This window comes from Roseateles sp. GW835-FHT13E02 (assembly GCF_058794035.1).
In genome coordinates, this window is record NZ_JBXAGJ010000005.1 from 113,165 (window position 1) to 222,500 (window position 109,336).

106 protein-coding genes and 1 riboswitch (2 of these 107 cut by a window edge) are annotated in these 109,336 nt (G+C 65.4%); of the genes, 66 read left to right on the top strand and 40 right to left on the bottom strand.

All coding sequences use genetic code 11. The features are described 5' to 3' along the window. The 11 genes from def to pyk form a co-directional block, all read left to right on the top strand. On the top strand, positions 1-201 hold the 3' portion of the coding sequence (gene def / locus AC1Q6P_RS06640) for a peptide deformylase (protein WP_102768293.1). 318 nt of this gene lie to the left of the window's left edge; only the last 201 of its 519 coding nucleotides appear in the window; the start codon falls outside the window, past its left edge; the stop codon is at positions 199-201. Further along, positions 201-1,229 carry a methionyl-tRNA formyltransferase gene (gene fmt / locus AC1Q6P_RS06645; protein ID WP_492664901.1) on the top strand — a complete coding sequence of 343 codons (1,029 nt, stop codon included), beginning with the start codon at positions 201-203 and terminating at the stop codon, positions 1,227-1,229. Before def ends, fmt begins: the two co-directional genes overlap by 1 nt. 86 nt (positions 1,230-1,315) lie before the next feature. Continuing rightward, on the top strand, positions 1,316-2,164 hold the full coding sequence (gene htpX, locus AC1Q6P_RS06650; protein ID WP_492664900.1) for a zinc metalloprotease HtpX: 849 nt from the start codon (positions 1,316-1,318) through the stop codon (positions 2,162-2,164). A gap of 75 nt (positions 2,165-2,239) precedes the next feature. Further along, on the top strand, positions 2,240-2,683 hold the full coding sequence (locus AC1Q6P_RS06655; protein WP_492664899.1) for a hypothetical protein: 444 nt from the start codon (positions 2,240-2,242) through the stop codon (positions 2,681-2,683). Positions 2,684-2,885: 202 nt separating this feature from the next. Continuing rightward, complete coding sequence (locus AC1Q6P_RS06660; protein WP_171828192.1) at positions 2,886-3,656, top strand: head GIN domain-containing protein; 771 nt, start codon at positions 2,886-2,888, stop codon at positions 3,654-3,656. Between the two features lie 205 nt (positions 3,657-3,861). Beyond that, on the top strand, positions 3,862-4,539 hold the full coding sequence (locus AC1Q6P_RS06665; RefSeq protein WP_492664898.1) for an AzlC family ABC transporter permease: 678 nt from the start codon (positions 3,862-3,864) through the stop codon (positions 4,537-4,539). 8 nt (positions 4,540-4,547) lie between these two features. Continuing rightward, positions 4,548-4,877, top strand: a complete 330-nt coding sequence (locus AC1Q6P_RS06670; RefSeq protein ID WP_492664897.1) for an AzlD domain-containing protein — start codon at positions 4,548-4,550, stop codon at positions 4,875-4,877. 116 nt (positions 4,878-4,993) lie between these two features. Then, entirely contained in the window at positions 4,994-6,187 is a 1,194-nt protein-coding gene (locus AC1Q6P_RS06675; RefSeq protein WP_492664896.1) for a phosphoglycerate kinase, read from the top strand. Between the two features lie 333 nt (positions 6,188-6,520). Further along, positions 6,521-9,286 carry an ATP-binding protein gene (locus AC1Q6P_RS06680; protein WP_492664895.1) on the top strand — a complete coding sequence of 922 codons (2,766 nt, stop codon included), beginning with the start codon at positions 6,521-6,523 and terminating at the stop codon, positions 9,284-9,286. Between the two features lie 151 nt (positions 9,287-9,437). Further along, positions 9,438-11,759, top strand: a complete 2,322-nt coding sequence (locus tag AC1Q6P_RS06685; protein WP_492664894.1) for an NADP-dependent malic enzyme — start codon at positions 9,438-9,440, stop codon at positions 11,757-11,759. Positions 11,760-11,898: 139 nt separating this feature from the next. Beyond that, positions 11,899-13,329 (top strand): pyruvate kinase, encoded by a 1,431-nt coding sequence (pyk, locus tag AC1Q6P_RS06690; RefSeq protein ID WP_102768284.1) that lies wholly within the window; start codon positions 11,899-11,901, stop codon positions 13,327-13,329. A gap of 316 nt (positions 13,330-13,645) precedes the next feature. Here the strand turns inward: pyk and AC1Q6P_RS06695 are convergent, their stop codons facing one another. Beyond that, the gene (locus AC1Q6P_RS06695) at positions 13,646-14,665 is read right to left on the bottom strand and encodes an ATP-binding protein (RefSeq protein WP_102768283.1); all 1,020 of its coding nucleotides are present in this window, start codon (positions 14,663-14,665) and stop codon (positions 13,646-13,648) included. 246 nt (positions 14,666-14,911) lie between these two features. Here AC1Q6P_RS06695 and fba point away from each other — a divergent pair, with 246 nt between their 5' ends. From fba to AC1Q6P_RS06710, 3 genes are all read left to right on the top strand, one after another. After that, complete coding sequence (fba, locus tag AC1Q6P_RS06700; RefSeq protein ID WP_102768282.1) at positions 14,912-15,976, top strand: class II fructose-bisphosphate aldolase; 1,065 nt, start codon at positions 14,912-14,914, stop codon at positions 15,974-15,976. A 111-nt stretch (positions 15,977-16,087) separates the two neighbouring features. Further along, on the top strand, positions 16,088-16,987 hold the full coding sequence (locus AC1Q6P_RS06705) for a phosphoribosylaminoimidazolesuccinocarboxamide synthase (protein ID WP_492664893.1): 900 nt from the start codon (positions 16,088-16,090) through the stop codon (positions 16,985-16,987). After that, entirely contained in the window at positions 16,984-18,153 is a 1,170-nt protein-coding gene (locus tag AC1Q6P_RS06710; RefSeq protein WP_492664892.1) for a hypothetical protein, read from the top strand. The genes AC1Q6P_RS06705 and AC1Q6P_RS06710 overlap by 4 nt, the downstream gene beginning before the upstream one ends. A 48-nt stretch (positions 18,154-18,201) precedes the next feature. On the opposite strand, the gene AC1Q6P_RS06715 is transcribed toward AC1Q6P_RS06710, so the two are convergent. Continuing rightward, positions 18,202-19,155: a tetratricopeptide repeat protein gene (locus tag AC1Q6P_RS06715; RefSeq protein ID WP_492664891.1), complete on the bottom strand. Its 954-nt coding sequence runs from the start codon at positions 19,153-19,155 to the stop codon at positions 18,202-18,204. A 203-nt stretch (positions 19,156-19,358) separates the two neighbouring features. On the opposite strand from AC1Q6P_RS06715, the gene purE reads away from it, so the two are divergent. The 9 genes from purE (at position 19,359) to AC1Q6P_RS06760 (ending at position 28,946) form a co-directional block, all read left to right on the top strand. Then, a complete protein-coding gene (gene purE / locus AC1Q6P_RS06720) occupies positions 19,359-19,823 on the top strand; it encodes a 5-(carboxyamino)imidazole ribonucleotide mutase (RefSeq protein ID WP_102769633.1) in 465 nt (154 codons plus the stop codon). Further along, on the top strand, positions 19,823-21,001 hold the full coding sequence (locus AC1Q6P_RS06725) for a 5-(carboxyamino)imidazole ribonucleotide synthase (RefSeq protein WP_492664890.1): 1,179 nt from the start codon (positions 19,823-19,825) through the stop codon (positions 20,999-21,001). Before purE ends, AC1Q6P_RS06725 begins: the two co-directional genes overlap by 1 nt. An 11-nt stretch (positions 21,002-21,012) precedes the next feature. Further along, positions 21,013-22,008: an L-threonylcarbamoyladenylate synthase gene (locus AC1Q6P_RS06730; RefSeq protein WP_492664889.1), complete on the top strand. Its 996-nt coding sequence runs from the start codon at positions 21,013-21,015 to the stop codon at positions 22,006-22,008. A gap of 85 nt (positions 22,009-22,093) precedes the next feature. Next, positions 22,094-23,083, top strand: coding sequence for an SGNH/GDSL hydrolase family protein (locus AC1Q6P_RS06735; RefSeq protein ID WP_171828205.1), 990 nt, complete (start codon positions 22,094-22,096; stop codon positions 23,081-23,083). Positions 23,084-23,203: 120 nt separating this feature from the next. Further along, a complete protein-coding gene (tsaB, locus tag AC1Q6P_RS06740; protein ID WP_171828206.1) occupies positions 23,204-23,974 on the top strand; it encodes a tRNA (adenosine(37)-N6)-threonylcarbamoyltransferase complex dimerization subunit type 1 TsaB in 771 nt (256 codons plus the stop codon). Then, positions 23,971-24,480: a ribosomal protein S18-alanine N-acetyltransferase gene (rimI, locus tag AC1Q6P_RS06745; RefSeq protein WP_492664888.1), complete on the top strand. Its 510-nt coding sequence runs from the start codon at positions 23,971-23,973 to the stop codon at positions 24,478-24,480. Before tsaB ends, rimI begins: the two co-directional genes overlap by 4 nt. Further along, positions 24,477-25,397, top strand: coding sequence for a uracil-DNA glycosylase (locus AC1Q6P_RS06750; RefSeq protein WP_492664887.1), 921 nt, complete (start codon positions 24,477-24,479; stop codon positions 25,395-25,397). Before rimI ends, AC1Q6P_RS06750 begins: the two co-directional genes overlap by 4 nt. Further along, the gene (locus AC1Q6P_RS06755; protein WP_492664886.1) at positions 25,394-27,841 is read left to right on the top strand and encodes a putative bifunctional diguanylate cyclase/phosphodiesterase; all 2,448 of its coding nucleotides are present in this window, start codon (positions 25,394-25,396) and stop codon (positions 27,839-27,841) included. Before AC1Q6P_RS06750 ends, AC1Q6P_RS06755 begins: the two co-directional genes overlap by 4 nt. Next, complete coding sequence (locus AC1Q6P_RS06760) at positions 27,834-28,946, top strand: class I SAM-dependent methyltransferase (protein WP_492664885.1); 1,113 nt, start codon at positions 27,834-27,836, stop codon at positions 28,944-28,946. Before AC1Q6P_RS06755 ends, AC1Q6P_RS06760 begins: the two co-directional genes overlap by 8 nt. Before the next feature lie 68 nt (positions 28,947-29,014). Here AC1Q6P_RS06760 and AC1Q6P_RS06765 read toward each other — a convergent pair whose 3' ends face one another. Then, on the bottom strand, positions 29,015-29,260 hold the full coding sequence (locus AC1Q6P_RS06765; RefSeq protein ID WP_492664884.1) for a hypothetical protein: 246 nt from the start codon (positions 29,258-29,260) through the stop codon (positions 29,015-29,017). Positions 29,261-29,430: 170 nt separating this feature from the next. Between AC1Q6P_RS06765 and AC1Q6P_RS06770 the strand changes: the two genes are divergently transcribed. The 3 genes from AC1Q6P_RS06770 to AC1Q6P_RS06780 all read left to right on the top strand — a co-directional run bounded on the left by AC1Q6P_RS06770 (position 29,431) and on the right by AC1Q6P_RS06780 (position 31,784). Then, entirely contained in the window at positions 29,431-29,925 is a 495-nt protein-coding gene (locus AC1Q6P_RS06770; protein WP_492664883.1) for a hypothetical protein, read from the top strand. Then, positions 29,918-30,649, top strand: coding sequence for a hypothetical protein (locus AC1Q6P_RS06775; RefSeq protein WP_492664882.1), 732 nt, complete (start codon positions 29,918-29,920; stop codon positions 30,647-30,649). Before AC1Q6P_RS06770 ends, AC1Q6P_RS06775 begins: the two co-directional genes overlap by 8 nt. Positions 30,650-30,794: 145 nt before the next feature. Further along, a complete protein-coding gene (locus AC1Q6P_RS06780) occupies positions 30,795-31,784 on the top strand; it encodes a reverse transcriptase family protein (protein WP_492664881.1) in 990 nt (329 codons plus the stop codon). Positions 31,785-32,160: 376 nt separating this feature from the next. Here the strand turns inward: AC1Q6P_RS06780 and AC1Q6P_RS06785 are convergent, their stop codons facing one another. Beyond that, complete coding sequence (locus AC1Q6P_RS06785) at positions 32,161-33,387, bottom strand: multifunctional CCA addition/repair protein (RefSeq protein WP_492664880.1); 1,227 nt, start codon at positions 33,385-33,387, stop codon at positions 32,161-32,163. A gap of 187 nt (positions 33,388-33,574) precedes the next feature. On the opposite strand from AC1Q6P_RS06785, the gene AC1Q6P_RS06790 reads away from it, so the two are divergent. Then, complete coding sequence (locus AC1Q6P_RS06790) at positions 33,575-34,096, top strand: FxDxF family PEP-CTERM protein (RefSeq protein WP_492664879.1); 522 nt, start codon at positions 33,575-33,577, stop codon at positions 34,094-34,096. Positions 34,097-34,170: 74 nt separating this feature from the next. On the opposite strand, the gene AC1Q6P_RS06795 is transcribed toward AC1Q6P_RS06790, so the two are convergent. The 3 genes from AC1Q6P_RS06795 to AC1Q6P_RS06805 all read right to left on the bottom strand — a co-directional run bounded on the left by AC1Q6P_RS06795 (position 34,171) and on the right by AC1Q6P_RS06805 (position 38,020). After that, positions 34,171-34,851 carry a glutathione S-transferase family protein gene (locus tag AC1Q6P_RS06795; RefSeq protein WP_492664878.1) on the bottom strand — a complete coding sequence of 227 codons (681 nt, stop codon included), beginning with the start codon at positions 34,849-34,851 and terminating at the stop codon, positions 34,171-34,173. A 143-nt stretch (positions 34,852-34,994) separates the two neighbouring features. Beyond that, on the bottom strand, positions 34,995-36,011 hold the full coding sequence (locus AC1Q6P_RS06800; protein ID WP_492664877.1) for a complex I NDUFA9 subunit family protein: 1,017 nt from the start codon (positions 36,009-36,011) through the stop codon (positions 34,995-34,997). After that, positions 36,008-38,020 carry a lytic transglycosylase domain-containing protein gene (locus AC1Q6P_RS06805; RefSeq protein ID WP_492664876.1) on the bottom strand — a complete coding sequence of 671 codons (2,013 nt, stop codon included), beginning with the start codon at positions 38,018-38,020 and terminating at the stop codon, positions 36,008-36,010. Before AC1Q6P_RS06805 ends, AC1Q6P_RS06800 begins: the two co-directional genes overlap by 4 nt. A 270-nt stretch (positions 38,021-38,290) precedes the next feature. On the opposite strand from AC1Q6P_RS06805, the gene AC1Q6P_RS06810 reads away from it, so the two are divergent. Both AC1Q6P_RS06810 and AC1Q6P_RS06815 read left to right on the top strand, forming a co-directional pair. Continuing rightward, complete coding sequence (locus AC1Q6P_RS06810; RefSeq protein ID WP_492664875.1) at positions 38,291-38,974, top strand: 5-formyltetrahydrofolate cyclo-ligase; 684 nt, start codon at positions 38,291-38,293, stop codon at positions 38,972-38,974. A 13-nt stretch (positions 38,975-38,987) separates the two neighbouring features. Further along, entirely contained in the window at positions 38,988-39,890 is a 903-nt protein-coding gene (locus AC1Q6P_RS06815; protein ID WP_492664874.1) for a hypothetical protein, read from the top strand. Between the two features lie 6 nt (positions 39,891-39,896). Here the strand turns inward: AC1Q6P_RS06815 and AC1Q6P_RS06820 are convergent, their stop codons facing one another. Next, positions 39,897-40,979: a LysR family transcriptional regulator gene (locus tag AC1Q6P_RS06820; protein WP_492664873.1), complete on the bottom strand. Its 1,083-nt coding sequence runs from the start codon at positions 40,977-40,979 to the stop codon at positions 39,897-39,899. 134 nt (positions 40,980-41,113) lie between these two features. Here AC1Q6P_RS06820 and AC1Q6P_RS06825 point away from each other — a divergent pair, with 134 nt between their 5' ends. After that, positions 41,114-41,446, top strand: coding sequence for a DUF2917 domain-containing protein (locus tag AC1Q6P_RS06825; RefSeq protein WP_492664872.1), 333 nt, complete (start codon positions 41,114-41,116; stop codon positions 41,444-41,446). Positions 41,447-41,476: 30 nt separating this feature from the next. Here AC1Q6P_RS06825 and AC1Q6P_RS06830 read toward each other — a convergent pair whose 3' ends face one another. Continuing rightward, entirely contained in the window at positions 41,477-41,875 is a 399-nt protein-coding gene (locus tag AC1Q6P_RS06830) for a TfoX/Sxy family protein (protein ID WP_102768258.1), read from the bottom strand. Positions 41,876-41,984: 109 nt separating this feature from the next. On the opposite strand from AC1Q6P_RS06830, the gene AC1Q6P_RS06835 reads away from it, so the two are divergent. Together AC1Q6P_RS06835 and pepQ are read left to right on the top strand one after the other, a co-directional pair. Further along, positions 41,985-42,548: a 5-formyltetrahydrofolate cyclo-ligase gene (locus AC1Q6P_RS06835; protein WP_102768257.1), complete on the top strand. Its 564-nt coding sequence runs from the start codon at positions 41,985-41,987 to the stop codon at positions 42,546-42,548. Positions 42,549-42,585: 37 nt separating this feature from the next. Continuing rightward, entirely contained in the window at positions 42,586-43,908 is a 1,323-nt protein-coding gene (gene pepQ / locus AC1Q6P_RS06840; protein ID WP_492664871.1) for a Xaa-Pro dipeptidase, read from the top strand. Between the two features lie 617 nt (positions 43,909-44,525). On the opposite strand, the gene AC1Q6P_RS06845 is transcribed toward pepQ, so the two are convergent. From AC1Q6P_RS06845 to AC1Q6P_RS06870, 6 genes are all read right to left on the bottom strand, one after another. Next, positions 44,526-45,152 carry an OmpW/AlkL family protein gene (locus AC1Q6P_RS06845; RefSeq protein WP_171828222.1) on the bottom strand — a complete coding sequence of 209 codons (627 nt, stop codon included), beginning with the start codon at positions 45,150-45,152 and terminating at the stop codon, positions 44,526-44,528. Between the two features lie 148 nt (positions 45,153-45,300). After that, the gene (gene metF, locus AC1Q6P_RS06850; RefSeq protein WP_171828223.1) at positions 45,301-46,146 is read right to left on the bottom strand and encodes a methylenetetrahydrofolate reductase [NAD(P)H]; all 846 of its coding nucleotides are present in this window, start codon (positions 46,144-46,146) and stop codon (positions 45,301-45,303) included. After that, positions 46,143-46,919: a TlyA family RNA methyltransferase gene (locus AC1Q6P_RS06855; RefSeq protein ID WP_171828224.1), complete on the bottom strand. Its 777-nt coding sequence runs from the start codon at positions 46,917-46,919 to the stop codon at positions 46,143-46,145. Before AC1Q6P_RS06855 ends, metF begins: the two co-directional genes overlap by 4 nt. Positions 46,920-47,070: 151 nt before the next feature. After that, positions 47,071-48,507 (bottom strand): adenosylhomocysteinase, encoded by a 1,437-nt coding sequence (ahcY, locus tag AC1Q6P_RS06860; protein WP_102768251.1) that lies wholly within the window; start codon positions 48,505-48,507, stop codon positions 47,071-47,073. A gap of 132 nt (positions 48,508-48,639) precedes the next feature. Then, positions 48,640-48,762: riboswitch (S-adenosyl-L-homocysteine riboswitch) on the bottom strand. Between the two features lie 80 nt (positions 48,763-48,842). Then, positions 48,843-49,946, bottom strand: a complete 1,104-nt coding sequence (locus AC1Q6P_RS06865; RefSeq protein ID WP_492665520.1) for a DNA glycosylase AlkZ-like family protein — start codon at positions 49,944-49,946, stop codon at positions 48,843-48,845. Positions 49,947-49,957: 11 nt separating this feature from the next. Next, positions 49,958-50,620, bottom strand: a complete 663-nt coding sequence (locus AC1Q6P_RS06870; protein WP_492665521.1) for a DUF2238 domain-containing protein — start codon at positions 50,618-50,620, stop codon at positions 49,958-49,960. A 179-nt stretch (positions 50,621-50,799) separates the two neighbouring features. On the opposite strand from AC1Q6P_RS06870, the gene AC1Q6P_RS06875 reads away from it, so the two are divergent. Together AC1Q6P_RS06875 and AC1Q6P_RS06880 are read left to right on the top strand one after the other, a co-directional pair. Next, on the top strand, positions 50,800-51,765 hold the full coding sequence (locus AC1Q6P_RS06875; protein ID WP_165794596.1) for a chemotaxis protein CheX: 966 nt from the start codon (positions 50,800-50,802) through the stop codon (positions 51,763-51,765). 107 nt (positions 51,766-51,872) lie between these two features. After that, positions 51,873-52,244: a response regulator gene (locus AC1Q6P_RS06880; RefSeq protein WP_102768247.1), complete on the top strand. Its 372-nt coding sequence runs from the start codon at positions 51,873-51,875 to the stop codon at positions 52,242-52,244. Between the two features lie 332 nt (positions 52,245-52,576). On the opposite strand, the gene metK is transcribed toward AC1Q6P_RS06880, so the two are convergent. Continuing rightward, positions 52,577-53,755 (bottom strand): methionine adenosyltransferase, encoded by a 1,179-nt coding sequence (gene metK, locus AC1Q6P_RS06885; RefSeq protein ID WP_271008163.1) that lies wholly within the window; start codon positions 53,753-53,755, stop codon positions 52,577-52,579. Positions 53,756-53,932: 177 nt separating this feature from the next. Here metK and AC1Q6P_RS06890 point away from each other — a divergent pair, with 177 nt between their 5' ends. The 9 genes from AC1Q6P_RS06890 (at position 53,933) to AC1Q6P_RS06930 (ending at position 63,920) form a co-directional block, all read left to right on the top strand. Next, the gene (locus AC1Q6P_RS06890) at positions 53,933-54,859 is read left to right on the top strand and encodes a lysophospholipid acyltransferase family protein (RefSeq protein ID WP_492665522.1); all 927 of its coding nucleotides are present in this window, start codon (positions 53,933-53,935) and stop codon (positions 54,857-54,859) included. Further along, positions 54,860-55,747 (top strand): LpxL/LpxP family acyltransferase, encoded by an 888-nt coding sequence (locus tag AC1Q6P_RS06895; protein WP_492665523.1) that lies wholly within the window; start codon positions 54,860-54,862, stop codon positions 55,745-55,747. It begins immediately after the preceding gene. 36 nt (positions 55,748-55,783) lie between these two features. Then, a complete protein-coding gene (dapF, locus tag AC1Q6P_RS06900) occupies positions 55,784-56,653 on the top strand; it encodes a diaminopimelate epimerase (RefSeq protein ID WP_492665524.1) in 870 nt (289 codons plus the stop codon). Next, positions 56,650-57,384, top strand: a complete 735-nt coding sequence (locus tag AC1Q6P_RS06905; RefSeq protein ID WP_102768242.1) for a DUF484 family protein — start codon at positions 56,650-56,652, stop codon at positions 57,382-57,384. Before dapF ends, AC1Q6P_RS06905 begins: the two co-directional genes overlap by 4 nt. Next, positions 57,359-58,378 carry a tyrosine recombinase XerC gene (locus AC1Q6P_RS06910; RefSeq protein WP_102768241.1) on the top strand — a complete coding sequence of 340 codons (1,020 nt, stop codon included), beginning with the start codon at positions 57,359-57,361 and terminating at the stop codon, positions 58,376-58,378. Before AC1Q6P_RS06905 ends, AC1Q6P_RS06910 begins: the two co-directional genes overlap by 26 nt. 30 nt (positions 58,379-58,408) lie before the next feature. Beyond that, positions 58,409-59,959 (top strand): hypothetical protein, encoded by a 1,551-nt coding sequence (locus AC1Q6P_RS06915; RefSeq protein WP_492665525.1) that lies wholly within the window; start codon positions 58,409-58,411, stop codon positions 59,957-59,959. 38 nt (positions 59,960-59,997) lie between these two features. Continuing rightward, the gene (locus AC1Q6P_RS06920; RefSeq protein WP_492665526.1) at positions 59,998-61,179 is read left to right on the top strand and encodes a class I SAM-dependent rRNA methyltransferase; all 1,182 of its coding nucleotides are present in this window, start codon (positions 59,998-60,000) and stop codon (positions 61,177-61,179) included. Between the two features lie 245 nt (positions 61,180-61,424). Then, positions 61,425-62,594 (top strand): trypsin-like serine protease, encoded by a 1,170-nt coding sequence (locus AC1Q6P_RS06925; protein WP_492665527.1) that lies wholly within the window; start codon positions 61,425-61,427, stop codon positions 62,592-62,594. A 297-nt stretch (positions 62,595-62,891) separates the two neighbouring features. After that, the gene (locus AC1Q6P_RS06930) at positions 62,892-63,920 is read left to right on the top strand and encodes a trypsin-like serine protease (protein ID WP_271008167.1); all 1,029 of its coding nucleotides are present in this window, start codon (positions 62,892-62,894) and stop codon (positions 63,918-63,920) included. Positions 63,921-64,003: 83 nt separating this feature from the next. On the opposite strand, the gene AC1Q6P_RS06935 is transcribed toward AC1Q6P_RS06930, so the two are convergent. Continuing rightward, a complete protein-coding gene (locus AC1Q6P_RS06935) occupies positions 64,004-64,492 on the bottom strand; it encodes an Lrp/AsnC family transcriptional regulator (RefSeq protein ID WP_492665528.1) in 489 nt (162 codons plus the stop codon). A gap of 184 nt (positions 64,493-64,676) precedes the next feature. Here AC1Q6P_RS06935 and glmS point away from each other — a divergent pair, with 184 nt between their 5' ends. After that, entirely contained in the window at positions 64,677-66,548 is a 1,872-nt protein-coding gene (glmS, locus tag AC1Q6P_RS06940) for a glutamine--fructose-6-phosphate transaminase (isomerizing) (protein ID WP_171828234.1), read from the top strand. A 274-nt stretch (positions 66,549-66,822) separates the two neighbouring features. Here the strand turns inward: glmS and AC1Q6P_RS06945 are convergent, their stop codons facing one another. Beyond that, positions 66,823-67,596: a metallophosphoesterase family protein gene (locus AC1Q6P_RS06945; RefSeq protein WP_492665529.1), complete on the bottom strand. Its 774-nt coding sequence runs from the start codon at positions 67,594-67,596 to the stop codon at positions 66,823-66,825. A 316-nt stretch (positions 67,597-67,912) separates the two neighbouring features. Then, positions 67,913-68,074 (bottom strand): hypothetical protein, encoded by a 162-nt coding sequence (locus AC1Q6P_RS06950; protein ID WP_492665530.1) that lies wholly within the window; start codon positions 68,072-68,074, stop codon positions 67,913-67,915. Positions 68,075-68,115: 41 nt separating this feature from the next. Here AC1Q6P_RS06950 and AC1Q6P_RS06955 point away from each other — a divergent pair, with 41 nt between their 5' ends. Then, positions 68,116-69,033: a hypothetical protein gene (locus tag AC1Q6P_RS06955; protein ID WP_492703111.1), complete on the top strand. Its 918-nt coding sequence runs from the start codon at positions 68,116-68,118 to the stop codon at positions 69,031-69,033. Positions 69,034-69,201: 168 nt separating this feature from the next. On the opposite strand, the gene AC1Q6P_RS06960 is transcribed toward AC1Q6P_RS06955, so the two are convergent. Then, positions 69,202-69,972 carry a hypothetical protein gene (locus tag AC1Q6P_RS06960; protein ID WP_492665532.1) on the bottom strand — a complete coding sequence of 257 codons (771 nt, stop codon included), beginning with the start codon at positions 69,970-69,972 and terminating at the stop codon, positions 69,202-69,204. Positions 69,973-70,062: 90 nt separating this feature from the next. Beyond that, positions 70,063-70,674 (bottom strand): hypothetical protein, encoded by a 612-nt coding sequence (locus AC1Q6P_RS06965; protein ID WP_492665533.1) that lies wholly within the window; start codon positions 70,672-70,674, stop codon positions 70,063-70,065. A gap of 128 nt (positions 70,675-70,802) precedes the next feature. On the opposite strand from AC1Q6P_RS06965, the gene AC1Q6P_RS06970 reads away from it, so the two are divergent. Both AC1Q6P_RS06970 and AC1Q6P_RS06975 read left to right on the top strand, forming a co-directional pair. After that, the gene (locus AC1Q6P_RS06970; RefSeq protein WP_492665534.1) at positions 70,803-71,057 is read left to right on the top strand and encodes a helix-turn-helix domain-containing protein; all 255 of its coding nucleotides are present in this window, start codon (positions 70,803-70,805) and stop codon (positions 71,055-71,057) included. Positions 71,058-71,240: 183 nt separating this feature from the next. After that, a complete protein-coding gene (locus tag AC1Q6P_RS06975; RefSeq protein ID WP_492665535.1) occupies positions 71,241-71,852 on the top strand; it encodes a DUF5131 family protein in 612 nt (203 codons plus the stop codon). Positions 71,853-72,075: 223 nt separating this feature from the next. Here the strand turns inward: AC1Q6P_RS06975 and AC1Q6P_RS06980 are convergent, their stop codons facing one another. Beyond that, positions 72,076-72,333, bottom strand: a complete 258-nt coding sequence (locus AC1Q6P_RS06980; RefSeq protein ID WP_492665536.1) for a hypothetical protein — start codon at positions 72,331-72,333, stop codon at positions 72,076-72,078. Between the two features lie 171 nt (positions 72,334-72,504). On the opposite strand from AC1Q6P_RS06980, the gene AC1Q6P_RS06985 reads away from it, so the two are divergent. Continuing rightward, positions 72,505-73,482, top strand: coding sequence for an Abi family protein (locus AC1Q6P_RS06985; RefSeq protein WP_492665537.1), 978 nt, complete (start codon positions 72,505-72,507; stop codon positions 73,480-73,482). Positions 73,483-73,994: 512 nt separating this feature from the next. On the opposite strand, the gene AC1Q6P_RS06990 is transcribed toward AC1Q6P_RS06985, so the two are convergent. After that, entirely contained in the window at positions 73,995-74,198 is a 204-nt protein-coding gene (locus AC1Q6P_RS06990) for a GIY-YIG nuclease family protein (RefSeq protein WP_492665603.1), read from the bottom strand. A 607-nt stretch (positions 74,199-74,805) separates the two neighbouring features. Here AC1Q6P_RS06990 and AC1Q6P_RS06995 point away from each other — a divergent pair. Continuing rightward, positions 74,806-75,132, top strand: coding sequence for a hypothetical protein (locus AC1Q6P_RS06995; RefSeq protein ID WP_492665538.1), 327 nt, complete (start codon positions 74,806-74,808; stop codon positions 75,130-75,132). A 642-nt stretch (positions 75,133-75,774) separates the two neighbouring features. Here AC1Q6P_RS06995 and cadR read toward each other — a convergent pair. After that, a complete protein-coding gene (gene cadR / locus AC1Q6P_RS07000; protein ID WP_492665539.1) occupies positions 75,775-76,260 on the bottom strand; it encodes a Cd(II)/Pb(II)-responsive transcriptional regulator in 486 nt (161 codons plus the stop codon). A gap of 66 nt (positions 76,261-76,326) precedes the next feature. Between cadR and AC1Q6P_RS07005 the strand changes: the two genes are divergently transcribed. The 9 genes from AC1Q6P_RS07005 to AC1Q6P_RS07045 all read left to right on the top strand — a co-directional run bounded on the left by AC1Q6P_RS07005 (position 76,327) and on the right by AC1Q6P_RS07045 (position 87,577). After that, positions 76,327-78,579 (top strand): heavy metal translocating P-type ATPase, encoded by a 2,253-nt coding sequence (locus AC1Q6P_RS07005; protein ID WP_492665540.1) that lies wholly within the window; start codon positions 76,327-76,329, stop codon positions 78,577-78,579. Between the two features lie 36 nt (positions 78,580-78,615). Beyond that, positions 78,616-78,972 (top strand): hypothetical protein, encoded by a 357-nt coding sequence (locus AC1Q6P_RS07010; protein ID WP_492665541.1) that lies wholly within the window; start codon positions 78,616-78,618, stop codon positions 78,970-78,972. A 182-nt stretch (positions 78,973-79,154) separates the two neighbouring features. Next, on the top strand, positions 79,155-80,369 hold the full coding sequence (locus tag AC1Q6P_RS07015) for a TolC family protein (RefSeq protein ID WP_492665542.1): 1,215 nt from the start codon (positions 79,155-79,157) through the stop codon (positions 80,367-80,369). Between the two features lie 6 nt (positions 80,370-80,375). Beyond that, positions 80,376-81,977 (top strand): efflux RND transporter periplasmic adaptor subunit, encoded by a 1,602-nt coding sequence (locus AC1Q6P_RS07020; protein WP_492665543.1) that lies wholly within the window; start codon positions 80,376-80,378, stop codon positions 81,975-81,977. A gap of 10 nt (positions 81,978-81,987) precedes the next feature. Continuing rightward, positions 81,988-82,329 carry a P-II family nitrogen regulator gene (locus tag AC1Q6P_RS07025; RefSeq protein WP_492665544.1) on the top strand — a complete coding sequence of 114 codons (342 nt, stop codon included), beginning with the start codon at positions 81,988-81,990 and terminating at the stop codon, positions 82,327-82,329. An 18-nt stretch (positions 82,330-82,347) separates the two neighbouring features. Further along, complete coding sequence (locus AC1Q6P_RS07030) at positions 82,348-85,524, top strand: efflux RND transporter permease subunit (RefSeq protein ID WP_492665545.1); 3,177 nt, start codon at positions 82,348-82,350, stop codon at positions 85,522-85,524. A gap of 73 nt (positions 85,525-85,597) precedes the next feature. Next, a complete protein-coding gene (locus tag AC1Q6P_RS07035; RefSeq protein ID WP_492665546.1) occupies positions 85,598-86,140 on the top strand; it encodes a hypothetical protein in 543 nt (180 codons plus the stop codon). Between the two features lie 32 nt (positions 86,141-86,172). Next, positions 86,173-87,246, top strand: coding sequence for a DMT family transporter (locus tag AC1Q6P_RS07040; RefSeq protein ID WP_492665547.1), 1,074 nt, complete (start codon positions 86,173-86,175; stop codon positions 87,244-87,246). 7 nt (positions 87,247-87,253) lie between these two features. After that, entirely contained in the window at positions 87,254-87,577 is a 324-nt protein-coding gene (locus AC1Q6P_RS07045; protein WP_492665548.1) for a YnfA family protein, read from the top strand. Between the two features lie 3 nt (positions 87,578-87,580). Here the strand turns inward: AC1Q6P_RS07045 and AC1Q6P_RS07050 are convergent, their stop codons facing one another. Further along, positions 87,581-88,039 (bottom strand): MerR family transcriptional regulator, encoded by a 459-nt coding sequence (locus AC1Q6P_RS07050; protein ID WP_492665549.1) that lies wholly within the window; start codon positions 88,037-88,039, stop codon positions 87,581-87,583. Between the two features lie 82 nt (positions 88,040-88,121). Here AC1Q6P_RS07050 and AC1Q6P_RS07055 point away from each other — a divergent pair, with 82 nt between their 5' ends. The 4 genes from AC1Q6P_RS07055 to AC1Q6P_RS07070 all read left to right on the top strand — a co-directional run bounded on the left by AC1Q6P_RS07055 (position 88,122) and on the right by AC1Q6P_RS07070 (position 90,043). After that, the gene (locus tag AC1Q6P_RS07055) at positions 88,122-88,406 is read left to right on the top strand and encodes a hypothetical protein (RefSeq protein ID WP_492665550.1); all 285 of its coding nucleotides are present in this window, start codon (positions 88,122-88,124) and stop codon (positions 88,404-88,406) included. Further along, a complete protein-coding gene (locus tag AC1Q6P_RS07060; RefSeq protein ID WP_492665551.1) occupies positions 88,403-88,828 on the top strand; it encodes a hypothetical protein in 426 nt (141 codons plus the stop codon). The genes AC1Q6P_RS07055 and AC1Q6P_RS07060 overlap by 4 nt, the downstream gene beginning before the upstream one ends. Further along, on the top strand, positions 88,825-89,037 hold the full coding sequence (locus AC1Q6P_RS07065) for a GDCCVxC domain-containing (seleno)protein (RefSeq protein WP_492665552.1): 213 nt from the start codon (positions 88,825-88,827) through the stop codon (positions 89,035-89,037). The genes AC1Q6P_RS07060 and AC1Q6P_RS07065 overlap by 4 nt, the downstream gene beginning before the upstream one ends. A gap of 223 nt (positions 89,038-89,260) precedes the next feature. Then, a complete protein-coding gene (locus tag AC1Q6P_RS07070; protein WP_492665553.1) occupies positions 89,261-90,043 on the top strand; it encodes a methyltransferase domain-containing protein in 783 nt (260 codons plus the stop codon). 214 nt (positions 90,044-90,257) lie between these two features. Here the strand turns inward: AC1Q6P_RS07070 and chrA are convergent, their stop codons facing one another. The 5 genes from chrA to AC1Q6P_RS07095 all read right to left on the bottom strand — a co-directional run bounded on the left by chrA (position 90,258) and on the right by AC1Q6P_RS07095 (position 94,936). Beyond that, positions 90,258-91,511, bottom strand: a complete 1,254-nt coding sequence (gene chrA / locus AC1Q6P_RS07075; RefSeq protein WP_492665554.1) for a chromate efflux transporter — start codon at positions 91,509-91,511, stop codon at positions 90,258-90,260. A gap of 217 nt (positions 91,512-91,728) precedes the next feature. Then, positions 91,729-92,190, bottom strand: coding sequence for a rhodanese-like domain-containing protein (locus tag AC1Q6P_RS07080; protein ID WP_492665555.1), 462 nt, complete (start codon positions 92,188-92,190; stop codon positions 91,729-91,731). 27 nt (positions 92,191-92,217) lie between these two features. Next, on the bottom strand, positions 92,218-93,507 hold the full coding sequence (locus AC1Q6P_RS07085) for an MFS transporter (RefSeq protein ID WP_492665556.1): 1,290 nt from the start codon (positions 93,505-93,507) through the stop codon (positions 92,218-92,220). Continuing rightward, positions 93,507-94,262 carry an MBL fold metallo-hydrolase gene (locus tag AC1Q6P_RS07090; RefSeq protein ID WP_492665557.1) on the bottom strand — a complete coding sequence of 252 codons (756 nt, stop codon included), beginning with the start codon at positions 94,260-94,262 and terminating at the stop codon, positions 93,507-93,509. The genes AC1Q6P_RS07085 and AC1Q6P_RS07090 overlap by 1 nt, the downstream gene beginning before the upstream one ends. A gap of 14 nt (positions 94,263-94,276) precedes the next feature. Then, positions 94,277-94,936 carry an ArsR/SmtB family transcription factor gene (locus AC1Q6P_RS07095; RefSeq protein WP_492665558.1) on the bottom strand — a complete coding sequence of 220 codons (660 nt, stop codon included), beginning with the start codon at positions 94,934-94,936 and terminating at the stop codon, positions 94,277-94,279. A 127-nt stretch (positions 94,937-95,063) separates the two neighbouring features. On the opposite strand from AC1Q6P_RS07095, the gene AC1Q6P_RS07100 reads away from it, so the two are divergent. Further along, positions 95,064-95,582, top strand: coding sequence for a hypothetical protein (locus AC1Q6P_RS07100; RefSeq protein ID WP_492665559.1), 519 nt, complete (start codon positions 95,064-95,066; stop codon positions 95,580-95,582). Between the two features lie 225 nt (positions 95,583-95,807). Next, complete coding sequence (locus tag AC1Q6P_RS07105; RefSeq protein WP_492665560.1) at positions 95,808-96,998, top strand: MFS transporter; 1,191 nt, start codon at positions 95,808-95,810, stop codon at positions 96,996-96,998. Between the two features lie 180 nt (positions 96,999-97,178). On the opposite strand, the gene AC1Q6P_RS07110 is transcribed toward AC1Q6P_RS07105, so the two are convergent. The 9 genes from AC1Q6P_RS07110 to AC1Q6P_RS07150 all read right to left on the bottom strand — a co-directional run bounded on the left by AC1Q6P_RS07110 (position 97,179) and on the right by AC1Q6P_RS07150 (position 106,774). Then, a complete protein-coding gene (locus tag AC1Q6P_RS07110; protein WP_492665561.1) occupies positions 97,179-97,595 on the bottom strand; it encodes a DUF4148 domain-containing protein in 417 nt (138 codons plus the stop codon). A gap of 361 nt (positions 97,596-97,956) precedes the next feature. After that, positions 97,957-98,304, bottom strand: a complete 348-nt coding sequence (locus AC1Q6P_RS07115) for a copper-binding protein (protein WP_492665562.1) — start codon at positions 98,302-98,304, stop codon at positions 97,957-97,959. Positions 98,305-98,347: 43 nt separating this feature from the next. Beyond that, entirely contained in the window at positions 98,348-98,806 is a 459-nt protein-coding gene (locus AC1Q6P_RS07120) for a DUF411 domain-containing protein (protein ID WP_492665563.1), read from the bottom strand. After that, positions 98,803-99,099, bottom strand: coding sequence for a hypothetical protein (locus AC1Q6P_RS07125; protein WP_492665564.1), 297 nt, complete (start codon positions 99,097-99,099; stop codon positions 98,803-98,805). The genes AC1Q6P_RS07120 and AC1Q6P_RS07125 overlap by 4 nt, the downstream gene beginning before the upstream one ends. A 422-nt stretch (positions 99,100-99,521) precedes the next feature. Further along, positions 99,522-102,692 carry an efflux RND transporter permease subunit gene (locus AC1Q6P_RS07130; RefSeq protein ID WP_492665565.1) on the bottom strand — a complete coding sequence of 1,057 codons (3,171 nt, stop codon included), beginning with the start codon at positions 102,690-102,692 and terminating at the stop codon, positions 99,522-99,524. Continuing rightward, positions 102,689-104,344 (bottom strand): efflux RND transporter periplasmic adaptor subunit, encoded by a 1,656-nt coding sequence (locus AC1Q6P_RS07135; RefSeq protein WP_492665566.1) that lies wholly within the window; start codon positions 104,342-104,344, stop codon positions 102,689-102,691. The genes AC1Q6P_RS07130 and AC1Q6P_RS07135 overlap by 4 nt, the downstream gene beginning before the upstream one ends. Then, entirely contained in the window at positions 104,341-105,660 is a 1,320-nt protein-coding gene (locus tag AC1Q6P_RS07140; protein WP_492665567.1) for a TolC family protein, read from the bottom strand. The genes AC1Q6P_RS07135 and AC1Q6P_RS07140 overlap by 4 nt, the downstream gene beginning before the upstream one ends. A 136-nt stretch (positions 105,661-105,796) precedes the next feature. Beyond that, the gene (locus AC1Q6P_RS07145) at positions 105,797-106,312 is read right to left on the bottom strand and encodes a hypothetical protein (RefSeq protein WP_492665568.1); all 516 of its coding nucleotides are present in this window, start codon (positions 106,310-106,312) and stop codon (positions 105,797-105,799) included. 120 nt (positions 106,313-106,432) lie between these two features. Next, the gene (locus AC1Q6P_RS07150) at positions 106,433-106,774 is read right to left on the bottom strand and encodes a flagellar basal body-associated FliL family protein (RefSeq protein WP_492665569.1); all 342 of its coding nucleotides are present in this window, start codon (positions 106,772-106,774) and stop codon (positions 106,433-106,435) included. Between the two features lie 163 nt (positions 106,775-106,937). On the opposite strand from AC1Q6P_RS07150, the gene AC1Q6P_RS07155 reads away from it, so the two are divergent. Next, positions 106,938-107,612, top strand: a complete 675-nt coding sequence (locus AC1Q6P_RS07155; protein ID WP_492665570.1) for a heavy metal response regulator transcription factor — start codon at positions 106,938-106,940, stop codon at positions 107,610-107,612. Further along, positions 107,609-109,036 (top strand): heavy metal sensor histidine kinase, encoded by a 1,428-nt coding sequence (locus AC1Q6P_RS07160; RefSeq protein ID WP_492665571.1) that lies wholly within the window; start codon positions 107,609-107,611, stop codon positions 109,034-109,036. The genes AC1Q6P_RS07155 and AC1Q6P_RS07160 overlap by 4 nt, the downstream gene beginning before the upstream one ends. Positions 109,037-109,046: 10 nt before the next feature. Here AC1Q6P_RS07160 and AC1Q6P_RS07165 read toward each other — a convergent pair whose 3' ends face one another. After that, on the bottom strand, positions 109,047-109,336 hold the 3' portion of the coding sequence (locus tag AC1Q6P_RS07165) for a copper-binding protein (RefSeq protein WP_492665572.1). It continues 34 nt past the right edge of the window; 290 of the gene's 324 nt are visible here — the last part of the coding sequence; the start codon falls outside the window, past its right edge; it ends in the stop codon at positions 109,047-109,049.

Consider the following 109,336-nt stretch of genomic DNA (forward strand, 5'->3'; position numbering starts at 1 on the left):
CGCGTCACCGTGCGCGCGCTCAACCGCGAGGGCCAGAGCTACGAGTTCAAGGCCGAGGGCCTGCTGGCCGTCTGCGTGCAGCATGAGCTGGACCACCTGATGGGCAAGGTCTTCGTCGAATACCTGAGCCCGCTCAAGCGCGAGCGCATCAAGACCAAGCTGGTCAAGAAGGCCCGCGAAGAAGAAGGGCGCCGCCGCTGATGGCCGGCGCTGCTGTGTCGGCTTCGCGTTCGGGCGGCCCGCGGGTCGTTTTCGCGGGCACGCCGGAGTTTGCGGCCACCGCCCTGGCGGCCTTGATCGCGGCCGGTTTTGAAGTGCCTCTCGTGCTGACCCAGCCCGACCGGCCCGCCGGCCGTGGCATGAAGTTGCAGGCTTCGGCCGTCAAGCAGCTGGCGCTGCAGCATGGCATCCCGGTCGCCCAGCCGCGCAGCTTGCGCCTGGATGGCAAGTTCCCGGACGACGCCGAGGCGGCCCGCCAGGCCTTGCTCGACGCCCGCGCCGATGTGATGGTGGTCGCCGCCTACGGCCTGATCCTGCCGCAATGGGTGCTGGATCTGCCCGGCGCAGGCCGCAGCTCGGGCCTGCGCGGCTGCCTCAACATCCACGGCTCGGTGCTGCCGCGTTGGCGCGGTGCCGCGCCCATCCACCGCGCCATCGAGGCCGGAGACGCCGAAACCGGCATCACCATCATGCAGATGGATGCCGGCCTGGACACGGGTGACATGCTCTTGATCGAGCGCCTGCCCATTGCCGCGGATGACAGCACAGCCCGCCTGCACGACAAGCTGGCGGCCCTGGGCGGCCGCATGATCGTCGAGGCCCTGGAGCTGGGCGCTTGCGGCGGCTTGACGGCCACGCCCCAGCCGGCCGAGGGTGTTTGCTATGCCCACAAGATCGAGAAGGCCGAGGCGCAGATCGACTGGCAGCACGATGCGGCCCAGATCGCCCGTCGCCTGCGCGCCTTCGATCCCTTCCCAGGCGGTGCTTCACAGCTGGAGGGCGAACTGCTCAAGATCTGGCGCGCCGAAGTCTGCGAGCGCGGGGACGGCCCTGCCGCGGAGGGTCAGGTCTTGCGGGTGGATGAGTCGGGCATTGTCGTCGCCTGCGGCCAGGGCGCTGTGCGCCTGACCGAGCTGCAGCGCGCCGGCGGCAAGCGCTTGCCGGCGGCGGCCTTTTTGCAGGCGCGGCCGGTGGCCGTGGGGGCGCGTTTCGAGCACAGCGCCGCCTGAGTCGGTTCTTTCTGAATCTGCTTGAAATCGGGTCTTTCGGCCCGATGTGCCTGCTTCCACCGTAGTCTCGCGAGGAGCCCGCCGCCATGTTCAATCTGATGAAGACCGCCATCCTGATGGCCGCCATCATCGCCTTGTTCATGGCCCTGGGGCGCCTGATCGGCGGCCAGGCGGGCATGATGCTGGCGCTGCTGGTGGCGCTGGGCATGAATTTCTTCAGCTACTGGTTCTCTGACCAGATGGTGCTGAAGATGTACCAGGCACGCGAGGTGGACGAGACCTCGGCGCCGCAGTTCTACGGCATGGTGCGTGAGCTGGCCCAGCGTGCTCAGCTGCCTATGCCCCGCGTCTACTTGATTGACGAGGACGCGCCCAACGCCTTTGCCACCGGCCGCAACCCCGAGCATGCCGCCGTGGCGGCGACCACGGGCATCTTGCGTGTGCTGTCCGAGCGTGAGTTGCGCGGCGTGATGGCGCACGAGCTGGCCCATGTGAAGCACCGCGACATCCTGATCAGCACCATCAGCGCCACCATGGCCGGTGCGATCTCCATGCTGGCCAATTTCGCCATGTTCTTTGGCGGCCGCGACAGCGAGGGCCGTCAGAGCAATCCGCTGGTCGGTTTGCTGGTGTCGATTCTGGCGCCGATTGCGGCCGGCCTTATCCAGATGGCCATCAGCCGGGCGCGTGAGTTCGAGGCGGACCGCGGCGGCGCCGAGATTTCCGGCGACCCGCAGGCCTTGGCCTCGGCCCTGAACAAGATCCATCGCTTTGCCCAAGGCCTGCCGATGGAAGCGGCCGAGCGCCACCCCGAGACGGCGCAGATGATGATCATGAACCCGCTCTCTGGCGGTGGCCTGGCGGGCCTGTTCAGCACCCACCCGGCCACTGAGGAGCGGGTGGCGCGGCTCATGGCCATGGCACAGGGGCGCTGAAGCCTCGCCCTTCGTTCATTCTCTGTCTGCGAACGCTGCACTCAAGCTGACCCGGCTCTGGCCGATACTGAAGACATGAAGTCGCACCCGACCGCGCCTCGTCGCGCCCTCCTGACCCTGTCTTTGCTGGCCAGCCTGCTGGCCCTGACCGGCTGTGAGCAGCTGGGCATCGAGGACCCGGCCAAGGTCATGGCCGCCAAGGAAGCCGAGGGCAAGGCCATCGGCAGCGCCTGCCGTCACGCCATGCGCGCCATCGAAGACTGCTACACCTTGAACCCCAAGGCCCACAAAGCCTCGGTGTTCAATGGCTGGAAGGAGATGGACGAGTACATGCGCGAGAACAAGCTCGAAGGTGTGGCCCCGGTCGTACCGAGGCCGCCCAAGCCGGGCAGCCCTGAGGCCCTGGCGCTGGAAGAAAAGGCTGCTGCGGCGGCCGAAGCCAAGGACAACGCCGAGAAAGAAGCTGGCAAAGAGGGCGGGAAAGACGGCGCCAAGGCGAGCAAGGCCAAAGCTCACTGATCGCGCCCACGCCGCCCGCCCTGCGTGAGCCCCGGCCGCTGCAGCCCCGTGCTGCCGCGGCTTTTCACGCCTTGGCTTCATGTGATTCCGTGCTTTTGGCATTTGAAGCTGCCGCGCCTGCATTTGGTCGAATCGCGCTGGGCGCGGTCTGTCGGCACGCCGAAGATGCCTGCACCTCATCTTCTTTCGGAGCCTGACCATCATGTTGCAACGCCGTCTGTTCTCTCTCGCTGCCGTCACCGCCCTGACCGCCCTCAGCCTGACCTCAGTCGGCAGCCAGGCCTGGAGCTGGGGCAGCTCCGAACGCATCAAGGGCACGGGCGATGTCAGCAGCGAAGTCCGCGATCTGGGCAGCTTTGAGAGCGTGAGCCTGGCCGGAGGCTTCAAACTGCTCGTGCGCCAAAGCTCGCAAGGTCGGGTCGAGGTCAAGACCGACCGCAACCTCCACAGCTATATCGAAACCCGCATCGTCGAGGGCAAGAAGGGCGGCCGCACCCTGGAAATCAGCCCCAAGCGAGGCTATGAGGTGCAGGGTTCGGTGACCCCCGAGATCGTGCTGGACATGGCCCAGCTGCGCAGCATTGCCGTGGCCGGCTCGGGTGATGTGCGGGTCGAGGCCATGAAGACCGGTGAGGTGGATGCCAGCGTGGCCGGTTCGGGCGATGTGCTGTTCGCCGACCTGAGCAGCGAGCGCCTGGGTGTCAAGGTGGCCGGCAGCGGCACGGTCACGGCCAACGGCCGCTCGGGCAGCCTGAGCCTGTCGATCGCCGGATCGGGCGATGTTCGCGCGCGCGGCCTGCTGGCCGAGGAGGTCAAGGTCTCGATCGCGGGCAGCGGCGATGCCGAAGTCAACGCCAGCAAGACGCTCAAGGTGTCGATCGCCGGTTCCGGCGATGTGGGCTATGTGGGCTCGCCCGAGCTCAGCACCTCCATGGCGGGCAGCGGCCGCGTGCGCCGCTTGAACGGCAACTGAGCGGCAACTGAGCGGCAACTGAGCGGCAACTGAGCGGCCACTGAGCTGCCCTGCTGGCAGCCGGGCGGTCGCAGGATCGCCCCGGGCGGTGCTGGCGTGATCTCCCTGCGACAGCGGCCCTGCGCTCGGGCCGCGACAATGGCGCATGCTTCAAACCTTGAGGGCGCAGTGCCGCCACCCTGAATTCCGGCGCGGCGCGCGTGAGATGGCGGGCATCACCCTGGGCATCTCGGCCTGGGGCCTGGTGACAGGTGTGGCCATGATCAAGAGCGGCCTGTCGGTCGGATTGGCGCTCTTGATGAGTCTGGTGGTGTTTGCCGGCAGCTCGCAGCTGGCGGCCTTGCCCCTGATCGCCAGTGGTGCGCCCATCTGGGTGATCTGGGCCACGGCCTTTTGCGTCAACCTGCGCTTCATCATCTTCAGCGTGCAGTGGCGCATGTACTTCGGCCACCTGCCGCTGCTTCAGCGCCTGCACATCGCCTACTTTGCGGCCGATCTCAACTACGTCGCCTTCCTCAAGCGCTTTCCCGAGGCCAAGCCGCACCCCGATCAAGCGCCCTACTTCTGGGGCGGGGTGTGTTTGAACTGGGCGGCCTGGCAGATCCCGTCCATCGCCGGCATCCTGCTGGCCAACCATGTGCCCACGCAGTGGGGCCTGGGTTTCGCGGGCGTGCTGGCGCTGCTGGGCCTGTCCTACACCTTGCTCAAGGACCGCAAGACCTGGGTCTCGGCGGCCCTGGCCGGCTGCGCCGCGGTGGCGGCCTATGCCTTGCCGCTGCGCCTGAACATCATGGTGGCCATCGCCGTGGCGGTGGCCGCGGGCTTGCTGATGGAGCATTGGTCGCCCTCGTCGAGTGCGGTGGCGCGGGAGGTGCAGGAATGACGGCGGCGATGAGTGATTGGCAAACGGCCCTGGCCATCGTCGGCATGGGCTTGATCACGCTGCTGACCCGTGGCTTTTTCATGATTCCGAAGAAAGAGCTGCCCATGCCCGACTGGGCCAAGACGGGCCTGCGCTATGCCCCCATCGCCGCACTGGCCGCCGTGATCGTGCCCGAGATCGTCATGACCCAGGGCCAGCTGATCAGCACCTGGCAAGACGCCCGGCTTTACGCCACCGCAGCCGGCACCGCCTACTTCTTCTGGAAGCGCGGCATCCTCGGCACCATCGTCTGCGGCACGGCTGTGATGCTGGCCCTGCGCATCGGCCTGGGTTGGTGAAACCGCTTGGATTCGGTGTGCGGCATCGGGCTTGGTAAGCTAGCGGACCTCGCACGGCCGGGTCCTTGTTCGACCCCGCCACGCCCCGAATTCCAAACTAGCCCTGAGCTCACCCTATGAACGTGATCCGTTTTACCGACCTGATCGCCGCTGGCAAAGTTGCCGGCCAACGCGTCTTCATCCGCGCCGACCTGAATGTGCCGCAGGATGATGCCGGCCACATCACCGAAGACACCCGCATCCGCGCCTCCATCCCCTGCATCGAGCACGCCCTGAAGGCCGGCGCTGCCGTGATGGTCACGTCCCACCTGGGTCGCCCGACCGAGGGCGAGTTCAAGCCCGAAGACTCCCTGGCCCCGGTGGCCCAGCGCCTGGGTGAACTGATGGGCCGCGAGGTCAAGCTGGTGGCCAACTGGGTGGACGGCGTGGATGTGAAGCCCGGCGAGCTGGTGCTGCTGGAAAACTGCCGCGTCAACAAGGGCGAGAAGAAGAACAACGAAGAGCTGGCCAAGAAGATGGCCGCTCTGTGCGACATCTACGTCAACGACGCCTTCGGTACCGCCCACCGCGCCGAGGGCACGACCTACGGCATCGCCCAGTTCGCCAAGATTGCCTGTGCCGGCCCGCTGCTGGCTGCCGAGATCGACGCCATCAGCCAGGCGCTGAGCGCGCCGAAGCGCCCCCTGGTGGCCATCGTCGCCGGCTCCAAGGTCTCGACCAAGCTGACCATCCTCAAGGCCCTGTCCGAGAAGGTCGATGGCCTGATCGTCGGCGGCGGCATCGCCAACACCTTCATGCTGGCTGCTGGCCTGAAGATCGGCAAGTCGCTGGCCGAGCCCGATCTGGTGGCCGAAGCCCAGGCCGTGATCGATGCGATGAAGGCACGCGGCGCCGCCGTGCCGATTCCGGTGGACGTGGTGGTGGCTCAGCGCTTCGCGGCCGATGCGCCGGCGACGGTCAAGGACGCGGCCGATGTGGCTGAAGACGACCTGATCCTGGACATCGGCCCCAAGACCGCAGCCCTGCTGGCCGAGCAGCTCAAGGCCGCCGGCACCATCGTCTGGAACGGACCGGTCGGCGTGTTCGAGTTCGACGCCTTCGCCCAGGGCACCGAGACCATTGCCCGCGCCATCGCCGCCTCGCCGGCCTTCAGCATCGCCGGTGGTGGCGACACCCTGGCAGCCATTGCCAAGTACGGCATCGAAAAGGATGTGGGCTACATCTCTACCGGCGGCGGCGCTTTCCTGGAAATCCTGGAAGGCAAAACCCTGCCGGCCTTCGAGATCCTGAGTCGGCGCGCACAAGGCTGACGGCTCACCCCTCCTGATACGGGCCATTGGGCAATGCGGCCACGCACTTGCTGAGCGTGCTGATTGCAGACTGGGCCTCGCATTGCGAGGCCCTTTTTGCGAGCAGCCCCGGGGCTGTCGAGCAAATGCCTGTGGAGTTGGCGAACGCATTGACCCGGCCTCGCCGCTTGGTCTCTTGTCGCTGACGCTGGTTGCCCATGGTTTGGTGGCGTGACATTGCTCACATCTGCCGGAGCCGCTACAACTTCAGGCTGTTCAGGTCAGGCTTGCCGGCGTAGGCTCAAGCCACTGAAGCGGCGAGGCTTGCAGATGCGCTGGACTGGCGAACTTGAGATGTTTCCGTGCCGTGGGTCGCTGGCATTCACCCAGGAGGCCGGTGCGAATGAAGCCGCGGACCTGGAGCAAGTGGCAGTGCTGGCCTGGGGTTTGCGTCAGCAGGACAGTGAGCGTGCGCTGCAGTTGGCCCACGAGGTACTGGCGAAGGTGCCGTTGAGCGACCTCGCGGACAAGGTGCGCAATGGCATTCAAGCGCGCATGCGCCTGGTGCAGGCCGAGGTGGCCTTGCTGGGTATGAGGCTGGATGAGGCACAGGGGCTGCTCGATCAGGCCGAGCTCGATTTCAGCGCGCTACAGGATTTGCGCGGCTTGTGCGATTTGCATTGGTTGCGACATTACGTCGCGGCCGATCGGGGTCAGGCTGAGTGCTTGCGGCAGGGGCTGGAAACAGCCATCGAGCTGGCAGAGCGCGTGGGCGATGGCGAGAGACTCCTTCTTTTGCAACTGACCTTGGCGCGCTCAGAGCTGTTTCGCGACCAGATGGTGGCCAATCACACCTGGGATGCGCGACTGCCTCGCAGCACCGAGGGCTTGAGCCCAGCGTGTGCGGCTGCAGTGGCCGACTACCGTGGTCTGCAGTGCGGCCTGTCGTCCGAGTTTGCGCCGGCGGCGCAATGGCTGATCGAGGCCTACCGCTGGTCGGTGGCCTCGGGCCAGCTGCGGCGGGCCTTGTCGGTGGCCTCCAACCTGGGCTACACCTACACCAGCATGTCCGACTATGCGCAGGCGGTGGAGTGGCTGCAGCGCGGCCTGAGCCTGGCGCGCGAGTCCGGCTGGCCCGGCTCGCTGTCACTGGCATTGGCGCAGACCGGGGATGCAATGCGGCGCATCGGCCAGCTCAGCGCGGCGCGCGAGCTCTTGTTGGAGTGCCAGGCCTTGCTGGCGGCCCACCCTCACAACCGCAGTGCCATGCTCGCCCTCAAGTACCTCTCGGAGATCGAGCTGGATCTGCAGGAAAACGAGAGCGCGCTGCAGCATTTCCAACTGTTGGCGGAGCGGGCGCAGTCGGTCGACTCCAAGGACATGCACACCGACGCGGCCCTGGGGCAAGCGCGCGCCCTGTTGCGCCTGAGGCGCCTGGCCGAGGCCCGAGAAGCGGCCCTGCATGCTCGCGAGGTGGCGCAGCAGCAGCGTGAGCGCAGCACCCTGGTCGACATCTTGTGGACGCTGGCCGAAATCGGCCAGGCCGAGGGCCAGTCGCCCGAGGCGGTGCTGCCCTGGTTGCAACAAGCCTTGGCCCAGGCCGAGCGTTTGCCCGGGTACTGCCCGCCGCCGGCCTTGCTCGAAAGTGCTGCGGCTGCGCACGCGGCCCGGGGAGATTTCAGTGCCGCGTACCAGCTCAGCCAGCGGGCCAGCGAAGTGCGGCAGCAGGTGTTCACGGAAGAATCCGGTAAGCAGGCGGCGGTGCTGCATGTCCAGCATCAGGTGGAGCGCGCGCGCGCCGAGCAAGAGCATTTGCGGCAGTTGGCGCAGGCCGAGTCGGCGCGTTCGCAGGCTTTGCAGAGCTTGCACACGGTGTTGTTGCATCTGGGCGAGAGCGGCAAGGAGATCACCGCGCAACTCAATGTCGGCCGGGTGCTGGCTGTGTTGCAGCGTCATGTAGAGGAATTGCTGCAGAGCAGCCGGCTTTCGTTTTTTTTGCTCGACGAACGCGGCGAATGGTTGGAGTGCGCGCTCGGATGCCTGGATGCAGCCACGGCTGGTGCCCGCATCGCAGTGTCCGACGCGGAGCACGAATGCGTCCGCGCCCTGCGCAGCCGCACCGAACTGATGATCGAAGGTCAACGTATGGTTGCACCTTTGCAAGTGGCTGATCGCGTCATTGGCGTGATGCGTGTGATTGGGCTCCAGGCACAGAGCTTTGGCGAGCGCGAGCAGCTGGTCTTCAGAAACCTCTGCGCTTACGCTGCCGTGGCCATGGACAACGCCAAGGCCTACGAGAAGCTGGGCGAGTTGCAACGACAGGTGGCGGCGCAGGAAAAGATGGCCTCGATCGGGCAGTTGGCGGCCGGCGTGGCCCATGAGATCAACAATCCCATCGGTTTCGTCAATAGCAATCTGGGCACGCTGGCGCGCGATGTCGGCAGCTTGCTGGCGCTGGTGCAGGCTTACCGGGAGGCTTGCGGCGAGAGTGCCAGTGCTGAACAGCGACAGCGAGCCCATACGCTGGAGCAAGCCCTGGATCTCGCCTTTTTGGCGGAAGACCTGCCGCAGATGATCCGCGAGAGCATCGATGGCCTGCAGCGGGTCAAGCGCATCGTGCAGGACTTGCGTAGCTTCTCGCGCGTGGATGCCTCCGACTGGCTGTATGCCGACTTGAACGAGGGCATCGAGTCCACCCTGAACATGCTGATGCATGAGATTCGCTACAAGGCGCAGGTGCGAAAGGAACTGTCGCCCCTGCCGGCCGTGTACTGCCTTGCCGCGCAGATCAATCAGGTGCTGATGAATCTTCTGGTCAATGCTGGCCATGCCATCGAACGAGATGGGTTGATTCTGATCCGCTCCTGGGTGGACGGAGCCTGGGCCTGTGTCTCAGTGCGTGACAACGGCTGCGGCATGGCTGCCGAGGTGATGAAGCGCATTTTCGAGCCCTTTTTCACCACCAAGCCGGTCGGACAGGGCACCGGGCTGGGGCTGTCCCTGTCCTTCTCCATCATCCAAAAGCACAAGGGCCGGATTGATGTCGATTCCGCCCCCGGCCAGGGCACCTGCTTCACCCTGCGTCTGCCTGTTCAGGGCCCGGACTCGGTGGTGGCTTGAGACCCGCTGGGCTGGGCCGGTTCGTCGGTGCATCATGCGGCCGGTATTGCCGTCTTTGCATGAAAGTCAAAACTCTCGGCATCAGCGCGTCACATGGGTCGATGTAACCTCCCGGAACTTTGATTTTTCCCAATTTCCAGGAGAGCAGGGAATGAGCGAACAGAACAACAAGGCTTTGTCCCCGGCTGAAGCCGCGCTGCGCGATGCGGCCCGCGAGTACCACCGCAGCCCGACGCGCGGCAAGATTGCCGTCACCCCGACCAAGGCCTTGTCCAACCAGCGCGACCTGTCGCTGGCCTATTCGCCCGGTGTGGCCTATCCCTGCCTGGACATCGAGGCCGATCCGCAGAAGGCGGCTGACTACACCTCGCGCGCCAACTTAGTCGGCGTGATCACCAATGGCACGGCCGTGCTCGGCCTCGGTGACATCGGCCCGCTGGCCGCCAAGCCGGTGATGGAGGGCAAGGGCTGCCTGTTCAAGAAGTTCGCCGGCATCGATGTGTTCGACATCGAACTGGCCGAGCGCGACCCCGACAAACTGGTCGACATCATTGCCGCCATGGAGCCCACCCTGGGCGGTGTGAACCTGGAAGACATCAAGGCGCCCGAGTGCTTCTACATCGAGAAGAAGCTCAAGGAGCGCATGAACATCCCGGTCTTCCACGACGACCAGCACGGCACGGCCATCATCTCCAGCGCCGCGCTGCTGAACGGCCTGGAACTGGTGGGCAAGGACATCGGCGCCGTCAAGCTGGCTGTGTCCGGCGCCGGTGCGGCGGCGATCGCCTGCCTGGACGTGATGGTGGGCTTGGGCGTCAAGCGCGAGCACATTTTTGTCTGCGACTCCAAGGGCGTGATTCACGCCGAGCGTGAGGATGCCAAGGCCGGCAAGCTCGATGAATCCAAGCAGCGCTACTGCCAGACCACGACGGCGCGCACTTTGGCCGATGTGGTGAATGGCGCCGACGTCTTCCTGGGTTGCTCGGCCGCAGGCGTGCTCACGGCCGAGATGGTCAAGACCATGGCCGCCAGCCCCATCATCCTGGCCCTGGCCAACCCCGAGCCCGAGATCCGCCCCGAACTGGCCAAGGCCGTGCGCCCGGATTGCATCATCGCCACCGGCCGCTCCGATTACCCGAATCAGGTCAACAACGTCCTCTGCTTCCCCTACATCTTCCGCGGCGCGCTGGACTGCGGCGCCAGCAAGATCACCGAGGAGATGAAGTTGGCCTGCGTGCGCGAGATCGCCGCCCTGGCCAAGGCCGAGACCAGCGATGAAGTCGCCGCGGCCTATGCCGGTGAAGAGCTGCACTTCGGCCCCGACTACCTGATCCCCAAGCCTTTTGACGCGCGCCTGATCCTGCGCATCGCGCCGGCCGTGGCCCAGGCTGCGGCCGACTCCGGCGTGGCCGAGCGCCCGATCGCGGACATGGCGGCCTACCGCCAGTCGCTGGAGCGTTACGTCTACCAGACCGGCATGTTCATGCGCCCGGTCTTCACGGCCGCCAAGGCCAACCCGGCGCGCGTGATCTACGCGGAGGGCGAGGACGAACGCGTGCTGCGCGCGGTGCAGGTGGCGCTGGACGAAGGCATCGTCAAGCCGACCCTGATCGGCCGGCCCGAGGTCATCGCCACCCGCATCGAGCGGGCCGGCCTGCGCCTCAAGTTGGGCGAGGATGTGGCCGTCATCGACCCCAACAACGACGTACGCTTCCGCCAGTACTGGGAGGCGTACCACCAGGTCATGGGCCGCCAGGGCGTGACGCCCGAGATGGCCAAGGCCGCCGTGCGGCGCTCCGCCACGACCATCGGCGCCCTGGCCATCAAGCTCGGCGATGCCGACGCCATGATCTGCGGCATGGTCGGTCGCTTCGACAACCATCTGGAGCATGTCTCCGACCTGATCGGCCTGAAACCCGGCGCGCGCAATTTCGCCACCATGAATGCGCTGATGCTGGACGAGCACACGCTCTTCATCACCGACACCTTCGTCAACGACCAGCCCGATGCCGAGCAGCTGGCCGAGATCGCGGCCATGGCGGCCGAGGAGGTGCGTCGCTTCGGCCTGCCGCCCAAGCTGGCCTTTGTGTCGCACTCGATGTTCGGCTCCAGCAAGCGGCCCTCGGCCGTGAAAATGCGCCGCGCACGCGAGCTCTTCACCCAGCACGCGCCCGATGTCGAGTGCGATGGCGAGATGCATGGCGACGCGGCCCTGAGCGAATCGGTGCGCAACACCTTCCTGCCCGACAGCACGCTCAAGGGCGCGGCCAATCTGCTGGTGCTGCCTTCGCTGGATGCGGCCAATATCTTGTTCAATGTGCTCAAGATCACCGCCGGCCAGGGCGTGACGGTGGGCCCCATCCTCTTGGGTTCGGCCGCGCCGGTGCACATCCTGACGCCTTCGGCCACGGTGCGCCGCATCGTCAATATGACGGCGCTGGCGGTGGCCGATGTGCTGGCGGCGAAAAGTTGAAAGTGGCCGACCTGCTGTCGGCCACGGGCTAATGGCCGGACACTGGCTGTAACTCGCTGAAACCCTTGTTCGACGTTTGAGCGGCAACAAATGCGCCGCATAATCAGCCGCTTGTAACTTTATTTCAGCGAGATCTGCCATGTCCCGAGCCACCAAGATCGTTGCCACCCTGGGCCCTGCGTCCTCCTCACCGGAGGTGCTGGAGCGCATGATCCGAGCCGGCGTCGATGTGGTGCGGCTCAATTTCTCGCATGGCAAGGCGCAGGATCACATCGACCGCGCCCGCCTGGTGCGCGAGGCCGCCCGGGCCGCGGGCAAGGAAGTGGCCATCATGGCCGATATGCAGGGCCCCAAGATCCGCGTCGGCAAGTTCGAGAACGGCAAGATCGAGCTGATCAACGGCGAGCGTTTCATCCTCGACGCCGACCGCACCGAGCTCGGCAATGAGCAGGCCGTGGGGCTCGATTACAAGGAACTGCCGCGCGATGTGAAGCCCGGCGACACCTTGCTGCTGAACGACGGCCTTCTGGTGCTGACCGTGGAAGCGGTGCGCGGCGCGGCCGTGCACACCATCGTCAAGCTGGGCGGTGAGCTGTCCAACAACAAGGGCATCAACAAGCAGGGCGGCGGCCTGACCGCGCCGGCCCTGACCGCCAAGGACATGGAGGACATCAAGACCGCGATGAGCTTCCGCTGCGAGTACCTGGCGATCAGCTTCCCCAAGAACGCCACCGACATGGAAATGGCCCGCCAGCTGGCCAATATGGCCGGCGAGCCCTACGGCCACAAGCCCAGCATGATCGCCAAGATCGAGCGCTCGGAGGCGATTCCGCATCTCGAGGCCATCCTCAAGGCCAGCGACGGCATCATGGTGGCCCGCGGCGACTTGGCGGTGGAGGTGGGCAACGCCGCCGTGCCGGCCCTGCAAAAGCGCATGATCAAGATGGCGCGCGAGCTGGACAAGGTGGCCATCACCGCCACGCAGATGATGGAGTCCATGATCGTCAACCCGGTGCCCACGCGTGCCGAGGTCTCGGACGTGGCCAATGCCGTGCTGGACGGCACCGATGCCGTGATGCTGAGCGCCGAGACGGCGGCCGGCAAGTTCCCGGTCGAGACCATCGAGCAGATGGCCGCCATCGCCCTGGAGGCCGAGCGCGCCGAGTTCGTCAGCCTGGACACCGATTTCGCCGGCCGCCAGTTCGGCCGCATCGACCAGTCCATCGCCATGGGGGCGCTGTTCACCGCCCACCATCTCGGCTGCAAGGCCATCCTGGCCCTGACCGAATCGGGCTCGACCGCGCTGTGGATGAGCCGCCACCGCATCCAGGTGCCCATCTACGCCCTGACCACCCAAGAGGTCAGCCAGCGCAAGATGACGCTGTACCGCAATGTGCGCCCGCTGCTGATGCCCAAGTTCGAGGACCGTGACGCCGCGCTGAAGGCCGCCGAGCAAATCCTGGTGGAGCAGGGCGTGCTGATGCCGGGCGACACCTATGCCATCACCTGCGGTGAGCCCATGGGCTATCCCGGTGGCACCAATATGCTCAAGGTCTGCCGCGTCGGTTAAGTGTTTGAGAGTTTTTGACTGCGCGACTGTCATGCGTCGTTGGTCCGGTGTTGGCTCCGACATCACATTCGCTTCGCGAATATGAGTCTTGCCGCAACTCCGTTGTCGGAATCCTCACGTACAAGAAGTACGTTCCGGTTCCTGCGCTCCGTCCGCCTCGGCCAGAGGCCGAGTCCTTCGCTAGGCAAATCCAGTCCTCAGGACTGGATCAGTCCTTACTCAGCCTCGCCTGACAGCCGCTCGCTACAAAAACTCTCAAACACCGGTTGGTCGAAGGCGGGTAGAGCCCGGCCAACGTCGACGGGTCTCTTGGTTCTCAGGCGTTCTGCGCGCTCTTGATCAGCGCGGCGATGCGCGGCGTCATGTGCGTCGGCACCAGTTCCACCTCGGTGTGGGCGCGGGCGAAGACGCGGAACAGCTCGTCGGTGAAACCGTGGCCCACATCCTCCACCCCTTCAAAGCTGACCTCGGCCCGTTTGAACTGCGGCAGCCGGGCCGCCACGCGGCGAGCCTGGGCGCGTGAGTCCAGGGCCTGGCCGGGGCCGGCCAGCAGGCGCAGATTGATGGTGGTGCGGTCGAATTCGATGCCATCACCGGCCAGGCTCCAGGATTCCATCACCTGATCCAGGCTGCGCTTGGTGTCCAGGGCGATCGCCATGTAGATGGAGCTGCCCTGGCGCGGCAAGGGTTTGCCTTTTTGCCAGCCGGTGCTCTCCCAGGCGCGACGCTGGAAGGCGGTGCCATTGGCATGGATGTCGAAGACATCGGCCAGCTGCGAGCTGAAGAACAGGCCGCGGCCGGTGTGCATCTCGGGCTGGCTGGTCAGCCGGCCCTTGCTCAGCTCCAGCATGGCGTGTTGGGCATCGGCGATGTCGAAGGCCGAACAGATCTTGTCGAACACGCCGCAGCCATCGTCGGACACCAGCAGCTGCACATGGCTGGGCGTCTGGCGCAGCGAGACGGTGACGCTGGTGCCGCCGCTGTGGTCGATGGCGTTGTTGACCAGCTCGGTGAAGCCATGCTGGATCATGCGCGCCACATGGGGCGGCAGGTCGAAGTGGGGCGCAAAGTCGCGCTGCCAGGGCAGGTCTTCCTGCAGGCCGTGCAAGGTGTAGGAGCGCGCCACCTGGCGCAGCAGGCCAGGGCCGTAGACCGGCCGGCGGCTGCTGCCTGAGCGCACCAGCCAGTGCGCGTCGACCAGGCGGCGCAGCGCGCCCAAGGCCGAGCGGTGGCTGGCGCCGGTGCGCTCCTCGAGATGCTGGGCCAGGTCGTGCGAATGTTCGCGCGCGGCGGCGGTGATCCAGAGGGTCAGCTGGTCGAGTGCGAGTCGTGTCATGCGTGGGGCTCCATGCGTGCAGTGTGACCAGGGTTGGCCCCCGTGAAGACGTGAACAAAAGGGCACTGAGAGCCTAAATGCTTGTCAACATTGACACAAGCGAGGCTGCCCGGGCTGTGGTTTGCCACCCCGCCGCTAGAATCCGCGCCAGTTACAACGTGGTTACATAGCCCGCGCCGTCATCAATCGACGGATGATGGGCTTGTAGGCTGCGTCAATCGGATTTCAAACTCCCGGAGAACTTCCATGGCTCTCGTCTCAATGCGCCAACTGCTGGACCATGCCGCCGAACACGGCTACGGCATCCCGGCCTTCAACGTCAACAACCTCGAGCAGGTCCAGGCCGTGATGGCCGCCGCCGACGAGGTGGGTGCCCCGGTGATCCTGCAGGCCAGCGCCGGCGCCCGCAAATACGCCGGCGAGCCCTTCATCAAGCATCTGATCCAGGCCGCGGCCGAGATGTACCCGCACGTTCCCCTGGTCATGCACCAGGACCACGGCACCAGCCCCAAGATCTGCCAGGGCGCCATCGACCTGGGCTTCGGCTCGGTGATGATGGACGGCTCGCTGATGGAAGATGGCAAGACGCCCTCGTCCTTTGAGTACAACATGGACGTGACCCGCCGCGTCGTCGAGATGGCGCACAAGGTCGGCGTCACCGTCGAGGGCGAGCTGGGCTGCCTGGGCAATCTGGAAACCGGCGATGCCGGCGAGGAAGACGGCATCGGCGCCGTCGGCAAGCTGGACCACAGCCAGATGCTGACCGACCCGGAAGAAGCCGCCACCTTCGTCAAGGCCACCCAGCTGGACGCGCTGGCCATTGCCATCGGCACCAGCCACGGCGCCTACAAGTTCAGCCGCAAGCCCACCGGTGACATCCTGGCCATCAGCCGCGTCAAGGAAATCCACGCCCGCATTCCCAACACCCACCTGGTGATGCACGGCTCCTCGAGCGTGCCGCAAGAGCTGCTGGCCATCATCAACCAATACGGCGGCCAGATGAAGGAAACCTTCGGCGTGCCGATCGAGGAGATCCAGGAAGCCATCAAGCATGGCGTGCGCAAGATCAATATCGACACCGACATCCGCCTGGCCATGACCGGTGCGGTGCGCAAGTTCCTGTTTGAGAATCCCGACAAGTTCGACGCCCGCGAATGGCTCAAGCCGGCCCGCGAAGCCGCCAAGGCCGTGTGCAAGCAGCGTTATCTGGAGTTCGGTTGCGAAGGTCAGGCCGGCAAGATCCAGCCGCGCACGCTGGTCGACATCGCCGCGGCCTATGCCCGCGGTGAACTGAACCAGATCGTTCAGTAAGACCGACCGAGGACGCCCGTCCGACCCAGGCCCGCCCGGTTCGTGCCCGGCGGGCCTTTGCGTTGTTGAATGCCGCCTAAAATCCCGGCGAACTTTTCCCGGATGCCCACCATGACCGCTGCCTTGCTGAACTCGACCCTCACCTCCTTGCCCCTGATCGCGCGCGGCAAGGTGCGCGAAAACTATGCGGTCGGCGAGGACCGCATCCTGATGATCGCCAGCGACCGCATCTCGGCCTACGACGTCATCATGGGCGAGCCCATCCCGGGCAAGGGCGAGTTGCTGACCCAGATGGCCCTGTTTTGGTTCGATAAGCTCGACGGCATCGTGCCCAACCACCTGACCGGCGACGACCCGCTGTCGGTGGTGACGGCCGAGGAGCAGGCCCAGGTGCGCGGCCGCTCCATGCTGGTCAAGCGCCTCAAGCCCCTGCCGGTCGAGGCCGTGGTGCGCGGCTACCTGGCCGGCAGCGGCTGGGCCGAGTACAAGACGAACGGCCAGGTCTGCGGCGTACAACTGCCGGCCGGCCTGAAGAACGCGTCCAAGCTGCCCGAGCCCATCTTCACCCCTGCCACCAAGGCCGAGATGGGCGACCACGACGAGAACATCAGTTTCGACAAGATGGTCGACATCATCGGCCTGGATCTCGCCTCCCGCGTGCGCGACATCTCCATCCAGCTCTACCAGCGCGCCGCCGATTACGCGCTGAGCAAGGGCATCATCATTGCCGACACGAAATTCGAGTTCGGCCTCGATGCCGACGGCACCCTGACCCTGATGGACGAAGTGCTGACGCCCGACTCCTCGCGTTACTGGCCGGTGGAGAGCTATGCCGAAGGCATCAACCCGCCCAGCTACGACAAGCAGTTCCTGCGCGACTGGCTGGAGGCGGCGCAAGTCGACGGCAAGCCCTGGGGCAAGACCGCGCCGGCGCCGGCCCTGCCGGCCGAGGTGATCGAGAAGACCGCCGCCAAGTACGCCGAAGCGCTGCAGCGCCTGACCCAGTCATGAGTGGCTCCAGCCGCAGCCCCTCGGGCAAGCGAGCCGCGGGCGCCGCGCGTGCGCCGGCGGCGGGCGAGGTGATCAAGAACCGCCTGCTCACGCGGATCGAGGCCGAGATCGCCGCGGCCACCAACCAGACCCAGTCGGCTTGCGCGCGCGCCCGTCGGGCCCTGCTGCTGGCCCGCCATGGCCGCATGGAGCAGGCGCGCAGCGAGCTGACGGGCCTGCACCAGCTGGCCTTCCAGCACCCCCATCCCGAGCTCGGCGCCTGGCTGCATTTCGCCGAAGGGCTGATGAGCTACTACACCGATTTCAGCAGCTCCTCGCACGAGAAGATCGCCCGCGCCCAGCAGATCGCCCGCGCGGCCGGCCTGGCCGATCTGGAGGCGCTTTGCGCCGCTTGGCTGTCTCAGCTGGCCTATGTGCGCCATGCCGAGGACGAGATGCTCGCGCAAGCGGCGCTGTGTGACCGCCTGGCCGCGGCTGACGATCATGGCGCACGCTATCGCCTGTGCATGACCCTGGGCCTGGCTCATCAGCACGCCAATCTCAACACCGAGGCCCTGGCCTGGTACTCGCTGGCCCGTCGCCATGCACTCAGCGACGGCGACGACGCCTCGCTGTCGGCGCTCATGTACAACATGGCCGAGATGCGCACCGCGCAGGCGCGCCGCGCCAGCCTGTCAGAGGCCGTCAAGGCCGGTGAGGGCCTCTTGCTCGGTGCCGATTCGATCAAGCATTACGACGCGGCCATGGGTGGTTCGGTCATGCCCGATCTGACGCCGCTGCTGCGCGCCCAGATCCTGGTGGTGGAAGGGCAGTTCGCCCAGGCGCTGGAGCTGTACGAGGCCCATCTGCCGCAGGCCATGGCCAATGGCCTGGCGCGACTGGGCAGCAGCTTGCTGGCCGACCTGGCCTGGTGCCGGGTCAATCTGGGCCAGCCCGAGCGGGCGCTGATGCAGGCGCGCGAGTCCGAGTTCGAGCTCGATGCGCACTGCGATGTGGACGACCGTGCGGCCACGCACAGCCGCTTGTCTCAGGTGTATGCGGCCCTCGGTCAGGCCGAGGTGGCGGCCCAGCAGGCCAGCCTGGCGGCCAGCGAGTGGCGCGAATTTGCGGCCCACCAGGCACAGCTGGCGGCACGCCTCAAGGCGCTGGCCCTGCAGCCGCGCTGAGCTGCGAAAGCGGGCGCCGCTGGCTCGTGCCTGCAGCGCCCGTGGCGTTCAGAACAGCGCCATGCTGAGCTTGCGGCGGTACTGGTCGATCAGCGGGTCGCTGGGCGGCACGACGGCACGGCCGGCCAGCTCCAGGGCGCTCTTGGGCTCGTTGGCGGCCGGCTTCGGGGCCGGCTTGCTCAGCAGCTCCAGGATGGCGACATAGGTCTTGCGCGCCAGCTCGCCGTTCCAGGCCTTGTCGCGCATGATGATTTCCAGCAGCTCGTCCATGGCTTCGGTGAAGCTCTGGTTGGCCATCAGGCCCTGGGCCAGGGCGTAGCGGGCCTCGAAGTCGCGCTTGTTGGCGGCAATTGCGGCCTGCAGGGCGCCGATGTCCAGGCCGGCGGCCGTGCGCTCGCAGGCCTGCAGCCACAGGCCCAGGGCGGCGAAGCGCGGATGCGGCGTCAGCGTGTCGGCGGCCTTGGCTGCCACCGGCACGAAGGCGGCCTGGGCTTCCTTCAGCAGGTCCAGCTCCAGCAGGGCGCGGACGTAATCGAAACGGGCCTGCTCGTTGGCCGGGTCGGTTTCGACCGCGGCTTGCAGCTTGACCAAGGCCGATTCCAGATCGCCCTCGGCCATCAGGCCTTCGGCCTCGGCCACTTCTTCCTGAGCCTCCAGCATCTCGCCGCTGGGCACATGCTTGTCCAGGAACTCGCGGATCTGGGCTTCGGGAATCGCGCCGACAAAGCCGTCCACCGGCTGGCCGCCTGCAAACATCACGCAAAACGGAATGCTGCGCACGCCGAACATCTGGCTCAGCTGGCTGGCGATCTCGGGCACCTCGTCGCTGTTCAGCTTGGCCAGCTTGAAGCGGCCGGCATAGGCCACTTCGAGTTTTTCCAGCACCGGGCCCAGGCTTTTGCAGGGGCCGCACCAGGGCGCCCAGATGTCCAGCAGCACCGGCTGCTGCATCGAGCCCTGGATCAGTTCGGCTTCAAAATTCTGGAGGGTGATGTCGATCATGGTGGCGTGTCGGTCTCGATGTGGCGCGGGCCTCGGGCCTGCGGAGTCGGGGGAGGGGCGGCGCGTGCAAAGCCGGTCGCCAGCGGTCAGATGGCTGCGGCCGCCTACAATTCAAGGTTTCCCAAGCCCTGGAGCGCGTCGTGCCGGATTCTCAACATCATCAGCAACAGTCAGCGAGCACAGCCCCCCTGGTTGGCGTGGTGATGGGTTCCAGCAGCGACTGGGACACCATGAAGCACGCTGCCGACATTCTCACCGAGTTCGGCATTCCCTTCGAGGCCAAGGTCGTGTCCGCGCACCGCATGCCGGACGATATGTTCGCCTATGCCGAGAGCGCCGCCAGCCGCGGCCTGCAAGCCATCATCGCCGGTGCCGGTGGCGCCGCCCACCTCCCCGGCATGCTGGCGGCCAAGACGCCCGTGCCGGTGCTCGGCGTGCCGGTGGCCAGCCGCCATCTGCAAGGCGTCGATTCCCTGCATTCCATCGTTCAGATGCCCAAGGGCATCCCGGTCGCCACCTTCGCCATCGGCACGGCCGGCGCCGGCAATGCCGCCCTGTTCGCCGTGGCCATGCTGGCCAATCAGAACCCCGCCCTGCGCGCCCAGCTGGAGGCCTTTCGCGCCCGCCAGACCGAGGTGGCCCGGGCCATGAGCAAGGATTTGGTCTGATGCCGGCGGCCTCGCTGAAACCTTTGCTGCCCGGCGAAGCCACGCTGGGCGTGATGGGCGGCGGCCAGCTGGGCCGCATGTTTGTCCATGCCGCTCAAAGCCTCGGTTATCGAACCGTGGTGCTGGACCCTGACGCCGACAGCCCGGCTGGACTGGTGGCCCACGAGCACATCCACGCCGGCTATCTCGACGAGGCGGGGCTGGCGCGTCTGGCCGAAGTGGCCGACGCCATCACCACCGAGTTCGAGAACGTGCCGGCGCAGGCGCTGGCACGTCTGGCCGAGCGCCGCTTTGTGGCGCCAGCCGGTGCCGCCGTGGCCTACTGCCAGGACCGTGCCGCCGAGAAGGCGCATTTCGGCGCCAGCGGTGTCGCCTGCGCGCCTTACGCTGTGATCGAGAGCGCGGCCGATCTGGCTGCGGTGGCCGACAGCCTGCTGCCCGGCATCCTCAAGACCAGCCGCATGGGTTACGACGGCAAGGGCCAGATCCGCGTGCGCAACCGCGTCGAGCTGCAAGCCGGCTGGGACGAGCTCAAGCAAGTGCCCTGCGTGTTGGAGCAGATGCTGCCGCTGGCGCTGGAGCTCTCGGTGCTGAGCGCCCGTGGGGCCGATGGCACGGTGGTGCAGTTCCCGGTGCAGCAGAACCTGCACCGCGACGGCATCCTGGCCGTTACCCAGGTGCCGGCGCCCGCGGTCAGCGAGGCCTTGCAGCAGCAAGCTTTGGCCTCGGCCGCCCGCATCGCCACGGAGATGGCCTATGTCGGCGTGCTCTGCGTCGAGTTCTTCGTGTTGCAGGACGGCTCCCTGGTCGTCAACGAGATGGCGCCGCGCCCGCACAACTCGGGTCACTACACGATGAATGCCTGCGATGTCTCGCAATTCGACCTGCAGGTGCGTGCCATGGCCCGCCTGCCGCTGCGCACGCCGCGCGTGCATTCGCCGACGGTGATGCTCAATCTGCTCGGAGATTTGTGGTTTGACGCGGCCGGCGCCGAACGCACACCGCCCTGGGACGCAGTTCTTGCCTTGCCCGGCACCCATCTGCATCTTTACGGCAAGACCAGCGCGCGCCCCGGCCGCAAGATGGGCCACCTCAACATCACGGCCGCCACCGCGGCCGAGGCCGAGCGTCTGGCGCGCGAAGCCGCGGGCCTGCTGGGCCTGCCTCAGGACTGGTGAGCGAGGCCGCCATGCTGCTCGACGCCCGCCAGCCCGATGCCATCGCTGCAGCGGCCGCCCGCCTGGCGGCCGGCGAGTTGCTGGCGCTGCCGACCGAGACGGTCTACGGCCTCGGCGCGCGTGCCGACGACGATGCAGCCGTGGCCAAGATCTTTGCGGCCAAGGGCCGGCCGGCAGACCATCCGCTGATCGTCCATGTCGCCGATGCGGCCGATGCTGAGTTGTTTGCAGCCGAGCTGCCGCCGGTGGCGCGGCGCTTGATGGCGACCTTCTGGCCTGGTCCCTTGACCGTGATCGTGCCGCGCAAGCCCGGTGTCGGCGCTGCGGCGGCCGGCGGGCAGGACACGATTGGCCTGCGCTGCCCGGCCCACCCGGTCGCGCGCGACTTGTTGATCGCTGCGCGCGCTTTGGGCGTGGCCGGTGTCGCGGCGCCCAGCGCCAACCGTTTTGGCCGGGTCAGCCCGACCCAGGCCCGCCATGTGGTCGATGAATTCGAGCCGGGTCTGTGGGTGCTGGACGGTGGCGATTGCGAGGTCGGCATCGAATCCAGCATCGTCGATTGCAGCCGCGCCCATCCCGTGCTGCTGCGCCCCGGCGTGTTGACGCCGGAGGAAATTGAGGCCGCTGCCGGTGAGCCCCTGCGTGCGCCGGACGCTCAGGCGCCGCGCGCCTCGGGCACCTTGGTTGCGCATTACGCACCCCGTGCGGTCGTGCGCCTGTACGACACCGAAGCCTTGCGTCAGGCCCTGGCCGAAAGCGGCTCGGGCGGCCGACTGGCCGGGGGGCTGGCGGTATATTCGCGATCGGTCGAGCCGCCGCAGGGCGTGCTGAGCCGGCGCATGCCGACCGAGGCACGCGCCGCGGCGCATGAGTTGTTCGCCGTTCTGCGCGAGCTGGACGGTGCGGGCGCGGCCGAGATCTGGATCGAACTGCCGCCGCTGGGTGCGGCCTGGGACGGAGTCAGGGATCGCCTGAGCCGTGCTGCCGCGGCCTTTGTAGGCCTGTAGGTCCCGCGGGATTGATGGAAGATGGAGCGCGGAGCCAGGTGCCATGGGGTGCCGACCCGCTGAGCTTTTAATGGTTGGAGTGTTCATGAAGAGTTGCAAACCGGGCGCAGGTCAAGAGATTCGCCAAACTCGTACCTGGGTGGCGATGCTGGCTTTGGCCGCTGCCGGTGTTCTGTCGGCTTGTGGTGGCGGCACCCAGCAGATCGACCCTTTCGTTCCGACCCGCATCATTGCCTTGGGCGATGAGGCCAGCGCCATCACGGCGGCTGGCAAGAAATACACCATCAATGGCCTGGATGCGACCACCGGCTTGCTGGCTTGCGCCGCCAATCCGAACTGGGTGCAGATCGTGGCGGGCAACTTCGGCCTGGTGTTCAAGGAGTGCAACCCCACCAATATCGCCACGCCGACCGGCATCATGTACGCCGCCGCGGGCGTCAAGGTGGCCGATGTGCGGGCCCGCCTCGACGCGCATTTCGCCAATGGATCTTTCGGCCCCAAGGATCTGGTGACGGTGATGGCCGGCACCAACGACATCCTGGAGCTTTATGCCCAGTACCCGGCGCAGAGCAGCGATTCCTTGTTGGCCGAAGCCCGCGCCCGCGGCAAGCTGCTGGCCCAACAGGTCAACCGCATCGCCGATGCCAATGGCCGCGTGGTGGTGGCCGTGGTGCCCGATGTGGGCCTGACGCCTTTCGCCGTCAAGGAAGCTGCGGCCAAGCCGGGCAGCCTGGACCGCGCCAAGTTCCTGTCCAGCCTGACCGAAGAGCTGAATCTGGAAATGACCATCAACCTCAAGAACGATGGCCGCCTGATCGGCCTGGTGAAGACCAATGACGACGGCAGCGGTGGCATCCAGACCATGGTCAAGTTTGCTTCGGGCTTTGGCTTTGCCAACGTCACGTCTGCGGCCTGCCTGGACACCGTGGCGCTGACCGACTGCACCACCAAGACCCTGGTGACCGGCGCCGCCGTGGACACCTGGCTTTGGGCCAGCGATGTGCAGCTGAGCCCGGCTGGCCATCAGCGCCTGGGCTCGCTGGCCCTGGTGCGGGCGCGCAACAACCCCTTCTGAAGCCCCGGCGCGTTCGGCGCCGCCTTCCGCCATCGCCGGGTCGCGCAAGCGCCCCGGCGTTTGCTTTTTTGAGTCCTCTGCAAGCCCGGGGCCGCCAAGGCCCGCGGCTACACTTCCGCCATGACCGTGTTGTTGGCCCTCGACAGTTCCACCGAAACCATGGCCCTGGCCCTCAGCAGCCCGGCGGGACGCTGGCTGTTTGAGGCCGAGGGTGGCCCGCAGGCCTCGGCTCGGCTGGTGCCGGAGGCCCAGGCTTTGCTGGCCCAGGCGGGCCTGGCCATGGCCGAGCTGGATGCCATCGCCTTCGGCCGCGGCCCCGGTGCTTTTACCGGCTTGCGCGCAGCCTGCGCGGTGGTGCAGGGCCTGGCTTTTGCGCTGAACAAGCCGGTGCTGTCGCTGTGCAGCCTGCAGCTGGTGGCCGAGGACGCGCGTCATCAAGCCGAGGCCGAGGGTCGGGCGTTGGACGGCACGATCTGGGTGGCCATGGACGCGCGCATGAACGAGATTTACGCCGCGGCCTTCCGCTGGGATGGCGTGCGTTGGCATCAGGAGGCCGCGCCGGCTCTGTACTCGCCCGCCGCCTTGCTGCAGTGCTGGGAGACCCCGCCGGCGGCCTTGGCAGGCTCGGCGCTTGCGGTGTTCCCTGAGCTGCAAGGCCAGGCCTTGGCGGGCGTGCGCCAGTGGCCGCGCTGCCAGTCACGCGCCGCGGCCTTGGCGGAGTTGGCGCGCCAGGCCCATGCGCGGGGCGAAGGGCTCGATGCCGCCGAGGCCATGCCGCTCTATGTGCGCGATAAGGTGGCGCAGACGACCGAGGAGCGCTTGGCGATTCGCCTGGCGGCCGAGAAGCAGGCCGAACGACAGAGCGAACTTCAGGCCGGGAGTGCCGCATGAGCGCCTGCCCGCGCGAAGACGATGTGTTGGCCGTCGAGCCGCGCTTGCGTGCCATGCGCGGCAGCGATGTGCCGGCCGTGCTGGAGATCGAGCGCGCCGCCTACCCCCTGCCCTGGACCGAGGGCAATTTCATCGACTCTTTGGCGGCCGGCTACAGCGCCTATGTGCTGCAGGCCGAGGACGGCCGACTGCTTGGCTACTGCCTGGCCATGCAGGGCTTTGGCGAGGTCCACCTGCTCAATATCGCGGTGGACCCGGCCTGCCAGGGCCGCGGCCTGGCGCGGCGCATGCTGGCGACCCTGGCCCAGCTCTGCCGTGATCGCAAATGCCCGCAGCTCTGGCTGGAGGTGCGGGTGAGCAACCAGCGCGCCCGCGAGGTCTATCTGCGCTATGGCTTTCGCGAAGTGGGCTTGCGCCCGGCCTACTACCCGGTGCTGCAAGGTCCGCGCGAAGACGCGGTGCTGATGAGCCTGGACGTCATGGAAGACGGCGAGGCACGGCCATGAGCTGGGACGCCCGCCAAACCGCCATGCTGGCGGCCATGGGCCTGCGGGTCTGGCCGCGCCCCGATACGGCTGAAGCCTCGACCGACCCGACGGACAGCGCGGTGGCCGTGGCGGAGCGCGAGGCGCCGGCCGTTGCCGCGCCTGCGGCCGTTCGCCCGCCCGCCGCTGCGCCGGCGCCTCGCCCACCCGCACCCGCACCCGCACCGGCCCCGGTCGCCGCGCTTGCCGCCGTGGCCCAGCTGCTGCCACGCGCTCCGCAGGCGGCACCCGCGCCCAGTCGCCCCGCCTTGCCTGCCGGTCAGCGCGAGCAGCTGGTGGCCGGCCTGGGCTGGCCCGAGTTGCGCTATGAGGCGGCCGAATGCCAGGCCTGCCGGCTCTGCCAGGGCCGCCGCGCCCATGTCTTCGGTGCCGGGCCTGAGGCGGCCGATTGGCTGATCGTGGCCGACCCGTCCGGCGAGGCCGAAGATCCAGCCCAGCCCTTTGGCGGCGAGGCCGGCGCCTTGCTGGCCAATATGCTGCGCGCGCTCAAGCTGGACCCGGCGCCCGCCTTGGGCCGGCCAGCAGCCGAGCCGGCCGCACGCGAGCGCCAGGCCTACATCAGCCTGCCCCTCAAATGCCGACCCGGCCCGGGCGTGCCGAGCGGCCCGGCCGAAATCCAGCAGTGCCGGCCTTTGCTGGCGCGCCAGGTGGCCCTGCTGCAGCCGCGCGTCATCGTCGCCCTGGGCCGGGCATCGGCCCAGGCTTTGCTGGGCAGCGATGAGCCGCTGGGCCGCTTGCGCGGCCGGGTCCACCACTTTGAAGGCATCCCGGTGCTGGTCAGCTATGGCCTGGACTACCTCCTGCGCAGCCCGGCCGACAAGGCCGGTGCCTGGGCCGATCTGTGCCTGGCGCTGGAGTCTGCCAAGGGCCAGGCATGACGCTGACGAGCTTGCCGCCCTCTCAGCCCGAGCCGCTGGGCTGGGATGAGTTGCCCTGCGCCGCTTGTCTCTTGAGCCCCGAGGCCATGCTGCTGCAGGCCAACAGCGCCTGGCGCGAGCTGCACCCGGCGTGGGCGCGCCGTGAGCCCGGGCTCTGGCTGGAGGCGGTGTCGGCCGCCGATCAGGCCCGCTTGCGCGCGTTGCTGGCGGCCCGAGCTGACTTCGAGTTTCAGCTGAGCAGCGCCGATGCCGGCCCGGACCTGGCCTGCCGTGCACGTTGGTTGCCCGCGCGCGAGGCCTTTGCCTGCTGGTGGAGTGATGTCACGGCCCAGCGCCGCCAGGCCCAGCTGGCGCGGGAGCAGAGCGAGGCCTTGGCCTTGCAAGCCAGCCAGATGCGCTTGCTGGCCGATCATGTGCCGGCGCTGCTGGCCTTTTACGACGCGCAGACCTATCGCTGCCATTTCGCCAACCGCCAGTACGCCCAGGCCTTCGGGCTGGACGAGCAGAGCATCCTGGGCCGCAGCTTCACCGAGGTCATCGGGCACGATGCCCAGCTGCTGGTTCAACCCCAGGTGGACCGCCTGCTGCGCGAGCGGGTGACCGTCAGCTATGAGCGTTATCTGCCCGGCCCTGACCCGGCACGCAGCGAGGATGGGCGCTGGGTCGAGGTCAGCCTGATCCCGCATCTGGTGGGCGCCGGCGAGCCGCAGGCCTGCTTTGTGATGATCAACGACATCACCCGCCACCGCTTCGCCGAGATTGCCGCGCGTGAATCCGAGGCGCGGCTGCAAAAGTTCATGCAGGCCTCGGTCGAGGGCATTCTGTTTCACCGCCAGGGCCGGATCAGCGACGCCAACCCGCCGCTCTGCCGCCTGCTGGGCTACAGCCTCGACGAAATGGTGGGCCGTGCGGCCCTGGATTTCGTCGCCGATGATTTGCGCGAGCAGGCGGCCCGCGTGATGGCCGATCGGCGCGAGCTCAGCTACGAATCGGCCCTGCTGCACCGCGACGGCTCGCGCATCCCGGTCGAGCTGATCGTGCGCACGCTGGAGGCGCAGGGCGAGCATCTGCGCATGACCATCGTGCGCGACATCCGCGACCGCCTGGCCGCCCAGGCCCGCATCCAGCACCTGGCCCACCACGATGCCCTGACCGGCCTGCTCAACCGCGCGGCCTTCATGGAGCAGCTGGGCCCGGCCCTGCAGCTGGCCGAGAGCCGCGATCGCCGCCTGGCCCTGCTCTTCATCGACCTGGACAACTTCAAGCGCGTCAACGATTCGCTCGGTCATCTGGAAGGCGACAAGGTGCTGACCACGGTGTCCGAGCGCATCACCGATTGCCTGCGCTCCACCGATTTGGTGGCGCGCTTCGGTGGCGATGAGTTCGTCATCCTGCTGCGCGACATCACCAGCCGCGAGGATGTGATGGTGGTGCTGATGGCGCTGCTGGCCGTGGTCGAGGTGCCGGTGCTGGCCGATGGCTGCCGCTTGTGCGTCACGCCCTCGATCGGCGTGGCCATGTTCCCCGAGCATGGTGGCCGGCCCGAGGAGCTGATCCAGCATGCCGACATGGCCATGTACCAGGCCAAGGCCGGCGGCCGCGCCAACTACCAGTTCTTTGATGCGGAACTGGCCCGCCATGCCTACTCCGACCTGGTGCTGGAGAGCGAGCTGGCCCAGGCCCTGGAGCGCGGTGAGTTCGAGCTGTTCTTCCAGCCCCAGGTGGCGGCGCTGGGCGGCGAGCAGGGTGGGGCACTGATCGGCGCCGAAGCCTTGCTGCGCTGGCGCCACCCCACGCGCGGCCTGCTCGGGCCCGATGCCTTCATCGATGTGGCCGAGCGCCATCGCCTGATGCTCAAGCTCGGCGAATGGGTGCTGCGCGCGGCGGCCCTGCAGGCACGCGACTGGCGCGAGCGCGGCGTGGCGGCGGTGCCGATTGCCGTCAACCTCTCGCGCATGCAGTTCCGCCTGGAGGGGTTTGGTGCTGCCGTGGCCCGCGTGCTGGACGAGGTCGGCATTGCCGGCGAGTGCCTGGAGCTGGAGCTGACCGAGCGCATGCTGATGGACGAGATCGCCAGCGCGCCGGCCACCCTGACGGCCCTGCGGGCACTGGGTCTGGGCGTGTCGGTCGATGACTTCGGCACCGGCTACACCTCGCTGGCCCACCTGACCCAGCTGCCCCTGGACAAGCTCAAGATCGACCAGAGCTTTGTCGCCAAGCTGCCCGAGGACGGCGGTGCCGCGGCCATCACCCGCGCCATCATCCAGATGGCACGCGGCCTGGGTCTGCATGTCAGCGCCGAGGGCGTGCGCAACAGCGCTCAGCGCCGCCTGCTGGCCGATTGGGGCTGTGATGAGCTGCAGGGCGAGCTGATCGGCCCGCCCATGGCCGCCCCCGATTTTGAGCAATGGCTGCAGCAGCGCCGCAGCGCTTTCCATGACTGACGATTCTTCCCAAGCAAGCCCGCTGAGCGAGCGCGTTGCCGCCGAGATCCGCGCCGCTGGCGGCTGGCTGCCCTTCGACCGTTTCATGGCCCTGGCCCTGTATGCCCCGGGCCTGGGCTACTACAGCGGCCCCAGCCAGAAGTTCGGCCTGATGCCGCAAAGCGGCTCGGACTTTGTCACCGCGCCCGAGCTGAGCCCGCTGTTCGGCCGCTCGCTGGCGGCCCAGGTCGGACAGGCCCTGCAGGCCTGCGGCTGCGACGAGGTCTGGGAGTTCGGTGCCGGCACCGGCGCCCTGGCCGAGCAGTTGCTGGGTGCTCTGGGTACGCAGATTCGCCGTTATCGCATCGTCGATCTCTCCGGCACCCTGCGCGCCCGCCAGGCTCAGCGCCTGGCCGCCTGGGGCGACAAGGTCGAGTGGCTGGACCAGCTGCCCGAACAGTTCGACGGCATCGTCGTCGGCAACGAGGTGCTGGACGCCATGCCGGTGCAGCTCCTGGCCTTCGACGGTCAGGCCTGGGCCGAACGTGGCGTGGTCTGCACGCCCGAGGGGGGCTTTGCTTACGCCGACCGTGTTCAGCCGGGCCTGCAACTGCCGCTGAGTGAGCCGCCCGTCGGCGCCTTCCCGCCCGGCATGGTCACCGAGACCCATGCCCAGGCCGAGGCTTTTGTCCGCACCCTGGCCCAGCGCCTGCGGCGTGGCGCGGCGTTTTTGATTGACTACGGTTTCCCCGAGCGCGAGTACTACCACCCGCAGCGGCACGGCGGCACCCTGATGTGCCACCACCTGCACCGCAGCGACCCCGATCCTCTGGTCCTGGTGGGTGAGAAAGACATCACCGCCCACATCAATTTCACCGGCATCGCCCTGGCCGGCCAGGACGCCGGGCTTGAAGTGCTGGGCTACACCAGCCAGGCTCATTTCCTCTGGAACTGCGGCCTGGCCGCCCTGCTGGAAGGCGCCAGCGTCGCAGAGCGCAGCATGGCCCACAAGCTAGTGGCCGAGCACGAGATGGGCGAGCTCTTCAAGGTGATCGGCTTTGCAGCCGCGGGCTCGGGCTTCGAAGCGCTGGGGTTTGCAAGAGGGGATCGCTCGCACATGTTGTGAGGTAATTTGCTGACCTTGCGGCGCACAAGTTCTAGTGAATCGAATGACGGATCGAGCGAGTTTGGCGGTCAAGCCGTGATGTTCAGTTCTTCAAAAGGCCCCAACTCACCGAGTTGACGTGATGCAGCACGCCAGGAAACTTGGAACACAGTGGCCGAGACATGACGCCGATCTAGCGGGATTGCGGTTTTTTGGGGGGCTTTACTTTTTGAGACCTGACCCCGAACCGTGTTGGCGGCTTTTGCGATGGAGGTTCGATCTTCCTCGCGCAGGAACGACACCATCTGCCCTTCCGTGAATTGCCCCTTCCTCATGGGCTCCTCGGGGATTGGAGCCAACTTCTCTTGGCGTCAGTGTCTCGGAGAAGACTAGCCGGTCACTCCATCTTCCCCGACTTCTCCGGGTGAGCAACCTGTTGGGAAACGACAGCTAACTCGCTACCATGGCGGGCCGATCTCACGCAGCACGTTGCCTTTTTCGAAACATGGAAATAGTCGCAAGTCATCTGCAGCAAGAAGCAATCCGAAGGGCTCCTACCGATGATGCTGATCTTTTCGGGCGTTCTGCATTCAATCGCTATTACTACGCTACCTTCTTAGAAGTTAAAGGTGGTCTCGGGGCATTGCGACAGGAATGGTCCGGAAATATTGCACATGCGGATCTGCCGCAAGTCTTGCGGGGCCAAGTCAAGAAGCATCTGGCCGCTGGCAAGGCAAAAGCGCTTCGTGCCAATGATTTGAGGATCGTCAGTATGTGCGCAAGTGCTAACTCGGCTGCAGAGGACCTTGCGAAATTGCTTGATGCAGGGCGTGCGACACGTGTGACCGCAGACTACCATCCAGACATTCCCATCGATTTTGCTTCGGCACCAGATTTCCACCTCAACACTGTGGGAGTCGAGGCGGCTCAAGCTTGGCCGCATCGAGCGAGGGGCTACATACAAGTGATAAGCAACGCGTGGATGCAAATTAATGCCTAGCGAGTACCTCGATTTGGTTCAGCATCTAGCTGAGAAGGGGGTCACGGTTGTCGGTGCCATCGTAAAAGACAGCCATGAGACAGCAGGACTCTTTGTGCGGATTGCCGTCAAGCGTGACAGTGAAAACCGCCAACAGCCGAGCAATAGGACTCTGTCCGCGATTAAGAGCGAGTTGCTCTTGCGTGGTCAGCGCGTCGAGTTTCTGCTTTCGGACGGATTGGGGCAGGATATTGAAGGAGGCTTACGAGCGACCCTGATCTATGCATTTGGGTCGGATGTCCGTAATGTTTTCTTCTCGCTTGATGGGCGCGCTGGACGTGTTTGGCTTGAGCAAAAGAGGACACTTGACGACGATGCCATTCACGCCATTGAGTCGCGCGCCAAGGAGTTTCTCGATGGAGTCGGTATTGAGCTAGCAACTTTCGCCACTACGGGAGACGAAAAGGTGCCTGGCAATCTCGCCTGCCTCCGTGTTCTGCGCCAAGTCGCACCGGCTACGCTGGACGAATTGAAGGCTGAGTTGCAGCGCCGGGAGTTCACTGTACCTTCGGACGATTGGCTCAAGCGTCGGCTTGACGTGCTGCGCAAGTCGGGGAAGGTCGTGTGGCTAGCTGGGGCTAGATTTTCATGCACGCTCTCGACCATTCACGGCTTAGGCACGGTCAAGGGCCGTCGTAGCCCTGATCTTGAGCGCCTACTTGCCTTGGCGCGGCGTGGCCGCTAAGCTTCGCGCGCGGGGGCTTCAGGCGAGGGTGTGTAGCATGCCCACTAGCCAAGGTTACCAACAGAAGGATCCGGATAAATGTCCGCGTCTCCTTCGAAGCCACAGCCATTTATCCGGCTGCAATACGAAAGCTCTGCTTTGCTAAATGAGGCTCCCGCAACCACTCCTTGATTCGCAATTCTTCCAATTCGAGACGCTGCCTGAATTGCTCAAGGCTGTCGAGGGAAGCGTTAGCGGCAGCGAACTCGAACTTGTTCGCAAAATGTCCGAGCGCGGGTTGCCACCAATCACATCGAGAACAACTCTGGCCGCAATGATCGGAATCAGTCCAGGCCTGATTTGGTCCTTCACTTCGAGGCCGACGAAGCACTATCGATCGTTCGAGATACCCAAGGGTCAGGCGACGCGACGAATCGACGCGCCCCGTGTTGCCCTGAAGTCCGTGCAAAAGTGGATTTCGTGTGCGCTCGGGCGCTGCTACGTACCACCATCACACGTTTTTGGCTTTGTGAGTGGTCGGTGTCACGTAAGTGCGGCGGCTATGCATGTTGGCGCGACCTGGGTGTTCGGTGTCGACATAAGGGATTTCTTCCCTTCAACTCACATTGGCCAAGTCGCAAAGGCGCTCGTGCAAATGGGATTCGAGCCCCAGGGCGCACAACTCGTCGCGCAGCTCTGCTGTTTGCGTGATGCGCTGGCTCAGGGCGCTCCGTCAAGTCCGGTGCTTTCTAACATTTGCTTCGCTGCAATGGACAAGGACCTTGCAGGCCTTGCGGCCAAGTACGAGGTCAGGCTCACAAGATATGCCGACGACATCGTGTTTTCTGGCGTCGCGAAGTTTCCCGAGGCCTTGCGTTCGGACGTACTTAACTTGTTTGCTGCAAGTCAGTGGCGTTTGGCCGAACAGAAGACGCAGCTTGCCGAATTGCCGCAAAGGCTTAAGGTTCACGGCCTGTTAGTGCACGGCGAAGTAGCTAGGCTCACCAAGGGATACCGCAACCGAATCCGGGCATACAAGCATTTGCTTGCGCTGGAGAAAGTGCGGAGTGACAGCTTGTTGGAGGTAAAGGGACACATCGCCTATAGCGACTTTGTCGGCCGCCTCGCTGTGTCTGGAACTTCGGGGAAAGAATAGCGGGACACGCGAGTCAGGCCTTCAACCTGAAGGTAAGACCTGACCCTCGGCCGAGCCCCTGAACCGTCCGCTGCTTCGCTACACCAGAGGCGAGAGGGTCACAGAGGCGAGAGGGTCAGAGGCGAGAGAGGCGAGAGGGTCAGGCCTTAAACCTGAAGGCAAGACCTGACCCTTGCAATGGCTCCAGCCGGGGCTGGAGTTGCGGATCAATGCAAATGCCCCTGGGGTCTGCCACATTTGCCCTTTCGGTGATCGGCAGTCGGCAGGTCGAGGTCGAGTTTCAATCGGCAAGGTGAAGCTTGCCCCTTGTCGCCCGCTTGGCCTCGCCCCCATCACTGAAGCTGAGCTGCCCCCGTGAATCCGCGTTTTTTATCAGTTATTCGCCCAGCGCCACGAGCCTCGCCCGCTGCACCGCCCGCCCGATCTCCGGCCCCTTGCGCCCCTCCGCCAACGCCTGTGCGCTGACGGCCGCCAGGTCCACGGCCTGCACGGCGCGCAGGTCGAGCAGCAGCTTTTCGCGCTGCGGGTAGGGGCGGTCTTCCAGACCCAGGCGGCCGCGGGCGTCGCATTCGCAGGCCCAGAGCAGTTGCTCGAAACGCTCGGGGCGGCGCCAGGCATCGCAGCGTTCCATCAGGCGCAGGCGGGCTTCGGGGCTGAAGCTCTCGCTCTGGTGCACGTGGGTGTGTTCGCGGGCGACCAACTCGGCCAGTTCACGGCAATCGCTGGGCACGCGCCAGCGTTCGCTCAGGCGCTGCACCAGGGGCAGACTGCGGCTTTCGTGGCCGATGTGGCGGGGCAGCACATCGGCGGGGGTCAGGCCCTTGCCCAGGTCGTGGCAGAGGCTGGCATAGCGCACGGTCAGCGGCGCCTGCTGGCGCGCGCATTGCTGCAGCACCATCAGCACATGGATGCCGGTGTCCACCTCGGGGTGGTGGGCGGGTGGCTGCGGCACGCCGAACAAAGCCTCCAGCTCGGGGGCCAGGCGGGCCAGGGCGCCGCAGTCGCGCAGCACCTCGATCATGCGGGCGGGCTGCGCTTCCATCAGTCCTTTGGCGAACTCCTGCCAGACCCGCTCGGCCACCAGGGCGTCGACCTCGCCGGCCGCCACCATCTCCCGCATCAGGGCCAGGGTCTCCGGTGCGACGGTGAAGCCCTCAAAACGGGCGGCGAAGCGGGCCAGGCGCAGGATGCGCACCGGGTCTTCGGCGAAGGCGGGCGAGACATGGCGCAGCACCCGTGCGGCCAGATCGCGCTGGCCGCCGTAGGGGTCGATGATCTGGCCGTTGGCGTCTTGCGCCATGGCATTGATGGTGAGATCGCGCCGGGCCAGGTCTTGCTCCAAGGTCACATCGGGCGCGGCATGGAAGGCAAAGCCGTGATAACCCGGCGCGGTCTTGCGCTCGGTGCGGGCCAGGGCGTATTCCTCATGCGTCTCGGGGTGCAGAAAGACCGGGAAGTCGCGGCCCACGGCGACGAAGCCGGCCTCCCGCATCTGGGCCGGGTCGCCGCCCACCACCAGCCAGTCGCGGTCTTTCACGGGCCAGCCCAGCAGGGCATCGCGCACCGCGCCGCCGACCAGGAAGAAAGCTTGCTTCGTTGTCATGAGGTGCTGCTTGTGTGTTCGAACAAGGGGGCTTCTGTTCTTCTGTGCGCTCTTCGAGCTGCGAGCCCCGGGGATCGGGGGGGTGTTCAGGGGTGAATGTCGGTACAGTCGCGCTGAGCGCGCCGATTGAGCGCGGCTTAGCGCAGGCGATCATGCCAGTGCAAGCACACCACGGACGGAATTGAGTATGTTGATGCGCAAGATGATGATGAATCTGAATTCGGTGTTTGCCGCGTCCGTGCTGGCCGTGTGTGCAGGTGGCGCGTCGGCCGCCACGTTGAGCGAAACCAGTTATTTTGACGGCAGCACCTTTGTCTACGAGTTCGGTGCTCGCCAAATCACGGCTGCGGATGCGGCCGGCTCCTTTTCCTTTTTGCTGAACGCCAGCGATTTCGGGTTCAGCTCCCTGCTGGGCAGCTACGCCGTGTCGGGTGACATCAGCGGCAGCCGTTTCCAGATCTCCGAGGTCAAGATCAACGGCACGGCCTGGGTTTTGGGCGCCAGCGGCAGCAATATCGACCTGGGCTCTCTGAGCTTCCCGGACATCAATTCCGTGGAAGTCACCGTGTCCGGCGCGCGTCTGGGTGCCGGCGCCAACTTTCAGGGTTCGTTGGTGCTGACCCCGGTGCCTGAACCTGAAACCTATGCCCTGCTGCTGGCGGGCCTGGGGGTCGTGGGTTTTGTCGCTCGCCGGCGCAAGGCGGTCTGAGCGGACGAGAAGCCAGTTTCCCCATGAAAAAAGCGCCGTGAGGCGCTTTTTTTGTGGTCGGCCGCGTGCGAGCCTCAGGCTTGGGTTCGGTAGGGCTCATCCTCGGCGATGAAGTCGCGCTCGGCCAGGGCATCGGCCACGAAGGCCTGCACCGCCGGGTGCGCCTCGATGGCCTGCACATAGGCCTGCGCCGCGGCGGACAGCGGCAGGCCGTAGCGGGTGACGCGCATCACCACCGGGGCGAAGTAGGCGTCGGCCGCGCTGAAGGTGCCGAAGAGGAAGGGCCCGCCGCTGGCGGCCAGGGCCTCGCTCCAGAGCGCGTCCACGCGGGCCAGGTCGGCCTTGAGCTTGGGCTCGGTGGCCAGCAGGCGGGTACCCACCGCCCGCAAGTCCGCGTCGATATTCATCGGACACAGGCTGCGCAGGGTGCCAAATCCGGCATGCATCTCGGCACAGAGGCTGCGGGCGCGGGCGCGCTGGCGGGTGTCGCGCGGCCAGATGGCGTGCTCGGGGTGCTGCTCGGCCAGGGTTTCGGTGATGGCCAGGGTGTCCCAGATGACGAAACCATCGTCTTCGACCATCAGCGGCACCTTGCCCACCGGAGTCAGCGCGGCCAGGGCCTGATAAAAGGCCGAGCCGGGGGTGAAGTCAAAGCGCAGCTTCACCTCCTCGAAGGGGATGCCGAAGGCCTTGAGCAGCACCCAGGGCCTCATGGACCAGGAGGAATAGTTCTTGTTGCCGATGTAGAGCTTCATGGGGTGGGCACTTTCAAGTCGTCGGATGGGGGTGGACAGCCGCCCAGCTTAGCGAGGCAAGCCGCTGAATCTGAACGCCAGGCCGCTGATATTCATGCATGGCTTTGATGCCTGGGCTGCATCAATCAGGCGCGGGCATGGCCTCAGCGCCCGGCCTTCATGCGCCAGGCATCGAGCCGCCCGCAGCCCTGTTGCTCGGGCCGCAGGTAGTCGGGCGCCACGGCCGCCATGGCACTGGGCGTGATGCCCAGCGCGGCCAGACCCGGCAGGGCCGGGCCCGCGGCGCCCGCCACATTCGGCACGCGCATGGAGCCCAGGTTGTCACGCGACATCAGCGGCTCGCCAGGCATCAGTTCCATCATCAGCGCCTGTGCCCAGGCCAGGGGCGCGGGCAGGGGCAGGATGGGGCGCGGGTGGCCGCTCCAGCGGCCGGCCCGGCGCACGATCTCGGCCAGGCTCAGCACCTCGGGGCCGGCGATCTCGTAAGTCTGGCCGATGGTGGCCGGGTCGGCGATGCAGCGCCGGATGGCGGCCGCCACATCCTCGACCCAGACCGGCTGGAAGCGCGCCTCGGCGCCCGCCAGCGGCATCAGCGGGAACAAGGCCTGCAGCTTGGCGAACAGGTTGACGAAGCGATCACCCGCGCCGAACACCACCGAGGGGCGCAGGATGCTGAGGTCCAGATCGGGCGAGGTCTGCAGCACCGCCTCGCCCCCGGCCTTGGAGCGCAGATAACGCGAAGGGCCCTCGGTCTGCCCATCGACCGTGGCGCCCACGCCGAGGGCGCTGATGTGGATCAAGCGGCGCACGCCGGCCGCACGGCAGGCGGCCGCGATCTGGCGCGGCAGCTGCACATGGTTGCGCTGGAATTGGGCCTCGCTGCCTTGCAGGATGGCGATCAGATTGACCACCACCTCGTGGCCGGCCACCAGGGCTTGCAGGGTCTCGGGCCGGTGCACATCGGCCTGCAGAACGGTCAGTCCGGGCAGGCTCTGGATGGCTTGCAGGCCCGGCGCGTGGCCCAGGCGGCGCGTCGGCACGGTGATGCGGGCGCGGCCGCCCTGGGCCTGCACCAGCTGCTCGCACAGGGCGCGGCCGATGAAACCGCTGCCGCCCAGGATCAGGATGGACGGGCTGCTCGAATCGATGGCGATGCTCATGGCTGGGGCTGCTCCTCAGGGACGATGTCGGTGCCTGCGCTGCGCGGGCCGATGCTGCGGCCCAGGCGTGCCTTGAGGCTGCTGGCCTCGGGGCCCAGGCCTAGCAGCTGGGCGTAGACCGCGCTGTTGGTCAGCACCTTCTTCACATAGTCGCGGGTTTCCAGAAAGGGCACGTTTTCGGCCCAGATGGCCGCCTCCAGCACAGGGCCATCGCGCCAGCGGCGCGGGCGGCCCGGGCCGGCGTTGTAGGCGGCTGCGGCCATGGCGTAGGAGCCGCCGAAGTCATCAAGCACCAGCTTCAGGTAATGGGTGCCGATGCGCAGATTGAAGTCCTGCGTCTTCATCAGCTCGGGGCTGTAGCTGAGGCCGGCCTTCTTGGCCGTCCAGCGCGCCGTGGCCGGCATCACCTGCATCAGGCCCGTGGCGCCGACAGATGAGCGGGCGTCGGCGATGAAGCGCGACTCCTGGCGGATCAGGCCGTAGACAAAGGCCGGGTCCAGGCCGGCCTCGCGGGCTTGACCGAGCAGGGCGTTGCGGAACGGGGTGGGGAAGCGCTGGGCCAGGTCGAACTCCTGGCGGCTACGGTCGCTGCTGTTGATGCAGCGGTCCCAGAGTTCGCGCTCGCAGGCCAGTTGGGCGGCGGCGCGCAGCTCGCGGTCGTTCAGGCCGCGCAGGGAGAAGTTCCATTCGCGGTTGCCCTCGCTGCGCAAGCCCAGCTGGATCAGCATCAAAGCCCGGCCCAGGCCCGGGTGGGCTTGCGCCTGGTTGCGCTCGGTCGGGCTCAAGGCACTGGGGGCGGGCGGCAGGGCGGGCTGCAGGCCCAGCTCTTCGGCGGCCAGTCGGCCGTAGTAGTGCAGGGCGGCCTGGGGAGCTTCGGCCATGGTCTGCAACAGTTTGCGCGCTTCGTCCCGCTGCGCTTCGCCGGCGGCGCCCGGCGCGGCCGTGGCCAGCAGGGCGCGTGCGCGCCAGTAGGGCCAGGGCGGCAGGTCGCGCGCTTCGCGCAGCTCGCGGGCCTGGCGGGCCTCACGGGCCTCGCGGCCGTGACGCAGGCCTTCATCGGCGCCGGTCAGCAGATCCAGGCCTTGCAGGGCCTGGGTCCAGCGGCCGCTGCGCAGGGCGGCGCGCACGATCCAGGCGCGGGTCTCTTCGCTCCACTCAGGTGCCAGTCGCCCCTGGAGCTTGAGCGCGCGTTCGAAGTGATCGCTGGCCTCGGCTTGCAGCTTGAAGGCCGCTTGGCGACCGATTTGCGCCCAGGCCCAGGCCTGCAGGTCTTGCGGCAGCTCGCGCTGCCAGCGCTTGTTCATGGCCTCGGCCGCAGCGCCCGGGTCGGCGGCCGCCAGCCGCATCAGGCACAGGGTGGCCAGTTCGGTGTTCTGCCGGGGGCCGCCGCGCGCCTTGCGCGCCATATAGCGCGCAGGGTTGTCGAGCAACTCTTTCAGGGCCAGCTCCACGGGCTTGCCCAGCAGGCTGGCGGCCTGACGTGCGGCCGGCAGCTTGAGTGATTCAAGCGAGAGTCGCAGCTTGAGCCAGAGGTCGGCCTGGTTGAACTGCTTCTGGTCCAGCCAGGTGCTGGCCAGCAGACCACAGCCTTCGCTGGCCTCGCGTTGCGCGAGCCAGGCGGCGCGGGCCGCTTCGCGCGCCACGGGCCGGCCGTTGAAATGCTCGGCCAGCAGGGCGTAGCAGGCGACCTCGCGGTCGTCGCGCATCTGGTAGGCGGCGTGGTCCTTGGCGAAGTTCTTCCAGTCGCGGCGGCGCCCCAGTTCGAGCAGCCAGTCGTTGCGCAGGCGGTCTTCGACGTAGGTGCCGGGCCAGCGGGCGTAGAAAGCGTCCAGCTCGGGCTGCGTGGCTTCGGCCAGGCGCTGGCCGATCTGCCAGTAGTCGACCCAGGGGGCCAGCGGGTGTTTGAGCTCCTGCGCTGCTGCATTCAAGGCCGAGAGCCGGGCGCGGTTCTTCTGGCGCAAGGCGTCCTGGGCTTCCAGGATCAGCTCCGGGCTGGCGCTGGTACTCACAAGGGCCGGGTTGCTTTGGGCCCGGGCCGGCGCTGCGCCCGAGCCGAAGCCTCCGGCAATCGCACAGGCCGCCAGGGCCAAGGCCCATGGACGCACACGGCCTGCGCGGCGATCGGGGGCATCCCCAGCCTGAGTCCTCACTTCTGCTTCATATACTGCCAAGAACATGGTCCCACTGCTTTCTGCGACTGCGACTGCTTTGTTGTTTCTTCCACATCACACGGATCCAGGCGGGCCCAGTGGGCCGCGCTTGCGCAAGGACTGCGCCTCATGAGCGATACACCGGCTTCGCCTTCATCGTCTGCTTCATCCGCACACACCACACTGTCTCACGAGCGACCGGCCCTGCGCGCGCAATTGTTGGCCCAGCGCAGCGCCTGGTTGGCCACCCCGACCGCTCATGCCGCGAGTGCAGCGCTGGGCTTGCAGCTGCGTGAGCTGCTGCGCCAGCTGGCGCCGCAATGCCTGGGGGTCTATTGGCCGCTGGACGGCGAGTTCAATCCCGGTCCGCATCTGCTGAACCTGGCCGCTATGCTGGCGACTGAAGCCGCCGCCGATGAGGACGACGACGAAGCCTTCGACGACGACGGTCCTGCCGAGCCCCTGCAGTTCGCTCTGCCGTTTGCCTACAAATCGCCGCGCCGCATGGACTACCGCCGCTGGGATGGCCCGCTCGACGGCCCGGCGCCGGCACTGCTGGACGAGTGCGGCATTCCGAGCAGCAAGGGGGCGGTGGTGGTGCCTGATGTGGTGCTGGTGCCTTGCGTGGGCTTCACCCGCGAGGGCTACCGACTGGGCTATGGCGGCGGCTATTACGACCGTTGGTTGGCGGCCCACCCAGGCGTCACCAGCATCGGTCTGGCCTGGAGCTTGGGCGAGGCGTCCTTTGCCGTCGAGCCGCATGACCAAGCCTTGACCCTTGTGCTGACCGAGCGCGAGGTGATTTCGCCTTGAACCGCTTGTGGGAGTGCGCGAGTTGAAGGGCGCGCTGAGCCGCCGGAGCTGCCTGGGCCGTGCGCTGACGGCCCTGTCTGCTGCAGTCTTGCCGCCATCCGAGGCCATGGCGGGCGAGGCCGTGCCGAGCTCCATCCAGGCTGCGGTTCCGGCCGATGTGATGGTCGATTACGGCCGTTTCCTGAACCGCCGAGATCCGTTGACCCTCAGCGATTTTTCCGGCCCGCACTCGCGCCGCGATGTGGTTGAGGTGGTGCTGCTGCATCAGGCTTTGGCCCTGGGCGGATGGGCCCATCCGCTGGAATTTGTCGACATGCCCTCAGGCGAGCGTTTGTTGCGGGAAATCAGTACCGGCCGGCTGGTCTGCAGCGCCACCACCTATTGGGAGCAGGACACCATGGGCTCCGGGCAGGGCGTGATGCTGAGTCGCGCCATGGTTCAGGCAGGCGAATTCGAGGCGGGGCTGTACACCGTGGAGAGCAACCGCCGCGCCATGAGCGCGCGCAGCTTGGCCGATGTGCGGGCCTTGAGCGTGCTGTCCAACCGCAACTGGGTGGTCGACTGGGCGACGCTGGAACAACTGGGCATTCACCGGCGCCAGCACGTCACCAACTGGGAGCTGATGCCGCGCATGGTGGAGGCGGGCCGGGCCGATCTGCTGCTGGCGCCGTTCCAGGCCACGCCCGATCTGTCACTGACCGTGGGCAAGGTGCGCCTGGTGCCGATCCCGGGCCTCAAGATCAGCCTGCGCGGCACCCGCCACTACCTGCTGGCGCGCGAGCACCCGCAAGGCTTCGGCCTGCGCAGCGCTTTGGACATCGGCCTGCAGCGTCTGCTGCAACAAGGCGTGGTGCGCAAGGCCTACACGCAGTCGGGCTTCTTCAATACCAAGACGGCGTCCTGGGCTCGGCTCTAGCCGGATTCAGGCCTCGGCGGGCCTGTTGCTTTCTGATTTGCTTGCTGTGTTGGCTGCTGCTTCGGCTGCTTCGGCTGCTTCGGCTGGTGCGTCGGCCTCGCCAATGTCCGCCCGCGTCTGCGCCGCCTGCGCGCTGACCCAGTCGCAGAACTGGCGCACTTCGGTGCGCTCGCGGCTGTGGCGGGATTGCAGCTGCCAGTAGGAGATGGGGCTGCTCATGCGGCCGGCCGGGCCGAAGGGCTCGACCAGATCGCCGCGATGCAGCTGTTCGCTGACCAGGGCCACGCGCGCCAGTGCCACCGCTTGTCCGGCCAGGGCTGCTTGCACTTGCTGGTAGGTGAAGTTGAGGTACATCCAGCGGCGCGGCTGCAGCTCGCCCACGCCATGCGTGCGCAGCCAACGGCGCCAGCCCAGGTATTCGGTGCTGGCGCGCGAGTCGTCTTCTTCGGCCAGGCTGTAGGCGGCCAGATCGGCCGGTCGGCGCAGGGGAGGGGCTTCGCCGGCCGCGGCGCGCTCGGCGGCCCAGCGGCCGATGGCCGGGGTCAGCGTCTCGCCGAACAGGCGCTCGGCACCGGGCGGCGTCTGTTCTTTCGAGATGTAACGCAGGGCCACGTCGAACTCGCTGTCGTCGAGATCGATCACCACATCATTGGCCGAGACGCGGATGTCGATGTCCGGATGTTCGCGCTGGAAAGCCTCCAGCCGCGGGATCAGCCAGAGCGAGGCGAAGGAGGCAAAAGTGGTCACATTGACCACACGCCGGCCGCGCGACTGGCGGATCTGGCGCACTGTCTGATCCAGCCGTTCGAGCAAAGGCAGGACCTGCTGGCGCAACACCGCGCCGTCGGCGCTCAGTTCCACGAAACGCGTGCCGCGCAGGAACAAGGTGCAGCCGATCTCGTCCTCCAGCGATCGGATCTGGCGGCTGATGGCCGATTGGGTCAGGTGCAGCTCTTCAGCCGCGGCGCGAAAACTGAGCAGACGGGCCACCGCCTCGAAGGCGCGCAGAGGGCCGATGGACAGCGGCCGCTGCCGGCTGGACAGGGGCAGCCGCGCGGGTTGCGGGTCGGAGGGGTGCTTGCCATTCATGCGCGAATGGTATCAATCGTCTGCGGCAGTCTCATTGGACGCCGCTCCGGGGGAACCCTAGTATTCACTCATGTCCATGAGGGTGTTTGCAAGGTCTGTGTCACCTCGGGACGGGAACAGCGGGAGCAGTAATCATGAGTGAATCGCAAGCATTGTGGCGCCTGGCCGAGGGCGAGGCCCTGAGTTTCAAGATCGGCCCCGGGGCGCGCGAGCTGCGCGTGAGCAGCGGCCGCCTTTGGCTGACCCAGCCTGGCCGCCCTGAGGCGCCTTCTGAGGATGTCTGGCTGCAGGCCGGTCAATCCTTGGCCCTGGCCTCGGGCAGCCAGGTGGTGATCGAGGCCTGGCCGCAGGCCGACTTCCAACTGCTGGTGCCGCCCTCGGCCTGCCCGGCGCTGCAGGCGCGGCTGGGTGAGCGGCGCGCGGCGGCTCAGGAGCGGAATGCCATGGGCTGCCTGGCGGCAGCCTGAGGCTTGACGTCTGAAACCTGAGGCCGCACTTCAGCGCGGCGCTGCCTTCTTGGCGGCGGCCGGCTTCTTTTTCGCCGCAGGTTTTGGGGCCTTGCTCGCCCGCGCCCGCAACGCGGCCCCCAAGGCCAGGCGCGCCCAGGGCACCATCAGAGCGGGGGACTCCATGGCCTCCTCGGGCGCCACAAAATAGCCCAGGCTCAAGACCTGACCTTCGCGCTCGTACTGGAAGGGCGCGCAGCCGGCGGCTTCGAACTGCGGCCGGCTTTCGGCGTCGGCTTTCAGGTAGAGCTGATCGAAGGCAATCAGGGCGATGAAGATGTCGTCGACATAAATGCCCCAGCCGCCAAACATGCGTCGGCTGCGCAGCGGCCCCAGCGGGGCCAGCAGCTCCAGGCTGTGGTGGAGCAGTTCTTGGGAATCCTTGGACATGGGTCAAATATAGGGGCTGTTCCTGCCTGGGCGCGGCGCGAAGTCCGCTCACAATCGCGGGGCCTTCCGAATTGCCTGCCCGAATGTTCCCAGGGAGTTGTCAGTGGACATGAACGACCGCGCCGCCTTGCGCCACAAGCTGATCCAGGATCGCCTGAACCTGCCCCACCGGCTGGAGCTGGCCGAGCAATTGCAAAGCGTGCTGCGGGTCTGGCTGGTGCGGCGGCGTGAATTGACCATTGGCGCTTACTGGCCGATCAAGGGCGAGTTCGATCCGCTGCCGGCGCTGTACCGCTGGAGCGAGGCCCACCCGGATCGACGCATCGGCCTGCCGGTGGTGGACAAGGAGCACGGCACGCTTCGCTTCCATGTCTGGTACCCCGGCTGCCCGATGGAGGACGATGCCTACGGCATCCCCAAGCCCAAGGACACCGCCACCTTTGAGCCGCAGCTGCTGCTGGTGCCCTGTGTGGGTTTCGGGCCCTTCGGCCTGCGTTTGGGTTATGGCGGTGGTTTCATGGACCGCACCCTGGCCGAGCTGCAACCGCGGCCGGCCACGGCGGGGGTGGGCTATGCCCATGGCTTTCTGCCCATGCTCAAGGCCGAGCCGCATGATGTGCCGCTGGATGCCGTCTTGACCGAAGAAGGTGTGGTCTGGGACCGCGAAGGCTGAGCATTCTTCAGCCCGCCATGGCCGACAATCCGCAGCCATGAGCACGACGACCTACGCCCAACACCTGGCCCAGCTGCAAACACAGCTGGAAAGCGCCCTGGCGCGCACCGGCTTTGACGCGCTGCTGATCGCGTCCGGCATCGAGAAGTACGCCTTTCTCGACGACCGGCCCTATCTGTTCCAGCCCAACCCGCATTTCAAGCATTGGTTGCCGCTGACCCAGCATCCCAACAGCTGGCTGCTGCTGCGCCCCGGCCACAAGCCGCGCGTCGTCTACTACCAGCCCGATGATTACTGGCATGTGCCGCCCAGCGCGCCGACCGGCGAGTGGGTGCAGCATGTGGAGCTGATCGTCATCAGCCGCGCCGAAGACGCCGCCGTCCATCTGCAGGTGCCCGGACGCCTGGCCATCATTGGCGAGGCCGATGCCGCGCTCGAGGGCGTGGTGCCCAACAACCCACAGGACCTGATCCACCTGCTGCACTACCAGCGCGCCTACAAAACGGCGTATGAGCTGGAGCAGATGCGCGCCGCCTCGCGCCGCGCCGCGCCGGCCCATCTGGCCGCGCGCGATGCCTTCCTGGCCGGCGGCTCGGAGGCTGAGATCCACCGTGCCTATCTGATCGCCGCCGGCCACACCGACCGCGATCTGCCCTACGGCAATATCGTCGCGCTCAATGAACATTGCGCCGTGCTGCACTACCAGTACCAGGACACGCAGCGCCCGGCCCAGAGCCGCAGCTTCTTGATCGACGCGGGCGCGCAAGTGAATGGTTATGCCTCGGACATCACGCGCACCTGGTCGGCCGGTGGTGCCGACAGTGCCGAGTTCGATGCCTTGCTGGCTGCCATGGAATCAGCCCAGCTGGCGCTGGTGGACGAGGTGCGTGCCGGGGTGGACTACCGCGACATCCATCTGAGCACCCACCGCCGCATTGCCGCCATCCTGCAAGACCAGGGCCTGGTGCGCATGAGCGTGGAAGCGCAGCTGGCCGAGCGCGTGACCAGCATTTTCTTCCCGCATGGCATCGGCCATTTGCTGGGCCTGCAGGTGCACGATGCGGGCGGCTTCATGGCCGATGAAACCGGTGCCGTTTCGCCCAAGCCCGAAGGCCATCCCTATCTGCGCCTGACCCGCCCTCTGACGGCCGGCATGGTGGTGACCATCGAACCGGGCCTTTACTTCATCCCGACCCTGCTGCGCCAGCTGCGCGTCAGTGCCTCGGCCTCCAGCGTGGACTGGGCCAAGGTCGAGCGCCTGAGCCGCTTCGGCGGCATCCGCATCGAAGACGATGTGGTCTGCCGTGCGGAAGGCCCGGCCGAGAATCTGACGCGGGATGCGTTTGCGAGTTTGAGCTGAGGTTGATCGGGCGGGTTTCGGCGCAGAGCGGACTTCCGCTGTCTTGATTGATCTTTCTCGCTGCGGTGTCTCGGCCCGCCGCCGGGCTCATGGTTCGCGGGTCGGCTCTTCGAGCCGACTGCCCTCGGTGCTCACTGCGCGGCTCAGCGGCGCCAAACTCCCTCCGTTCGCTGCGCTCACTGCGGTCAAACAGTGGCGCCGAGTCAGAGCTTGATGCGCGTGAGTACACGCGCCTGAGCCGCTCCGCTGCGCCCTCGGCCGCGCACAAATCGCCCGGCGGCGGGCCGAGCCACCTCCGAAGCAGGCGTCCCCCACCGACGAGGGGCACATCGATCGCGATGCAAGCGCCCTGCAGCCCGGGCCGCTGCCGGGCGATTTGTGCAGCGCAGGGAAGTCGGCCCGTTAGGGCCGACCCCGGAACCATGAGCCTGGCAGCGGCACGGGCTGCAGGGCCTCACGAGCAAAACCAAAGGCTGCTTCGTGCCGCTTCCAGCCGACGAAAAAAGCCGCTGCGCTTTCTTCAAGCTGCAGCGGCATGGCGTCTTGATCTCAGACGCGGCCACCGTTGAGAGTGGCGTTGGAGATGACAGCGTGAATCTGTCTGGGTGGGCGCCGAATTAGAAGCGGAAGCCCAGACCCACGCCGACCAGGGTGGGGTCGACTTTGAACTTGCCGACTTCGGTGCCGCTGGAGTAGACCTTGGTGCCGATTTGGACCTTCTTCACGTCCACGTTCAGGTACAGGTTCTTGCTCAGCTCGATGTCAGCGCCGACTTGGAAGGACAGACCGTAGCTGTTGCGCTTGATGCTGGGATGCAGGGCAGCGTCCACGGCGGCGTCGAACTTCACGGCCGAGAAGTTGGTGTAGTTCACGCCGGCGCCGACGTAGGGGCGGAAGCCGCCGGTCGGGTTGAAGTGGTACTGGGCCGACAGGGTCGGGGGCAGGTGCTTCAGCGAGCCGATGTCGGTGCCCTTGGACTTCAGGGTGTGCTTTTGCGGCACGGTCAGGATCAGTTCCAGGGCGAAGTTCGGGGTCACGAAGTAGCTGAAGTCCACTTCAGGGATGACCTTGTTGTTCACGGTCAGGCCCAGGCCGGTGCTGTCCTTGTTTGCCGAATCCAGGTTCACGGCGCGCACGCGCATCAGCCAGGGGCTTTCTTGGGCTGCGGCGTTGAAGGAAGCGCCAGCTAGGGTGGCGAGAGCCAGGGCGGCGGCGGCGGTGCGAGCAAAAGTCTTGGAGATCATTTTTTGGCTTCCTAGGTATGGGATCAATCAAATCTGTTCCCGATGGAAGCCATTGAATCGCTGCGCAAGGGGTTAACCCTTGATCTGGCGCAAACGCAAAAAGGCCCTCGCGAGGAGGGCCGTTTGGAATTGATCTGACGCAAGAAACTCAGCCGAGGCCGAGGCGTTTGCACAACGCCAGCGTCAGCGCCGATTGATTGAGCGTATAGAAGTGGATGCTGGGCGCGCCGCCGGCGATCAGGCGCTCGCAGACGCGCGTCATCACCTCCAGGCCGAACTCGCGGATGCTGGCCGCGTCGTCCATATAGCCCTCCATCTTCAGCGCCACCCAGCGCGGGATCTCGATGCCGTCGCGTGCGGCGAACTGCGCGATGCGGGCGTAGTTGTGGAAGGGCATGATGCCCGGCACGATGGGTGCGTCCACGCCCAGCTTGCGCACTTCGTCGACGAAGTGGAAGTAGGCGTCCGGGTTGAAGAAGAACTGCGTGATGGCCGAGTTGGCGCCCGCGCGCATCTTGGCGGCGAAGTGCTGCAGGTCCTTGGCCGCGTAGCGTTGCTGCGGGTGGTACTCGGGGTAGGCGGCCACTTCAATCTGCCAGTCCGGGCCCTGAGTTTCGCGGATGAATGCGACCAGCTCCGATGCATAACGGAATTCACCAGCGGTGGCCGTGCCGCTGGGCAGATCACCGCGCAGGGCGACCACGCGGCGGATGTTTTGCGCGCGGTAGGTGGCCAAGATTTCGGCAATGTTCTCGCGCGTGGAGCCCACGCAGGACAGATGCGGTGCGGCCTCATAGCCAGCGGCCGCAATGTCCATCACCGTGCTCAGGGTCTTCTCGCGGGTGGAGCCGCCGGCGCCGTAGGTGACGCTGAAGTAATGCGGATTCAGCACGCTCAGGTCTTGCACCACGGTCTTGAGCTTCTCGGTGCCCACCGGGGTGTTGGGCGGGAAGAACTCGAAGCTGACGGGCACGCGGGGTGTTGCAGTACTCATGGCTTGTCTTTCGCATGCTCTGGTGCCTGCGCCCAGAGGAAAAATTCCTTGTTGCCGTCACCGCCGGTGATGGCGCTCTCAAAATAGCCCAGCACCTGCCAGCCCTGATCTCGGGCGGCCTGGCGGGCCTGGGTTTCCAGCAGCGGGTATTGCTTGGCGTCCTTGACCAGGCCGCCGCGGGCCAAGGCTTTCTTGCCCAGCTCGAACTGCGGCTTCACCAGCAGCAAGACCTGACCCTGGGGCGCCAGCCAAGCCGCCAGATGCGGCAAGGCCCCCAGCATGGAGATGAAGCTGAGGTCGCCGACGATCAGGGCAAAGCCCTCGGGCGGCGCGTGCTGCGCCAAGGCTGAACCGGCCAGCTCGCGCACATGCAGATGCTCCAGCCCTACCACCTGGGGGTGCTGGCGCAGCTGTTCATGCAGCTGGCTGTGGCCCACGTCCACGCCCACGACCTTGGCCGCGCCCGCTTTCAGCAGGCAGTCGGTGAAGCCGCCGGTGCTCTGGCCCATGTCCAGCACCGTCAGGCCGCGCACATCCAGGCCGCTTTGCTGCAGCGCGCCCTCCAGCTTGAGCCCGCCGCGCGAAACAAAGCGCAACTCTGCGTCATCGCTGACGCGCAGCTCACAATGCTCCGGCAACTCTTCACCCGCCTTGCGGATGGCCTGCCAGTCCTTGGGCGCCCGCCACTGCGCCGCGCCGGCCGAAATCAGCCGCTGCGCCGCCGAACGAGTCGGCGCCAGGCCTTTGGAAACTAACAGTTGATCAGCGCGCATAGGTGAAAAGGAAACTCAGTCTTGCCAGGGCGTAGCGAGCGGTGCTCAGGCTAGGCGGACGGAGCGCCGGAACCGGAAGGTACTTGGGGTACCTGAGGATTCCGAGCACCGCCCAACGACGCCTGAGCGCCGCGCAGTAGCCCTCCTCCGATCAATAGCGGTAGGTGTTGGGCTTGAAGGGGCCGGTCTTCGGCACCCCGATGTACGCCGCCTGCTCATCGCTCAATTCGCTCAGCTGCGCATTCAGCGTGGTCAGCTGCAGGCGGGCCACCTTCTCGTCCAGATGCTTGGGCAGCACATAGACCTTGCCGATGTCGTAGGCGTCCTTGTGGGCGAACAGCTCGATCTGGGCGATGGTCTGGTTGGCGAAGCTGGACGACATCACATAGCTCGGGTGACCCGTGCCGCAGCCCAGGTTCACCAGACGGCCCTTGGCCAGCAGGATGATGCGCTTGCCATCGGGGAAGATGACGTGGTCGACCTGCGGCTTGATCTCGTCCCAGCCACACTTGGACAGCGAGGCGACATCGATCTCGTTGTCGAAGTGACCGATATTGCAGACGATGGCGTTGTTCTTCATCGCGGCCATGTGCTCGTAGCGGATCACGTTCTTGTTGCCGGTGGCGCTGACGAAGATATCGGCCTTGTCGGCCGCGTATTCCATGGTCACCACGCGGTAGCCTTCCATGGCGGCTTGCAGGGCGCAGATCGGGTCGATCTCGGTCACCCAGACTTGCGCCGACAGGGCGCGCAGGGCCTGGGCCGAGCCCTTGCCCACGTCACCGTAGCCTGCCACCACGGCGATCTTGCCGGCCACCATCACGTCGGTGGCGCGCTTGATGGCGTCCACCAGCGATTCGCGGCAGCCGTAGAGGTTGTCGAACTTGCTCTTGGTCACCGAGTCATTGACGTTGATGGCGCGGAACAGCAGGCTGCCCTTGGCCGCCATTTCGTTCAGGCGTAGCACGCCGGTGGTGGTCTCTTCGGTCACGCCGATGATCTCGGCGCTCTTGCGGGTGTACCAAGTCGGGTCTTGAGCGATCTTGGCCTTGATGGCGGCGAACAGGATGCGCTCTTCTTCGCTGCCCGGCTTGTCCAGCACCGACAGGTCCTTCTCGGCCTTCTGACCCAGGTGCATCAGCAGCGTGGCATCGCCGCCGTCGTCCAGGATCATGTTCGGGCCTTCGCCTGGCTCGCCCTTGCCGGCGAACTCAAAAATGCGGTGCGTGTAGTCCCAGTAGTCTTCCAGGGTCTCGCCCTTGTAGGCGAACACCGGCGTGCCACGGGCCACCAGGGCGGCGGCGGCGTGGTCCTGGGTCGAGAAGATATTGCACGAGGCCCAGCGCACTTCGGCACCCAGCGCTTGCAGGGTTTCGACCAGCACGCCGGTCTGGATGGTCATGTGCAGCGAGCCGGTGATGCGGGCGCCCTTGAGCGGCTGGGTGGCGGCGTATTCCTTGCGAATGGCCATCAGCGCCGGCATTTCGCTCTCGGCAATCGTCAGTTCCTTGCGACCCCAGGCGGCCAGGGACAGGTCGGCAATGTGGTACTGGTCAGCGGCCAGCGAGGTGGTGGTTTGGGCGGTCATGGATCAGCTCCTTCATGCGAAATATGAAGCCGCTGCATTCATTGCCTGGAGGAGGGGGAGGACGAAAAAAACCGGTTCGGTGCTCCGAACCCTGGTTTGATGCATGCAACCGTTCACCCACGCAAGGACGTCAGCGGGTGAGCGCGGTTGCCAATGAACAGGGCCGAGGGGATGACGAGGCCGCTGTGCAAATTTTTCCGAGCCTGGCCTGGGGGTCTGAAGCCAGACCGGCAGGTTGCAACGCTCCTCGGAACGGACGAATTCTAGTCGCAAGCGCCACTTTCGCGCTTGGAACAGGCCGGGTTTTCCCGCCAATCCCGGCCCGAGCTCAGGACTCAGGGGGCATCCACACCCAGGAAGCGGGCCATGGCGGCCAGTTCTTCGTCCAGCGCGGCGCTGAAGCCGGGCTCGCGGGGCGCCCTGCCGGCCACATAGCCCAGCTGTGCCTGCAAGCGCCCCTCGGCGCTGCTGACATTGCCCCAGCCGATCACCTCGCCGCGCCAGAGCAGGGGCAGGGCGTAGTAGCCCAGCTTGCGCTTGGGCGCGGGCGTGTAGGCCTCGAAACGGTAGGCCCAGCCCCAGAATTGTTCAAAGCGCAGGCGGTCCCAGACCACGGGGTCGAAGGGGGCCAGCAGGCGCACCGCTTCGTCCAGCTTCCAGCGCTTGGAGCCGGGGTTCTCGCCCTCGGGCCAGAACCAGGTCTGGCCTTCGACCTGGGCTTGGGGCCAGGTCTTGCGCGCCTGGGCCAGCACCTGGCGTAGCTCGCCGCGCAGGTGTGGCGCGCCATAGCCGAGCAGGCTGCACAAATGGCCGAGGCTGCGCGAAGGCAGGGGCGCGTACTTGGCCAGCACCAGATCCAGCAAGGCCTGGGCTTTCTCGTGCGGTGTGCGCGGATCGGGCGTGTGGGCCACGGCGCTGTAGATGCGCTGGCCTTGCTCACGCTGCTGCACGCGCAGCAGGCCGCGGTAATGCATGCCGTCCAGCAAATGGGTGGTGGCATTGCTGCTGCCGCCCCAGGCATTGCGGGTGGAGCCCAGATTGAAATGCTGCTGGATCTCGCGCGGGTGGCAGGGCCCCTTCGCTTGCACAAAGGCCTGGATGGCCTCGGCCTGAGCGCGCGTCTTGGCGTCCCAGGCGCGCTTGGCGCTGCGCGGATGCATGAGCTTGAGGTGCTCGCGCGGCAGGAAGCCGTAGTTGACCAGGCAATCCTCTTCCACCGCCAACCGGGTGTAGCGGCGCTCCAGATCGCCGGCGCGGTAGTCCTTGACGCGGTGCCTCAGGGTCAGGTCTTGCGCCCGCGCCGGGGCGCGGATCGGGTCGGCCTGGACAAAGCCCAGGCGCTGGATGGCCTGGGGCAGGCTGGTGGGCTTGAATAGGCTGCGCGCCACGGCGTAGCGGCGCAGATCGGGCAGGGTCAGGGTGAGGGCGGCGGCGGGCATGGGCTTTGGTGTCAGTTCTGCGCGAGGCGCTCCAGCGCGCGGTCATGGGCGCGCGCCAGCAGCAGCTGGGCCAGCATGGCGCCCAGCCAGGCCAGGGTCATGTCTTTCTGCGTGTCCCAGGGGTCGCCCTGGGCGCCCAGGAATTCATCGGCGCCCTGACCCAGGGCCACCGCGGCGCCCCATTCGATCAGTTCGTAGATGGCGCTGATGGCCAGGCAGCAGGCCGTCACCACGGTGAACAGCCAGCCGCCGCGCTGCAGCCCGGTCTTGCGCAGCAGCAGCTCGCGTGCTGCGATGGCGGGGATGAAGCCTTGCGCCAGATGGCCGAGGCCGTCGTAGGGATTGCGGCCCAGGGCCAACATCTCGCGCAGCCAGTCACCCAGGGGCACGCGGGCGTAGCTGTAGTGGCCGCCAGCGATCAGGATCAGGGCGTGGACAAAGATCAGGCCCAGCAGCAAGGGCGTGAGCGGGAAGCGCCGCTGCGTGGCCAGCAGCAGCGGCCAGACCAGCAGCACCGGCGCCACCTCCATCCACCAGGTGGCGGCATCGAAGGCACCCAGGCGGCTCCAGGCCAGCACGGCGAGATTGAGCCCGGCCAGCAGGGCCAGCTGCGTGGCGCTGAGCTGCGCCGGCGGGGTGAATGGGGTCGAACGGGACGAGGGTACAGCAGGCATGCCGGCATTGTGGCCGCCGCCCGAGGCGGGGGCGTCAGGTGAAACCTGGGCTGCTGTGCGATCCCCGGCCTGCAATTGCCCTCAACCTTTGCCGCCGGCTGCCGAAAACCGAGAACGCCCGGGCCACTGGGCGGTGTCGGCCTGCGTGCAGGCCAGGATGGCTTTTCCGTGGACGCATCATGACCGAAACCACCCAACTTGAAGCCAAGGTACTGCTGCTGGAGCATGACGCCGCGCAGTACCAGGTGCTGACCGAGTTTTGCCAGTCCGTGGGCCTGATGGCCTTTCCCCGCTCGTCAGCCGATGCCTTGGCCACCCTGGCCCAGAACAAGGACCTCGGCGGGGTGCTGCTGGCAGAAGACCTGCCTTGCGAGGGCGAGGACGGTCTGCACCTGGCGCGCGCCATCCACAAGCTGCGGCCCGAGCTGCCCATCTTTTTGCGCCGCACCACCGACCGGCCGCTCACGCCCGAGGAAGAAAAAGTGGTGCGCCACCGCTGGAACACCGGCGACCTGGACCACCTCAAGGCCGCGGTCGAGTACTCGATCTTCAGCCTGCGCTACCCGACGCGCCTGGTCTACGGCATCGTCGAGCTGACCCGCTCGGCCCTGGCCGCCATGTTCCCCAATGCCCTGGTGGTGTCCGAGTCGCCCTATGTGGTGCACGACCGCATCATCCACGGCGAGGTCTCCACCCTGATCGCCATCGAGAGCACCTGGTGCCGCGGTTACATGATGCTGCAGACCGAGGAAAGCGCGCTGCGCCAGGGCCTGATCCAGGGCTTCAGCTACGCCGGCATCGGTGGCGACCTGAATTTCCGCGAGCTCAACCACATGCTGGGCGAGACCACCAACCTGATCTGGGGTGCGTTCAAGAATCGCTACATCCCGCCCAAGGCCTTTGCCAACCAGCAGACCCAGGTGCCCATCGTCATCAACCACGAGCACAAATACATCTCCTTTGGCTCGCAGGACCCACAGCTGTGCATCCGCTACCAGCTCTCCGATCCCTTCCGGCCGGGCCTGCCGCCGCTGATGATCGTGCAGCGCTTCATCTTCAATCTGCACTGGTCGCCCGATGAGTTCGCCGAGTTCGACGCCGAGGCGCCCGAGGTCGGCCCCACCGGCGAGCTGGAACTCTTTTGAGCGTTGAGCGCGGCCAAAGCTCTTGCCCAATCTTTTACATACTCAATCAATCAATCAATCAATCAAGCCCAGCGTGACCCTCGAGGTTGGCGCGAGGAGGAAACAAGATGGCGAATGTTCTGGTGGTTGACGACTCCAACACCATGCGCGAAATCGTGGCCGGTTACCTGAGCCAGAACGGCTTTCAGGTCGCCGTGGCCACCGATGGGCGCGATGGCCTGCTGCAGCTGCGCAGCGACCCCGGCATCAAGCTCATCGTCAGCGATGTCAACATGCCCAATATGGACGGCCTGACCATGGCCGAGAAGATCCGCAAGGAGCTGGGCAACAAGGATGTGCGCATCATCATGCTCACCACCGAAGACAACCCCGCCATGCGCTCGCGCGGCAAGGATGTCGGCGTAACCGGCTGGATCGTCAAGCCCTTCCGCGGCGATGCGGTGCTGGCGCCGTTCAAGAAATTCTGCGGCTTGAGCTGAAGCGCGCAGGCCAAGAAAAAAGGCCGCTCCGGGGATGCCGGAGCGGCCTTTCTGTTGGTGCGTGGGCCTGTCTGGTGCAAGCCTCGCTGTGCGAGGTGGGCTTACAGCCCAGCCGCTGCACGCAGCGCTGCAGCCTTGTGGGCTTTGCTCACATCGCTGCGCGATATGAGCAAAGCCCCAAAGCGGCGGGTTCGCCTGCGGCGTCTTCTGGCCCTTAAAGGCCAGCCGCTGCACGCAGCGCCGCCGCTTTGTCAGTCCGTTGGTCTCTGCTCACGTTGCTGTGCAACATGAGCATCGCCCACGAACCGATGCCTCGCTGGCGCGAGGTGGGCTTACAGCCCAGCTGCAGCACGCAGTGCTGCAGCCTTATCGGTCCGTTCCCACGTGAACTCGGGCTCTTCGCGGCCGAAGTGGCCGTAGGCGGCGGTCTTGGCGTAGATCGGGCGCAGCAGGTCCAGCATCTGGATGATGCCCTTGGGGCGCAGGTCGAAGTGCTCGTTGACCAGGGCGGCGATCTTGTCGTCGCTGATCACGCCGGTGCCTTCGGTGTAGACCGTCACATTCATCGGGCGAGCCACGCCGATGGCGTAGGCGACCTGGATCTGGCACTGGCGCGCCAGGCCGGCGGCGACGATGTTCTTGGCCACATAACGGGCGGCATAGGCGGCCGAGCGGTCGACCTTGCTCGGGTCCTTGCCCGAGAAGGCGCCGCCGCCGTGCGGGCAGGCGCCGCCGTAGGTGTCGACGATGATCTTGCGGCCGGTCAGGCCGCAATCACCTTGCGGGCCGCCGATGACGAAACGGCCAGTCGGGTTGATCAGGTACTTCGTGTCCTTCAGCCATTCCTTGGGCAGCACCGGCTTGATGATCTCCTCGATCACCGCTTCGATGAACGCGGGCTTCATCTTGGCGCCGTCGCTCATCTCGGGCGCGTGCTGGCTGGACAGCACCACGGTGTCGATGCTGTGCGGCTTGCCGTCCACATAGCGCATGGTCACCTGGCTCTTGGCGTCCGGGCGCAGGAAGGGCAGGCGGCCGTCCTTGCGCATCTGCGCCTGGCGCTCGACCAGACGGTGGGCGTAGTAGATCGGTGCCGGCATCAGCTCGGGCGTCTCGTCGCAGGCGTAGCCGAACATCAAGCCTTGGTCGCCGGCGCCGATGTTCAGATGGTCGTCGCTGGCGCGGTCCACGCCCTGGGCGATGTCGTTCGACTGCTTGTCGTAGGCCACCAGCACGGCGCAACCCTTGTAGTCGATGCCGTACTCGGTGTTGTCGTAGCCAATGCGCTTGATGGTGTCGCGCGCCACCTGGATGTAATCCACATGGGCGTTGGTGGTGATTTCACCGGCCAGCACCACCAGACCCGTGTTGGTCAGGGTTTCGGCTGCCACGCGCGACAAGGGGTCTTGGGTGAAGATTGCGTCGAGAATCGCGTCAGAGATCTGGTCAGCCACCTTGTCCGGGTGACCTTCAGAAACCGATTCCGAAGTAAAGAGAAAATCGTTCGCCACTTTTACACTCCTTTGATAGTTCGACGGCGTTGCCGGACTGTCTGGTTTGGAGACGCGGCGAACGCTTTAGCAGCATTTGTTGAGCATCGCTGCCCGGCGGGACTTCAATCACATGAATAAAGCCCGCATCGCCCCGCAAGTTGTTCAGTAACTCGGCGATGCGCTGATTATAGAAATATGTTCCTGCTCCTTCGCCTTCTTTCTAAATGTCCCTTGCGTCTGCTCCATGCCGTCGGCGCGATGGCGGGCTGGCTGACCTTCTGGGCCTCGCCGACCTACCGGCGCCGTTACCGCGCCAATGTGGCTCAGGCCGGCCTGGCCTGGCCGGCCGTGCGCGGCGGCGTGGCGGCGGCGGGGCGCATGATTGCCGAGTTGCCCTGGCTCTGGCTGCGCCCGGCGGGCACGCCGCTCGGCGAGCGCGTCCGCTGGGACGGCGCCGAGCTGATCGAGCAGGCCTTGCAGGACCGGCGCGGTCTGGTGCTGATGACGCCGCACCTGGCCTGCTTCGAAATCTGTGCCCAGGCCTATGCCGAGCGATTTGCCGAAAGTGCCAATGCCCCCATCACCGTGCTGTTCCGCCCGGCCCGCCAGGCCTGGTTGCGTGAGGTGGTGGACGGCTCGCGTGGCCGCCCGGGCCTGGAGACGGCCCCAGCCAACCTGGCCGGCGTGCGGCAAATGATCCGTGCTCTGCGCCAGGGCCACACCATCGGCCTGCTGCCCGACCAGGTGCCCCCCGAGGGTCTGGGTGTCTGGGCGCCGTTCTTCGGCCATCCGGCCTACACCATGACCCTGGCCAGCCGCCTGCTGCAGCAGACCGGCGCGCGTGCCCTGCTGATTTGGGGCGAGCGTCTAGAGAAAGGCCGGGGTTTCGTGGTGCATGTGCGACCCGGCCCCGAGATCGGCCGTGAATTGACGCCAGAATCGGCCGCCCTTCATATCAATCGATCCATGGAAGAGCTGATTCTCCAAGCGCCCAGCCAGTACCTCTGGGGCTACCACCGCTACAAGCAGCCACGTGGCTTGGACATCGGTGCTGCGCCGACGGCCGTGCCGGCGCCAGCGGCTGGACCTGCAGCCGGTCCTGTCGTTGAGTCGGAGCGCTGAATGCTGTCCATCTGGGGCGCCAAATTCCTCGTCGGCCTGCTCTGGCTGCTGCACTTTCTGCCGCTGCCGCTGCTGGCCGCCCTGGGCCGCGGCCTGGGGCGGCTGCTGTGGTGGGCGGCCCGCTCGCGCCGGCGCATCGCCTTGCGCAATATCGAGCTCTGTTTTCCGGAGCTGAGCGCGGCCCAGCGCCAGGCCCTGGCGCGCGAGCATTTCGCTTGGATGGGCCGCAGCGTGCTGGAGCGCGGCCTGCTCTGGTTCGCCTCGGCCGAACGTCTGCAGCGCCTGATGACGATCAAGGGCGACATCCAGCTGGCCCAGCGGGCCGAGACCCCGGTGATGTGGTTGCTGCCGCATTTCGCCGGCCTGGAGTGGGCGGCGCCGGCCCTGATGCTGAACCAGACCTGCCCTGGCGTGGATGTCTACTCGCGCCAGAGCAATCCGGTGTTCGACGCCCAGCTGCTGGCCGGGCGCGCCCGCTTCGGCAAGACCGCGTTTGTCGACCGCCACGACGGCATCCGCCCGGTGCTGCGCCTGATCCGCGAAGGCTATGCCTTCTTGAACGCGCCGGACATGGACTTCGGTGCCAAGGACTCGGCCTTTATCCCCTTTTTCGGTGTGCCCGCCTGCACCCTGCTGGCCCCGGCCAAGATCGCGCGCAGCATGGGCATGACGGTGCAGCCCCTGGTGGTGACCATGAAGCCGGGCGGTCAGGGCTATCTGATCGAGGCCTTCGAGGCGCCGGCCGGCTACCCCAGCGGCGATCTGGAGGCCGATGCGCGCACGCTCAACGCTTGGTTGGAGGCGCGCATTCGCGAGAATCCGGCCCAGTACCTTTGGGTGCACAAGCGTTTCAAGACCCGGCCCGAGGGCGAAGCTTCTCTGTACTGAGCCGGGCGGGCGGCGGCCTGGCCTGATAATGCCGCGATGAACCTGCGCTTCACCAAGATGCAGGGCGCGGGCAATGACTTCTGTGTCATCGACGCGACCCAGCAAGCCCTGACCCTCAGCCCCGCGCAACTGCAACGCCTGGGCGACCGCCGCTTTGGCGTCGGCTGTGACCAGATCCTGGTGATCGAGTCCAGCAGCACGCCTGGCGTGGATTTTCGCTACCGCATCTTCAACGGCAGCAGCGGTGCCGAGGTGGAGCACTGCGGCAACGGTGCCCGCTGCTTTGTGCGTTATGTGAACGAGAAAGGCCTGTCGGCCAAGCGCAGCATCACGGTCGAAACGGTCAACAAGCGCCTGGAGCTGCATCTGCGCGACGATGGCCGGGTCAGCGTGGACATGGGCGCGCCCATCTTCGAGCTGGCCCGTGTGCCTTTCAATGCCGAGGGCCTGAGCCCGCGGCTGCAAGGAGGTTTCGAGCTCTGGCCGCTGGCGGATCTTGGCGTTGAAGTCGCCGTGCTGTCCATGGGCAACCCGCATGCGGTGATGCTGGTGGACGATGTGGACCAAAGCCCGGTGGCGCAGCTCGGCCCCCAGGTCGAAACCCATGCGCGTTTCCCGCGCAAGGTCAATGTCGGCTTCTTGCAGATCGTGTCGCGCTCGGCGGTGCGCTTGCGCGTGTTCGAACGCGATGCCGGCGAGACCCTGGCCTGCGGCACCGGCGCTTGTGCGGCCGTGGTGGCTGGCATGCGCCTGGGCTTGCTCGATGCCGCCGTCGAGGTGCAGACCCACGGCGGTGATTTGAAGATTGAATGGGCCGGGGCCAACGCGTCATCGGCGGCCCTGGACGCGCCGGTCATCATGACCGGGCCGGCGCAAACCGTGTTTGAAGGAGAGATCTCGCTGTGAGCAGCCAAGCCCCCACCGTCACCGAGCAGGACATCGCCGACTTTCTGGCCCGCACCCCCAGCTTTTTCGAGCGCCACGCCGAGTTGCTGGCCAAGGTGCAGCTGAGCCACCCGCATGGTGCGCGCGCCGTGTCCCTGCAAGAGCGCCAGGCCGAAATGCTGCGCGAGAAGATCAAGGGCCTGGAGCAGAAGATCATCGAGATGATCCGCAATGGCCAGGAGAACGTGGCCATTGCCGACCGCCTGCACCGCTGGACCCAGGCCTTGATGCTGACCGTGGCCACGGCCGAGTTGCCGGCCGTGCTGCTGAAAGAGCTGCGCCACCAGTTCCTGATCCCGCAAGCCGGCCTGCGCCTCTGGGGCGTGGATGCGGCCTTTGCCGAGCATGAATGCGCGCGCCCGGTCAGCACCGATGTGAAGAGCTTTGCCTCCAGCCTGAGCCAGCCCTACTGCGGCGTCAATTCGGGCTTCGAAGCGGCGGGCTGGTTGCAGGCCGCCGATGGCAGCGAGGGCGGCGCCACCTCCCTGGCCCTGATTCCCTTGCAACACGGCACGCCGGCGCGCAGCTTTGGCCTGCTGGTGCTGGGCTCGCCCGACCCGACCCGCTACACGGCCGAGATGGGCACCGAGTTTCTGACCCGCGTGGGCGATATCGCCAGCGCGGCCCTGGCCCGCTGGCTGCCAGCCGCACCGGCGCCCGCCGCTGATGAGCCCGCAGCGCAGGCCGACTGACGCGGCAGCCTCCGAGCGGCCTGCCGAAGCGGGGCCGCTGGCGCCCTTGCTGCAGGCCTATCTCGACCATGTGCGGGTGCAGCGCCGCCTGTCAGCGCGCACCTTGGTGATCTACACCGATGGCCTGCGCCGCTTGCAGGCTCTGGCCGAGGATGCGGGCATCGATCTGTTGCAACTGAGCAGCGCGCAGGCGAGGCGCTGGGCGGCGCGTCTGCATGCATCCAGCGAGGGACGGGCTGGCTTGGGGCCGCGCAGCATTGCCTTGCTGCTCTCGGTCTGGCGGGGCCTCTACCGCTGGTTGGGCCGGGAAGGGCGCGTGGCCTTCAACCCCTTTGATGGCTTGCGGCCACCCAAATCGGCCAAGCCCCTGCCCAAGGCCTTGGCGGTGGATGATGCCGTGCAGCTGGCCAGTTACCGCGACGACAGCGCCGGGCAAGACCCGCGCCTGGAGGCGCGCGACCATGCCCTGGTCGAGCTGCTCTACGGCTGCGGCCTGCGCGTGGGCGAGCTGGAGGGGCTGGATGCCTGCGCTGGCCCGCAGGCGCGCGGCTGGTTGGATCTGGAGTCGGCCGAGGCTCATGTGCTGGGCAAGGGCGCGAAACGCCGCTCCGTGCCCATCGGCCAAGCCGCCTTGCAGGCCGTGCGGGCCTGGTTGGCCTTGCGGCCGCAGCTGGCTGCGGCGCAGGAGCCGGCGCTGTTTGTCGGCCCGCGCGGTGCTCGCCTCGGTGCCTCGCAGATCCGGCTTCGGCTCAAGGCGCGTGCGCTGGCAGCGGGCATGCCCACCCATGTGCATCCGCACATGCTGCGCCACTCTTTTGCCAGCCATGTGCTGCAGTCCAGTGGCGATTTGCGCGCGGTGCAGGAGCTGCTGGGTCATGCCCACATCACCACCACGCAGATTTACACCCAGCTGGATTTCCAGCATCTGGCGCGGGTCTACGACAGCGCCCACCCGCGCGCCAAGAAGCAGGCCGCGCCGTCCGACAAGCCCTAGTTCACCGTCTTTCTTTTCCGTTTCTCAACCATGTCCACAACTTTTGCCTGGATCGGCGCCGGCGCTCTGCTGGCTTTCAGTGCGGCTGCACAGACCACCCAGCCGAATGGCGAGGCACCGGTGCTGGCTCGCATCAGCGAAACCCGCCCGGCAGCCATCGAGGCCAACTGGACACCGCTGCGCCTGCCCACCGGCAAGCGCATCGCCCTGCTGGGCGGCAGCTATCTGATGGCCATCGATGAAGACTGGGGTTTTGGCCCCAGCGTCTACGGTGCCGCCAAAGGCAATTACGGCGGCGTGTTCACGGTCGGCCTGACCGCGCAGCGACGCTGGCGCCTGGGCCAGAACACCCATCTGGCGGCCAGCCTGTATGCCGGCGCGGGAGGTGGCCTCAGTTCGTCCGAGGTGCGTTTTGGCGGTGGCCTGATGCTGCGGCCCGAGCTGTCCTTGCGCACCGAAGCGGGGGCCTGGTATTCGGGCGTGGCACTCAGCCATGTGAGCTTTCCCAGTGGCAATGTGAAGGGCAGCAGCATCGGTTTTGTGCTCGGCCGTGCCGCCAGCTTCAGCAGCTTTGCACCCACCGATGCCGGACGCTTCGGCCGCTCCACCCAGCGCACCGGCCTGGGCTTTGACGAGATCACCGTGCAAGGCGGCCTCTACAAGCCGCGTGCCGGCACGCGCAACCGCAGTGGTGTGGCCAGCACGGCCCGCATGGGCAAGGCCGGCGCCGATCTGCGCCACTACATCGCCGAGGGCAGTTGGTGGGGTGTGGAAGCCTCGGGCGCGGCCCAGGGGGGCGCTGATGGTTATATGGAAGTGCTGGCCAATGCGGGCCAGGACTGGGCCATTGGCCACCCCTCGCTGCGCCTGGGCGGCCAACTGGCCGTGGGCCTGGGCGGCGGCGGAAATATCGACACCGGCAGCGGCTGGCTCTTGCGCGCCGGCCCCAGCTTGCGTTGGCAAACCCCTTGGGGCCCCAGCCTGCGCCTGGATGCGGGCCTGGCCCGCGCGACCGCCGGCAACTTCAAGTCCGGCTTTGTGCGCCTGGGCCTGAGCCTGCCGCTGGACCGCCCGCCCAGCTTCAATGCCTGGGGCATGGAAGAGAGCAAGCCCGGCGTGGTGCGCACCCAGCAGCTGTTCACCAGCGTTCAACACCTGGGCAAGGTCCGCTTCAAGGATGGCCGCCAGGAGTCCATCACCCAGCTGGGCCTCATGATGACGCGCGAGCTGACGCCCCATGTCTACGGCATCGGCCAGGCCGGCAGTGCGGCTTGGGGCTCGGCTGGCGCCTACTCCTATGGTTTGGTGGGTCTGGGCGTGCAAGCGCGGCCCTGGGCGGCCCAGCCGCGCTGGAGCGTGGGCGCCGAGCTGATGGCCGGCGCGGCCGGCGGCGGCGGGGTGGCCGTGGCCGGTGGCGCCGTGGCGCAGGGCGAGGCCTGGACCCAGCTGAGTCTGGGCCAGGAAGAGCGCCTGCGCCTGCGCGTGGGCCTGGGCCAGTGGCGCAGCCTGCGTGGCGACAAGCAAAGCACCAGCCTGCTCAATGTCTCGGTCGGCTATGCCTTTGGCAGCCTGACGCGCTGAGCCGCGGCATCCACACCTCCAAAGAAGAAAGCGAAGCGATGAAAAAAATCGTCATCCGTGCCGGCAAAGAGCGCTCGCTGCAGCGCCGTCACCCTTGGGTGTTTGAGAGTTCGATCGCACGCGGCAGCGCTGATGCGGGCGAGACGGTGCGGGTCGAGTCGGCCGAGGGCGACTTCCTGTGCTGGGCGGCGTTCAGCCCGCAATCTCAGATTCGCCTGCGCGCCTGGAGCTTTGATGAAGGCCAGCGCATCGACGCTGGCTTCTTCCGCCAGCGTCTGGACCGCGCCCTGGCGGTGCGCACACGCCTGCCGATTGCCTCGGATGCGCTGCGCCTGGTTCACGGCGAGGCCGATGGCCTGCCGGGCCTGATCGTCGACCGCTATGGCGACACCCTGGTGGCCCAGTTCCTGTCCAGCGGCGCCGAGCGCTGGAAGGCGGTCATCGCCGATCATCTGTTGGCCGCCACCGGCCTGAGCCGCCTGTTCGAGCGATCGGATGCGCAGGTGCGCGAGTTGGAGGGCTTGCCCCAGGTGACCGGCTGGCTGCGTGGCGAGGGCGCCACGGAAGTGACGATCAGCGAACACCAGTGGCGCCTGAGTCTGGACGTGGCCGAGGGCCACAAGACCGGCTACTACCTGGACCAGCGCGACAACCGCAAGAAGTTCGCCGACACCGTGCGCCAGTACGGCTGCCAGTCTGTGCTGAACTGCTACAGCTATACGGGTGGCTTTTCGGTGGCGGCGCTGGCGGGCGGGGCGCAGGAGGTGGTCAGCGTGGACTCCTCGGCGCCGGCCCTGGCCCGCGCCACGGCCCATGTGGCGCTGAACGGCTATGCGCCTGAGCTGCACCGGGCGCTGGATGCCGATGTCAACGCCACCTTGCGCGGTTTTCTGAAAGAAGGCCGGCAGTTCGACGCCATCGTGCTGGACCCGCCCAAGTTCGCGCCCACGGCCGCCCACGCCGAGCGCGCCGCCCGCGCCTACAAGGACATCAACCGCCTCGGCCTGCGCCTGCTCAAACCGGGCGGCGTGCTCTTCACCTTCTCCTGCTCGGGTGGCATCAGCCCGGATCTCTTCCACAAGATCGTGGCCGGTGCGGGCCTGGATGCCGAGGCCGATGGCTTCATCCTCGATCGCGTCGGCGCGACGCCCGACCATCCGCAGACTATCTGCTTCCCCGAGGGCGAGTACCTCAAAGGCTTGCTGATCCTGAAAAGCTGAGGCCTGCGCGGCTGCTCTTTGTGCGCTTCGCAGGGCGGCAGCGCGCTTCCTGGTGGTTTCCCTTAGTGGAAATTCCTGCCCCGGCTGAAGGGGGTGAAGGGCTGGGAAGCCGTGCCATATTCACGACCTGGGTTTGTTTGAAACCAACCCGAAACAATCCACCCGCCGCGGCCAGAAGCCGAAGAGCACAAACAGGGTGGACAGATCGTCGCAAGACAGAAGCACAGCATCGAGAGGGACTCAGCGTGGCACAGAACAAAGCAACTCTTCACTGGATCGCGGCGGCCGCCTTGTTGGCCATGGCCGGCGGCGCACAGGCACTGGGCAATCAGCAGGCGCCGAACCAGAGCCTGCCCAGCAGCGTGGGCGGCCTGGGCAATCTGGACCCGCTGACCGGCAACACCAGCTCGCCCTCGAACTGGCGCTTCGCCCCCGGCCAGAGCATTGCCGGCGTGGCCGGCCTGCTGGACGGCGTGGCCCGTCTGAGCTTCACCACCAGCGGCGGCGGCAGCTATGGCTGCTCCGGCTCGCTGCTGGCCGGTGGCCAGTATGTGCTGACCGCGGCGCATTGCGCCGATGACTTCACTTCGATGAAGGTGCAGTTCGGCTGGTTCAATGGCACGGCCACCGTGACCCGCAACGTCGCCGTCGGCGACGCCATCCTGCACCCGGCCTGGCAAGGCTTCAACAACTCGGCCGACAACGGCTCGGACATCGCCATCCTGAAGCTGGATGCGGCCGTGACCACCATCCAGGGCTACAAGCTGAGCACCACCAACGATGTGGGCAAGACCCACATCATGGCCGGCTACGGCACGACCCAGAACGCCAACGTCAACTCCGGCACCAACTGGAACGATGGCGCATACGGCCACTACGCCTTCAACACCTTTGACGTCGACAGCAAGACCTTCAACAAGGCCGTGGGTGACACCCTGGGCGCGGGCTGGGGTTACAACCCCGACTACTACCGCCATGGCGTGACCTATATGGTCGATTTCGATCGTGGCACCGCAACCAACAACACCCTGCAACGCATCGCCGACGCCACCGGCAACCAGTTCAGCAGCGATCTGGGCCAAGGCGGCGTTGAAGGCCTGATCGCCGGTGGCGATTCGGGTGGCGGCGACTTTGTCTGGAACGGCTCCGAGTGGGTGCTGTCCGGCGTGCATTCCTGGGGCTGGCAAGGCAATGCCACGAATGGTTTTGGCGCCTGCGACTTCCTGGGTCTGAGCGGCTGCGACAACGCCATGAACAACAGCGCCAGCTATGGCGATCTGTCCGGTTCCACTGCGGTGTTCTCGCATGGCCAATGGATCGCTTCGGTCACCGCCGTGCCCGAGCCGCAAACCTACGCGCTGATGGCTCTGGGCCTGCTGGCTGTGGGCGCCGCTGCACGCCGTCGCAAGGCTTGAGCATGGCCGCCTCGAAGCCCGGGCCGCGGCCTGGGTTTCGGGCCTCAAACAAGCGACCTTCGGGTCGCTTTTTTCATGCGCTTGTCATGGAGGCGCAGAGGGCAATCCGGGTTTGTCCCGGCCCGTGATCCGGGGGGCATGGCGCCTTGGGCTCATGGCATATTCACGGCGCGGTCACACGGGCTCGCGCTTCCGAACAGGAGGCGAGGTGCGGGCCTTGGGCGACGAGGGCTCATGGCCTGTGCTCACCCTTCCGCGCATCAACACAAAGACACAGTCTTCGAGGAGAACTTTTTTATGAACCACCCCTCCACACGCATGCAGCGCGGCCTGATCGCCGCCGCTGTGGCCTTGACGGCCAGCGCATCGGCCATGGCGCAAACCTCTGCCAGCGATTACTTCGTCGGCAAAGAGGCTCTGGTGGTCTCCACCGGCAACCCGGCTTCCTGGGTCCTGCAACCCGGCGCTGACAGCGGTGCGCTCGATGGCGTGGCCCGCTTGCTTTATTCCAATGACCAAGGCGGCTGGATCTGCTCGGGATCCCTGCTGGCTGGTGGCCAGTATGTGTTGACCGCTGCACACTGCGCAGACAACTTCAACTCGATGACGGTGGACTTCAAGCAAGGCGCCGTGACACGCAATGTGGTCCAGGCTTGGGTGCACAGCGGTTGGACCGGTGCCCTGGGCACCGGCGCTGACATCGCCATCGTCAAGCTGGACCAGGCCGTCACCGACATCAACGGCTTCGCCCTGAGCACCAGCAACGATCTGAAGAAAGACTTCCTGCTGGCAGGTTATGGTCTGACCGGTACCGGCGCCACCGGTAACAGCGGCGGCTTCGACTGGGGCAAGGCGCACTACGGCTACAACACCATCGACGTGGCAGATCAGGGTGCATTCGGTGTCGAGTACATCAGCGACTTTGACAACGGCAGCAACGCCAAGAACGCCATCGCGCGCCTGGGTGCCGCCTGGGGTACGGGCTGGACCAGCAGCACCGGTTTGGGTGCAGGCCTGGAGGCTCAAATCTCCGGCGGTGACTCCGGCGGCGGCGATTTCGTCTGGGATGCCGACAACAACCGCTGGCTGCTGGCTGGCGTGCATTCCTGGGGCTGGGGTGCCTGCAATGCCGCGCTCGGCGTGGAAGACTGTGATGCCCTGGCTGGCACCAACTCCAGCTTCGGCGACCTGGCTGCGTCCACGGCCGTGTTCTCGCATGCCGAATGGATCGGTTCCATCACGGCCGTGCCCGAGCCGCAGACCTATGCCTTGATGGCTCTGGGCCTGCTGGCCGTGGGCGCCAGCGTGCGCCGCCGCAAGGCCTGATCACTGCACGACACAGGCGACAGGAAAGGCGACCTTCGGGTCGCCTTTTTTCTGGGCGCCTGGCTTTGGTGGGGTGACGGGCTTCAGAGCTTGGGCAGGGCGATACGCGGCTCGAATTTGCCGCGCCGCACGCTGAAAAAGGCCTTGACGTTGCGCACATTGGCATCCTGCGTGAACAGGCGCAGCACCAGGGCTTGGTAGGCCGCCATATCGGGCACCTGTAGGATCAGCACAAAGTCCGGCCCCGGCGAGACCTGGTAGCACTGCTGCACCGCTGCTTCGCCCAGCACACGGGCTTCAAAGGCCTGCAGGTGCTCGGCGCCCTGGCGGTCCAGCGTGATCTCGACGATGGCGCTCAGGCCGGCTCCCAATTTTTCGGCCGAGAGCAGGGCGACGCGGCGCTCGATGATGCCGCTGTCCAGCAGGCGCTTGACCCGGCGCAGGCAGGTGGCCGGCGACACATGGGCTTGCTGCGCCAGATCCTGGTTGGACAGCGAGGCGTCTTGTTGCAGCAGCTCCAGGATGCGCAGATCGGTGGCATCCAGGCTCAATGGTTCGATCGAATCGTTCATTTCAATGCGTTCTGTGAAATATGCTCTCGCGGAGCGTGATATGTGATTGATTATTTCAATTTGATTGAAAAATTGAAAGCAATGATTTCATGCCTGTGCCTACGATGCGCTCCATTGCAACCTCATGCAGCGTGCTCAGGTCCTCGGCGACGGAGCACCGCAACATCTTCAGGAGACCAGAGCCATGTGTGGAATCGTCGGTGCCGTCAGCCAGCGCAATATCGTCCCCATCCTGATCGAGGGCCTCAAGCGCCTCGAGTACCGCGGCTATGACTCCTGCGGCGTGGCGGTGCACCAGGACGGCGGGCTCAAGCGCGCCCGCAGCACCTCGCGCGTGGCCGAGCTGACCGGCCTGGCCGCCGAGGACGGCATCGCCTCCGGCACCGGCATCGCCCACACCCGCTGGGCCACCCACGGCGCCCCGGCCGTGCACAACGCCCACCCGCATTTCTCACATGGCCCCAGCGCCGGTTCGGACAGCGTTGGCCGTATTGCACTCGTGCACAACGGCATCATCGAGAACCACGACGAACTGCGCGCCGAGCTCAAGACCCGCGGCTATGTCTTCACCAGCCAGACCGACACCGAAGTCATCGCCCACCTGATCGACCACCTCTACCAAGGTGATCTGCTGGAGGCCGTGCAGCAAGCCCTGCCGCGCCTCAAGGGCGCTTACGCCGTGGCCGTGTTCTGCCGCGATGAGCCGCACCGCGTGGTGGCGGCGCGCGAGGGTTCACCCCTGGTGCTGGGCGTGGGCATGGAGGCCGCCGATGGCGAGCATTTCGTCGCCTCCGACGCCATGGCCCTGGCCGGCGTGACCGACCAGATCGTCTATCTGGAAGAGGGCGATGTGGTGGACCTGCAGCTGGGCCGTTTCTGGATCAGCCGCCTGAACGCTGAAACCGGCCGTTATGAAGCGCAGCAGCGTGAGGTGCGCACGGTGCACGCCCACAGCGGCGCGGCCGAGCTGGGCCCCTATCGCCACTACATGCAGAAGGAAATCTTCGAGCAGCCCACGGCGATCGCCAACACGCTCGAGTCCATCACCAGCATCAGCCCCGAGCTCTTCGGTGACGGTGCCTACGGCATCTTCAAGGAGGTCGATTCGGTGCTGATCCTGGCCTGCGGCACCAGCTACTACTCGGGCTCCACCGCCAAGTACTGGCTGGAGTCGATCGCCAAGATCCCCACCAGCGTGGAGATCGCCAGCGAGTACCGTTACCGCGACAGCGTGCCCAACCCGCGCACCCTGGTGGTGACCATCAGCCAGAGCGGCGAAACCGCCGACACCCTGGCCGCCCTCAAGCATGCCCGCGCCCAGGGCATGAAGCACACGCTGACCGTCTGCAATGTCTCCACCAGCGCCATGGTGCGCGAGTGCGAGCTGGCCTACATCACCCGCGCCGGTGCTGAGATCGGCGTGGCCTCGACCAAGGCCTTCACCACCCAGCTGGTGGGTCTGTTCCTGCTGACCTTGGCCCTGGCCCAGACCCGCGGTCACTTGAGCGAAGCGCAAGAAGCCGAGCATGTGAAGGCTCTGCGCCACCTGCCCGTGGCGGTGCAAGCCGTGCTGGCGCTGGAGCCCCAGGTCATCGCCTGGAGCGAAGAATTCGCCCGCAAGGAAAACGCGCTCTTCCTCGGCCGCGGCCTGCATTACCCGATCGCCCTGGAAGGCGCCCTGAAGCTCAAGGAAATCAGCTACATCCACGCCGAGGCCTACCCCGCCGGTGAACTCAAGCACGGCCCCCTGGCCCTGGTCACCGCCGAGATGCCCGTCGTCACCGTGGCGCCCAACGACACCTTGCTCGAAAAGCTCAAGAGCAATATGCAGGAAGTCCGCGCCCGCGGCGGCCAGCTCTACGTCTTCGCCGACGGCGACACGCAGATCGAAAGCGAGCCGGGACTGCACGTGATCCGCATGCCCGAACACTACGGCGCCCTGAGCCCCATCCTGCACGTGATCCCGCTGCAGCTGCTGGCGTATCACACGGCCTGCGCGCGCGGGACGGATGTGGACAAGCCTCGTAACTTGGCCAAGTCGGTCACGGTGGAATAAGCGTTAGGTATAGTTCTGACGCCAACATAAAGTTGCATTAAATGCGGGGCTTTATGGCCTGGCGATATCAGACATTCGCATTTTATTTTAATTGCGGGTCTTTTTTGCATTGCTGGACAAGTTTCCCATGGCTCATTTGACTCAAGATGGATGCGATGGCGGTAGGGCATTGCGCGCGGGACGTCCCCGATCCCAATCCGGTGCCACTCCTCGGCACCATTGATTCAAGCGTGCCGTGCAGGACATCAGGAAGATCCCAGCAACATCACACATCTCACTCTCGGAAGGCCTTGAGGGTTTCGTAGGCGCCTTGCCGGTGCGCTTTACGGGAGCTGTCATCCCGTCCAGGAACAACGACCAGTGCATTGCCTTCCAGGTCGATCGAGGTGATGCCAGCCAGGCCAACGCCAAAAGATTTGAAGCCCTGCCTTTGCCAATCGCTACTTGAATCGATTGCGTCGTGATGGTGTCCGTGAACCGAGACTTTCACGCCCATCGTTTGTGCAAGCGTGTCGAGGATGCTGAATCCGTTCGGGTGATAACCAGGCGCTTCATGGGTGATCAGTACATCCGCTTCCTGCTCCGAGAGGGAGTCGATTTCGTCTGGGTAGATGCTTGACCAATGTCGCAATGCTGGTCCGTTGCGCCAGCGGACTTGCCGAGGCGTAAGCCTTGCGTGTGCAGTGCGGTTCCGATACCTCGGCTCTGAATCACGTACGCCAGGGTAATAGACCGACTCGCGAAACACGCCTCCGAGCCCGGCCAAGCGGGTTCCGTCGGGCAGTACGACGACACGCCCGTGGACATTGCGATCGGCCAGCTTGCTGTCCCAAAGATGCTCGAAGTCTTGCTTCGAGTCGGTGTCGTGGTTGCCATGAATGAACCACACCCGCTCAAAGATGCCTTCGAGCTCGACGTGAAGGGGGCGTAGAGGCTGGATGTCGCCCAAAAGCACGACCGCGGACGCATGCAAGTCGTTCGCGTATTGGGTGACATGGTTAAGGCAGCCGTGAGGATCGCCCACATAGAGGACTGGGCCAGAGTTCAATTGCTACTCCTGAGCGGAGGTCCGCTGTCGTCACTGTTGTGCAAGGCCAATCTCATCGGGTCGAGATCACGTGGCCAGACCATGGGTGATGTCTCTATCGGGATAGCCTCGACACGATTGTGCTGACACTTTGATTTTGGAAGATCAACCGTCGATGTCTGCGCCAGCGTCTTTTCGCCGCGAATGGCATCCAGCCCTACCTTGGCCTTGAATACCGCTGAGCGGTTGCGGCGGGGTCTTCTGCTCATCTCTGGTCTCCTTGCCACCCAGACCCTCGGGGCAAATCAAAGGACCGCGCTCCCACTCGTCGCCGTGTTCAGCTTTGCGAGGCCACCTCTGCCATGTCGGCTGCGCCGCCACGTGGCATGAACAATTCGCGCTCGAGCGCTGTCAGCTTGGACCGCAACAGCATCCCTTGCTGGTAGATTTGACGCAGAGTCAATCGTTCCTGTGTGCTATCGGTGTACAGGTTCGACATATACAGTTTCCAAGGGTTGATTGAGATTAGTAGGCCACGCCATGAGATCCAGCAAGTTGTCCGTTCCGACCGTCCCCGAGCAGTTGCTCGCGGAAATTTCTGATGCCGATACTGTGGGCAAGGCGCTCGGCAATTCCTTCGCCGATGCCTTGGAAGTCTTTCGTACGGACAAGGCCCCGATGGCTGATTTCCTTTTTGGGCTGGGGCCGAAGATGCGCGATTTCGGCAAAGCTGGTCATGCCGCGTTGCTCGAAAGCATGAGCGGGGAAGCGTTTGGGTTGCTGGCGGCGCGTGGCTCGGATTGCATCGAGACGGCGGAATCGCCCGTTATCGAAGCGAGTCTGATGAAACCCCTGCTTGAAACCGCAAGAGAGAGCGGTTTCTTTGCGCACGTGCATGCCTCTGAGCTCATCTGCGCGGTGACCACCTACGGCGCGGTCGTCCTCTCAGGCAAGGTGGACAAGCAGGTCAAGCAGGACGTGGACGCTCAAACAGCACGTGCGCTTGTGCTGGCAGCCTCGAGCCACGACGAACGTGCGTTGACCGAAGCGACCCGGTTCGTGCCGGCTGCAGTGAGCTACAGGTTCTTTGGTTCCACCAGCCGGCCTGAATACGGCCCCGAAACCACGCCGCATGAGTTGGGGAAGATCTGGTCAGCCGTCGTGCAATCGGATGCTCCACTGCATGCCGTAATTGCAGGCGTTTTGAATTCCCCTCACCTGCAGAAAGCCGTCGAACTTGGGCTCGTTCAGCCATTGCCTGGTGAGCATCCTCAGGCTGCCGCGCTCGAGCAAGAAATCGGACACGTCACAGGCCCAAACAAGATGTTCCTGCTTGAAGGATTTCTGCCCGCTGATGGCGACCCCCGAGTTCGGCGCCTCGCCGCACTAGCTGAACAGGGACGGGAATTCGTCGAATCGGCCACGAGAGCAGCCGGACAAGCATCCCAGCCTCAATGACGGCGCCAACCTCATCGACCGAGGTGCCAGACTCAGCGCATACGCCCCGAGTCTGCGCCTTGAACGCCGCGCTGTAACAACGGACCTGTTTCGGCTTGACGGCAAGGACGCCTGGCGATCCTGGAAAAGCGTCAACGGTCTTGGCGACGATGGATGCGGGCGTCTGCTTTAGAGCTTGGCGCCCACGGTTGCTTCTTTGGCGGCGCTGTTTGCAGCAGCGTTCGCCATGGATGCAAAGAACGCCCGGCCCGTGTCCAGGTCCACGAGTTGGGCGCTTCCGTTGCCCATGGACTTCACACCGCTGGTGGAGATCACGCCGTAGTTGACGCGGAAAACCTTGTTGCAGCCGTTCTCAAGGCGCATCGAGTCTCCCTGGTTGACTCGGCCGAATGGCAAGGTGTTGTCGCTGCATGCCCCCTGATAGAGCTCGAAGCCCGTGAGGGTCTTGGAGCCATCGCCTTTGCGTTGCCCATTGACGAGGATGTCGAAATAGTCGTTGATCGGAGTTGCGCCAGCATACTTGGTGCCCATGTCTCCAATGGTCTTCTCGTACGCGTAGGTCGACGTTGTGTCATCGCGCCAGACGGCCCAGACCTTGCCGTCGTTGATCAGGATCTTGACGAAGTCGTAGTTGCTCTTCTGCTCGGGGAACAGATCGAAGCGGATGCCGGCGCGTATTGGCGCACGTGTGACTGAATTGGGCCACATGTAGTCCGACAGCTTCAGCTTGATGGTGCGGCCGCGGCTTTCCTTGGTGCCATCTGGGAAACGTTGCTTGATGGCGGCCACCGCCTGGGCTTCGGTCATGCCGAGTTTGACGCCGAGGATGTCGAAGTTCTGAATGACGCCGGTGGTGTCCACCGCTTTGCTGACACCGGCGTGAGCGGGGTTCAGCGCAGCAATGATGGCTGCAGCGGCTGCGATGCGGACGAAGTGCATGGGGTTCTCCATTGTTTTTGGGAATCGAGCGGAAGGCGCAACCGCGTGAGCGAGACGATTGCCGCGGGTGCAAATCACTGTGCGCATCAGCTATTGAGGAACTTCCGCGGGGATGCGATCGAGAGCGGTATGCGAAGCCGCGGGGACACCTTGGCCTTGCTTGGCCGGCCCGAGCTCAATGGCGTGGAACCAGGCCATCCGTCGGGTTCCGGACACCTCAAAGGTCTGCCCGTAGAGCGCATCGCCGTGCCTGACCATGGCCAACGCCATGCGTGCGGCGTGGAAATCTCCCGCATCGGCGTGCGCTACAAACCCTTCGAACGCCTCGCGCCAATGGCAATGCTCGTATGCGGTCCAGGCTGCACCGATGGACAGGCTCTCGCCGAGACTGAAGGGCGTCCTGGAAGACACCGTGCCATTGAGGACGGGGTTTGAGTCCTGCCGGGCGGCATGGGCCGCCGCTTGCAATGTGGGGTCCGGCGGCGCCGGATGCCAGTCGCCGACGGATCCGTTGAGTGCGGGGTTGGTATCGCGCTGTGACGCGACGGCCGCGTTGTCGAGTGTCAGCCGCGGTGCCCCGATTCGTGTGGACGGTGGTGCTGCGTAGATGTCATGCGCGAGCAGAAGCCCGAGCGCTGCAACCAAGGTTGCAGCGCGATGTCCCTCAAAATTCATTCCTTCCTCCCCAGGTAGAACGATCATCAGATGGTTCTGTTTGTGCTATGTGTTATTCATTAAGGCTTTCATGTGAATCTAAATGATCCACAAAGAGCACCAAATGTATAACGAAAGGTGTAGAGAAGGAAGCCCCCAAAATACATGCTTGGCCCATGTCCAAAGCCAAGCCGCTCCCCACCGCCAGAGAGATATTTGCTCGCAACCTTCGTCGAGCTCGTCGCTTGAAGGATGTGACCCAAGAGGGCTTGGCGCTGGAGGCTGGCGTGTCGCGGGCATATCTCAGCCGTGTTGAGCGCGGCACGATCAACATCTCTTTCGATAGCGCCGAGGCGCTGGCCAAGTCCATCGGCGTCTCCCTGCGAGACCTAGTCGATCCGCTGCAGTTTCAGGGTTTGGACGAAAGCTGAGGCGGTATGCTCGATGCCGACCGCGCGACGCTGCAGCAGCAGGCCGCGCGTTTGTCCCAGCATCCAATCATGCGACGCTTGGTAAAGTGGTGTCCGGCAGCGCCGCGAGGTGTCGCCCCTGCTTTCCCTCCCTGAGCAGGAGCCTCAGCGTGATGACAGCGTTAGGCTTTCCAGCCTCGGCCCATGGCCGGGGCTTTTTTCTGTCTGGGGAAGAGGGCCGGTGTGGCGATCAGGAGAAAACGAAGCAAGTCAGGCCTTGGCCCAATTGCTGTCGGGAGCCGCAATTGCGGTGTTGGACCGCAATTCACCGCAATTCACCGCAATTGCCGGGGAGGGGTGGGTGGCGAGCATAAGCCGATTGGCGGCGAGGCATCTCCTCGCTGTCGGGGCTGGTATCAGATCCTCACGAAACGAGCAGCGCGCATGGCGCGCTTCTTCAAAGCCAGGCAGGTGCCAACCAACGCATGGCTGGGGGTTTCGGTCGAAGACAAGAAGTACGGTGTCCCTCGGATCGATCACCTCCGCAAGGTGCCGGCTCGGATCCGCTTCCTGTCGGTTGATCCTCAGCTGCTTTCGGGTCCGAAGGGGCCGCCCTTATTCGCTCTCTACTTCGCGGTGACCAACCCGTCACCCAAGGCCTTGGGCTTAGCCAAGCGGGGTGCATCGAGACATCCTGAGCAAGCTGAGATGATCGGATATCGGACTGCGGCTTGTCGCTTTACCTGCCGGTTCGTTGATAAGCTAGGCGTCGCGACCTGCGTGGGAGAATCCTTGCCGAAAGAGGGAGGACTATGAAGCCTATGAGCGCAGGACGGCCGCCAAAAGGCCGAAAGGTCGGAATCGTCGCGGTAGCAAAGCCTGACAACGACGGCGAACTGCTAGACCCGCCTGAGTATGAATACTGGGTCGTGGTGTTCGGGTCATCGCCGATAGAGGTTCTCTCGGCGGGACATCCGACCTATCAAGATGCTGTCGAATGGCTTGCGGAGCAAGGCCTCCGACTTGGCGACACGCCGGACTAGGTGGCCTTGGCCGCGGGGCGCCCCATGTTCGTGATGTCGAGCTGATCGTAGGGCGCCCACACTTGCACAACCCCGCCCCAACGCTTCTTGACCTCATCCCAATGATCCACTGCGAGGTCAAAGGCACGATCGGCCTCAGCTTTCGCCTCTTCGGCTGGCAGCCGGGTGAGCGCTGCAATGAATGCTTGATGCCAAAAGTCTGAAGTGGTCATGATGCGGTCCTTAGCCCATTTGGCGCCATGAATCTCTTCCATAACGCTTTTCGGAGTCCGCAAATTTTAGATTTGAGGTTGGGCGAAAAACGCCCGCGGCGTTCGTTAGACCGGGGTGCATTTAGCCGTTGTTTGCCGCGCCATCGGCCGCCCGCCGCATCACCGGTCTGGTCCAATTGAGATATTTAGTGTTTGTCCAACCCGCCCTCGCCAATGAAATTCACCAAGCTTCCATTGAGTCAGCAAAAGTTGATTGATCTGATGTCTCAACGAGGCTTACCGCTGAACTCTCCCGACGAACTGGCGATGGCGCGCAGGGTCCTGGATCGCGTTGGCTATTTCCGCCTCAGTGGATTCATGCTCCCCTTCGTTCATGGTGGCGGAGGCGGCAACCGCCATAACTTCAAGGCCGGTGCGAGCATCGAGAGGATCGTTGCCCTGCATGACTTGGACGCATCACTGCGCATGCATTGCATCGAAGGCCTCAGTCAGCTCGAGGTCGCAATCCGTGCGTCCATTTGCGATCATCTGTCGCGGGCTCATGGATCGCACTGGCCACTGTCGCCTAAGCCGTTTAAGGCAGGCAAGCATGCGGACAACTTGGACGCTCTCGCCAGCGCCGCGGAATTCGACCTGAATCGCGGTCAGCCCTATGCTCGACGGAGCAGCGATACCCATCAGTTCCTTGACCGGTACTACGCGAAGTACACCGATCCGGCCACCCGCATGCCACCAGGCTGGATGGTCAGGGAATGCGCCAGCTTCCGAACGTGGGCATTCCTATTTGAGGGACTCGAGGCTTCGGAGCAAAAGCAGATTTCGGACTCCTGGAAGTACCCGAGCGGCAAGCGGATCGATCACACGATCTTGGAAGACTGGTTCCATTCCCTCAGCGTCCTCCGGAACAGATGCGCGCATCACGGCCGCATCACCCACAAGACCTTTCCGTTTGCGCCCACTGCGCCTCGCGACCCCAGCGTGGCACAGTTGTTCCAGGGGCCAGGCACTGATCTCAGAACGCTGATGGTCGTGATCGCCGTGTTGCTGAGGTGCGTGGATCCGCGCTCCATGTGGAGTCGAAAGCTCTACACATTCCTGGACTGGCAAAGCGCGGTTGACATAGGCTCTGCCGCAGGCTTCCTTCCGTGGGGCCAGGGAACTTGGAGGGACGACCTCCTCTGGAGCTTCTAGCGTCGAATCGTTTAGCAAAGTGCGGACGTAAAAAAGCCCCGCTGATGCGAGGCTTTTTTACCGCTGACGCGAAAAACGTAACCAACCCTGGTGCGCCCCCTCTCGGGACTCTTTGGCCTTTCAACCAAAGATGGCGTGGTGGCGTTGTTGGGAGCAACTATACCTGAAATCTTGTCCTAGGACATGTTGCGGCCGCTCTTTTACGTTAACTCCATATCGCAAGCTCATTCGCCAACTCGTTCCCACCAAAGATCGCGTAACTTGTTGATTTCACGCAAATTACGGGGATAACGACTCGGATTTTCCAGCCTGATGGCGGGCCACCCTTACCCGTTCAAGTGCAGCCATGGCCGATTCCCAGGTACTTGCCTTGGCCGTACCCTCGGCCAAGATCCGGGCGTGCAGCGCTACGTTCAGCACCGATTTCGGTGCGGTCTGCAGCTGTACGGGCTGCGGAAGTAGAGCTTTCCTTGGCATGGCGCCGCCAAGATAGCACTCAGCGAGGCAAGGCGCTAGCCTGCGGTGACGAAATCGATGATCGACTGAATCTTTGGGACTGTCGTGTTGAACCACTCGGTCCCAGGAATGTTCTTGCGCCACTTCCCACGTGCCTTGAGCATGTCGTGCGCAGCCTTCTCGGCGGCGCCAACGCGGTTGACCTGCCAGCGCTCCAGGATGACCGGTTTGCCGAACGTCGCCGACCCTTTGCATTGAATCGCAACGCGGTCTTCCGAACATCGCTGCGCCGGCTAGGAGCGGCATGGGACGCTACCGAATTTGGTCAATTTCAGGTAATTTCAGTTCACCGCTTAAATTCAGGGTCGTTCGTAAGTGTCTGCCGCCACTGACCATCCGTCCGGCTGTAGGCCAATGAGAGATTCGGCCTGCTGCGCCATCGGGAACAAAGATGCTGGGCTGGCTCATAGTCATTTCACTTGCCGACGGAGATGCGCCTGCGAAGCTGGACGATGTCCGTACGCTTGTAAGCTGGCGATGCGGCATAGGCGGCCTTGACTGGATCGACCGGCTTGTGGAACAGGGCCAGGCAAAGTTCGAATCAGGCAACGGTTACCCAACCCGTTATCGTTCGATTGCGGCAGCAGTGCTGCCGCTCGTGCATGATGGCCGTCCGCCTGAACATCGTGGCTTTGATGTTCTCGGCGATGACTATTTCACACCCTCCGGCTGGGTCGGCGACTTCACGCGGCATCCTGAGCGTATCGCTGCGTGTGCGCCATCCGCCTCAGAAGTGTGCAGCATTGAGCCAGCGGCGCAGGCAACGCCGACGTATCAATGCATCGCTGGCCTTTGTAAGTTCATCGCGTGTTCAGCCCAGCCGATATTGACGGGAAAAGCTTGGCGCTGCACCGCTTGGTGGTGCAGAAGATCAGGCGCGACCCGGAGTTGTTCAACCTCGTTCAGCAGACATTGAATCGGCAATACGAAAAGGTGAACTTGTCCTCCCTGCCGTATGTCGTTGAGTGGCAAAAGCTGGTCGATCTCGGCATGGATGCGGCGCTTGCTGCGGCGGTTGAAGAGACTGAGCGAGGTCAGGTTCTGCGGCAGACCTCGCCGTTTTCTGGGATCCTCAGCGAACAAGAACGCCAGGACTTCTTGAAGTCTTGGTCTCGATCCGCTGAGCCGGAGTGACCTGATCAACGGATCAGAAGCCGGGCACGAGCGCCGAACGCCCAAGGTCTTGGCCTGCGTCAAGCCAGGCTGTTGGGCATTTCGTAGCGAAGGCAGTTCGGACATGATACCTCTTGCCGCATGTCCAAGAAGCCATCCGCAACCGTCTCGACGTCGGTCCGCAGTGAGGTAAGCCACCGTCTCAATATGGCCCAGCATTTGCGCCTGCTTTTGGAGGGCGGGGCGGTGCCCTCGACGCTGGCATCGGCGATGGAAGCGCTTGAGCGTAGAAAGCCTTGCCGCGGAGTCTATGCGGCTGCAAGCATGCGAGCGCTGACATTTGGAAAGGCAAAAGCCCAGCGGAGCTGGGCTTTGCGGGTCCCTCAAGGGGGAGAAAAATCAGACGCTCTGGGCGACGGGCCTAGTCGAATGTGATCTTACAGCAGTCAACCGGCGAATACGGGACCTGGCATTGTGATCCCCTGGCTAAAGTCCACGGAGCGTTGAGGCTGCGAATCCGACAGCGCAAGGGACATGGCGCAACGCAGAAACCCGTTCACCGGCTGGCTACTGTCGCTGATGATCGAGGCGTCGGCCACGAGCCTGAGCCCTGCGTCAGTCATTGCCAGCTGTGCGCCGCACCTGCAGCGTTCGCGCAAGCGATCAGCGCCGGCCGGTGCTTCGCTGCGGATTGATGCCATGGACTCCCCCGGGGTGCTGTCTGGCGTTTGTTGACCGGCCTGTATCGCGCGCTGCGGCTCCCGAGCTCAGTTCCTTCAGGATTTGGCAGTCGGCGTTTGCGCTTGGCCCATGGCAACGGGACCGAAGGGCCATCAAATCCTGTTTCAAGGCTGTCAGCTCGGCAACCCGTTGCGCCACATGCTCGATGTGCGCGTCCAGCAGGAGGTTCACATCGCCGCACCCGCTCCGGGGCTCGTCCCTGAGTCGCAGCAGGTCTCGGACCTCGTCCAGCGCCATGTCCAGCGACCGGCATTTGCGGATGAAGGCGAGGCGTTCGACGTGGGACTCGTCATAGCTGCGGTAATTGGCCGCCGTGCGTGCCGGGGCTGGAATCAGGCCTTCACGCTCATAGAAGCGGATCGTCTCCACCTGCGTGGCCGTAGCCGTGGCCAAGTCCCCAATCTTCATGAACGCACCCGATTCTTCGTTTGAAGCGCTTGACTCTACACCTGCTACAGGGTTCCCAATTGCCACATGGACATTCAGAACGCCAGTACCGTGCCTTCGGGCAATGCCTGCTGCGGCTCCGCCTGTGGGGCAACTGCACCGGCGAGTTCGCCGCAAGTCGCAAACCTGGGTGGTTCGGCCCAGCGGTTTCGCATCAACACCATGGACTGCGCCTCCGAGGAGTCCGAGATTCGCCGGGCGCTGGAGCCGATTTCTGGCATTGATGCCTTGCGCTTCGACCTTGGGCAGCGCGTCATGTCCCTGTCGGCAAGTCCTGCCGCGTTGGAGGCCGCGCTCTCCGCAGTCCGCAAGATCGGCTTTGACCCGCAGTCGCTGGATCGGCCCAGCGCAGATGGGCAAGACGATTCGGACCATGCTGCACCCGAGCCGCTGAAGTCAGAACTGCCAAAACTCGTTCTCGCGCTGGCGCTCGCCATTGCAGCGGAAGGTGTGTTCTTCCTCGCGGCAGATGGCCTGCCTGCCCGGGTCGCCGAGATGGCCCTGGCCGGCCTCGCCATCGCCTTGGCTGGCTTCAGCACGTACAAGAAGGGCTTGATGGCGCTGAAAGCCGGGCGCCTCAACATCAATGGCCTGATGGCGGTTGCCGTCACAGGTGCTTTCCTGATCGGGCAATGGCCCGAAGCCGCAATGGTCATGGCGTTGTATGCCATTGCCGAGTTGATCGAGGCACGCGCCGTTGACCGAGCCCGCAACGCCATCAAGAGCTTGCTGGCGATGGCGCCGGAAGAGGCGGAGGTGCGCCAGGACGACGGCACATGGGTTCGACAGCTCACCGCCTCGGTGGCCGTCGGGGCCACGGTTCGGATTCGACCCGGCGAGCGCGTCCCGCTCGACGGCGTGATCCTGACGGGCACCAGTGCCATCGACCAGGCACCGATCACCGGCGAAAGTATGCCAATCGACAAGGGGCCAGGTGACGAGGTTTATGCCGGCACCATCAACCAGGTGGCGGCGCTTGAATTCCGCGTCACGGCACCCGCCTCGGACAGCACGCTGGCCCGCATCATCCATGCGGTCGAGCAGGCTCAAGGCTCGCGAGCACCGACCCAACGCTTTGTGGATCGCTTCGCTGCAATCTACACACCTGCGGTGTTCGTGCTGGCCCTGGCCGTTGCTCTGCTCACGCCCTGGTTGATGGGATGGACCTGGATGCAGGCGCTCTACAAGGCCCTGGTGCTGCTGGTCATCGCCTGCCCTTGCGCGCTGGTCATCTCGACGCCTGTCACGGTGGTCAGCGGCCTGGCCGCTGCGGCGCGCCGTGGCATTCTCATCAAGGGTGGTGTGTACTTGGAAGATGCGCGCAAGCTCAAGGCCGTGGCGCTGGACAAGACCGGCACGATCACCGAAGGCAAGCCACGGCTGATGGAATTTGAACCGGTAGATTCTGCTACGGACCATGCGCAATTGGCCTCCCTGGCTCTGAGCCTTGCAAACCGCTCGGACCATCCCGTCTCCTCCGCGATTGCACAAGGTTTGCAAGCTGGCGACGCATCAGCGGTTCAGCGGGAAGTCGATGACTTTGCCGCTGCGCCCGGGCGCGGCGTGCAAGGTCGAATCGACGGCGCGGCCTATGTGCTGGCAAACCATCGCTGGATCGAGGAGCGCGGCCAATGCACGCCCGAAATTGAAACCCGGCTGCGTGCGCATGAACAGGCTGGGCGCACCGTGACCCTGCTGGCGAGCGAGTGCGGCGTGCTGGCGCTCTGTGCCGTCGCCGACACCATCAAGGCTTCGTCGCAAAAAGCGGTGGCGGAGCTGAAGGCGCTGGGCGTCACGCCAATCATGCTCACCGGCGACAACCAGGCCACTGCCGAGGCTATCGCGGCCCAGGCAGGCATCGCCGAAGTGCACGGCAATTTGCTGCCCGAAGAGAAGCTGGCTGCCATCCAGGCCTTGCAGGCCGCTCATGGCCCAACGGCCATGACGGGCGACGGCATCAACGACGCACCGGCCCTGGCCCAGGCCGACATCGGCTTTGCCATGGGCGCGGCAGGTACGCACACGGCCATGGAAGCCGCTGACGTGGTCGTGATGAACGACGATTTGCGGCGCTTGCCAGAGACCATCCGCCTGTCGCAGCGTACGCATGCGGTCCTGTGGCAGAACATCAGCCTCGCCCTGGGCATCAAGTTCGTGTTCCTGATCGCGGCCGTGATCGGCGACGCGAGCATGTGGATGGCCGTGTTCGCCGACATGGGCGCGAGTCTCCTGGTGGTCTTCAACGGCTTGCGGCTGCTGCGCGTTCGCGATCCGCGTTGAGTCTTGCCTGACTGAGCCTTCGATATACTTCCCGCCATGCGCCGTTGCATCGTCTTTATCCTCGCCCTGTTGGTGCTGACCCAGTTCTCCTGGGCAACAGCGGCCAGCTATTGCGGGCATGAGGAAACGACGCCGAAGCACCGGCCGCATTTCGGTCACCATGCGCATTCGCATGGCGCCGAAGAAACGGCAGGCAAGCCTGCGGTCAAGAGCGTCTTGCTCGCAGCCGACCTTGATCACGGCCATTGCCACCTGAGCCCTGCGGCGCTTGCGCCGAACGACAGCTTTGTCATCTCCGAACCGGGCAGCACCCCGCCTTCAGCGGACCGGCCATGCCTGGTGGAGTCCTTCGTGCCCGACGGGCTCGAACGCCCCAATTGGCTGCGCGCCTGATTCGGCGCGTCGTTTCTTCCCCTGACTGACTTGCTCGCTGACGCGAGCTGACGCCGCGCCGAACCGTCCCTTGTTGTTTCAACAACCCGGAGAGTTCGATGCGAAGCCATCCTCAAGGCTTTTTTGCGCCGCTGCTATTGGCGGCGCTGTGTTCCCATACCCTGGCTGCGGATGGCGTGGCCATGCCTGCCGCTGCCCCGCGTGCCGCCGATGCGGCCCCGATCAGTTCGACCATGACGCTGGCCGAGGCGCTTCGCCTGGCCCTGACCCACAACCCCGAGCTGGCCAGCGCTCGGCTGGAACTGCAAGCGATGGAAGGTGCGGAGCAGCAAGCCGGCGCGCGCCCCAACCCTGAGCTGGGCCTGCTGGTGGAAGACACACGCAGCGCCACGCGCACGACCACCGTGCAGTGGTCTCAGCCCATCGAATTGGGCGGCAAACGCTCGGCACGACTGGCCGCTGCGGCCAGCGCCCGGGAGCAGGCTGGCGTGGCGCTGCAGTCCAAGCAGGCCGAGTTGCGCGCAGCTGTTTCCAGCGCCTTCTTCGAGGTGCTCAGCGCGCAGGAGCAGTCCCGTTTGGTGCAAGCCTCGCTGGATCTCGCACGCAATGCCACCGGCATCGCCGGCAAGCGTCTTCAGGCAGGCAAGGTACCTCCGCTGGAGCATGCCAAGGCTCAGGTTGCCGAAGCCGGCGTTCGCTCCGAGCTGGCGCAAGCGCAGAGCGATCTGTTGCTGGCACGGCAGCGCCTGGCTTCCTTCTGGGGGGCCGGCAAGGTCGCCTTTGATCGCGCGGATGGCAATGCCGAAGCACTGCCGGAGATGCCGTCCGACCAAGGCCTGGGCGAACAGATGGCGCAGGCGCCGGCAATCCGTTTGGCGCAGTTGGACATCGCCAGGCGCCAGGCGCTGGCCAGCGGCGAACGCGCCAAGCGCATCCCGGACCTGACGGTCACGCTGGGCGCCAAGCGCGCTGCCGAGCAGGGCCGCACGCAAGCGGTGATGGGCCTGTCGATCCCGCTGCCCATCATGGACAGCAACCAGGGCAACCTGATGGAAGCGCTGCGCCGTGAAGACCAGGCGCGCGAAGCGCTCAGCGCCGCCACCTTGCGGCTGCAAACCGATGTGTCTCAGACGGTGGAGAAGCTGCGCCTGACCCGCCAGCAGGTGCAGATGCTGCGCACCGAGGTGCTACCCACTGCGCAGTCAGCCTATGACGCTGCGGTGAAGGGCTACGAGCTGGGCAAGTTCGCCTTCCTCGATGTGCTCGATGCCCAGCGCACGCTGTTCCAACTGCGCCAGCAAATCCTGCGCAGCACAGCAGATGCCTACCGCGCTGCCGCCGAACTCGACCGCTTGCTGGGCCAAGACCCCAGCCAAGCTCGTCAATCTCAGGAGTAAGAACACATGTTGATTGAATCGAAGAACAAGAAGTCCGCCGTGGCCATTGCCGCGGTGCTGATCGTTGGACTGGTGCTTGGCGTGGCCATCCTGCGCAGCGAGACAGCCAAGTCGGCCGGCGACGGACACGGCCACGCCGAGAGTGCCGCGCATGCCGATGACGAGCACCACGGCAAAAAGGCCAAGGATGACGAGGGCCATGGCCATGACGACAAGCATGGCGACAAGGAGCATCACGACGAAGCCGCGGCTCCAAGCAAAGGCCCGCATGGCGGCAAGCTGTTCACCAAGGATAACTTCGGCCTTGAGCTGACCATCTACGAGACCGATGTGGAACCAGAATTCCGCGTCTATCTGTACCGCGATGGCAAGCCGCTGGCGCCGAATCAGGCCAAGGTCAGCGTGACCTTGGATCGCCTGGGTCGCCAGCCTCAGCCGTTTGCCTTTGCCGTCGAGAAGGATTATTTGAAGGGCTCTGCCGTCGTGGAGGAACCTCACTCCTTCAACGGCACCATCCAAGCGCAGCTTGGTGGCCAAGCATTTGAGTTCAAGTTCGAGCAGGTGGAGGCGCGCGTGCAGGTCAGCGACGAGCAGCTCAAACGCAATGGAGTGGAGATTGCGGCGGCGGGGCCGGCACGCATTCGCAGCAGCGTGCAAATGCTTGGTGAAGTTAAGCTGAACCAGGATCGCAGCGTGTTCGTCACACCCCGGCTGGCTGGTGTCGTCGAAGCGGTGCGCGCCAATGCGGGCGACCGCGTGCGCCAGGGGCAGGTCCTGGCCGTCATCTCAAGCCAGGCCCTGGCCGACCAGCGCAGCGAGTTGCTGGCCGCCCAGAAACGCATGGCCCTGGCCAAGACGACCTATGAGCGAGAGAAGAAGCTCTGGGAAGAGAAGATCACGGCCGAGCAGGACTATCTGAGCGCACGCCAGGCCTTCCAGGAAGCCGAGATCACCCTTGAGAGCGCACGCCAGAAGCTGGCCTCGCTGGGGGCATTGGGTTCAGGCGCCAGCACCTCCACGCAAGGCCTGACCCGCTACGAAATCCGCTCGCCCATTGACGGCGTGGTCACCGACAAGAAGATCAGCGTCGGCGAAGTGTTGAAAGAGGACGCCCCCATATTCCAGGTGGCCGACTTGTCCACTGTGTGGGTGGAGTTGACCGTACCGGCCAAGGAGGTGAACCGACTCAAGGTGGGCGACATGGGCACTGTCAAGGCATCCAGCCTCGAAGCTCAAGCCACCGCCAAGCTCAGCTATGTCGGCGCGCTGGTGGGCGAACAAAGCCGCAACGCGATGGCGCGATTGGTCCTGGCCAACCCCAAGGGCCTGTGGCGCCCCGGCCTGTCCGTCACGGTGGACCTGACCTCGGACGAGGTCGAGGTGCCGGTGGCTGTTTCGGTGGATGCCGTCCAGACCCTGCGCGATTGGTCTGTCGTGTTCGGCCGCTATGGCCAGCAGTTCGAGGCCCGGCCGCTGGAGCTCGGCCGCAGCGACGGCCGCCATGTGGAGGTGCTCAAAGGACTGTCCGCTGGCGAGCGCTATGCCGCCAAGAACAGCTATCTCATCAAGGCAGACATCGGCAAAGCCGGTGCCAGCCACGACCACTGAGGAGCAAGCCATGAAGCAAATCACTGCCATCTTGCAGCCGCATCGCCTGGAGAGGGTCGAGGAGGCCTTGCATCGACTTCCGCACCTGCCTGGTTTTACTGTGTTCAAGGCCCAGGGCCATCCTCGTGGTCACGGTGCCGGGCATGCCTATGTCGCCGACGAGTTGGTCCCCGACAGCCATGCGCGCGTGGTCCTGGTGATGTACTGCGCTGACGATCAGTTGGCCTCGCTGGTGCAGACCATCGAGCAGGCGGCCCACACGGGCCAGGCGGGCGACGGCGTCATTGCCGTCACCGAGCTCGTGGACATCGTCCGCATCCGCACCGGCCAACGCGGCGATGCGGCGGTCTGACCAAAGAGATCAGCACCCATGTTTGAAAAAATCATCCGCTTTGCCATTGCCCAGCGTTGGCTGGTTCTGCTGTGCGTGCTGGGCATGGCCATTCTGGGCGTGTTCAGCTATCAGCGCCTGCCGATAGACGCCGTGCCGGATATCACCAACGTCCAGGTCCAGGTCAATACCGAAGCGCCAGGCTTCTCGCCGCTGGAGTCCGAGCAGCGCGTCACCTTTCCGATCGAGACGGCCATGGCCGGCCTGCCAAATCTGGAGCAGACACGCTCGCTCTCGCGCTATGGCCTGTCGCAGGTAACCGTGGTCTTCAAGGACGGCACCGACATCTACTTCGCGCGGCAACTGGTCAACGAACGCATCCAGGAAGCCAAGGCCAAGCTGCCCGGCGGCCTGGCACCCACGCTGGGGCCCATCGCCACCGGCCTGGGCGAAATCTATATGTGGACGGTGGAAACCAAGGAGGGCGCGCTGAAACCCGATGGCACGCCCTACACGCCCACCGACCTGCGCGAAATCCAGGACTGGATCATCAAGCCGCAACTGCGCACCGTGCCCGGTGTGACCGAGATCAACACCATTGGTGGCTATGCCAAGGAGTACCAGGTCGCTCCCAGCCCCGAGAAGCTGGTCTCGCACGGGCTTACGCTGCAAGACCTCGTGCAGGCGCTGGAACGCAACAACGGCAATGTCGGCGCCGGCTACATCGAGCGGCGCGGCGAGCAGTACCTGATCCGCGCGCCGGGCCAGGTGAACAGCATGGAGGATATTGCCAACATCGTCATCCGCAGTGCCAACGGCAGCCCGGTACGCATCCGCGATGTGGCCGAGGTAGAAATCGGGCGTGAGCTTCGCACCGGGGCTGCCACCGAGAACGGCCGTGAGGTGGTGCTGGGCACCGTCTTCATGCTGCTGGGCGAGAACAGCCGCGTAGTCTCGCAGGCGGTGGACAAGAAGCTGAAGGACATCAGCCGCAGCCTGCCCCAGGGCGTCATCGCGCAGACGGTGTATGACCGCACCATCCTGATCGACAAGGCCATTGCCACCGTCAAGAAGAACCTGCTTGAAGGCGCCGCCCTGGTCATTGCCATCCTGTTCCTCTTCCTTGGCAATATCCGCGCGGCACTCATCACGGCGGCAGTGATTCCGCTGGCCATGCTGTTCACCTTCACCGGCATGGTGAGCAACAAGGTCAGTGCCAACCTGATGAGCCTGGGCGCTCTCGACTTCGGCATCATCATCGATGGCGCGGTCGTGATCGTGGAGAACTGCGTGCGCCGGTTGGCCCATGCGCAGGCCGCGGCGGGGCGACCGCTGACGCGCGACGAGCGCTTCCATGAGGTATTTGCCGCTGCCCGCGAGGCCCGCCGCCCGCTGCTCTACGGGCAGCTCATCATCATGGTGGTCTATCTGCCGATATTCGCGCTCACCGGCGTGGAAGGAAAGATGTTCCATCCGATGGCCTTCACCGTGGTGGCGGCCTTGGTCGGCGCGATGATCCTGTCCCTCACCTTCATTCCCGCCGCAGTGGCACTGCTGATCGGCAAGAACGTGGGCGAGAAGGAAAACCGCCTGATGGGCTGGGCCAAGCGCGGCTATGCGCCGATGCTGGACTGGGCCTTGCTGAACAAGCCGCTGGTGCTGACCATCACCGCGGTGTCGGTGATCCTGAGTGGCCTGCTCGCCACACGCATGGGCAGTGAGTTCATCCCCAGTCTCAGCGAAGGCGACATCGCCCTGCATGCGCTGCGCATCCCGGGCACCAGCCTGACGCAAGCCATCGAGATGCAGATGGAGTTGGAGCGCGTCATCAAGGGCTTCCCCGAGGTCGAGCGCGTGTTCGCCAAACTCGGCACCGCGGAGATCGCCACCGACCCGATGCCGCCCAACGTGGCGGACAACTTTGTGATGCTCAAGCCGAGGTCCGAATGGCCAGATCCGAAACGCAGCCAGGCCTCCCTCGTGGCCGCCCTTCAAGAGGCTGTGGCCAAGGTTCCGGGGAACAACTATGAGTTCACCCAACCGATCCAGATGCGCTTCAATGAACTGATCTCGGGCGTGCGCAGCGACGTGGCGGTAAAGGTCTTTGGCGACGACATGGCCGTCATGGACGAGACCGCCGATGCCATCTCCAAGGTGCTTGAAAGCATCCCGGGCGCGGCCGACGTGAAGGTCGAGCAGACGACGGGCCTGCCTATGCTCACTGTGCAGATCGACCGGGCCAAGCTCGCACGCCTCGGCCTGAGCGTGGCAGATGTGCAGGAGACCGCCGCGATTGCCATTGGCGGCCAGGAGGCTGGCGCGCTGTTCCAGGGCGATCGGCGCTTTGACATCCTGGTGCGTTTGCCGGAATCGGTGCGCAGCGACATCGAGGCGCTCAAGCGCCTGCCGATCAAGTTGCCGACAAGTGGCGGCACGGCTGCCTATGCGCAGCTCGGCGACGTAGCGAACTTCGAGATCTCCCCCGGGCCGAATCAGGTCAGCCGTGAGAACGGCAAGCGGCGCGTCGTCGTCACGGCCAATGTCCGGGGTCGGGACATCGGCTCTTTCGTGACCGAGGCGCAGGCCCAGCTGGACGCCAAGGTGAAGATTCCGAGCGGCTATTGGACGACCTGGGGAGGTACCTTCGAGCAACTGCAATCGGCGGCGGCGCGGCTGCAGATCGTCGTGCCCGTGGCGCTGGGCCTCGTGTTCGTGCTGCTGTTCGCGATGTTCGGCAACGTGAAAGACGGCCTGCTGGTGTTCACCGGCGTGCCGTTCGCGCTGACGGGCGGCATCGTGGCGCTGTGGCTGCGGGACATTCCGTTGTCCATCTCGGCGGGCGTGGGTTTCATTGCACTGTCGGGTGTGGCGGTGCTCAACGGTCTGGTGATGATCGCCTACATCCGCTCCTTGCAGGAGGACGGCATGCCGCTGGACGCTTCGGTGCGGGAGGGGGCGTTGACCCGTTTGCGTCCGGTGCTGATGACGGCGCTGGTGGCCTCGCTGGGCTTTGTGCCGATGGCTGTTGCGACCGGCACCGGCGCCGAGGTGCAGCGCCCGCTGGCCACCGTGGTGATCGGCGGCATCCTGTCGTCCACAGCGCTGACCCTGCTGGTGTTGCCGGTGCTGTACCGATGGGCTCATGCTCAGAAGAGCAGCCGGGCATGGGGCCTCTTCGGCCGCGGCCTGCCGCGAAGCACGGAGGCGCCTCGCTGAATTGACGCACGCCGAGCGGCGCTTCGCCTGCCTGGCGAGCGCCGCTTTTCATTCGATGTGAAGAGGGGCCTATATGCAAGCCGAACGAGTGACTTTTTTTGCTCTTGCCGCCACGATGGTGTTGTTGGCTGGATGTGCGGTGACTCCGGCGTCACCAACGCCGCCGGTTCCGGCCGACAGCTACTGTCAATCCTTATTAAAACCACGCAAGAAGGTCTGCATCTTGGGCGGGGTTCCGCCGGCATCGCTGGCCACAGATGCCGCCGCCCTCGACGGCGCAGCTGGTGTGTTCACCGTGTACATCGTGCGAAACAACTGGGCCGATCCGACCGAGTTGGTCGAGTTGCGGTCGCCAGGCGTGTCCGCAGTCAGAACGCTGCCGAGAACCTTTGTGAGATTCAGGCTGCCCGCAGGTCAACATGTGATCAGTGTTGACTGGGGGCGGGGCGCGACCCAAGCTGCTGTCAGCGGCGTAGCGGGCGAGGTGCAGTATCTGCAGTTGAACGGGTGGGCGTTTTGGACCAAGCGCGATTTCAGCCTCAACAAGATCGACAGACCGACCGCCCTCCAGCTCACGCGGGACTCTAAATTCGTGGGGGATGTCGCAAGCCAGTGAGCAAGGCCCTGACAGTTGCGCCTCACCCAATAATGCAGCCCATGAAATCAAAGTTTGAACCTGGCGTACTCGCCGCCTTGGCTGCCGCCGTCTTGTTCGGTGCCGGCACGCCGCTGGCCAAGCCTCTGCTGGGGCAAACCAGCCCATGGCTGTTGGCTGCGCTGCTCTATCTGGGCTCGGGCTTCGGGCTCTGGCTGGTGCGGCGTATTCGTCGCGCGCCTGTCGTGCGGCTGGAAGCGGGGGATGGCAAGTGGCTTGCTGGCGCCATTGTCACGGGCGGCATGGTTGGTCCAGCCCTGCTGATGTTGGGCCTCTCGCGTATGCCCGCTGCAGGTGTGTCGCTGCTGCTCAATGCCGAAGGGGTGATGACGGCGTTGTTAGCCTGGTTCGCCTTTAAGGAGAATTTCGACCGGCGCATCGCGGTGGGCATGCTGGCCATCGTGGCGGGAAGCGTGGTGCTGAGCTGGCCAGGGGCTGATGCTGCAGCCAACGGATTCGAAAGCTGGTGGCCGGCCCTGGCGGTGTTGGGGGCCTGCTTCGCCTGGGGCATCGACAACAACCTCACGCGCAAGGTCTCTCTGACGGACGCCAGCTATATCGCCATGACGAAGGGCCTGGCAGCGGGCACGACCAATCTGGTGCTTGCCGTCATCGCAGGCGCGCATTGGCCTGGCGCTGGCACGGTGTTGGCTGCCGGCCTGCTGGGATTTGCCAGCTATGGCGCAAGCCTGGTGCTTTTTGTGGTGGGCCTTCGCCATCTGGGCACAGCCCGCACCGGCGCCTACTTCTCCGTCGCGCCGTTCGTCGGCGCGATCTTGGCCTTCGTGCTGCTCGGTGAATCATGGACTTGGCAGCTGCTGCTGGCAGGGCTGCTGATGGCCATCGGCGTCGGCCTGCACCTGAGCGAGCGGCATGAGCATGAGCATCTTCACGAAGCGATGGAACATGAGCACGAGCATGTCCATGGTGATGGCGACTCGCATCACGACCATGAGCATGAGCCTCCCGTTCCCGCAGGTACCCGCCATGCCCATCCCCATCGGCATGAACCCGTAGCGCATAGTCATGCGCACTTCCCCGACGCCCACCATCGACATGCCCATTGAGGATGCCTTGAAGACCCTGCTGCTTTTCATCGCCACGGCGCTTGCCGAGATCATTGGCTGCTACCTGCCGTACCTGTGGCTCAAGCAGGGGCGCTCGGTCTGGCTGCTGATCCCGGCAGCCCTGAGCCTGGCGCTGTTCGCCTGGTTGCTGACCCTGCACGCGACGGCAGCGGGGCGGGTCTATGCCGCCTACGGCGGTGTCTATATCGGTGTGGCGCTGGCCTGGTTGTGGGCCGTCGATCAGATCAGGCCGACGCCCTGGGACTTCGCGGGCGTGGCGGTGGCGCTGTGCGGCATGGGCATCATCATGTTCCAGCCGTCGGCGCGCTGACGCTCAGCCGCAGCAATTCGATGCTGCCATGGGCTGGTCCTTGCCCAGGTCTTGCAGGATGGTGCAGCGAATGGCTGGCCCCCCAGCGCATTGCTCGGTGCAGGACTTGACGAAGCGCGTCAGGCTGCGCTCCAGTTCGCGCAGTTCAGCCAGCTTGGCACGTACCGCGCCAAGATGAGCTTGCGCGATGTCTCTGGTCTCAAAGCAGTCGCGATCCTCGCTGGTCGACAGCGAAACCAGTTCGCGCACCTGTTCGATGCCGAAGCCGAAATCGCGGCAACGCCGGATGAACCGAAGCAGCTCGACGGTGTCATCACCGTAGCAACGGTGACCGCTGGCGCGCCGCCGCGCAGCAGGAATCAGGCCAATCTCTTCGTAGTAGCGGATGGTCGGGATTGAGGAGCCCGTCAGCTCCGCCAGCGCGCCAATGCCCAGGTCCGCCTCTGTTGTAGGCTTTTCCATCATTGAGTCCTTGCATCTCAAGTAGCTTGAGGTTCTAGAGTTCAGTGTATCGGGGCAAGCCCCCTATTTGGAGAGGACGAACATGAAGAAGGTCTTGGCTGTTGTCGGTGTCGCTGCCGCTTGCGCTGCCTGCTGCGCCATTCCCATCGCCATGCCGCTCATCGCGGGGCTCACGGCATCCGGCCTGGGCTGGGCGATGTCGGGATGGCAGGCCGCTGGCGCCTTGCTTCTCGCCACAGGCCTGCTCGGCTTGTGGATCGCCAGACGCAATCGTCAGCGCGTCCGGGCATCCTTGATTGCAACGCAAGGGCGCTGCGCTTGCCCGCCTCAGCCTGCTGGTGCCCATTCCATTGGACCCAGGCAATGAGCCAACCATCCGTCGACCCCAGCGCACCGATGGCCTGCACGCTGGGCCCGCAAGACCTTCAGCAGCGGTTTGCCGCGATTCGTGAACTGGCGCACCGTGCGCTGCTCAGCCACGAGCAAGTGGGACTCACGCTCAGACTGCGCTATGCGGCAACGGCCACTGCGGACCTTGAACGGCTGGTTGCCCTGGAGCAAGATTGCTGTGCTTTCCTTCGCTTCGACCTGCTGAGGCAAGCTGACGAGGTAGGTCTCGACATCACGGCACCCGCCGAGGCCGGGGAGTTTGCGCCCTTGCTGTACTCGCACTTCGTTGGCGATGCGAGGGCTGCGCTTGCACCGCAAGTCGAGCGTTCAAGGCCATGCGGCTGCATGTCGGCGGCTGGCGCTTGCGGATCCCGGCCTGCTGAGGCGAAACGCCGATGAGCTCTGTGACCCACGAGTCCACGTTGACTTGCCCCCGATGCGGCCATGCCAAGCTGGAAGTCATGCCGACCGACGCCTGCCAGTTCTTCTACGAATGTGAGCAATGCAAGGCACTGTTGCGCCCTAAGGCGGGCGATTGCTGCGTGTTCTGTTCGTTCGGGTCGGTTAAATGTCCGCCCGTCCAATTGCAGCGGGGGTGCTGCGGCTGATACGCGCAACGGTGGCAGGAATCCATTCCGCTCCAGGCCCTTCGGCGTCGGAGCGCGGGCCGGCATGAGCATTGAAATCGAAGTTGCGCCGGCACGCGGCCAGACCGGGTCGGCGCAAGGGTGTTGACAGCGGCGCTGAAAGGAACAGCATGCCAGCATGCGTGTCGGGCGCCGCCTGCTGCGTCGCCGGCGCGTGCTTTTGCGCAAGCAAGGAGGTGCTGACATGGCAACCGTTCTCCCCGCGCGCGTCGATACGGACGCGCTTGAACAGAAGGTCAAGGCGATGTATCGCGATGTGGCGCTCAATCCCCGGGGCGAGTTTCACTTCGAGATGGGGCGGACGCTGACCGAGCGCCTGGGCTACACATCCGCCGAGCTCGACGCGATTCCGAGCGAGGCGATCGACTCGTTTGCCGGTGTCGGCTATTACTTCGACCTGGCGGCGCTGCAAGCCGGCGAGGTGGTGGTCGACTTCGGCAGCGGCTCGGGGACCGACAGCTTTGTCGCCGCCGGCAAGGTCGGTGCCGGCGGTGCCGTGATCGGTGTCGACATGACCGACGAGCAGCTCGCCAAGGCCGAGCGCCTGCGCGCCGCGGCGGGCTTCGCCCAGGTCTCCTACCGCAAGGGCTATATCGACGCCACCGGCCTCGGGGATGCCTACTGCGATGCGGTCATCAGCAACGGGGTGGTCAATCTTGCGCCGGACAAGGCCAAAGTTTTCCTCGAGGCCGCGCGCCTGCTCCGGCCGGGTGGTCGGCTGGCCATCGCCGACATCGTCACCGACGTCCAACTGCCCGAAGGCATCAGCTGCGACGCGACGCTGTGGGCCGCTTGCATCGGCGGCGCCATGCAGGTCGACGATTACACGGCGGCGATCGAGGCGGCCGGACTTTCCGTATCGCAGCTGCGAGAAAACTCGGCCTACCGTTTCATCTCGCAAAACGCGCAGGGGGCAGCGCGCAAGTTCGGCGTCAAGAGCGTCAGCATCCTGGCAATCAAAGCCTGAGCTCGGGCGGCCTCAGTTGGCCGCGTGCAGATGGGGCGCCAAGCCTCGCTGCCGTTGCGTAGCGCTGCCCCCGACAGCAGCATCGTGACGGCGACGAACCAGTACACCGTCTCCGACCGGTTGGTGGGCCCGCGGTTGCCGCGATCAAAGATTCGAGGCCAGCCTGCTTGCCGGCGCGTGTGTGGGGACCCGCCTCCAGCTGCAAATGCCGAGTTCAATGCGCGAGCAGCCAACCCGCAAGCGCTGAAAGCGCCACGACCAACACCGGCGATCGCCGCCCATACACCAGCAAGCCGAACGCGCCCAGCGCAAGACCGAAATCGGCCCGCGAATGGATGGCGCTCGTCCATACCGGGTCGTATAACGCCGCGGCCAAGACACCGACTACCGCAGCGTTGACCCCGGCCATCGCTCGCTGCACGCCGTCGCGCTGGCGCAAGGGCTCCCAGAACGGAAGTGCTCCGACCACCATCAGAAACGCAGGAACGAAGATGGCGACAAGAAGGGTCAGTCCACCGACCCATCCTCCCAGCGTGCCGGTCATCGCCGCGCCGAGGTATGCGGCGAAAGTGAACAACGGACCGGGCACGGCTTGGGCGGCGCCGTATCCGGCAAGGAAGGCATCGTTGGTGACAAGCCCGTCGGGCACAACGCTCGCCTGCAGAAGCGGAAGCACCACATGTCCCCCGCCAAAGACGAGTGCGCCCGACTGATAGAAGGAAGAGATGACGGAAAGCGTTGGCGAGCGAACCGCAGAGGCCAGAACTGGCAGCAGAACGAGCAAGAGGCCGAATAGCAGCAGCATCGCTGCGCCTGTCTTCTTGGCTACGCCATAGTCGCGGTGTTCGGCGATAGGCAGGTGTCCGAGTTGCACTGCCCATCGGCCTGCAACACCGCCTGCGATGATGGCGCCGATCTGGCCCATCGCCGACGGAATGGCAAGCACCAGCAAGGCGGCGGCGACGGCGATGCCCGCTCGCAAACGGTCCGGACAAAGCGTCTTGGCCATGCCCCAGACGGCCTGAGCGACGACGGCAACTGCAACGACCTTGAGGCCGCGCACCGCACCCGACTGCGCCAGCGCAGCCCATTGGTTAACACCAAACGCGAACAGGATGAGGGCAGTGGCAGACGGGAGTGTGAAGCCGATCCACGCGCAAAGCGCGCCCAACCACCCGGCACGCCCGAGTCCCAGCGTAAGGCCAACTTGGCTGCTCGCAGGACCCGGCAGAAACTGACAGAGCGCGACCAAGTCGGAGTAGCTCCTGTCGTCCAGCCATCCCCGGCGCTCGACGAACTCGGTGCGGAAGTAGCCAAGGTGAGCGACGGGGCCGCCGAATGAGGTCAAACCGAGCTTCAGGAAGGCCAGGAGCACCTCAATGGGCGAGCCTCGCAGTGCGGTTGCGCTTGTTGGCAAAGCGTCGGATCTGACAACACTCTGCTCTTCCTTTGCCTGACTCTGGCTCATTGGGCGGTCCACCTGAATGCTGTCACGTCGGGCATCTTATCGAGGCCCCGGTTGAACACCTTCATTGCTGAATCCACTTTGACTGGCCTCCGGTACGGCCATGCCAAGCTGGAAGTCATGCCGACCGATGCCTGCCAGTTCTTCTACGACTGTGAGCAATGCAAAGCATGGCGGGCGATTGCTGCGTGTGCTGTTCGTTCGGGCCAGCGAAGGACGCCTATTTGCGCTCCTTGGCCGCGCGCGCATGCGCATCCATCCCGCCACGCGCTTTCCACTCGGCAAAGCCACCATGCAGGATGCGCACGTTCTCGAAGCCCGCCATGCGCAGGGCCATCGCCGACTGCGCCGAGAAGGAGCCGGTGTTGCAGTAAAGAACAATGGTCTTGTCCTTGGGGAGCTTGGCGCGCTCAGCGAAGACCTTGCGCCATTCGATGTTCACGGCGCCCGGGATATGTTCCTTGGCGAACTGGCCGGCGTCACGCACGTCGACGACGTGCAGGCGCTTCCAATCATCGGCTGGAATCTGCTCGGCCGTGATTGAGCCGCTGTTGTAGTCCACGAAGTCGAAGTAGGTGTCCAGCGCCTCTGTGGTGGCCTTGTCGGTGTCGGCTCGCGAGCTCAGCGGCAGGATGGCGAAGAGGGCGAGCAAAGTCGCCATGGTGTATCGGGTCAGGTTCATGGAGTTGCCTTGGAGTGATCGCTACGGTCAGTTCGCCGGGTTCAGGCGCGGATGGGTTTCTTCGCCGAAGACATGGAGCACCAGGCCTGACAGCGCCATGGCCACGGCGACGAACCAGAAGGCCGATTCAATGCTGCCACCCAGCGCGGCTGCAGCGCCGAGGCCCAGCGCACCCAGGCCGTAGCCCAGGTCACGCCAGAAGCGGTAGATGCCGATGGCCGAGGCCCGCCAGTTCGGATGCGCGATGTCCGCCACGGCGGCACTGAGATTCGGGTACAGCATCGCCATGCCGAGGCCGGCTAGGGCGGCCGCCATGCTCCACCACAGGTTGCCCGCGCCCAACGGCAGCAGCGCCACACCGGCGCCACACACCCACATGCCCCAGGTGTTCAGTACCTGCCGGCCCACCCGGTCCGACAGCTTGCCGGTGAAGAACTGCGCAATGCCCCAGGTGAAGCCATACATCCCGACGATCCAGCCGATGCCGGGCAAGCTGACGCCTTGCTGGTGCAGGTAGACCGGCCAGAACACCCAGACCAGCGCGTCAACGAACTTCTCCACCAGGCCGGCCTGACACAGCGCCGCCATGCGGCGGTCACGCCAGCTCATCATGGCAAATACTTCCCTGGTGCCCGGCTGCGGGTTGAGGCCAGGCGGGTAACGCGGGCGCAGTGCCTGCGCACCAGGAAAGGCCGCCGATTGCCTCATCTCGGCGTGAGCCCAGGGCAGCGTTTCCAGCACCACCAGCCAGGCCAGCAAGGTCGCCAGGCCGATCACCGCTGCGCCAAACCACAGGAGGCCGGCGCGCGGGCCGAGCCATGCCGCGACATAGCCCGTGGCAATGGCGGCCAGGGCCACACCCACATAGCCTGCGAATTCGTTGAGCCCGATCACCAGTCCCCGCTGGTCGGCTCGGGTGATATCCAGCTTGGCCGTCTGCGTCATCGACCAGGTCAGCCCCTGATTGATGCCCAGCAATACCGTCGCCAGCACGATCCAGCCCCAGCTCGGTGCCCAGTAGACGAGTCCCGGAATCGGCAGCGCCACGATCCAGCCCAGCAGCAGCACCTTGCGCCGACCGAGCCGCTCGGCGAGGCGGCCTGCCACGAAGTTCATCATGCCCTTGACGAAACCGAAGGCCACGACGAAAGCCACCAGCAGCATGAAGGAGCCGCGCGGAACCCCAAACTCGGTTTCGGCCAAAGCGGGCACGACGTTGCGCATCATCCCTATGGTCATGCCCACCAGCAGCACCTGCAGCAGTTGCTGAGCAACCTGACCGAGGTTGGCGCGAACGCCGTAGCGTAAGTCCTGCATCAACTTGGCTCGGCAGATGTGACCCCGCCGCGGAGATTGGTCGCAACGATGTCGGCCATGTCTGCCGGCGGGGGCGGAATCGCAGCGGTCACGGCCGCGACGAAGTCCGCGCGCGCCATCGACAGCATCGGGTTGAAGCGCTTCTCGAAGGCCAACGTGGACGCCGGCTTGCCGGACAGGCCCGCCCCGCAGGCACTGCCCGCCTGGTGGCCGGGATAGATTTCCAGCTCAGGGGCGAGCGTCAGCAGCTTCTGATGCAGGCTGTCGTGCAACAGCCCGGCCATCTCTTGCTCACGGCCGGCCAGGTCAGGGCGGCCAACCGCGCCGACAAACAAGGTGTCGCCGGTGATGACGAACCAGGGCTCGTCACCGCGCCGCAAATCACGCACCAGCAGGCAGATGCTGTCCGGCGTGTGCCCAGGGGTGTGAAGCACGTCGACCACGACGTTGCCGGCGGTCAGCCGCTGGCCATCGCGCAGCGCCATAAATTCGAAGCCGGTGCGGCCCTGGTTGCTCTCGTGCAAGGCATAGGGTGCACCAACCCTCCGAGCCAGTTCTGGCCCACCTGAATAGTGGTCCGCGTGGACATGGGTGTCGACCACATAAGCAAGCTTGACGCCTGTGCGCTCGGTTTCCTCGATAAACCAGTCCTCATCGCCGGCGACCACATCGACGGCAACGGCCTTGCGTTCGCCGATGCAGCCGAAGAGGTAGGAGAGCGTGGCATGTGGTGCTTGGCGTTGCCTGAAGAACATGGCGATCTCCGGTCTCAGGTATTGGTCTCAACAGGCAAGCCGCGCGCTCGCCATTCGGCCACGCCATCGCTCAGATGCAGGGCTCGGTGGCCCTTCTTGCGCAGCAGGGCCACAGCATCCCGCGCCATCAGGCAGAACGGACCACGGCAGTAGGCGACGATGGGCACATCCTTGGGCAACTCCGCCAGGCGCTTCTTCAGCTCGCTGACTGGCATTGAGCGCGCATGCGGCAGATGAGCAGCGTCGTATTCCTCCTGCGGGCGCACATCCAGAATCAGCACCTCGCCGGACGTCGCCTTCTTCAACAAGGTCGCCTGATCCATGCCTTGCAGCGCGTCCTGGTGTTCGACGATGCCGTTCAGGGCCAGTTGCAGTTCCACCAGGCGCTCCTGCGCTTGCGTGCGCAGATTCACCCAGAGGTCCGCCACGCTCGGGCTGGCCAGCCGATACACCACATACTTGCCGTCCCTGCTGGTGTCGACCAGCCGTGCCTGGCGCAATTCCTTCAGATGGGCGCTGGCCAGCTTGACGCTGATTTCGGCCTGGGCCGCCAGCATCTCCACCGTCTTCTCGCATTGGCAAAGCAGCTCGATCAACTCCAGCCGCTTGGGGCTGGCGACGGCCTTCCCGATGCGGGCGACCTGCTCGTACAGATGGTTCTTGATTTCTCGCATACTATCAATCTAACGATCATTAGAATGATTTGCAAATGACGGCCAGAATCTCCATCTACAGCAGAATGGCTTTCTGATCGAAAGGCAGAACATGTCAAGACTATCCAGGGCATTGGCAGCACTTGCGATGAGCGTTGCGGCGTTGGCTGGGCCGGCCTGGGCAGCCGAGCCGCAGCCCGATCCATGGAGCCCACTGAAACGCTTCGTTGGCGAGTGGGTGGGCACGGCCACCGGGCAGGCTGGCGAAGGAACGGTCACCCGCAAGTACGCGTTCGTCATGAACGGGCGCTTCATCCAGGAGCTGAACACGTCCCGCTACTCGGCCCAGGAGAAGAACAAGGCCGGCGAGGTGCACGAGCACATGGGCATGTTCAGCTACGACAAGGCGCGCAAGCTGATCGTGCTGAGGCAATTTCACATCGAGGGGTTCGTGAATACCTATCGACAGGCAGCCGCCGTGGAAGGGCGCGAGGGCTCGCTGGTGTTCGACAGCGAAGGCTTCGAGAACTTCAGCAACGCCTGGAAGGCCCGCGAAATCTACGAGTTCCTGTCCGACGACGAGTTTGTCGAGACGTTTGAGCTTGCACCGCCGGGCAAGCCGTTTCAGGTGTACAGCCGCAACCACTTCAAACGGGTCACCCAGTGAGCCTCGGGGTGGTCCGCAGGACCACCGGGCTCAGCGAGGCTGACCATCGGGGCCAGCGATCGTCACGCCCATCTCAGCCTGGCTCCAGCAGGAGTTGCAGCCGTGCATCGGCCCTGGCTGGCAGGAACTCCGTGATCTCCGCGCTCAGCCCCACCGGCTTGTACAGTGAGCTCACATCCCTTCCGAAACTGCCCGCTGCCCCGAGTTGAATTGACGATGCCGACAATGAGCGAGAGCGCCCTGAAGCAGATCCCCAAAGGCATCTGGGTACTTGGCTTCGTCAGCATGCTGATGGACATCTCTTCCGAGATGATCCACAGCCTCTTGCCGTTGTTCATGGTCACGACCCTTGGCGCCAGCGCGTTTGCAGTGGGCCTGATCGAAGGGCTGGCGGAAGCCACCGCGCTGATCGTCAAGGTCTTCTCCGGCGCACTGAGCGACTACCTTGGCCGACGTAAAAGCCTCGCACTGTTCGGCTATGCGCTTGGCGCGTTGACCAAGCCACTGTTCGCGATGGCGCCAACCGTCGGCATCGTACTGACGGCACGGCTGCTGGACCGGGTCGGCAAAGGCGTTCGGGGGACGCCGCGCGACGCCCTGGTGGCTGATCTCGCTCCACCCCACATCCGTGGCGCCGCCTTCGGTCTGCGCCAGTCGCTCGACACGGTGGGTGCCTTTCTCGGCCCCTTGCTTGCTGTCGGGCTGATGCTGCTGTGGGCCAATGATTTTCGCGCCGTGTTCTGGGTGGCCGTTGTCCCTGGTCTGGCAGCCGTTGTGCTGCTCGGGCTCGGCTTGCAGGAGCCCGCCCACGCTCCAACCGGCAAGCGTTCGAATCCGATTCACCGGGCCAATCTTGGCCGACTCACGGCGCCCTACTGGTGGGTAGTGGGTGTCGGTGCCGTGTTCACCTTGGCTCGATTCAGCGAGGCCTTTCTGGTTCTGCGCGCCCAGCAAGGCGGCATCCCCATTGCCCTGGTGCCGCTTGTGATGGTGGCGATGAACCTGATCTACGCGGCATCGGCCTACCCATTCGGCAAGCTCTCGGACCGCATGAGCCACCGCAAGCTCCTGGCATTAGGGCTCGCCGTGTTGATCGCTGCCGACCTGGTGCTTGCGGCCGACGATCATTGGATCGTTGTCCTGGCCGGTGTCGCCCTATGGGGCGTGCACATGGGCATCACCCAGGGATTGCTCGCAACCATGGTTGCGGAAGTTGCACCGGCCGATCTCCGCGGCACGGCCTACGGGGTCTTCAATTTGGTGAGTGGCATGACCATGTTCTTGGCCAGTGTTGCCGCCGGTCTGCTGTGGGACGTGCTGGGAGCGCCAATGACCTTTTACGCCGGCGCATGCTTGTGCGTGATCGCCTTGACGGCCTTGGCGTGGCAGCCTGTTGCCAAGTTGGGGACAGCATAGCTGGCGTTCGAATCCGGATCGCTGCCGGACTGAATGGCGGCTGCGTCCTGTTCTCTCGGTCGCAGCGCCGCTCGCGCAGTGACGCTCAAGCCGTGCCTGCTCGACGAATTCCGCCGCAGATCTCAGCACTCGACGTTTGACCTGCGGCAAACAGTGGGCGGTGTCAGCGAGCACCCATCGTCAATAACCACGGTTGGTATTCATGCGACGCAGCGAACCGTCCTTGCGCGCCTGCTCCAACTCCTGCAACACCTCTGCGCGCGTCTTGCCGCCTGCCGCTGGCGCTTCAAAGGTGATGGCGTCCTTACCTGCCAGCTGCGTTTCCTTGGCCGAGACTTGAGCGCTCATGACCGGATGCGTGATCGTTTCATATCCCGGCACGTACGACTGGTTGCGCCTCATCTTGGCCATGGATCCATCCTTGATGGCTGCAGCCAGTTCGGCCTTGACCTCCTCGCGGGTCTTGCCGCCGGGCATGGCGTGATAGGACCCGCCGCTGTCCGTATTGGAGGCGGTGAAGCCGCTGTTGGCAAAGGCGGGCGTTGCAAACGCGGTGACCAGTAGCGTGGCGGTGGCGAGTGAAGAGATGCGAGACATGATGAACTCCTTGTGCGTTGAACCAAGCCGTCAGGCGAGAGCCTTGCGGCAAGACGCAACCGATGCGTCATGGTTTGCACTTTAGAAATCGAGCCCCGACGCCGACCTGTCCAGCGGATTACGGTTTTGAAAGAAACCAAGCGTTGTCGGCGGACGGCCGTCAATCTTCACCAGGCTTCTGGCTTGGATCGCGACGGGTGCGAGCCTGACACCAGCAGGCGGGTGACCGAGTTTGGCGCGCAGCGCACGGTTGATCGACGCCGACTTCGGTGGCAATGAAGCCTGCATCGCTAACCGGACCGTCAGCGACCGCTCGCGAATGGTTCAAGGAGTTCTGAATCACTGCGGGACTCGATACAGCTCACTTCACGCCGGTGATGACGTAGTCGTTGCCGTCCTGCATGAACTCGAAAGCGACCTTCTTGCCCTCGCCGAGTTTGTCCATCAGCATCTTGTCCTTGACCTTGAAGCCCATTGTCATCGCGGGCCAGTTCAGCGTCTTGACCGGTTCATGTGCAAGGGTCACCACACCCGTCTTCGCATCTACCTTCTTGACCAAGCCCGTGGCCATGTGCTTCGCTGACACACCGGCGGACGGTTTCTTGGCCACGTCCATGCCCTTCATCTCGTCCATCTTGGCCTGAGCCATGGCCGACCCGGTGGAGAGCAACAGGGCCAGAAGCAGGGAGGTGCGTGCAGAGTTCTTCATGTCGATTTCCTTTGGTGAGCTTGAGTTGAGCGCAACCGGCGCTCTAGCGGTAAGACTGGTAAGGGCTGGCGCTGCCGTCGCGCTTCACCAGCAAGACGTCGAAAGGGTCGCGATGCCCGCGGTAGGCGGGTCCATCCATGCCGGGCGAGCCTCTGGGCATCGCGGGAACGGCCAGCCCGACGGCTTCGGGAGCTTGTTTCAGCAGGCGCAACACCTCGCGGGCAGGCACATGGCCCTCGAGCGCGTAGCCGGCCACCTGCGCCGTATGACATGAGCCATACCTGATCGGCATGCCAAGCCGGGCGCGGGCATCGGTGTTGCCGGTGTCATGCGTCCTGACCGTGAAGCCATTGGCCTCCAGATGCTTGACCCAGTCCTTGCAGCAGCCGCAGGTGGGCGATTTCCAGACCTCGACCAGCGGCGGCGCCGCCCTGGCCAGCAAGGGGCGGCCGACCAGGGCGACGAGCATCACCACGCTGAAATTTCGGCGATGCGGCTTCATTGCACGGCCTCCTTGGCGGCGGCTTCCTTGCAGGCCTTCAGTTCGGCCTCGAAACTCTCCCTGCGCTTCTCGTTCAGGTCGGGCGTCGATTGCGCGCGTGGCCCATGATCAAGCGGCAGCGCGAGCCGCTTGGCGGCGCATTTCTCCTCGGGGCTGAGTTTTTCCATTCGTGCAACCTGGGCGCGGTGGTTCTTACGCGCCGACTCGATGGCCTGCCAGTCGGGGCCGGCGAACACCGGCAGCAAGGCCCCCAATGCAATGCTGCCGACCACGGTGATGTGCAGCTTCTTCATGACGGACTCCAATGGTGTGGGTTGATCTCGCGGGACTCGAACGCGCGTGGGGCGCTGCTTCGATTGATCAATCCAGCCACCGACAGAAGGCGATACACGCGCACGGGCGTGGAGGACCGGCTGCGAGGGCCGCGGAACCGAGGGATGACGGCGGCACTGCATCGTGTACGCAGAGGACGGGATTGCCCTGCCGCCCAGGCTCCTCGTATGGCCCCTGGTCGATGGGTAGGGGGGCGACGTAGCAACGGGCGCAGGGCATGGAGTCCAGGATCTGCTGGAGCGGAGTCGATGTTGCGGGTATCGGCGACACCAACCTCGTGGCCTGCCCATCCGGCAGCGGCGGGACCATCGCCCGGACTCCGCCCGCCGCGAGCGTCAGACACAGCCAGGCGCCAATGCACGCGAGCAGCCGCCAATGTTGCTCAGACCGGCGCACGACGCCTCCTCCAGAACGCAGGCCCTGGGGCCTGCCGCTCGCGCGCGCGGCGCATCAGCAAGTAAGCCGCCGGAATCACGAACATGGACAGCAGCGGCGCCGTGATCATGCCGCCGACCATCGGCGCGGCGATGCGCTGCATCACCTCCGAACCGGTGCCGGTGCCCCACATGATCGGGAACAGGCCGGCCAGGATCACCGCCACCGTCATCGCCTTGGGGCGAACCCGCAGCACGGCGCCTTCGCGGATGGCGTCGAGCAGATCGGCGTTGCTTGTCTTGCCTTGCGCGAGGCGCGCGTCCCAGGCCTGCTTCAGATACAGCAGCATGATCACGCCGAACTCGGCCGACACGCCCGCCAGTGCAATGAACCCCACCGCCCCGGCGACCGACAGGTTGTAGCTCAGCAGGTAGAGCAGCCAGATGCCTCCCACCAACGCGAAGGGCAAGGTCGCCATGATCAGCAACGCCTCGTCGAAGCGCTTGAAGGTCAGGTACAGCAGCACGAAGATGATCAGCAGCGTGAATGGCACCACCACCTTCAGCTTTGCGGTCGCGCGCTCCAGGAATTCGAACTGCCCCGACCATGAGATCGAGTAGCCCGGCGGCAGCTGCACCTTCTCGCCGACGACGCGCTGCATATCCTGCACCGCAGACCTCAGGTCGCGGCCGCGAATGTCCACATACACCCAGCCCGACAGGCGCGCGTTCTCGCTGCGCAGCATCGGCGGACCGTCGGTGATGCGGATGTCGGCCACGTCGGACAGCACGAGCCGCGCACCGCGCTCGCTGACGATGGGCAGCTTGCGCAGCTTATCGAGCGAGTCGCGTGTCTCCCTGGGGTAGCGGACATTGATCGGGAAGCGCTGCAGACCCTCGACCGTCTCGCCGACGTTGTCGCCGCCCACCGCCGAGCTGATGACGGACTGCACGTCGGCGATGTTCATGCCGAAGCGCGCGGCGGCATCGCGGTTGATGGTCACGTCCACGTAGCGCCCGCCGGTGAGGCGTTCGGCGAGTGCGCTGCTGACGCCGGGCACGTCCTTCAACGCTTTCTCGATCTCGCCAGCCACGCGGTCGATCACACTCAAGTCGGTTCCCGCGACCTTGACGCCCACCGGGCTCTTGATGCCGGTGGCCAGCATGTCGATGCGGTTGCGGATCGGCGGCACCCAGATGTTGGCCAGGCCAGGCACCTTGACGATGCGGTCAAGCTCATCGACCAGCTTGTCCTGCGTCATGCCGGCTCGCCACTGGCTCTTGGGCTTGAATTGGATCGTGGTCTCGAACATTTCCAGTGGCGCCGGGTCGGTGGCCGTCTCGGCCCGACCGGCCTTGCCGTAGACGCTGGCGACCTCGGGCACGGTCTTGATCAGGCGGTCCGTCTGCTGCAGCAGCTCGGCGGCCTTGCCCGCACTCAGCCCCGGCAGCGCCGACGGCATGTACAGCAGGTCGCCCTCGTCGAGCCGCGGCATGAATTCGCCGCCGATGTGCTGCAGCGGCCAGAGGCTTGCCAGCAAGACGAGCGCGGCAGCGGCCAGCGTGAGCTTGGGCGCCCGCAGCACGGCGTTCAGCAGCGGGCGGTAGACCGCGATCAGGAAGCGATTCAGCGGGTTGGTTTTCTCGTCCGGGATGCGCCCCCGGATCAGGTAGCCCATCAGCACCGGGATCAGCGTGGCTGACAGTCCAGCGGCCGCCGCCATCGCATAGGTCTTGGTGAAGGCCAGCGGGGAGAACAAACGGCCCTCCTGCGCCTCCAGCGTGAAGACCGGGATGAAGGACAGCGTGATGATCAGCAGCGAGAAGAATAGCGCCGGCCCGACCTCGGCCGCCGAATCGCCGATCACTCTCCAGCGCTCTTCGCCTTCGAGTTTTTGGTCCGGATGATCGTGGCTCCAATGTTCGAGATGCTTGTGGGCGTTTTCGATCATCACGACCGCTGCGTCCACCATCGCACCGATCGCGATCGCAATGCCGCCCAGCGACATGATGTTGGCGTTGACACCCTGATAGTGCATCACGATGAAGGCCATCAGGATGCCCAGCGGCAGCGAGACGATGGCGACGAAGGCCGAGCGCAGGTGGAACAGGAAGACAAAGCACACCACCGCGACGACGATGAATTCTTCGAGCAGCTTGAAGCCGAGGTTCTCCACCGCGCGCTCGATCAGGCCCGAGCGGTCGTAGGTCGGCACGATCTCGACCCCCTTGGGCAGGCTGCCTTGCAGTTGCTGCAGCTTGGCCTTCACGGCGGCGATCGTTTCCAGCGCGTTCTTGCCCGAGCGCATCACGATCACGCCGCCGGCGGCTTCGCCCTCGCCATCGAGCTCACCGATGCCACGACGCATCTCGGGGCCGACCTGGATGCGTGCCACGTCGCCCAGCCGCACCGACACGCCAGCGTCGGTGCTCACCAGAGGGATTTTGCGGAAATCGTCGAGCGACTGGAGATAGCCGGAGGCGCGCACCATGTATTCGGCCTCGCCGAGCTCGAGCACCGAGCCACCGCTCTCCTGATTGGACCTGCGGATCGCCTCGACGACCTTGGTGTGCGGTATCGCGTAGGCCGCGAGCCTGTCCGGGTCGAGCAAGACTTGGTACTGGCGCACCATGCCGCCCACGGTGGCCACCTCGGCGACGTTGGCCACGGTCTTCAGCTCGTACTTGAGGAACCAGTCCTGCAGCGCACGCAGCTGGCCCGCATCCATCTTGCCGCTGCGATCGATCAGCGCATACTGATAAATCCAGCCCACGCCGGTGGCGTCCGGTCCCAGCGAAGCCGTCGCGCCGGGCGGCAGCCGCGCCTGCACCTGGTTCAGGTATTCCAGCACCCGCGAGCGCGCCCAGTACAGGTCGGTCCCGTCCTCGAACAGCACGTAGACGAAGCTGTCGCCGAAGAACGAGTAGCCGCGCACCGTCTTCGCCCCCGGCACCGACAGCATCGTCGTCGTCAGCGGGTAGGTGATCTGATTCTCGACGATGCGCGGTGCCTGGCCCGGATAGGTGGTGCGGATGATGACCTGCACGTCCGACAGGTCGGGCAGCGCATCCAGCGGCGTGCGCAGCAGGGCGTAGACGCCCCAGGCGCTGATCATCAGCGTGGCCAGCAACACCAGGAAGCGATTGACGATCGACCAGCGGATCAGCTTGGCAATCATGGCTTGCTCCCGGAAGCGACGGGGGCCGAGGCCTTGGGCACCGGGTTCTGCAGTGTCATGCGGGTGAGCTGCGGCTGGTTTTCGGCATCCATGTAGAACTCGAAGTCCACCCGGTCACCGACGTCGATGCCGCGCGGCAGACCGGAAGGGCTGTTCTTGGGCAGCTTGAAGTCCATGGTCATCGCGCCCCACTTGAGGGATGCGATCGGGCCGTGCGACAGCGTGACCCCGTCGCGCCCGACCGCTTCGATCTTGGCTTCGCCGGTATGCCGCTGGGCTGTGTTGGCCGTGTCCGGTTTGGGCTCCACATTCAGGCGTGCTTCGACGCCCTTCAGGCTGGCCTCCGAATCGATCAGGAACTGCGAGGACACCACCACGCGCTGGCCGGCCTGGAGGCCGCGCTTGACCTCGGTCTGGCCACCCGTCTCGATGCCGATTTCGACCTCGACCGGGCGGAAGCGCCCGCTCGTGCCATCCCCCTCGGCCAGCATCACGACCGTGCGCTTGCCGGTCTGGATCACCGCCTCCGTCGGGATCAGCAGCGCCTTGCCGGCGCGCATGTCCATGAATTGCATCTGCACGAACATGCCCGGCGCCAGCATGCCTTGCGGGTTCGCGATTTCGAGCCGAGCCTTCAGTGTCCGCGTGGTCGCATTGACCTCGGGCAGGATCGCTTGGACCTTGCCGTCGAAGAGGGCTCCCGGTGCGGCGGGGCTGCGTGCCTGGACCTTGGCGCCGACCCGCAGCAGCGCGGATTGGCTTTCCGGCACCTCGGCATTGGCCCAGACGGTGGCGAGGCCATTGATGCGGAACAGCGTTGCGCCGGACATCATCGTCATGCCCTCACGCGCCGTCAGTTCCGTGATGACCCCGCCGATCGGCGCAAGCAGGGTGATGCGCGGCTGCGTGCGGCCGGTGCTTTCCACGAGCGTTATCTGGGCTTCGCTCATGCCGACCTGGCGCATGCGCTGGCGGGCGCCATCGATGAGCCCGGCGAGCTCGGTGCCCTGCATCCGCCGCACCGACAGAAACTCCTCCTGCGCCGCAATCCAGTCCGGCACGTACATCTCGGCCAGCGCCTGCCCCTTGGCGACACGGTCCAGCGTGGCGCGCACGTGAAGGCGTTCGACATAGCCGGTTGCGCGCGCCTGCACGATGACTTGGTCGCGTTCGTTGAAGGCGATGCTGCCCACCGCCGCCACCTGCGGTGCCAGCGTTCCCTCGACCACCGGCGCGGTGCGGATGCCCAGGTTCTGCTGAATGCGAGGGCTGACCGTGACCTTACTGCCGTCGTTGTCGCCATCGGCGTAGACCGGCGACATCATCATGTCCATGAACGGGGACTTGGCCGGCTTGTCGAACTTGTTCGCCGGCACCATGGGGTCGTGGTAGTAGAGGATCTTCCTGCCTGTGGCCGGGTCGGTGTCCCCGGCCTTCAGGCCCGCTGCGATGTGCCGGCGCGTGGCGTCTTCGCCTGACTCATTGGAGGGAGTTCCGCCGGGCGCGGCCACCGACGCAGCGCCGCCTTGCTCGGGCGCGGTCCCCGAGGCCATGCCCACGCCACGATGCATGCCCATGGTGTAGAGGCCGTAGCCAGCGGCGCCGAGTACCGCCGCGGCGACCAGCCCGGCCAGGAGGGGTTTGAGTTTCATCGTTGTTGCTCCTTGGCGGCAGTCGGGCGGCCCGACGCGGACGCCTGGTGTTCGGTCGGAATCAGATATTCAAGCTGTGCCCACAGTCCCGCGGTCTCCATCTCCAGGCGCAGGCGCTCCATGCGGGTATCGATCTCCATGCGCCGCGCTTCCAGAACGGAGGTGAGCGGAGCGCCTCCGCCCCGATAGGCGGCGATCGCTGCACGGGTGCGGTCGGAAGCGAGCGGGATCAGCGCGCTGTCGTACTGCGCCATGCGATCCCGGTTGCTCTGCCACTGCTGCAGCCAACTGCGGGTTTCGGCAAGGTGCTCGCGCGTGACTTCCTCGCGCTGGGCGCGCATCTGCTCGGCGGTCGCCAGCTTGGCCGTCAACTCGCGATCCTGGCGGTTCTTCTGGTCCCATTGCAGCGGGATCGAAACGTTCACCGACACCATGTTTGAATAGGCCGAACCGCGCTGGCTGAGCATCAGCTCGACGCTCCAGTCCGAGCGCTTGTTGCTCCGTGCGATGTCGGCGTCCGCAAGCACCATGGCTTCCTGCCTGGCCATGAGCGCGATCTGGGGGTGGTGGTCGAGTTGGGTCGCCAGGCTGGCGGCATCCAGGCGCATCGAGGCCAGATCGGGCGGCAGCCCAAGCGCTTGCTCGGCAGCGTCCCCGACCCAGCGCGCGAGCCGGGTCTTCGCGGTGGCGATCTGGCGCTCGGCCAGGCGGAGGCGATCATCGACCTGCGCCACGGCCGAACGCGCGGCGAACACGTCGGCCTGCGAGCCTCGCCCTCCGCGATAGGCGGCCTCGGCCGCCTCGATCTGCAGTGTGGTCTCGGCGCGCTGCGCGTGCAGCAGCTCACGCATACGCTCCTGGTAGTGGCGGTCGAACCAGGCCAGGGCGGTATCGCGGCGCAGATTGGCCAGCGCCAGCGTCCGGCTGGCTTCGGCCGTTTCTGCCTCACGGGTGAAACGAGCCGATCGGGCCTTGCGCTTGTCGTCGCGCGTGAGCTCTTGCATCACGCCAATCGAGCGCATGGTCATGAAGTCGCGCGTCAGGCTGAAACGGTCGGCCCCATTGATCGGCAGGTTGTTGATGCCGGCCTTCAGCGTCGGATCGGGCAACTGACCTGCGGCAACGGCCATTTCGCGCGCCGCCGTGGCCGCCAAGTCTTCTGCCGGTAACTGCCTTGACCTCTGCTGGGCAAGGCGCAACGCCTCGTCAAGGGTCAGCAGGGGCTGGGCATGGGTATTCATGCCGATGGCGGCCGCGCACAGGGTCAGGACAGCCGCCCAGCGACGCGGCGATGGCCGAGATGAAACAGTGAACATGGATTCTCCAGACAACGTACCGGGGCAGGTATCAGGCTCGCGTTACCGATGCGAACCAAGCTCGCAGGCGGAAGGCCAGCGCAAGCTATGCACCGAGACGACCTGGGCGGTCGTCAGTGCAACGTCGTTTGGAAGATCAGATTCGGTAGACGCAATGCAGCACGGTGTGCGGCGGGGAGGCCGCAACCAAGGCATCCAGCGCTTCGGCCGCCATGCAAGTTGGCGAAGCCACCTCAGGCGCCGACGGGATGGCGTAGAGCGCCGTCATCAGCACCACCGGCACGGTGATCGTTGGCGCGTGATCGCTTTGCTGGCCATAGTGGCAATGCTCGAAGCAGACCTTGCTCGGCGCCGCTTCGGTGGGCATGGCCATGTCGGCACAGTCCGAGGATGCCAGATCAGATTGCGCTTCAGGGGGCGCTTCGGTTGCCAGCATCGGCGTTTCGGCTTTCGCCGACATCCCCACCGCGGCAGCGGATGGCAACGTCTTCGAGCAGGCATGAGCGGTCACGGCCAGCTGCGACAGCAGCAGCGTGCCGATCATGATCCGCGCCAGCCAGCGCAGCAGACCCCGCGTCATGACCGCCTCGCCGGAACCGGCTGACAGCGAACCCGACCCGCTGCTGCGGTCGTGGCGACCGGAATCTCCCATGGCAAGCCACTGACGCTAGGTGCGCCGGTCAAACGCTTGCCTGAGAAATTGGGGGAGGCCATTCTTTCCAGTATATCGAAGCGAAATCGCACGTTGTCGGATTCAGCAGGTTTTCGGGCATCAGCGGCGCGTTTCGGTCGGGCCGTCATTGCCGGTCGTTGGCTTGACCGGATTCACTGGATTCAGGACACGCATATTCCCCTTCGGGTCGAGCCAATACTTGCGCGGCGCCGCTGGCGCGTTCGCGTCGATAGACTCATGGCTGGCCTGAACCGGGCGCAGCATCGTGTTCGTCGCGCGATCGACCTTGACGTAGCCGAGCTTGGGGTGCAGCCAGTAGTAGCTGGTGCTGGTCGCGTCCGAAGCCTCGGCCTGCGCGTTGGCCTGCGCGCTTGCCGGCGCGGAAACAAGCGCCGTTATAGCCAGGACAATGCTGGACAACAGGGCAATTTTCTTGTTCATGACGATTCCTTCTGAAGTGGATACGCAGGACCTGGCGGAATGCCGGATTCGGCTCATGGGGTGGCGTGATGGGTTTATTCTTGATTTCGGGGCCAGCGGTGGTGCTGACCACTTCATTACGGTTTCGTAAGTATTCAAGCCCCGCATCGAGGCCCTCATCAGCATGAAACTCCTGATCGTCGAAGACGAGACACGCGCCGCGGCCTACCTCTCACAGGGCCTGAGCGAACACGGCTATACGGTCGAGCTGGCCCACACCGGCCCCGACGGGCTGCACGCGGCCGCCACCGGCGACCACGACCTCGTCATCCTGGACGTGATGCTGCCGGGGGTGGACGGCTTCGCGGTGCTGTCCGCCCTGCGCACCTCCAAGCAAACCCCGGTGCTCATGCTCACCGCGCGCGGCCGCACCGACGACAAGGTGAAAGGCTTCGAGCTGGGGGCCGACGACTACCTGGTCAAGCCTTTCGAGTTCCCGGAGCTGCTGGCCCGGGTGCGGGCCTTGCTCAAGCGCGGAAACCGATCACCCGAGGTCGAGGACCTGCGGATCGGCGACCTGGAGATCGATCCGGTGAAACACCGCGCCTTGCGCGCCGGCCAGCGCATCGACCTGTCGGCCAAGGAGTTCGCCCTGCTGGTGCTGCTGGTGCGCAAGACCGGCCAGGTGCTGTCGCGCACGCAGATCGCGTCCATGGTCTGGGACATCAATTTCGATTCCGACACCAATGTGGTCGAGGTCGCTATCCGGCGCCTGCGGGCCAAAGTAGACGATCCGTTCGAGGAAAAGCTGATCCACACCGTGCGCGGCGTGGGCTATGTGCTGGAGCGGCGGGCATGACATCGCACAGCCTGGCGTTGCGGCTGGGCCTGGCGGTCACCGTGCTCGGGCTGCTGCTGGCGGCCGGCGTGTTGTTGTTCACCTACGGCGTGCTCGAGCACGAACTCGACACCCAGCGCCGCGTCGTGCTGCGCGACAAAGCCGATCAGGCACGTCTGCTGCTCGCCGACATGCAGGACGCCACTGCGGTGCGCGCCAACGCTTTTCGGCTGGTGGAACTCGTCACCGGCCACGCCGAACTCCACCTGGCGGTGGGTGAACCCAACTCGACCCAGGCTTATGTCGCGTTCAGCCGCGACGCGATGGCCTCGCTGGAGCGCTTGAAGAGCGACGTGTTCGACACGGATGCCTTTCTCGAGTGGCGCGTCCCGGAGGACGGCAGGCGAATGTTGTCCATTGCCGCGGCCGCCGAAACCCGCGACGCCCGTCCGCTGGAGATCGTCGTCACGGTGGATCGAAGCGAGGACCAGCGCCTGCTGCGCAGCCTGCTCGTGACCTCCGCAACCGTCGCGCCTTTCGCTCTGGCCCTGGTGCTGGGCAGCGCAACCCTCATCGTCAGCCTGGGGCTTCGACCCTTGAAGCGGCTGCGCACGACCGCTGCGGCCATCTCGACCCAATCTTTGTCGACGCGGCTCGATCTGGGGCAGATGCCCGAGGAACTCCGCGCCGTGGGCGCGGCCTTCAACGCGATGTTGGACCGGCTCGACGATGGGGTGACGCGCCTGGGACAGTTTTCGAGCGACCTGGCGCACGAAATGCGCACCCCGCTGGCCACCTTGTTGGGGCGGACGCAGGTGGCGCTGTCCCAGCCACGCACCAGGGAGCAACTGCTCGACGTGCTCGAAGGCAACGTCGATGAGCTGCAGCGCATGTCCCGACTCGTCAGCGACATGCTGTTCCTGGCGCAGGCGGAGCATGCCGAGAGTTCCGTGCAGGCGAGTCCGCTGGCTCTGCACGACGCGGCCGCGAAGGTGGTCGACTACCTGGAGCCGCTAGCGGAGGAGCGCGATGTCGCTGTCGTCGTGCGCGGCACCGGGACGATTCTTGCCGACCCGGGACAGGTCGAGCGTGCGATCACGAACCTGCTGTCCAACGCGCTCCGCCATTGCAGGCCGGGGACCGAGGTGATGGTGGTCATCGAGGATCGCGGGCAGGCAGTTTGTCTGGATGTGGTGAATCAGGGCGCGCCGATCGCGCCGGAACACCTCACGCGACTGTTCGACCGGTTCTACCGTGTCGACGGTTCGCGAGCCCGTGATCTCGGTGGCTCCGGACTCGGCCTGGCGATCGTAGCGACGATCATGAAGCTGCATGGCGGGCGCGTGGAGGCGAGTTGCACGCCGGCCGGGGAAACGCGCTTCACGCTGCATTTTCCAGTGGCGCGGGCTGCCAACCGGGACCGAGGCGAGGCCTCACCGGGCTGACGGGCAGCGCTCAGCGGGGAGCCAACTGGGTCACGGTGAAGTGATTTTCGGCTCGAACGACCTTGAACCTGATGGCGTCGCCCGGCTTGACATTGGCCAGCATCGCTGAATCGGCCGCTCGAAACACCATCGTCATTGCGGGCATGCCGAGCGCCTGGATGGCGCCGTGCTTCAAGGTCACCCGCCCCCGCTCAACGTCGACGCTGATCACAATCCCTTCAGCATCGCCGACCACTTGCCCCATCGCGGCGACCCGTCCACTTGGCGCCGATGCCATATCCGCAGCCTTCGATGGCGCAG

Bases quoted from the DNA above. Each gene is read 5' to 3' on its own strand.
- fmt (WP_492664901.1), top strand. From the start codon at position 201: ATGGCCGGCGCTGCTGTGTCGGCTTCGCGTTCGGGCGGCCCGCGGGTC.
- htpX (WP_492664900.1), top strand. From the start codon at position 1,316: ATGTTCAATCTGATGAAGACCGCCATCCTGATGGCCGCCATCATCGCC.
- AC1Q6P_RS06655 (WP_492664899.1), top strand. From the start codon at position 2,240: ATGAAGTCGCACCCGACCGCGCCTCGTCGCGCCCTCCTGACCCTGTCT.
- AC1Q6P_RS06660 (WP_171828192.1), top strand. From the start codon at position 2,886: ATGTTGCAACGCCGTCTGTTCTCTCTCGCTGCCGTCACCGCCCTGACC.
- AC1Q6P_RS06665 (WP_492664898.1), top strand. From the start codon at position 3,862: ATGGCGGGCATCACCCTGGGCATCTCGGCCTGGGGCCTGGTGACAGGT.
- AC1Q6P_RS06670 (WP_492664897.1), top strand. From the start codon at position 4,548: ATGAGTGATTGGCAAACGGCCCTGGCCATCGTCGGCATGGGCTTGATC.
- AC1Q6P_RS06675 (WP_492664896.1), top strand. From the start codon at position 4,994: ATGAACGTGATCCGTTTTACCGACCTGATCGCCGCTGGCAAAGTTGCC.
- AC1Q6P_RS06680 (WP_492664895.1), top strand. From the start codon at position 6,521: ATGTTTCCGTGCCGTGGGTCGCTGGCATTCACCCAGGAGGCCGGTGCG.
- AC1Q6P_RS06685 (WP_492664894.1), top strand. From the start codon at position 9,438: ATGAGCGAACAGAACAACAAGGCTTTGTCCCCGGCTGAAGCCGCGCTG.
- pyk (WP_102768284.1), top strand. From the start codon at position 11,899: ATGTCCCGAGCCACCAAGATCGTTGCCACCCTGGGCCCTGCGTCCTCC.
- AC1Q6P_RS06695 (WP_102768283.1), bottom strand. From the start codon at position 14,665: ATGACACGACTCGCACTCGACCAGCTGACCCTCTGGATCACCGCCGCC.
- fba (WP_102768282.1), top strand. From the start codon at position 14,912: ATGGCTCTCGTCTCAATGCGCCAACTGCTGGACCATGCCGCCGAACAC.
- AC1Q6P_RS06705 (WP_492664893.1), top strand. From the start codon at position 16,088: ATGACCGCTGCCTTGCTGAACTCGACCCTCACCTCCTTGCCCCTGATC.
- AC1Q6P_RS06710 (WP_492664892.1), top strand. From the start codon at position 16,984: ATGAGTGGCTCCAGCCGCAGCCCCTCGGGCAAGCGAGCCGCGGGCGCC.
- AC1Q6P_RS06715 (WP_492664891.1), bottom strand. From the start codon at position 19,155: ATGATCGACATCACCCTCCAGAATTTTGAAGCCGAACTGATCCAGGGC.
- purE (WP_102769633.1), top strand. From the start codon at position 19,359: ATGGGTTCCAGCAGCGACTGGGACACCATGAAGCACGCTGCCGACATT.
- AC1Q6P_RS06725 (WP_492664890.1), top strand. From the start codon at position 19,823: ATGCCGGCGGCCTCGCTGAAACCTTTGCTGCCCGGCGAAGCCACGCTG.
- AC1Q6P_RS06730 (WP_492664889.1), top strand. From the start codon at position 21,013: ATGCTGCTCGACGCCCGCCAGCCCGATGCCATCGCTGCAGCGGCCGCC.
- AC1Q6P_RS06735 (WP_171828205.1), top strand. From the start codon at position 22,094: ATGAAGAGTTGCAAACCGGGCGCAGGTCAAGAGATTCGCCAAACTCGT.
- tsaB (WP_171828206.1), top strand. From the start codon at position 23,204: ATGACCGTGTTGTTGGCCCTCGACAGTTCCACCGAAACCATGGCCCTG.
- rimI (WP_492664888.1), top strand. From the start codon at position 23,971: ATGAGCGCCTGCCCGCGCGAAGACGATGTGTTGGCCGTCGAGCCGCGC.
- AC1Q6P_RS06750 (WP_492664887.1), top strand. From the start codon at position 24,477: ATGAGCTGGGACGCCCGCCAAACCGCCATGCTGGCGGCCATGGGCCTG.
- AC1Q6P_RS06755 (WP_492664886.1), top strand. From the start codon at position 25,394: ATGACGCTGACGAGCTTGCCGCCCTCTCAGCCCGAGCCGCTGGGCTGG.
- AC1Q6P_RS06760 (WP_492664885.1), top strand. From the start codon at position 27,834: ATGACTGACGATTCTTCCCAAGCAAGCCCGCTGAGCGAGCGCGTTGCC.
- AC1Q6P_RS06765 (WP_492664884.1), bottom strand. From the start codon at position 29,260: ATGAGGAAGGGGCAATTCACGGAAGGGCAGATGGTGTCGTTCCTGCGC.
- AC1Q6P_RS06770 (WP_492664883.1), top strand. From the start codon at position 29,431: ATGGAAATAGTCGCAAGTCATCTGCAGCAAGAAGCAATCCGAAGGGCT.
- AC1Q6P_RS06775 (WP_492664882.1), top strand. From the start codon at position 29,918: ATGCCTAGCGAGTACCTCGATTTGGTTCAGCATCTAGCTGAGAAGGGG.
- AC1Q6P_RS06780 (WP_492664881.1), top strand. From the start codon at position 30,795: ATGAGGCTCCCGCAACCACTCCTTGATTCGCAATTCTTCCAATTCGAG.
- AC1Q6P_RS06785 (WP_492664880.1), bottom strand. From the start codon at position 33,387: ATGACAACGAAGCAAGCTTTCTTCCTGGTCGGCGGCGCGGTGCGCGAT.
- AC1Q6P_RS06790 (WP_492664879.1), top strand. From the start codon at position 33,575: ATGTTGATGCGCAAGATGATGATGAATCTGAATTCGGTGTTTGCCGCG.
- AC1Q6P_RS06795 (WP_492664878.1), bottom strand. From the start codon at position 34,851: ATGAAGCTCTACATCGGCAACAAGAACTATTCCTCCTGGTCCATGAGG.
- AC1Q6P_RS06800 (WP_492664877.1), bottom strand. From the start codon at position 36,011: ATGAGCATCGCCATCGATTCGAGCAGCCCGTCCATCCTGATCCTGGGC.
- AC1Q6P_RS06810 (WP_492664875.1), top strand. From the start codon at position 38,291: ATGAGCGATACACCGGCTTCGCCTTCATCGTCTGCTTCATCCGCACAC.
- AC1Q6P_RS06820 (WP_492664873.1), bottom strand. From the start codon at position 40,979: ATGAATGGCAAGCACCCCTCCGACCCGCAACCCGCGCGGCTGCCCCTG.
- AC1Q6P_RS06825 (WP_492664872.1), top strand. From the start codon at position 41,114: ATGAGTGAATCGCAAGCATTGTGGCGCCTGGCCGAGGGCGAGGCCCTG.
- AC1Q6P_RS06830 (WP_102768258.1), bottom strand. From the start codon at position 41,875: ATGTCCAAGGATTCCCAAGAACTGCTCCACCACAGCCTGGAGCTGCTG.
- AC1Q6P_RS06835 (WP_102768257.1), top strand. From the start codon at position 41,985: ATGAACGACCGCGCCGCCTTGCGCCACAAGCTGATCCAGGATCGCCTG.
- pepQ (WP_492664871.1), top strand. From the start codon at position 42,586: ATGAGCACGACGACCTACGCCCAACACCTGGCCCAGCTGCAAACACAG.
- AC1Q6P_RS06845 (WP_171828222.1), bottom strand. From the start codon at position 45,152: ATGATCTCCAAGACTTTTGCTCGCACCGCCGCCGCCGCCCTGGCTCTC.
- metF (WP_171828223.1), bottom strand. From the start codon at position 46,146: ATGAGTACTGCAACACCCCGCGTGCCCGTCAGCTTCGAGTTCTTCCCG.
- AC1Q6P_RS06855 (WP_171828224.1), bottom strand. From the start codon at position 46,919: ATGCGCGCTGATCAACTGTTAGTTTCCAAAGGCCTGGCGCCGACTCGT.
- ahcY (WP_102768251.1), bottom strand. From the start codon at position 48,507: ATGACCGCCCAAACCACCACCTCGCTGGCCGCTGACCAGTACCACATT.
- AC1Q6P_RS06865 (WP_492665520.1), bottom strand. From the start codon at position 49,946: ATGCCCGCCGCCGCCCTCACCCTGACCCTGCCCGATCTGCGCCGCTAC.
- AC1Q6P_RS06870 (WP_492665521.1), bottom strand. From the start codon at position 50,620: ATGCCTGCTGTACCCTCGTCCCGTTCGACCCCATTCACCCCGCCGGCG.
- AC1Q6P_RS06875 (WP_165794596.1), top strand. From the start codon at position 50,800: ATGACCGAAACCACCCAACTTGAAGCCAAGGTACTGCTGCTGGAGCAT.
- AC1Q6P_RS06880 (WP_102768247.1), top strand. From the start codon at position 51,873: ATGGCGAATGTTCTGGTGGTTGACGACTCCAACACCATGCGCGAAATC.
- AC1Q6P_RS06890 (WP_492665522.1), top strand. From the start codon at position 53,933: ATGTTCCTGCTCCTTCGCCTTCTTTCTAAATGTCCCTTGCGTCTGCTC.
- AC1Q6P_RS06895 (WP_492665523.1), top strand. From the start codon at position 54,860: ATGCTGTCCATCTGGGGCGCCAAATTCCTCGTCGGCCTGCTCTGGCTG.
- dapF (WP_492665524.1), top strand. From the start codon at position 55,784: ATGAACCTGCGCTTCACCAAGATGCAGGGCGCGGGCAATGACTTCTGT.
- AC1Q6P_RS06910 (WP_102768241.1), top strand. From the start codon at position 57,359: ATGAGCCCGCAGCGCAGGCCGACTGACGCGGCAGCCTCCGAGCGGCCT.
- AC1Q6P_RS06915 (WP_492665525.1), top strand. From the start codon at position 58,409: ATGTCCACAACTTTTGCCTGGATCGGCGCCGGCGCTCTGCTGGCTTTC.
- AC1Q6P_RS06920 (WP_492665526.1), top strand. From the start codon at position 59,998: ATGAAAAAAATCGTCATCCGTGCCGGCAAAGAGCGCTCGCTGCAGCGC.
- AC1Q6P_RS06930 (WP_271008167.1), top strand. From the start codon at position 62,892: ATGAACCACCCCTCCACACGCATGCAGCGCGGCCTGATCGCCGCCGCT.
- AC1Q6P_RS06935 (WP_492665528.1), bottom strand. From the start codon at position 64,492: ATGAACGATTCGATCGAACCATTGAGCCTGGATGCCACCGATCTGCGC.
- glmS (WP_171828234.1), top strand. From the start codon at position 64,677: ATGTGTGGAATCGTCGGTGCCGTCAGCCAGCGCAATATCGTCCCCATC.
- AC1Q6P_RS06950 (WP_492665530.1), bottom strand. From the start codon at position 68,074: ATGTCGAACCTGTACACCGATAGCACACAGGAACGATTGACTCTGCGT.
- AC1Q6P_RS06955 (WP_492703111.1), top strand. From the start codon at position 68,116: ATGAGATCCAGCAAGTTGTCCGTTCCGACCGTCCCCGAGCAGTTGCTC.
- AC1Q6P_RS06960 (WP_492665532.1), bottom strand. From the start codon at position 69,972: ATGCACTTCGTCCGCATCGCAGCCGCTGCAGCCATCATTGCTGCGCTG.
- AC1Q6P_RS06965 (WP_492665533.1), bottom strand. From the start codon at position 70,674: ATGATCGTTCTACCTGGGGAGGAAGGAATGAATTTTGAGGGACATCGC.
- AC1Q6P_RS06970 (WP_492665534.1), top strand. From the start codon at position 70,803: ATGTCCAAAGCCAAGCCGCTCCCCACCGCCAGAGAGATATTTGCTCGC.
- AC1Q6P_RS06975 (WP_492665535.1), top strand. From the start codon at position 71,241: ATGGCCGGGGCTTTTTTCTGTCTGGGGAAGAGGGCCGGTGTGGCGATC.
- AC1Q6P_RS06980 (WP_492665536.1), bottom strand. From the start codon at position 72,333: ATGGAAGAGATTCATGGCGCCAAATGGGCTAAGGACCGCATCATGACC.
- AC1Q6P_RS06985 (WP_492665537.1), top strand. From the start codon at position 72,505: ATGAAATTCACCAAGCTTCCATTGAGTCAGCAAAAGTTGATTGATCTG.
- cadR (WP_492665539.1), bottom strand. From the start codon at position 76,260: ATGAAGATTGGGGACTTGGCCACGGCTACGGCCACGCAGGTGGAGACG.
- AC1Q6P_RS07005 (WP_492665540.1), top strand. From the start codon at position 76,327: ATGGACATTCAGAACGCCAGTACCGTGCCTTCGGGCAATGCCTGCTGC.
- AC1Q6P_RS07010 (WP_492665541.1), top strand. From the start codon at position 78,616: ATGCGCCGTTGCATCGTCTTTATCCTCGCCCTGTTGGTGCTGACCCAG.
- AC1Q6P_RS07015 (WP_492665542.1), top strand. From the start codon at position 79,155: ATGCCTGCCGCTGCCCCGCGTGCCGCCGATGCGGCCCCGATCAGTTCG.
- AC1Q6P_RS07020 (WP_492665543.1), top strand. From the start codon at position 80,376: ATGTTGATTGAATCGAAGAACAAGAAGTCCGCCGTGGCCATTGCCGCG.
- AC1Q6P_RS07025 (WP_492665544.1), top strand. From the start codon at position 81,988: ATGAAGCAAATCACTGCCATCTTGCAGCCGCATCGCCTGGAGAGGGTC.
- AC1Q6P_RS07030 (WP_492665545.1), top strand. From the start codon at position 82,348: ATGTTTGAAAAAATCATCCGCTTTGCCATTGCCCAGCGTTGGCTGGTT.
- AC1Q6P_RS07035 (WP_492665546.1), top strand. From the start codon at position 85,598: ATGCAAGCCGAACGAGTGACTTTTTTTGCTCTTGCCGCCACGATGGTG.
- AC1Q6P_RS07040 (WP_492665547.1), top strand. From the start codon at position 86,173: ATGCAGCCCATGAAATCAAAGTTTGAACCTGGCGTACTCGCCGCCTTG.
- AC1Q6P_RS07050 (WP_492665549.1), bottom strand. From the start codon at position 88,039: ATGGAAAAGCCTACAACAGAGGCGGACCTGGGCATTGGCGCGCTGGCG.
- AC1Q6P_RS07055 (WP_492665550.1), top strand. From the start codon at position 88,122: ATGAAGAAGGTCTTGGCTGTTGTCGGTGTCGCTGCCGCTTGCGCTGCC.
- AC1Q6P_RS07060 (WP_492665551.1), top strand. From the start codon at position 88,403: ATGAGCCAACCATCCGTCGACCCCAGCGCACCGATGGCCTGCACGCTG.
- AC1Q6P_RS07065 (WP_492665552.1), top strand. From the start codon at position 88,825: ATGAGCTCTGTGACCCACGAGTCCACGTTGACTTGCCCCCGATGCGGC.
- AC1Q6P_RS07070 (WP_492665553.1), top strand. From the start codon at position 89,261: ATGGCAACCGTTCTCCCCGCGCGCGTCGATACGGACGCGCTTGAACAG.
- chrA (WP_492665554.1), bottom strand. From the start codon at position 91,511: ATGAGCCAGAGTCAGGCAAAGGAAGAGCAGAGTGTTGTCAGATCCGAC.
- AC1Q6P_RS07080 (WP_492665555.1), bottom strand. From the start codon at position 92,190: ATGAACCTGACCCGATACACCATGGCGACTTTGCTCGCCCTCTTCGCC.
- AC1Q6P_RS07085 (WP_492665556.1), bottom strand. From the start codon at position 93,507: ATGCAGGACTTACGCTACGGCGTTCGCGCCAACCTCGGTCAGGTTGCT.
- AC1Q6P_RS07090 (WP_492665557.1), bottom strand. From the start codon at position 94,262: ATGTTCTTCAGGCAACGCCAAGCACCACATGCCACGCTCTCCTACCTC.
- AC1Q6P_RS07095 (WP_492665558.1), bottom strand. From the start codon at position 94,936: ATGCGAGAAATCAAGAACCATCTGTACGAGCAGGTCGCCCGCATCGGG.
- AC1Q6P_RS07100 (WP_492665559.1), top strand. From the start codon at position 95,064: ATGAGCGTTGCGGCGTTGGCTGGGCCGGCCTGGGCAGCCGAGCCGCAG.
- AC1Q6P_RS07105 (WP_492665560.1), top strand. From the start codon at position 95,808: ATGAGCGAGAGCGCCCTGAAGCAGATCCCCAAAGGCATCTGGGTACTT.
- AC1Q6P_RS07110 (WP_492665561.1), bottom strand. From the start codon at position 97,595: ATGTCTCGCATCTCTTCACTCGCCACCGCCACGCTACTGGTCACCGCG.
- AC1Q6P_RS07115 (WP_492665562.1), bottom strand. From the start codon at position 98,304: ATGAAGAACTCTGCACGCACCTCCCTGCTTCTGGCCCTGTTGCTCTCC.
- AC1Q6P_RS07120 (WP_492665563.1), bottom strand. From the start codon at position 98,806: ATGAAGCCGCATCGCCGAAATTTCAGCGTGGTGATGCTCGTCGCCCTG.
- AC1Q6P_RS07125 (WP_492665564.1), bottom strand. From the start codon at position 99,099: ATGAAGAAGCTGCACATCACCGTGGTCGGCAGCATTGCATTGGGGGCC.
- AC1Q6P_RS07130 (WP_492665565.1), bottom strand. From the start codon at position 102,692: ATGATTGCCAAGCTGATCCGCTGGTCGATCGTCAATCGCTTCCTGGTG.
- AC1Q6P_RS07135 (WP_492665566.1), bottom strand. From the start codon at position 104,344: ATGAAACTCAAACCCCTCCTGGCCGGGCTGGTCGCCGCGGCGGTACTC.
- AC1Q6P_RS07140 (WP_492665567.1), bottom strand. From the start codon at position 105,660: ATGTTCACTGTTTCATCTCGGCCATCGCCGCGTCGCTGGGCGGCTGTC.
- AC1Q6P_RS07145 (WP_492665568.1), bottom strand. From the start codon at position 106,312: ATGGGAGATTCCGGTCGCCACGACCGCAGCAGCGGGTCGGGTTCGCTG.
- AC1Q6P_RS07150 (WP_492665569.1), bottom strand. From the start codon at position 106,774: ATGAACAAGAAAATTGCCCTGTTGTCCAGCATTGTCCTGGCTATAACG.
- AC1Q6P_RS07155 (WP_492665570.1), top strand. From the start codon at position 106,938: ATGAAACTCCTGATCGTCGAAGACGAGACACGCGCCGCGGCCTACCTC.
- AC1Q6P_RS07160 (WP_492665571.1), top strand. From the start codon at position 107,609: ATGACATCGCACAGCCTGGCGTTGCGGCTGGGCCTGGCGGTCACCGTG.